The organism is Alteromonas sp. McT4-15 (assembly GCF_020515205.1).
Taxonomy (GTDB): domain Bacteria; phylum Pseudomonadota; class Gammaproteobacteria; order Enterobacterales; family Alteromonadaceae; genus Alteromonas.
Map to the genome: position 1 here is coordinate 1 of NZ_JAJALG010000006.1, position 115,343 is coordinate 115,343.

The 115,343-nt window shown below is 44.0% G+C and carries 99 protein-coding genes and 3 tRNA genes (1 of these 102 running past the window's edge); 52 read left to right on the plus strand and 50 right to left on the minus strand.

Annotation, left to right across the window (positions count from 1 at the left end; all coding sequences use genetic code 11):
- Window positions 1-151: 151 nt before the first annotated feature.
- Window positions 152-787 carry a ribonuclease T gene (gene rnt / locus LHL20_RS06475; RefSeq protein WP_226432715.1) on the minus strand — a complete coding sequence of 212 codons (636 nt, stop codon included), beginning with the start codon at window positions 785-787 and terminating at the stop codon, window positions 152-154.
- A 296-nt stretch (window positions 788-1,083) separates the two neighbouring features.
- Between rnt and LHL20_RS06480 the strand changes: the two genes are divergently transcribed.
- Window positions 1,084-1,956: a flagellar protein MotY gene (locus LHL20_RS06480; RefSeq protein ID WP_159623242.1), complete on the plus strand. Its 873-nt coding sequence runs from the start codon at window positions 1,084-1,086 to the stop codon at window positions 1,954-1,956.
- A gap of 24 nt (window positions 1,957-1,980) precedes the next feature.
- Here LHL20_RS06480 and glpQ read toward each other — a convergent pair whose 3' ends face one another.
- The 3 genes from glpQ to LHL20_RS06495 all read right to left on the minus strand — a co-directional run bounded on the left by glpQ (window position 1,981) and on the right by LHL20_RS06495 (window position 4,391).
- Window positions 1,981-2,985 (minus strand): glycerophosphodiester phosphodiesterase, encoded by a 1,005-nt coding sequence (gene glpQ / locus LHL20_RS06485; RefSeq protein ID WP_226432826.1) that lies wholly within the window; start codon window positions 2,983-2,985, stop codon window positions 1,981-1,983.
- A gap of 147 nt (window positions 2,986-3,132) precedes the next feature.
- Entirely contained in the window at window positions 3,133-3,522 is a 390-nt protein-coding gene (gloA, locus tag LHL20_RS06490; protein ID WP_226432716.1) for a lactoylglutathione lyase, read from the minus strand.
- 158 nt (window positions 3,523-3,680) lie between these two features.
- Entirely contained in the window at window positions 3,681-4,391 is a 711-nt protein-coding gene (locus LHL20_RS06495; protein WP_226432717.1) for an SDR family oxidoreductase, read from the minus strand.
- A 330-nt stretch (window positions 4,392-4,721) separates the two neighbouring features.
- On the opposite strand from LHL20_RS06495, the gene cspE reads away from it, so the two are divergent.
- The gene (cspE, locus tag LHL20_RS06500; RefSeq protein ID WP_159623236.1) at window positions 4,722-4,934 is read left to right on the plus strand and encodes a transcription antiterminator/RNA stability regulator CspE; all 213 of its coding nucleotides are present in this window, start codon (window positions 4,722-4,724) and stop codon (window positions 4,932-4,934) included.
- A gap of 305 nt (window positions 4,935-5,239) precedes the next feature.
- On the opposite strand, the gene LHL20_RS06505 is transcribed toward cspE, so the two are convergent.
- The 10 genes from LHL20_RS06505 to LHL20_RS06550 form a co-directional block, all read right to left on the minus strand.
- Window positions 5,240-6,655: a M20/M25/M40 family metallo-hydrolase gene (locus LHL20_RS06505; protein WP_202264414.1), complete on the minus strand. Its 1,416-nt coding sequence runs from the start codon at window positions 6,653-6,655 to the stop codon at window positions 5,240-5,242.
- Window positions 6,656-6,889: 234 nt separating this feature from the next.
- Complete coding sequence (locus LHL20_RS06510) at window positions 6,890-7,612, minus strand: endonuclease III domain-containing protein (protein WP_226432718.1); 723 nt, start codon at window positions 7,610-7,612, stop codon at window positions 6,890-6,892.
- A gap of 32 nt (window positions 7,613-7,644) precedes the next feature.
- A complete protein-coding gene (locus LHL20_RS06515) occupies window positions 7,645-8,337 on the minus strand; it encodes an electron transport complex subunit E (RefSeq protein WP_226432719.1) in 693 nt (230 codons plus the stop codon).
- A 1-nt stretch (window position 8,338) separates the two neighbouring features.
- Window positions 8,339-9,085: an RnfABCDGE type electron transport complex subunit G gene (locus LHL20_RS06520; RefSeq protein WP_226432720.1), complete on the minus strand. Its 747-nt coding sequence runs from the start codon at window positions 9,083-9,085 to the stop codon at window positions 8,339-8,341.
- Window positions 9,082-10,170 carry an electron transport complex subunit RsxD gene (gene rsxD, locus LHL20_RS06525; RefSeq protein ID WP_226432721.1) on the minus strand — a complete coding sequence of 363 codons (1,089 nt, stop codon included), beginning with the start codon at window positions 10,168-10,170 and terminating at the stop codon, window positions 9,082-9,084. Before rsxD ends, LHL20_RS06520 begins: the two co-directional genes overlap by 4 nt.
- Window positions 10,170-12,626: an electron transport complex subunit RsxC gene (rsxC, locus tag LHL20_RS06530; protein WP_226432827.1), complete on the minus strand. Its 2,457-nt coding sequence runs from the start codon at window positions 12,624-12,626 to the stop codon at window positions 10,170-10,172. Before rsxC ends, rsxD begins: the two co-directional genes overlap by 1 nt.
- A gap of 5 nt (window positions 12,627-12,631) precedes the next feature.
- Window positions 12,632-13,213, minus strand: coding sequence for an electron transport complex subunit RsxB (gene rsxB / locus LHL20_RS06535; RefSeq protein ID WP_159623224.1), 582 nt, complete (start codon window positions 13,211-13,213; stop codon window positions 12,632-12,634).
- Window positions 13,213-13,794 carry an electron transport complex subunit RsxA gene (gene rsxA, locus LHL20_RS06540; protein WP_202264427.1) on the minus strand — a complete coding sequence of 194 codons (582 nt, stop codon included), beginning with the start codon at window positions 13,792-13,794 and terminating at the stop codon, window positions 13,213-13,215. The genes rsxB and rsxA overlap by 1 nt, the downstream gene beginning before the upstream one ends.
- A gap of 216 nt (window positions 13,795-14,010) precedes the next feature.
- A tRNA-Asn gene (locus LHL20_RS06545) sits at window positions 14,011-14,087 on the minus strand.
- 26 nt (window positions 14,088-14,113) lie between these two features.
- A tRNA-Asn gene (locus tag LHL20_RS06550) sits at window positions 14,114-14,190 on the minus strand.
- Between the two features lie 1,089 nt (window positions 14,191-15,279).
- Between LHL20_RS06550 and LHL20_RS06555 the strand changes: the two genes are divergently transcribed.
- The 5 genes from LHL20_RS06555 (at window position 15,280) to LHL20_RS06575 (ending at window position 20,624) form a co-directional block, all read left to right on the plus strand.
- Window positions 15,280-16,593, plus strand: coding sequence for an MATE family efflux transporter (locus LHL20_RS06555; protein ID WP_159623220.1), 1,314 nt, complete (start codon window positions 15,280-15,282; stop codon window positions 16,591-16,593).
- Window positions 16,594-18,609, plus strand: coding sequence for an excinuclease ABC subunit UvrB (gene uvrB / locus LHL20_RS06560; RefSeq protein ID WP_159623204.1), 2,016 nt, complete (start codon window positions 16,594-16,596; stop codon window positions 18,607-18,609).
- Window positions 18,610-18,845: 236 nt separating this feature from the next.
- Complete coding sequence (locus LHL20_RS06565) at window positions 18,846-19,772, plus strand: LysR family transcriptional regulator (protein WP_226432722.1); 927 nt, start codon at window positions 18,846-18,848, stop codon at window positions 19,770-19,772.
- A gap of 81 nt (window positions 19,773-19,853) precedes the next feature.
- A complete protein-coding gene (locus LHL20_RS06570; protein WP_226432723.1) occupies window positions 19,854-20,231 on the plus strand; it encodes a hypothetical protein in 378 nt (125 codons plus the stop codon).
- Window positions 20,232-20,624 carry a hypothetical protein gene (locus LHL20_RS06575; RefSeq protein ID WP_226432724.1) on the plus strand — a complete coding sequence of 131 codons (393 nt, stop codon included), beginning with the start codon at window positions 20,232-20,234 and terminating at the stop codon, window positions 20,622-20,624.
- Between the two features lie 85 nt (window positions 20,625-20,709).
- Here LHL20_RS06575 and queC read toward each other — a convergent pair whose 3' ends face one another.
- A complete protein-coding gene (gene queC, locus LHL20_RS06580) occupies window positions 20,710-21,366 on the minus strand; it encodes a 7-cyano-7-deazaguanine synthase QueC (RefSeq protein WP_159623198.1) in 657 nt (218 codons plus the stop codon).
- A gap of 94 nt (window positions 21,367-21,460) precedes the next feature.
- Between queC and queE the strand changes: the two genes are divergently transcribed.
- Together queE and LHL20_RS06590 are read left to right on the plus strand one after the other, a co-directional pair.
- Window positions 21,461-22,135: a 7-carboxy-7-deazaguanine synthase QueE gene (gene queE / locus LHL20_RS06585; protein WP_226432828.1), complete on the plus strand. Its 675-nt coding sequence runs from the start codon at window positions 21,461-21,463 to the stop codon at window positions 22,133-22,135.
- Window positions 22,136-22,198: 63 nt separating this feature from the next.
- On the plus strand, window positions 22,199-23,089 hold the full coding sequence (locus LHL20_RS06590; protein ID WP_226432725.1) for a transporter substrate-binding domain-containing protein: 891 nt from the start codon (window positions 22,199-22,201) through the stop codon (window positions 23,087-23,089).
- 76 nt (window positions 23,090-23,165) lie between these two features.
- On the opposite strand, the gene asnB is transcribed toward LHL20_RS06590, so the two are convergent.
- Window positions 23,166-24,836: an asparagine synthase B gene (gene asnB, locus LHL20_RS06595; RefSeq protein ID WP_226432726.1), complete on the minus strand. Its 1,671-nt coding sequence runs from the start codon at window positions 24,834-24,836 to the stop codon at window positions 23,166-23,168.
- 318 nt (window positions 24,837-25,154) lie between these two features.
- Between asnB and LHL20_RS06600 the strand changes: the two genes are divergently transcribed.
- Window positions 25,155-25,937, plus strand: coding sequence for an RMD1 family protein (locus tag LHL20_RS06600; RefSeq protein WP_226432727.1), 783 nt, complete (start codon window positions 25,155-25,157; stop codon window positions 25,935-25,937).
- A gap of 46 nt (window positions 25,938-25,983) precedes the next feature.
- Here the strand turns inward: LHL20_RS06600 and LHL20_RS06605 are convergent, their stop codons facing one another.
- Entirely contained in the window at window positions 25,984-27,654 is a 1,671-nt protein-coding gene (locus tag LHL20_RS06605; RefSeq protein WP_159623190.1) for a M28 family metallopeptidase, read from the minus strand.
- Between the two features lie 70 nt (window positions 27,655-27,724).
- On the opposite strand from LHL20_RS06605, the gene LHL20_RS06610 reads away from it, so the two are divergent.
- On the plus strand, window positions 27,725-28,603 hold the full coding sequence (locus tag LHL20_RS06610; RefSeq protein ID WP_226432728.1) for a DUF3025 domain-containing protein: 879 nt from the start codon (window positions 27,725-27,727) through the stop codon (window positions 28,601-28,603).
- 38 nt (window positions 28,604-28,641) lie between these two features.
- On the opposite strand, the gene LHL20_RS06615 is transcribed toward LHL20_RS06610, so the two are convergent.
- The 17 genes from LHL20_RS06615 to LHL20_RS06695 all read right to left on the minus strand — a co-directional run bounded on the left by LHL20_RS06615 (window position 28,642) and on the right by LHL20_RS06695 (window position 49,837).
- Window positions 28,642-29,346 (minus strand): YIP1 family protein, encoded by a 705-nt coding sequence (locus LHL20_RS06615; RefSeq protein WP_226432729.1) that lies wholly within the window; start codon window positions 29,344-29,346, stop codon window positions 28,642-28,644.
- Window positions 29,347-29,600: 254 nt separating this feature from the next.
- Window positions 29,601-31,325: an SLC13 family permease gene (locus tag LHL20_RS06620; RefSeq protein WP_226432730.1), complete on the minus strand. Its 1,725-nt coding sequence runs from the start codon at window positions 31,323-31,325 to the stop codon at window positions 29,601-29,603.
- Window positions 31,326-31,341: 16 nt separating this feature from the next.
- Window positions 31,342-32,757 carry a sulfate adenylyltransferase subunit CysN gene (gene cysN, locus LHL20_RS06625; RefSeq protein WP_226432731.1) on the minus strand — a complete coding sequence of 472 codons (1,416 nt, stop codon included), beginning with the start codon at window positions 32,755-32,757 and terminating at the stop codon, window positions 31,342-31,344.
- Between the two features lies 1 nt (window position 32,758).
- Window positions 32,759-33,550, minus strand: coding sequence for a 3'(2'),5'-bisphosphate nucleotidase CysQ (gene cysQ, locus LHL20_RS06630; protein WP_226432732.1), 792 nt, complete (start codon window positions 33,548-33,550; stop codon window positions 32,759-32,761).
- Window positions 33,550-34,146, minus strand: a complete 597-nt coding sequence (cysC, locus tag LHL20_RS06635) for an adenylyl-sulfate kinase (RefSeq protein WP_226432733.1) — start codon at window positions 34,144-34,146, stop codon at window positions 33,550-33,552. Before cysC ends, cysQ begins: the two co-directional genes overlap by 1 nt.
- Window positions 34,146-35,060, minus strand: coding sequence for a sulfate adenylyltransferase subunit CysD (gene cysD / locus LHL20_RS06640; RefSeq protein ID WP_159623177.1), 915 nt, complete (start codon window positions 35,058-35,060; stop codon window positions 34,146-34,148). The genes cysC and cysD overlap by 1 nt, the downstream gene beginning before the upstream one ends.
- A 244-nt stretch (window positions 35,061-35,304) precedes the next feature.
- Window positions 35,305-36,810, minus strand: a complete 1,506-nt coding sequence (gene putP / locus LHL20_RS06645) for a sodium/proline symporter PutP (protein ID WP_226432734.1) — start codon at window positions 36,808-36,810, stop codon at window positions 35,305-35,307.
- Between the two features lie 141 nt (window positions 36,811-36,951).
- Window positions 36,952-38,916 carry a GGDEF domain-containing protein gene (locus LHL20_RS06650; RefSeq protein WP_226432735.1) on the minus strand — a complete coding sequence of 655 codons (1,965 nt, stop codon included), beginning with the start codon at window positions 38,914-38,916 and terminating at the stop codon, window positions 36,952-36,954.
- Window positions 38,917-39,134: 218 nt separating this feature from the next.
- A complete protein-coding gene (locus LHL20_RS06655; protein WP_159623171.1) occupies window positions 39,135-39,839 on the minus strand; it encodes a DUF3379 family protein in 705 nt (234 codons plus the stop codon).
- A complete protein-coding gene (locus tag LHL20_RS06660; protein ID WP_226432736.1) occupies window positions 39,832-40,389 on the minus strand; it encodes a sigma-70 family RNA polymerase sigma factor in 558 nt (185 codons plus the stop codon). The genes LHL20_RS06655 and LHL20_RS06660 overlap by 8 nt, the downstream gene beginning before the upstream one ends.
- Window positions 40,390-40,492: 103 nt before the next feature.
- Window positions 40,493-42,349, minus strand: coding sequence for a DUF885 domain-containing protein (locus LHL20_RS06665; protein WP_226432737.1), 1,857 nt, complete (start codon window positions 42,347-42,349; stop codon window positions 40,493-40,495).
- 130 nt (window positions 42,350-42,479) lie between these two features.
- On the minus strand, window positions 42,480-44,279 hold the full coding sequence (locus LHL20_RS06670) for a BatD family protein (RefSeq protein ID WP_226432738.1): 1,800 nt from the start codon (window positions 44,277-44,279) through the stop codon (window positions 42,480-42,482).
- The gene (locus tag LHL20_RS06675) at window positions 44,280-46,271 is read right to left on the minus strand and encodes a vWA domain-containing protein (protein WP_226432739.1); all 1,992 of its coding nucleotides are present in this window, start codon (window positions 46,269-46,271) and stop codon (window positions 44,280-44,282) included.
- Window positions 46,271-47,317: a vWA domain-containing protein gene (locus LHL20_RS06680; RefSeq protein WP_226432740.1), complete on the minus strand. Its 1,047-nt coding sequence runs from the start codon at window positions 47,315-47,317 to the stop codon at window positions 46,271-46,273. The genes LHL20_RS06675 and LHL20_RS06680 overlap by 1 nt, the downstream gene beginning before the upstream one ends.
- Window positions 47,310-47,915 carry a DUF4381 domain-containing protein gene (locus LHL20_RS06685; RefSeq protein ID WP_226432829.1) on the minus strand — a complete coding sequence of 202 codons (606 nt, stop codon included), beginning with the start codon at window positions 47,913-47,915 and terminating at the stop codon, window positions 47,310-47,312. Before LHL20_RS06685 ends, LHL20_RS06680 begins: the two co-directional genes overlap by 8 nt.
- The gene (locus LHL20_RS06690; protein ID WP_226432741.1) at window positions 47,915-48,877 is read right to left on the minus strand and encodes a DUF58 domain-containing protein; all 963 of its coding nucleotides are present in this window, start codon (window positions 48,875-48,877) and stop codon (window positions 47,915-47,917) included. The genes LHL20_RS06685 and LHL20_RS06690 overlap by 1 nt, the downstream gene beginning before the upstream one ends.
- Window positions 48,878-48,880: 3 nt before the next feature.
- Window positions 48,881-49,837 (minus strand): AAA family ATPase, encoded by a 957-nt coding sequence (locus LHL20_RS06695; RefSeq protein ID WP_226432742.1) that lies wholly within the window; start codon window positions 49,835-49,837, stop codon window positions 48,881-48,883.
- Window positions 49,838-50,198: 361 nt separating this feature from the next.
- On the opposite strand from LHL20_RS06695, the gene fadI reads away from it, so the two are divergent.
- From fadI to LHL20_RS06710, 3 genes are all read left to right on the plus strand, one after another.
- Window positions 50,199-51,509, plus strand: coding sequence for an acetyl-CoA C-acyltransferase FadI (gene fadI / locus LHL20_RS06700; protein ID WP_159623153.1), 1,311 nt, complete (start codon window positions 50,199-50,201; stop codon window positions 51,507-51,509).
- A gap of 19 nt (window positions 51,510-51,528) precedes the next feature.
- On the plus strand, window positions 51,529-53,667 hold the full coding sequence (fadJ, locus tag LHL20_RS06705) for a fatty acid oxidation complex subunit alpha FadJ (protein ID WP_226432830.1): 2,139 nt from the start codon (window positions 51,529-51,531) through the stop codon (window positions 53,665-53,667).
- A gap of 196 nt (window positions 53,668-53,863) precedes the next feature.
- The gene (locus tag LHL20_RS06710; RefSeq protein WP_159623151.1) at window positions 53,864-54,061 is read left to right on the plus strand and encodes a hypothetical protein; all 198 of its coding nucleotides are present in this window, start codon (window positions 53,864-53,866) and stop codon (window positions 54,059-54,061) included.
- Between the two features lie 84 nt (window positions 54,062-54,145).
- Here the strand turns inward: LHL20_RS06710 and LHL20_RS06715 are convergent, their stop codons facing one another.
- The 3 genes from LHL20_RS06715 to LHL20_RS06725 all read right to left on the minus strand — a co-directional run bounded on the left by LHL20_RS06715 (window position 54,146) and on the right by LHL20_RS06725 (window position 62,266).
- Window positions 54,146-54,319, minus strand: a complete 174-nt coding sequence (locus tag LHL20_RS06715) for a hypothetical protein (protein WP_226432743.1) — start codon at window positions 54,317-54,319, stop codon at window positions 54,146-54,148.
- 294 nt (window positions 54,320-54,613) lie between these two features.
- A complete protein-coding gene (locus LHL20_RS06720; protein ID WP_226432744.1) occupies window positions 54,614-59,182 on the minus strand; it encodes an EAL domain-containing protein in 4,569 nt (1,522 codons plus the stop codon).
- 336 nt (window positions 59,183-59,518) lie between these two features.
- Window positions 59,519-62,266: an insulinase family protein gene (locus tag LHL20_RS06725; RefSeq protein WP_226432745.1), complete on the minus strand. Its 2,748-nt coding sequence runs from the start codon at window positions 62,264-62,266 to the stop codon at window positions 59,519-59,521.
- A gap of 171 nt (window positions 62,267-62,437) precedes the next feature.
- Between LHL20_RS06725 and sixA the strand changes: the two genes are divergently transcribed.
- Window positions 62,438-62,953 (plus strand): phosphohistidine phosphatase SixA, encoded by a 516-nt coding sequence (sixA, locus tag LHL20_RS06730; protein ID WP_226432746.1) that lies wholly within the window; start codon window positions 62,438-62,440, stop codon window positions 62,951-62,953.
- Between the two features lie 110 nt (window positions 62,954-63,063).
- On the plus strand, window positions 63,064-63,252 hold the full coding sequence (locus LHL20_RS06735) for a hypothetical protein (RefSeq protein ID WP_159623143.1): 189 nt from the start codon (window positions 63,064-63,066) through the stop codon (window positions 63,250-63,252).
- On the opposite strand, the gene LHL20_RS06740 is transcribed toward LHL20_RS06735, so the two are convergent.
- On the minus strand, window positions 63,249-64,550 hold the full coding sequence (locus tag LHL20_RS06740) for an HlyC/CorC family transporter (protein WP_159623141.1): 1,302 nt from the start codon (window positions 64,548-64,550) through the stop codon (window positions 63,249-63,251). The two genes, LHL20_RS06735 and LHL20_RS06740, sit on opposite strands and share 4 nt — an antisense overlap.
- A gap of 117 nt (window positions 64,551-64,667) precedes the next feature.
- Window positions 64,668-65,459, minus strand: a complete 792-nt coding sequence (locus LHL20_RS06745; RefSeq protein ID WP_159623139.1) for a cytochrome C assembly family protein — start codon at window positions 65,457-65,459, stop codon at window positions 64,668-64,670.
- 227 nt (window positions 65,460-65,686) lie between these two features.
- Here LHL20_RS06745 and ffh point away from each other — a divergent pair, with 227 nt between their 5' ends.
- Both ffh and LHL20_RS06755 read left to right on the plus strand, forming a co-directional pair.
- Entirely contained in the window at window positions 65,687-67,117 is a 1,431-nt protein-coding gene (gene ffh / locus LHL20_RS06750) for a signal recognition particle protein (RefSeq protein WP_226432747.1), read from the plus strand.
- 187 nt (window positions 67,118-67,304) lie between these two features.
- Entirely contained in the window at window positions 67,305-69,371 is a 2,067-nt protein-coding gene (locus LHL20_RS06755) for a collagen-like triple helix repeat-containing protein (protein WP_226432748.1), read from the plus strand.
- 50 nt (window positions 69,372-69,421) lie between these two features.
- On the opposite strand, the gene LHL20_RS06760 is transcribed toward LHL20_RS06755, so the two are convergent.
- Window positions 69,422-69,616, minus strand: coding sequence for a hypothetical protein (locus tag LHL20_RS06760; protein WP_226432749.1), 195 nt, complete (start codon window positions 69,614-69,616; stop codon window positions 69,422-69,424).
- A 132-nt stretch (window positions 69,617-69,748) separates the two neighbouring features.
- Here LHL20_RS06760 and LHL20_RS06765 point away from each other — a divergent pair, with 132 nt between their 5' ends.
- The 5 genes from LHL20_RS06765 (at window position 69,749) to LHL20_RS06785 (ending at window position 77,295) form a co-directional block, all read left to right on the plus strand.
- A complete protein-coding gene (locus LHL20_RS06765; RefSeq protein ID WP_226432750.1) occupies window positions 69,749-73,444 on the plus strand; it encodes an ATP-binding protein in 3,696 nt (1,231 codons plus the stop codon).
- Window positions 73,441-74,076 carry a condensin complex protein MksE gene (locus LHL20_RS06770; RefSeq protein ID WP_159623133.1) on the plus strand — a complete coding sequence of 212 codons (636 nt, stop codon included), beginning with the start codon at window positions 73,441-73,443 and terminating at the stop codon, window positions 74,074-74,076. Before LHL20_RS06765 ends, LHL20_RS06770 begins: the two co-directional genes overlap by 4 nt.
- Window positions 74,073-75,290, plus strand: a complete 1,218-nt coding sequence (locus LHL20_RS06775; RefSeq protein ID WP_226432751.1) for a phosphoenolpyruvate carboxylase — start codon at window positions 74,073-74,075, stop codon at window positions 75,288-75,290. Before LHL20_RS06770 ends, LHL20_RS06775 begins: the two co-directional genes overlap by 4 nt.
- 361 nt (window positions 75,291-75,651) lie before the next feature.
- Window positions 75,652-76,044: a TerB family tellurite resistance protein gene (locus tag LHL20_RS06780; RefSeq protein WP_159623129.1), complete on the plus strand. Its 393-nt coding sequence runs from the start codon at window positions 75,652-75,654 to the stop codon at window positions 76,042-76,044.
- A gap of 27 nt (window positions 76,045-76,071) precedes the next feature.
- Entirely contained in the window at window positions 76,072-77,295 is a 1,224-nt protein-coding gene (locus LHL20_RS06785; protein WP_226432752.1) for an alpha/beta hydrolase, read from the plus strand.
- Window positions 77,296-77,384: 89 nt separating this feature from the next.
- On the opposite strand, the gene LHL20_RS06790 is transcribed toward LHL20_RS06785, so the two are convergent.
- The 3 genes from LHL20_RS06790 to LHL20_RS06800 form a co-directional block, all read right to left on the minus strand.
- Window positions 77,385-80,498, minus strand: coding sequence for an efflux RND transporter permease subunit (locus tag LHL20_RS06790; RefSeq protein ID WP_226432753.1), 3,114 nt, complete (start codon window positions 80,496-80,498; stop codon window positions 77,385-77,387).
- Window positions 80,491-81,546 (minus strand): efflux RND transporter periplasmic adaptor subunit, encoded by a 1,056-nt coding sequence (locus LHL20_RS06795; protein WP_226432754.1) that lies wholly within the window; start codon window positions 81,544-81,546, stop codon window positions 80,491-80,493. The genes LHL20_RS06790 and LHL20_RS06795 overlap by 8 nt, the downstream gene beginning before the upstream one ends.
- A gap of 108 nt (window positions 81,547-81,654) precedes the next feature.
- Window positions 81,655-83,358: an ABC transporter transmembrane domain-containing protein gene (locus LHL20_RS06800; protein ID WP_413228883.1), complete on the minus strand. Its 1,704-nt coding sequence runs from the start codon at window positions 83,356-83,358 to the stop codon at window positions 81,655-81,657.
- A 371-nt stretch (window positions 83,359-83,729) separates the two neighbouring features.
- On the opposite strand from LHL20_RS06800, the gene rpsP reads away from it, so the two are divergent.
- From rpsP to LHL20_RS06830, 6 genes are all read left to right on the plus strand, one after another.
- Window positions 83,730-83,981, plus strand: coding sequence for a 30S ribosomal protein S16 (rpsP, locus tag LHL20_RS06805; RefSeq protein WP_014948832.1), 252 nt, complete (start codon window positions 83,730-83,732; stop codon window positions 83,979-83,981).
- A gap of 23 nt (window positions 83,982-84,004) precedes the next feature.
- Window positions 84,005-84,526, plus strand: coding sequence for a ribosome maturation factor RimM (gene rimM / locus LHL20_RS06810; protein WP_226432756.1), 522 nt, complete (start codon window positions 84,005-84,007; stop codon window positions 84,524-84,526).
- Complete coding sequence (gene trmD / locus LHL20_RS06815) at window positions 84,527-85,288, plus strand: tRNA (guanosine(37)-N1)-methyltransferase TrmD (RefSeq protein WP_159623113.1); 762 nt, start codon at window positions 84,527-84,529, stop codon at window positions 85,286-85,288. It abuts the gene before it with no gap.
- Window positions 85,289-85,306: 18 nt separating this feature from the next.
- Window positions 85,307-85,666: a 50S ribosomal protein L19 gene (rplS, locus tag LHL20_RS06820; RefSeq protein WP_024015986.1), complete on the plus strand. Its 360-nt coding sequence runs from the start codon at window positions 85,307-85,309 to the stop codon at window positions 85,664-85,666.
- Window positions 85,667-85,882: 216 nt separating this feature from the next.
- Window positions 85,883-86,527, plus strand: coding sequence for a trimeric intracellular cation channel family protein (locus LHL20_RS06825; protein WP_226432757.1), 645 nt, complete (start codon window positions 85,883-85,885; stop codon window positions 86,525-86,527).
- A 101-nt stretch (window positions 86,528-86,628) separates the two neighbouring features.
- On the plus strand, window positions 86,629-87,489 hold the full coding sequence (locus tag LHL20_RS06830) for a hypothetical protein (protein ID WP_226432758.1): 861 nt from the start codon (window positions 86,629-86,631) through the stop codon (window positions 87,487-87,489).
- 54 nt (window positions 87,490-87,543) lie between these two features.
- On the opposite strand, the gene LHL20_RS06835 is transcribed toward LHL20_RS06830, so the two are convergent.
- On the minus strand, window positions 87,544-88,263 hold the full coding sequence (locus tag LHL20_RS06835; RefSeq protein WP_226432759.1) for an enoyl-CoA hydratase/isomerase family protein: 720 nt from the start codon (window positions 88,261-88,263) through the stop codon (window positions 87,544-87,546).
- 372 nt (window positions 88,264-88,635) lie between these two features.
- On the opposite strand from LHL20_RS06835, the gene LHL20_RS06840 reads away from it, so the two are divergent.
- Both LHL20_RS06840 and tyrA read left to right on the plus strand, forming a co-directional pair.
- Complete coding sequence (locus LHL20_RS06840; RefSeq protein WP_226432760.1) at window positions 88,636-89,724, plus strand: 3-deoxy-7-phosphoheptulonate synthase; 1,089 nt, start codon at window positions 88,636-88,638, stop codon at window positions 89,722-89,724.
- Window positions 89,725-89,764: 40 nt separating this feature from the next.
- Window positions 89,765-90,910 carry a bifunctional chorismate mutase/prephenate dehydrogenase gene (tyrA, locus tag LHL20_RS06845; RefSeq protein WP_226432761.1) on the plus strand — a complete coding sequence of 382 codons (1,146 nt, stop codon included), beginning with the start codon at window positions 89,765-89,767 and terminating at the stop codon, window positions 90,908-90,910.
- A 37-nt stretch (window positions 90,911-90,947) separates the two neighbouring features.
- Here the strand turns inward: tyrA and LHL20_RS06850 are convergent, their stop codons facing one another.
- The 4 genes from LHL20_RS06850 to yciH form a co-directional block, all read right to left on the minus strand.
- Window positions 90,948-92,180: a methyl-accepting chemotaxis protein gene (locus tag LHL20_RS06850; protein ID WP_226432762.1), complete on the minus strand. Its 1,233-nt coding sequence runs from the start codon at window positions 92,178-92,180 to the stop codon at window positions 90,948-90,950.
- A gap of 170 nt (window positions 92,181-92,350) precedes the next feature.
- The gene (gene pheA, locus LHL20_RS06855; RefSeq protein ID WP_413228882.1) at window positions 92,351-93,592 is read right to left on the minus strand and encodes a prephenate dehydratase; all 1,242 of its coding nucleotides are present in this window, start codon (window positions 93,590-93,592) and stop codon (window positions 92,351-92,353) included.
- A gap of 247 nt (window positions 93,593-93,839) precedes the next feature.
- Complete coding sequence (locus tag LHL20_RS06860) at window positions 93,840-94,640, minus strand: response regulator (protein ID WP_226432763.1); 801 nt, start codon at window positions 94,638-94,640, stop codon at window positions 93,840-93,842.
- A gap of 49 nt (window positions 94,641-94,689) precedes the next feature.
- Window positions 94,690-95,022 (minus strand): stress response translation initiation inhibitor YciH, encoded by a 333-nt coding sequence (gene yciH / locus LHL20_RS06865; RefSeq protein ID WP_226432764.1) that lies wholly within the window; start codon window positions 95,020-95,022, stop codon window positions 94,690-94,692.
- A gap of 170 nt (window positions 95,023-95,192) precedes the next feature.
- On the opposite strand from yciH, the gene LHL20_RS06870 reads away from it, so the two are divergent.
- From LHL20_RS06870 to LHL20_RS06890, 5 genes are all read left to right on the plus strand, one after another.
- Window positions 95,193-95,498 (plus strand): STAS domain-containing protein, encoded by a 306-nt coding sequence (locus tag LHL20_RS06870; protein ID WP_159623093.1) that lies wholly within the window; start codon window positions 95,193-95,195, stop codon window positions 95,496-95,498.
- Window positions 95,499-95,525: 27 nt separating this feature from the next.
- Window positions 95,526-97,196, plus strand: a complete 1,671-nt coding sequence (locus LHL20_RS06875; protein ID WP_226432765.1) for an ATP-binding SpoIIE family protein phosphatase — start codon at window positions 95,526-95,528, stop codon at window positions 97,194-97,196.
- Between the two features lie 84 nt (window positions 97,197-97,280).
- Complete coding sequence (locus LHL20_RS06880; RefSeq protein WP_226432766.1) at window positions 97,281-97,724, plus strand: tellurite resistance TerB family protein; 444 nt, start codon at window positions 97,281-97,283, stop codon at window positions 97,722-97,724.
- Window positions 97,725-97,830: 106 nt separating this feature from the next.
- Window positions 97,831-99,900, plus strand: a complete 2,070-nt coding sequence (locus tag LHL20_RS06885) for a bifunctional diguanylate cyclase/phosphodiesterase (protein ID WP_226432767.1) — start codon at window positions 97,831-97,833, stop codon at window positions 99,898-99,900.
- Between the two features lie 261 nt (window positions 99,901-100,161).
- Entirely contained in the window at window positions 100,162-100,443 is a 282-nt protein-coding gene (locus tag LHL20_RS06890) for an EF-hand domain-containing protein (protein WP_201283703.1), read from the plus strand.
- On the opposite strand, the gene LHL20_RS06895 is transcribed toward LHL20_RS06890, so the two are convergent.
- The gene (locus tag LHL20_RS06895; protein ID WP_201283702.1) at window positions 100,432-100,608 is read right to left on the minus strand and encodes a hypothetical protein; all 177 of its coding nucleotides are present in this window, start codon (window positions 100,606-100,608) and stop codon (window positions 100,432-100,434) included. The two genes, LHL20_RS06890 and LHL20_RS06895, sit on opposite strands and share 12 nt — an antisense overlap.
- On the opposite strand from LHL20_RS06895, the gene LHL20_RS06900 reads away from it, so the two are divergent.
- The 3 genes from LHL20_RS06900 to LHL20_RS06910 are packed head-to-tail and all read left to right on the plus strand — an operon-like array spanning window position 100,599 to window position 103,806.
- On the plus strand, window positions 100,599-101,882 hold the full coding sequence (locus tag LHL20_RS06900) for a sensor histidine kinase (RefSeq protein ID WP_226432768.1): 1,284 nt from the start codon (window positions 100,599-100,601) through the stop codon (window positions 101,880-101,882). The two genes, LHL20_RS06895 and LHL20_RS06900, sit on opposite strands and share 10 nt — an antisense overlap.
- A 2-nt stretch (window positions 101,883-101,884) precedes the next feature.
- Window positions 101,885-102,469, plus strand: a complete 585-nt coding sequence (locus LHL20_RS06905; protein ID WP_226432769.1) for a hypothetical protein — start codon at window positions 101,885-101,887, stop codon at window positions 102,467-102,469.
- Window positions 102,466-103,806 (plus strand): sigma 54-interacting transcriptional regulator, encoded by a 1,341-nt coding sequence (locus LHL20_RS06910; RefSeq protein WP_226432770.1) that lies wholly within the window; start codon window positions 102,466-102,468, stop codon window positions 103,804-103,806. Before LHL20_RS06905 ends, LHL20_RS06910 begins: the two co-directional genes overlap by 4 nt.
- 76 nt (window positions 103,807-103,882) lie before the next feature.
- Here LHL20_RS06910 and LHL20_RS06915 read toward each other — a convergent pair whose 3' ends face one another.
- Entirely contained in the window at window positions 103,883-104,791 is a 909-nt protein-coding gene (locus LHL20_RS06915; RefSeq protein ID WP_226432771.1) for a DUF72 domain-containing protein, read from the minus strand.
- A 191-nt stretch (window positions 104,792-104,982) separates the two neighbouring features.
- Between LHL20_RS06915 and aspS the strand changes: the two genes are divergently transcribed.
- The 13 genes from aspS to LHL20_RS06980 all read left to right on the plus strand — a co-directional run.
- Complete coding sequence (aspS, locus tag LHL20_RS06920) at window positions 104,983-106,743, plus strand: aspartate--tRNA ligase (protein WP_202264537.1); 1,761 nt, start codon at window positions 104,983-104,985, stop codon at window positions 106,741-106,743.
- 3 nt (window positions 106,744-106,746) lie between these two features.
- Window positions 106,747-107,187, plus strand: coding sequence for a dihydroneopterin triphosphate diphosphatase (gene nudB / locus LHL20_RS06925; protein ID WP_226432772.1), 441 nt, complete (start codon window positions 106,747-106,749; stop codon window positions 107,185-107,187).
- On the plus strand, window positions 107,187-107,705 hold the full coding sequence (gene ruvC, locus LHL20_RS06930) for a crossover junction endodeoxyribonuclease RuvC (RefSeq protein ID WP_159623077.1): 519 nt from the start codon (window positions 107,187-107,189) through the stop codon (window positions 107,703-107,705). The genes nudB and ruvC overlap by 1 nt, the downstream gene beginning before the upstream one ends.
- Before the next feature lie 110 nt (window positions 107,706-107,815).
- Window positions 107,816-108,436: a Holliday junction branch migration protein RuvA gene (gene ruvA / locus LHL20_RS06935; protein ID WP_159623075.1), complete on the plus strand. Its 621-nt coding sequence runs from the start codon at window positions 107,816-107,818 to the stop codon at window positions 108,434-108,436.
- Window positions 108,437-108,505: 69 nt separating this feature from the next.
- Window positions 108,506-109,510, plus strand: coding sequence for a Holliday junction branch migration DNA helicase RuvB (ruvB, locus tag LHL20_RS06940; RefSeq protein WP_159623073.1), 1,005 nt, complete (start codon window positions 108,506-108,508; stop codon window positions 109,508-109,510).
- 403 nt (window positions 109,511-109,913) lie between these two features.
- Window positions 109,914-110,312, plus strand: coding sequence for a tol-pal system-associated acyl-CoA thioesterase (ybgC, locus tag LHL20_RS06945; protein ID WP_159623071.1), 399 nt, complete (start codon window positions 109,914-109,916; stop codon window positions 110,310-110,312).
- Window positions 110,302-110,991: a protein TolQ gene (gene tolQ / locus LHL20_RS06950; protein ID WP_202264541.1), complete on the plus strand. Its 690-nt coding sequence runs from the start codon at window positions 110,302-110,304 to the stop codon at window positions 110,989-110,991. The genes ybgC and tolQ overlap by 11 nt, the downstream gene beginning before the upstream one ends.
- A 30-nt stretch (window positions 110,992-111,021) precedes the next feature.
- The gene (gene tolR, locus LHL20_RS06955; protein ID WP_202264543.1) at window positions 111,022-111,441 is read left to right on the plus strand and encodes a protein TolR; all 420 of its coding nucleotides are present in this window, start codon (window positions 111,022-111,024) and stop codon (window positions 111,439-111,441) included.
- Between the two features lie 7 nt (window positions 111,442-111,448).
- On the plus strand, window positions 111,449-112,279 hold the full coding sequence (gene tolA / locus LHL20_RS06960) for a cell envelope integrity protein TolA (protein WP_226432773.1): 831 nt from the start codon (window positions 111,449-111,451) through the stop codon (window positions 112,277-112,279).
- 4 nt (window positions 112,280-112,283) lie between these two features.
- On the plus strand, window positions 112,284-113,639 hold the full coding sequence (gene tolB, locus LHL20_RS06965) for a Tol-Pal system beta propeller repeat protein TolB (RefSeq protein ID WP_226432774.1): 1,356 nt from the start codon (window positions 112,284-112,286) through the stop codon (window positions 113,637-113,639).
- Between the two features lie 40 nt (window positions 113,640-113,679).
- Complete coding sequence (gene pal / locus LHL20_RS06970; RefSeq protein WP_226432775.1) at window positions 113,680-114,246, plus strand: peptidoglycan-associated lipoprotein Pal; 567 nt, start codon at window positions 113,680-113,682, stop codon at window positions 114,244-114,246.
- Entirely contained in the window at window positions 114,246-115,037 is a 792-nt protein-coding gene (ybgF, locus tag LHL20_RS06975) for a tol-pal system protein YbgF (protein ID WP_226432776.1), read from the plus strand. Before pal ends, ybgF begins: the two co-directional genes overlap by 1 nt.
- Window positions 115,038-115,329: 292 nt before the next feature.
- Window positions 115,330-115,343: transfer RNA gene (locus tag LHL20_RS06980), tRNA-Lys, on the plus strand; it runs 62 nt beyond the window's last position.

Sequence of the window (115,343 nt, forward strand, 5' to 3'; positions counted from 1 at the left end):
CTCCACGGCGAGAACGCAGCTTCCCCCGAACAGTTAAGAAGAGACCACAGCGATACAGCAGAAAGAAAAATGCCGCTCACCTTAAGTGAACGGCATTAGCGCCTACGGGCGCTGTTTTTGTTTGCGTTGTACTTTCTATATTAGCGCGTATTTACTCGCTTTCTACTAATGGCCATCCACCGAGCGCTTTATACCTATTCACCATAAAGCAAAACAATTCGGTGGTTTTTTGCGCGTCATATAGCGCACTATGCGCTTCGTTTTGGTCAAAGGCTATTCCTGCTGCACGACACGCTTTCACTAACACCGTTTGACCTAAGGCCAAACCAGCCAGACTGGTGGTATCGAAAGATACGAAGGGGTGAAAAGGTGTACGCTTGATATTAGAACGCTCAATCGCCGCATTCACAAAACTCTGATCGAACGTTGCGTTGTGCGCGACAATCACAGAACGTTGGCAATCGGCATTTTTCTGCGCTTTTCTAATGCCTTTGCACAATGCTTTCATTGCATCGCTTTCGGCTATGGCACCGCGCAGTGCACAGTGAGGATCAATACCATTAAACTCCAACGCGGCAGGCTCTAGATTGGCTCCTTCGAAGGGGTCAATATGATAGTGAAACGTTTCGTCAGGATGCAAAATACCATTTTCATCCATTTTTACCGTCACCGCCGCGAGCTCAAGTAATGCATCTGTACCGGCATTGAACCCAGCAGTTTCAACGTCGATAACTACGGGAAAGTAACCTCTAAAGCGATGAGAGAGTAAGGGCGGGTTTGAAGACATAAACACTCTTGAGAACAATATCGGATGAATGGGACGGAGAAGGCCACAATCGGGCTTTTCACCAGTCAGCTAAAGCCGAATTATCGCAAGGATAATTGCCAGTTGCCAGTTTGATTTTTCAGTAGCGCTTTTTTGTGCTGCTACATGCCATTTTGACGGGCATGTAAAAGTGTAAAAAATTGACCTGATGTAGATTTAATCACTAAACTTTTCTACACTTCGGACGATAGAATAAATAAGCTCATTGCGCCTATGTGGTGAGTTTGTCTTCTTGGTTTTCAGTTTGGGTTTTCGTTATGGTGTCGAAATTAAAATATATTGTCTTTGTCGGGCTTTTAGGTTCGCTATCAGCTAGCGCGGCTATGCGACAGTATTCTGCCACCGTTGAAACTTCTAATTGGAAAGTAGACAACCCATCTCGTTTGCAATGTACCTTGAATCACGAATTACCTGGATACGGGGAAGCCTTATTTACCAGTTATGCATCTAAGCAGCTTAATATGGAATTTGAGCTGGATATGTATTTACTGCCAAGTAAGTTTGAAGTGGCATCGGTGTATTCTGTGCCACCTAAATGGATGCCTGGCGTCGCGCCTAAGCCAATAGCGGATATGTCTATTCGCAAGCAATACAATGGCGACCTTCCGCAGGATGCTGCTTGGACGATGCTCTCTGAACTTGAAAAAGGTTTTTGGCCGACTATCTACTACCAAGATTGGTATAATAAATACGACCAAGTGGCGGTAGCATTAAACGCCAGTAATTTTACAGGTGTATACCGCGAGTTCGCTAAATGTGTGTCTAACCTGCTGCCATTTAGTTTCGACGATATTTCCTATACCGTTTTGTCGTACAAAAACAACAGTACCGAATTAACTAAATACTCTCGCAAGCGCTTGAATATGATTGGAGAGTATTTAAAAGAAGATACCGAATTGGAACTCGTGCTACTTGACGGTTACACCGATAGTTACGGTGGCCGTTGGAATAACGAACAGCTATCAATTCGCCGCGCTAACGAAGTGAAGAGCTACCTTACTACACTAGGCGTTCCGGAAGATAGGATCCAGTTAACTGGCCACGGCGAAAAACGCCATATTGCCTCAAATGATACGCGAGAAAATCGCGCACAAAACCGTAGGGTCGTTGTACGCTTATCTAAATCCTAAAAGTAGGGCTTAGTGAAGATTAACTCACTTTCCCATACCATCGCGTTGGTGTCGCCATTCGTGAACAGGTGGAACGTGATCAGTAAATACACCGTTAGCTTTTATAACATCGCGCAATATTTGTAATAGCTGTGGACCTGTCATTCCCTCGGGTAATGCATCTTGTCTGTAGGTATATGGGTGAATAGCGAGTTGGTTCGCATGGGCGTTATCAAGCCACGACGCCGATTTTATTTCACCCTTTTTAAGCGCTGCGGGGTCTAATAAATGACCCAACCATGGACCGATACCATCAGCATACTGAGCAACGGCTTCCATCCCTTCTTTCGTACGCAACCAATCGTAATCAGTCGAGCTTTCTGCCCAGCTGTTTTCACCTATTAGCATTACGACTTTGCCACTGTATTTCAATTCTTCGCGAATGCGCTTTACTTCTTCAAAGTCAAAACACTGTAAGAAACTATTACCGTTTTCGCCGCCAAAATCATAAGACATCAAAGCGTCTATCACTATCTTGCTTGCATCTACGCCTTCGTTTAAGTGAAAAGCGGGGGACTTTACCTCGGGGTAAACACCCACGCGTTTGTTAAATTCGCGGTTTAGTTCACTGATAAGTTCAAAGTGTTCATAAAGCGTTGCAATAGTGAAGTTTGCTTTTGCGCCGGAATACCGTTTTTTAAATACTTGTTTACCTTCACCGTCAGCGCGCTCGTGTAAGCGTAAAGTACGCAGCTCGGCAAGTGTGAAATCTCGTACATAGTAGCGATTGTCTTCGCGGTGTCGCTGTGGAAATACCTGCTCAACATTTGACACTGTTTCAAGGTGAATGTCGTGTAAAACAACCGGGATATCGTCTTTGGTTATCACCACATCTTGTTCAATAAAGTCGGGCTCTTGTGCAAACGCCAACGTGGTAGACTCTAGTGAATGCTCTGGCAAGTATCCAGAGGCACCGCGATGTGCCACGATTGTAAATTGCGCTTCAGCTGGATCTAAAGCTTCACCGTTGGCAAAAACACCTGTGCTGATGACAGTCGATAAACTGAGAAGCGCAGCTGAACAGAGTCGTTTTGTGTTTAAGGTATATCGGCGAATGTTTATGGGTGATAAAAGTGATAGCACAGGCTCAAACTCCCTTTTGATTTATAGTCGTGAGCAAAACGCATTACAAAGCGGTTAACGCGCTTTGTTTTGAATTAACTCAATGGCGTAGCCGTCTGGGTCTCGAACAAACGCGATAACCGTGGTTCCACCTTTTACTGGACCGGGCTTACGGTATACTTCAGCACCATTAGCTTCTAATGACTGACAAAATGCGTATATGTCGTCAACCTCAATAGCGATGTGCCCGTATGCATTACCTTTGTCATAGCTGTTCTCCCCCCAATTGTAAGTGAGTTCAAGGACTGTGTTATTGGCTTCATCGCCATAGCCCACGAAGGCCAGTGTATATTCATACTCCTTGTTTTCAGACTGGCGAAGTAGGCTCATACCCATTAATTGGGTGTAAAAGTGAAGTGACGCTTCTAAGTCTTTAACTCGAAGCATGGTATGTAACATTCTCATTTTATTCTCTCAATGATGTTTTCAAACAATACCCATTAATACCTATCAATACGCGCTAACCGCCTTAACACAGGCAATGCTCAACAAAGGCATAACGCATAATGATAAAAGAGAAATGTTAACGCTTTAAGACACTACTGACTATACAAGAGGCTTTACTAAAAGCCCCACAGCCCAATATTGTCAATTTTCAAGCGACGTGGTTGTGATAGTAAGTAAACAACCATTTCACCTAAGTCTTCATTTTGAATTAACCCTTGGTCAATGTCGTCGCTGTCAGATTTTTGCGACTGTATAAGTGCGGGATTTAGGGAGTGTACATGAATACCAAACTCGCGGACTTCTTCTTGAAGTGCCTTTCCCAAACCAACCATAGCGAATTTAGATGCGCAGTATACGCCTGCGTTAGCATAGCCATTCAACGCGGCTTGCGAGGCTATATTAAGTATATATCCTTCTTTATTTTCTATCATGTTTACAACAACGGCCTTGCACATTAAGAAAGTGCCTTTGATGTTGGTGTTCATCACTTCATCCCAGTCTGCTTCACTGGTTTCCCAAATACGCGTTTCTTTGCCAAACCCGCTATTATTTATCAGTACGTGAACATCTCCAAATTCGGCGTGGACGGCTTTTACGAAGCGCGAGACTGCTTCGCTGTTGGCAACGTCACAGACATCGCCAAAGATTCTCCCAGGGTATTGACTATCAAAGTGCGCAACGGTTTCGGTAATCGTTTTCTCTGTTCGCCCGCAAATAGCAACTTTCATTCCTTGTGCTAATAAATGCGCAACAATAGTCTTTCCCAACCCTTTGCCACCACCGGTAACAATGGCCGTTTTACTTTTTAACTGATAACGATCTGACATTACTTTGCTCCATAAAAAATATGTGACTTAAAACTAGCGTAGCTAGCTAAAAATCCCCACAAACATACGTATTCATATTTTTGAATAGTAGATACTGAATGTTGCGTGAATAAAATATAAACAAGAAAGAGTGGACATTGATCAAATAACACTGTAGCCTTCGTTTCGCTCTAGATATGTTATACGTTTTTCCTATTACTGCGCTGTACCTCTCGTTATTCCTTCAAATTGAAGTTTAATCTACAGAAATACATCACTTTACTAGTTCGGTTATGTCTACGGCCTTACGGTGAGATTTCACCACAACATCAATTTTAAAAGGTTTTTATTATGTCTAATTCTGTAAACGGTACAGTTAAGTGGTTCAACGAAGAAAAAGGCTACGGCTTTCTAACACAAGATAATGGCGGAAAAGATGTTTTTGTACATTTCCGTTCAATTGCTTCTGAAGGTTTCAAGACACTTGCTGAAGGTCAGTCAGTTAGCTTTGAAGTAGAACAAGGCCAAAAAGGCCCACAAGCAGCAAACGTAGTAGTACGCTAAGTAACTGCTTCCATAAGCAAGTCTTTTCAAAGGACTTGCTTATGACGTTATGATTTTTTAGTCAGTAAAAGGACGAAAGAATATATATAAAAATAATAAAAGGAGTATTTCTTATACTATCTTCAATAACACCTCCCCAGCTTTGTAATACCATCTCTGATATTTCCGTACATAAAAATAGTATTGCTTATCGCGAAGTCGGTAACATGAAGCGCGTTGAGTTTAGCAACAAAAGCGATAGACGAGCGTTTTTGGACAAATTGCTGCAACGCTCGCTATCCTAAACAGTATTACCCAGTAACCCGTTAATCTCGCTTTAATTCAACGTCTGTGTCTGCCAACAAATAAATGCTAGCTGCATAAGCCGCAATATTTTGTGCCAGCTCGTTAGGGTTTATTTTGTCTAATGTGTCATCTGGTGTGTGGTGCAGGTCAAAGTAATCATGGCCATTTTGATTCAATCTAATTGTAGGCACACCTTTTGCGGCAAGCGGGATAATATCCGGGCCACCGCCAGCGATATCTGACCCTCCACGTACGATACCCAGTGGCGATAGAATTTTAGCTATTTCATCTACAAGTACAGTAGCTTCTGGATTTACGTTAGAGACGATTTGCCAAATTGTTTGTGCTCCAAAATCAGACTCGGTAGCTAATACATGGTTAGCTAAGTTACTTTCGTGCTGCTTGGCATACGCAAACGCACCTAAAAGCCCCACTTCTTCTGCACCAAACATTACCACGCGAATGGTACGTTTAGGACGCTCTGGTAGTGATGCAATTAATGCTGCCGCGGCGGTTGTAATAGCAATACCTGCGCCATCATCAACAGCACCCGTTCCTAAGTCCCAACTGTCTAGATGCCCCCCAATGAGAATGATTTCCTCTGGCTTCTCACTGCCTATAAGATCAAGTACTACATTGCCACTGCTCACATCGCCTTTCCATTTTGACTCAGAGTGTAGTGAAAGTGACAGCGGTTTCCCAAGGTTGTGGAGTCTGCGAAGATGATCGGCATCAGGGTTTGAAATAGCAATAACGGGAATGTCCGCCCATTTATCGTTGTCAGAGCTCATCATGCCAGAATGAGGAAAGCGATGGGAGTCAGAGCCTACAGAGCGCACTACTAAAGCTTGCGCGCCCCCGCGCTGAGCATGCTGCCAACCTATACGACGACGTTGATTGGCTTGGGAATAGCCTGCACCGGTTTGACTTTTCACCATGGCGTCGCCGTCAACAAAGGCGATCTTACCTTTAAGTGCACCCGCTTTTACATCGGTTAAAGCATGAATATCGCGAAAGTACACGACATCGGCATTAATTTCTTCATCAGAAGGCGCTGCGCCACCCAACGCTGTGCCATAAAGCGGCTGCGCATAAGGTGAAGTTAGCGATATGTGTAGGTGACCTCTATCCCAAAACGGCATAGTGAATTCTTCAATGCTAACGTTATCAAACCCAAGACGCTTACCAACAACCACGCCCCAGTCTCTTGCGCGTTTTTCTGCTTCAGAGCCGCCTAAGCGAGGACCTATTTCAGTCGTGAGAGACTCTACAATCTTATATCCCAAGTCACTTTCTAAGGCCTTCTGAATTAGCATTTCAGCATTCTTCTTTTGTTTATCGGTAATGGGTGAGCTATCAGCAAATACGCCGAAACTACAAGCGCTTACCAATGCACCAAACGCTAAATTTTTAGCGATAGAATTCAATCGAGACATGTGTTCTCCGAGGTGGGTATTTTTATTTTATTTGCCATAGGCAAGCCTATGCGTTTCATCATAGCGAATTCGTTGAAGGCTTTCGAGGTAAACGATGATGCTAAGTTGTTCATTTATCGCAAGGTATACTCGTAAAGGCTATCTCGAACCTATAGCTAGCGCTATTCAGTACATAGAACTGATAATCAGCAAAATGCAAAAAGGAGCCATTCGGCTCCTTTTTAGTTTATGGTATTACTTGCGCTTTTTCTTAAGCGCTAGTTTTTGCTTTTTCTCTTGTTCTTTTAGCACTTCGTTAATAAAGCTCTTTCTACCGAATTCTCGTGTGATGATGCATTTGTTTAAGTCGAATCCGCGGGCAGGGCAGTACTCTCTTCCGTAAAGGATAATTTGAAGGTGAAGGTCGTTCCATCTCTCTTTAGGGAATAAGCGTTTGGCATCGCGCTCGGTCTGCTCGATGCTTTTACCATTTGACAGCCCCCATCGATACATCAATCGATGTATATGTGTATCCACCGGAAATGCTGGAATACCAAAGCCCTGTGACATAACCACTGCCGCAGTTTTATGGCCAACTGCTGGCATGGCCTCTAGCGCTTCAAAATCTGCCGGAACAACGCCATTGTGCAGTTTAATGATCATGTCTGATAAGTGCCAGATACCTTTAGATTTCATTGGCGATAAGCCACACGGACGAATAATATCTTGAATTTCTTCGATACTCAGCATCACCATATCAAATGGGTTATCTGCGCGAGCAAAAAGTTTTGGCGTAATCTGGTTAACTCTTTCGTCGGTGCATTGCGCTGATAAAAGAACCGCAATAAGCAACGTATAGGGGTCTTTATGATCTAAAAAAATGGGAGTTTCTGGATAGAGTTCATCCAGAATACGCATTATTTCTTTTACTTTTTCTTGTTTTGAAATTGGCTTTGTTGGCGTAACTACTTCAGTCATTTCTATCTACTTTTTCTTGAGTAAAAGAGGCGCTAGCTCTCAGCTGTAACGCGCACGCGTTCGGCCTTAACCGTGGGTGCTTTATGTTGTGCTGCTAGTTTTGCGTCTATGCTATTTTTTATTGCAATCAGTAGTCCCATTCCCAAAAAAGCACCAGGGGGCAAAACCGCAAGTAAGAATGGATTCTCGGTTTCAAAAAGTGTGATAGTCCAGTTTTGGGCAATTGGGCCAAACAGGCGATCTGCACCAACGAGCAATGTGCCTGCACCTAAAACTTCACGCATGCCGCCTAACACAACCAGCACGGCGGTAAAACCCAGTCCCATCATAAGACCGTCATACGCCGAGGCTAGAGGACCATTTTTAGACGCAAAGGCTTCCGCACGACCTATAATGGCGCAGTTAGTCACTATTAGCGGGATAAAGATACCCAGCGCCAAATAGAGATCGTACGTGTAGGCGTTCATAAGCAGCTGAACAATGGTGACGAATGCAGCAATAATCATCACGAAAACGGGGATGCGGATCTCGTTTCGTACTATATTTCGAACCAACGATACAGTTACATTGCTACCGATGAGTACTAACATGGTAGCAATGCCAAGGCCTAACCCATTAATAAACGTGGCTGTCACCGCTAATAATGGGCAAAGACCAAGCAATTGCACTAACGCCGGGTTGTTTTTCCAAAGTCCTTGTAAAGAAAGATCGCGAAAATCAGTCATGTTATAGCGCCTCCACATGTTGAGATTGGGCGTCGTTCACGTCAGCCATCTTTTTTGCCTCAACAGTACCTGCGCCTTTACATAGGTTTGGTGCTGCAAAAAGAGCTTTCTTATTCGCTTCCACATAGAGTAGTGCCTCGCGCACGGCACCCACCACTGCTCTTGGTGTAATGGTTGCGCCAGTAAACTGATCAAATTCACCGCCATCTTTTTTTACCTTCCAAATTGAAAGGTTGTCGCTAGAGAAAGGCTTTAAGCTAAATGACATTATCCAATCGCTAACCGCAAGTTCGATTTTATCACCTAGACCTGGAGTTTCCTTGTGATCGATAACGCGAACCCCCAATACAGTAAGCTCATTGCTGTTTGTTTGTGTTGCACTACGCTCATCTAGGCTAGTGCCACTTAAAGAAACACCCACCAAAATATCAATATCGCCACTATAGCCATCGGGGGCTGTGGCTTCCAACACAAGCGCGCTTGGCTGGTTATTAAGTAGGGCGCGATACACTTTATGGCGCTTCTTACCACCTAGTTCATCTACATTCACTTCGGTGCAGTTTGCGTAAAGAGCATTGTCATGAAACTCACTGGGTACGACTTCGTTTAATACGCTGAGTAATTTCTGTTGCTTTTGCTGATCAATCTTTTCTTGTGTACCAAAAAAGGTAAGTGCAATCAACGCCGTGGTAACAACAGCGAAAGCACCTAACATAAGGCCATTCTTGGCTAAGCTCTCTTTCATCATGACTGCTTACCTCGTTGTTGTCCGACATTTTTGCCGTATACGCGGGGGCGAGTGTAATAGTCGATTAACGGTACGGCCATGTTCATGATAATGACGGCAAAGGCAACAGCGTCAGGATAGCCGCCAAATGTGCGGATAATAACAACCCAAAAACCAATAGCGGCACCAAAGATAATACGTCCCTTTGGCGTCGTAGAGGCTGACACGGGATCGGTAGCGATGAAAAACGCTCCTACCATGACGGCGCCATTAAATAAGTGGTAAAGTGGTGATGCGTAATAATCGGCATCTAAAAGATGTAGTAGCGTGGCACAAATCAACACGCTAATTAGCATGCCGCCAGGAATGTGCCAATTGATCACTTTCGCTTTCCACAAAAAGAGGCCACCTAAAAGATAAGCTGCACTTACTACGCTCCAACCTGCACCCGCTGCTTCAAAAATACCACCGTCAAATATGGGGTTCGACAACGATTCGCTATAGGTAACACCTTGAGTAAGGTTGGTTTTCAATGTATCAAGCGGCGTTGCCATAGTTACGCCATCAGCAATTGTTTTTAACTGAGTTACATCGTATCCGCTGGTGGTAAATCCAGAAAAAATCAGCGAAAAGGAATCAAGAAATGTTGGCGTAATTGCCGCATGAGTAGTGGGGGGGAGCCACAAACTCATTGCACCAGGGAATGATATTAACAACACCACATAAGCCACCATAGCTGGGTTGAAAATATTAAACCCCAAACCGCCGTATAATTGTTTAGCTACCGCGATAGCAAAAAATACGCCTATTACCGTCATCCACCATGGCAACGTTGGGGGGATACTTATCGCAATAAGCAATGCAGTTAATGCTGCACTGTAATCCGTTAATGTGCGCTCAATAGGACGCTTTCTAACAAAAAGAATTATTCCTTCGATGACCAGAGCACTTGCCACCGCAAGTACTGCTTGAATTAGCACGCCCCAGCCAAAATAATATGCTTGCGATACTATGCCGGGGATCATCGCATAAACAACCATGCGCATTACTTGTCCTGTATCGCGCTTAACCCTTTGGTGCGGTGAGCTTGATAGACTTAACTTCATCAGGATTCATTCTCTCTTTCTGCAGCCGCTTTTTTTGCCTTCGCTTTTGCAACAGCAGCCGCAATGCGGGCCTTTTTCTCATCAGCAGGTGCGCTAGGTGATGTTGAGGCGCTACTGGATGTTGACGTTTGAGCATCAGTGTCGAGTTGCTCAGATGAGTCTGAAGCCTGAACTGTTGATTCACGCCCCATTTGCTGAGCGGCTTTCTTAGCTTTTGCCTTTGCTACAGCGGCTGCTATTCGTGCTTTCTTCTCGTCAACTTCGCTGTCTGCGCCATTAGCATCAGGGGCATCGTGAGGAGCATTAGTTTGTTCTTGTGCCGCCTTTTTCGCTTTGGCTTTCGCCACCGCGGCAGCAATTCTTGCTTTTTTCTCATCTTGCGCTGATGCGCTATCTGTTGCATCACTTGTTGGTGTGTTATCGGTCAGCACGTTTTCAGATACAGCAGGTTGTTCAGCGCTTACTTGTGATGCTTTTTTGGCTTTAGCTTTGGCGATAGCCGCAGCGATTTTGGCTTTCTTATCATCTTGTTCAGTGCTATGTACTTCCACTGCACTTGAGCTGTTATCAGCAGAATCATGAGTCGGCACATTGGCATCGCTAGCTTTAGCTGCTTTCTTTGCTTTTGCTCTGGCGATAGCTGCAGCAACCTTGGCTTTTCTATCGTCAGGCTCACCGCTGGGCACTGCTGAATCTATCGTGTTGTTATCAGTAGATTCACTTGATATTAAATTCGCATCATTGGCTTTAGCGGCTTTCTTCGCTTTTGCTCTGGCAATAGCAGCGGCAACTTGAGCCTTTTTGTCATCTTGAGCTGCGTCTGCCGGCGCTGTCTGAGAATCGTTTGTTTGTGCTTGCAGTGCGGCTTTCTTTGCTTTCGCTCTAGCTAGCGCCGCAGCGACCTTGTCTTTTGCTTCGTTGGTGGAAGATTCTGATGGCGCTTCGCCAGTTACACGTTGCTCTTTGGCTTTGTTAGCGGCTAATCGCGCCTCTTTAGCCTTTCTGTGTTTTTCTTCTCGCTCGCGTTTTTCGCGCTCTAAACGTTCTTTGCGCGCTTCAAAACGTTGTTTCGCTTTCTCTGCTTTGTTTTTCTCATCTCGCTGCAAGCGAATTTCGGCTTTAGCTTGGCGATAGTAGTGCACAAGCGGAATTTCACTGGGGCACACGTATGCACAAGCCCCACATTCGATACAATCAAATAAGTCGTATTCTTCAGCTTTGTCGTACTCTTTAGCTTTCGCATGCCAAAACATTTGTTGCGGCAGCAAAGAAGCAGGACACGCGTCAGCGCACGCGCTGCATCGAATACATGGGCGCTCTGCATTGTCATCAACAAGCTCTTTTTTACTTGGAACCAGCAAACAGTTCGTCGTTTTTACCACTGGAATGGTGGCATCTGACAGGGTAAAGCCCATCATAGGACCGCCCATAATAACCTTGGGAGCTGTCTGTTTTTTCGGGTTATATTGCGCTTCGTCTAGTAGGTGAGAGACCGGTGTACCTAATAGCGCTTTAAAATTACACGGCGACTCAACAGCTTCACCGGTAACAGTAACTACTCGTTCAATCAGTGGCTTACCATTTAAAATTGCGTCTGCAATTGCGAAGCAAGTGCCCACGTTAAACATCATCACCCCAACATCTGCGGGTAACCCGTTTCTCGGTACTTCTCGCCCGGTTAATACCTGAATTAACTGTTTTTCACCGCCAGCAGGATATTTGGTTTCTACGCTGACTACGCGGTATTCCTTTTTGTCCTCACAGGCAATATTCAGTGCTTCAAATGCTTCTGGTTTATTGTCTTCGATGGCAACAACGACGGCTTTAGGACCTATGAGGTGCGTAAGAATATCGAGTCCTTGTCTTATCTGCCATGCAAATTCGCGCATCAGCCGATCGTCAGAGGTGATATATGGCTCGCACTCAATGCCATTTAGAATAAGGAACTCAACAGGCTTAGACGTCGACGTTTTGATGTGCGTAGGAAAGCCTGCGCCGCCCATTCCGGAAATACCCGCTTGGCAAATCATTTCAATAATTTTGCCTTTCTCTACCTCTGTATAATTTGAAAGAGGAGAAAGATCGCACCATGTATCTCTGCCATCGGGTTTAATGCTGACACACATCTCGGTCAAACCGCTGGGGTGAGCTACGACATGAGGCGCAATGGCCACTACTTCTCCAGAAGTGGGCGCATGCACTGGAACAGAAAATGGCGACGAACTTTGTGACAATACTTGCCCTTTTAGTACGTGGTCGCCAACTTCTACGCAGCAAATGCCGTCTGAGCCGATGTGCTGACGAAGTGGTATCACCAACAAGGCCGGTAGAGAAGGCTGCTTTATTGGTGTTGTATTGGAAAGTGCCTTCTTGTCATCCGGGTGTACACCGCCAGGAAACGTGTACATTTTCCCAGAGTTCAGGTTTTCTATAATTGAATCAAAACTTGGATACATCACAATTAAGATACCATTTTCACTGGGATATCACCTTTGGGAGATGACGAAAAATCCCATTTCCACGTAGACGTGGTTTGAACGATAGGAACCATATCAATACAGTCGACAGGGCAGGGGTCTACGCACAGATCGCAACCAGTACATTCATCGGTAATGACCGTGTGCATGTGTTTAGCTGCCCCTAAAATAGCGTCAACAGGACAAGCTTGAATACATTTAGTGCACCCAATGCATTCATCCTCGCGAATAAACGCGACTTTTTTTACATCTTCTTCGCCATGCGCTGCATCAAGAGGTTTAGGCTCTACGCCCATTAAATCAGCTAACTTTTTAATTGTAGCCTCGCCACCTGGGGGGCATTTGTTGATATCGTCGCCATTAGCGATAGCTTCGGCATAAGGTTTACACCCGGGGTAACCACACTGACCACATTGAGTTTGGGGAAGAACAGCGTCAATTTGTTCAACGAGAGGGTCTCCCTCAACTTTAAAGCGAATGCTGGCGTACCCTAAAACTAGACCAAAGCAAAGTGCTAAAACACCGATTGCAATTACGGCAAAAATGATTGCTGTAGATACTGTCATTAGAATTTCACCAACCCACTGAATCCCATAAACGCCAATGACATTAATCCTGCTGTTATCATTGCTATTGAAGCTCCTTTAAATGGAGTAGGAACATCAGCGGCTGCCAACCTTTCTCGCATTGCCGCAAAAAGTATGAGTACTAATGAAAAACCAACCGCGGCGCCGAACCCGTAAATGAGGCTCTCTATAAAATTGTGCTGCTCAGTTAGGTTTAGAAGCGCTACACCCAATACGGCACAGTTAGTGGTAATAAGTGGCAGGAAAATACCGAGTAGTCGGTAAAGCGTAGGACTAGTTTTATGCACGACCATCTCAGTAAACTGCACGACAACGGCAATCACCAGAATAAAAGCAAGCGTACGTAAGTAGCCTATGCCCAAAGGGGCGAGTAAATAAGTTTCGACAAGGTAACTGGATGCAGAGGCGAGGGTAAGCACGAATGTGGTTGCCATAGACATACCCATAGCCGTTTCGAGCTTACTAGAGACTCCCATGAAAGGACACAAACCAAGAAACTTCACCAAAACGAAGTTATTTACCAGTACTGTACCAATCAATAATAGTAAAAATTCAGTCATGAATTACGCAATTCCCTCAAGGAATTTAACGGGGAAACACTACTGTTTATATATGTAGGCAAAATCCCGCGAATTAATAAAAAAGAAATATGGCGCTATTATCCCTTTTTAGAGCAGGATTAACAACTTGATTGAATTAGGGATATTTAATTAAAAACTACAAAGATAAGGGAAAATCGAGATAAGTAACTATAAGAAATTGTAGAGCCAACTAAGTGGCTCCCCCTCCCCGACTCGAACGGGGGACCTGCGGATTAACAGTCCGTCGCTCTAACCAACTGAGCTAAGGGGGAATCGACACCTAAGTTGTTGCTGAAGTTGGCTCCCCCTCCCCGACTCGAACGGGGGACCTGCGGATTAACAGTCCGTCGCTCTAACCAACTGAGCTAAGGGGGACCTGTGCTTCAACGGAGGCGAATATTAAAGAGGTAGTTAGTTGCTGTCAACAACATAAATGAAATAATTGTGCTGACTGCGCAAAAAATAGCTTTTTAGCGCTTTTGTGCTCAATTTGTCATCAAAAAGACAAAAGTGATGGTTAATATGTACGCAACTCACTCACTTTCGCTTGTAAAAGGATACTGTGACCAATAGTGAATACCTTTTATGTGCCTACTCTTTTTATATCTCGCAGGATGTCTCTACTATAACAAAATAGAATAAAAAAAAGCTTTGATACTGGTATTATGTACAGTCTTTAATAAATCTGTAACCTGTACCTACGTAGTAAAAGGTTAGTCACCACTTACGTCTTTTTTTTTAAACGAGTCACAACATCGCGCCAAATATGGTCTAGCGTTAGTTATCCACTAAATCTGTGGATAACTATGTTGATAGCTTGGCAAGTTGGGAATGTTGTACGCGATCACTATTGGTATGATCATCATCACATTGTTGCCGATGTTGGTATTTATCCAATTTAAACAGGTGGTTATGTGTTGTTTTGTGATCGGAAGTGCTGATCGAAATTGATCGGTTGAACAAAAAGTAGCTTGTGTGTTAATTCAACGAATGATTAAAAGCTACGCAAAAAAATCCGCGTTATTTCTCAGTGCGTTACATTGTGTTAACAATTTTGGCGGTGAATTGCTCAATGGCTGTGAATAGCGAAATAACCTTAAGTGGCTACTTTGAGATTAGTAAAACTGAAACAGATTAGAAATTTAACTGTAATGTGAACAGTCATCACAGTTCAGTGCAATAGCAGCGTAAAAACATTACTTTATGCAGTGTTCATAGTAAAGCAGGCTTATTCTTGGTTTTTGTAGAAAACTCTTTGTCGCATAAGCGATAATGCTAACCAGTGCCCTTATCCATTGTTTAGTTTATCGAATACACATAGCCAAGTGAGGTGCACTCTTTTACACTTTGCTATTCTCCATTTTTCATGCCGCATACAACGCTGAGGCTTAAGTGAATAAAAGTACTACACAAAAACACGCTTCTGATTTACTTCAAGGAGATATTGGCGCAACGCTTAAACGAATGACAATACCCATGATTTTAGGCATGGTTATGATGATGAGCTTTGGCCTAATTGATACTTTCTTTGTTAGTTTATTGGGCACTGACCCTCTCGCGGCGATAAGTTTTACGTTTCCAGTGACCTTTACGGTTATTAGCTTAAATATAGGGTTGGGCATTGGAACATCAGCAATTATTGGGAAATTGCAAGGAAGTAAAGCGCTCGAAAAGTCGCAGCTGTATGCATCCGGTTCACTCATGCTTTCGGTACTATTGGTCGGCACCCTTGCTATTATTGGTTTCGTTTCAATCGAGCCTGTATTTAAGCTTCTCAACGCCTCTGAACGATTAATGCCTTATATCTCTGACTATATGGGGCTGTGGTATTTGTCGAGTATTTTCCTTGCAATGCCAATGGTAGGCAATAGCGTACTAAGAGCATGCGGTGACACACGCACACCAAGTATAGTGATGGCTGCAGGTGGTGGACTAAACGCATTACTCGACCCCATCTTTATTTTTGGTTTAGGTCCTATTCCTGCAATGGGAATAAAAGGCGCGGCATTAGCTACCTTTATTGCTTGGGTGGTAGGTGCGATGTGGATCCTCTATATCCTCGCGGTGCGCAGAAAGCTTATGTTGCCACGACTGCTCACCATTGGTGAATTAAGGGAAAGTAGTAGAGAAATTTTAAAAATTGGTCTTCCTGCAGCAGGCGCTAACATGCTCACGCCAGTGGCTGGTGGTGTAATGACTGCTGTAGTTGCTAGCTATGGTGCAGAAGCTGTCGCGGCATGGGGGGTGGGAAATCGAATGGAATCTATTGCCAGTATTGTTGTGTTGGCCTTGTCCATGACATTGCCTCCTTTTATCAGTCAGAATGTCGGCGCGATGCAAGTTGAACGTGTGAAAAAAGCGTACTCTTTAACCCTTAAATTTGTGCTTGTTTGGCAGTTAATTATTTTTCTTGTTATGTGGTCCATGTCGAGCTGGATAGCCGTGGCATTTGCTAATGAAGCAGAAGTCAGTGTACTTATTCAGCTTTTCTTAATGATTGTACCCCTGGGTTATGGCATGCAAGGAATCATCATTTTAACAAATTCATCATTAAACGCGATGCACCGTCCCATGACGGCGTTGGTACTTAGTGTCATCCGACTTTTTGTTTTTTTCGTACCCATCAGCATTGTGGGTAGCATGCTTTTCGGTTTAAAAGGCCTTTTTGTAGGTAATGTTATCGCCAATATCGTTATGGCAAGTATTTCGTTTGTTGTATTTAAACGCGCGATTGCGCAGTTTGAGTCCGATAATGCGGTTTTAAATAAGGTTGTTTAGATGAGTAGAGGATTCGAACTACATTCGAAGTATAAACCTGCTGGTGATCAGCCTGCAGCTATAGAGGCCCTTGTAGATGGGTTAGATAGCGGTTTGGCCGGGCAGACGTTGCTGGGTGTTACGGGGTCAGGTAAAACTTTTACCATGGCCAACGTTATCAATGAAGTTCAGCGTCCGACCCTTATTTTGGCGCACAATAAAACCCTAGCCGCGCAGTTGTATGGTGAAATGAAAGAGTTCTTTCCCAACAATGCGGTCGAATATTTTGTGTCGTACTACGACTATTACCAGCCTGAAGCCTATGTTCCAAGCACTGATACGTTTATTGAAAAAGATGCATCAATAAATGATCACATCGAGCAAATGCGTCTTTCTGCGACAAAAGCACTAATGGAAAGGCGTGACGTTGTTATTGTCGCCAGTGTCTCAGCCATTTATGGCTTGGGCGACCCAGAATCGTACATGAAAATGCTTCTTCATCTTCGCCAAGGCGACACGATGGATCAGCGTGATATTCTTAGACGACTTGCTGAATTACAGTATAAGCGTAACGATTTGGCCTTTGAGCGAGGTACGTTTCGTGTGCGTGGCGATGTAATAGATATATTCCCTGCGGATTCTGAAAAGCAGGCGGTAAGGGTTGAATTGTTTGATGATGAAATCGATAAAATAAGCTTATTCGATCCGCTCACAGGGGCTGTAGATAAATCAGTTATTCGCGCAACGGTATTCCCTAAAACTCATTACGTGACACCCCGTGAGAAGATCCTAAATGCTATTGAGCATATTAAAGATGAGCTTGGTGAGCGAAAAAAGCAGTTACAAGAAGCCAATAAGCTCATAGAAGAACAGCGTATTTCTCAACGCACGCAGTTTGATATCGAAATGATGATGGAGCTGGGATACTGTTCAGGAATCGAAAATTATTCACGCTATTTGTCAGGCCGAGCGCCAGGTGAACCACCACCAACGCTTCTTGATTACTTTCCTGCAGATGGCTTGATGTTTATTGATGAGTCTCATGTGACCGTATCGCAAATAGGCGCCATGTATCGCGGAGACCGGTCACGCAAAGAAACACTGGTGGAGTTTGGCTTCAGATTGCCTTCAGCGCTGGATAATCGACCGCTAAAATTTGAAGAGTTTGAGCAGATTTGTCCCCAAACCATTTATGTATCTGCAACCCCAGGTGACTATGAGCTGAAAAAGACCGATGGAGAAATTGTAGAACAAGTGGTACGTCCTACCGGGCTACTTGATCCCATTATCGAAGTTAGACCTGTTGCTACTCAGGTTGATGATGTGCTCTCAGAAATCCAAAAACGCGTTGAACTAGATGAAAGGGTACTGATCACTACGCTGACCAAACGTATGGCTGAAGATTTAAGTGAATACTTAAATGAGCACGGCGTCAAAGTGCGATATTTACATTCGGATATCGATACTGTTGAGCGAATCGAAATAATTAGAGATTTGAGGCTTGGTAAATTTGATGTGTTAGTAGGTATTAACTTACTTCGAGAAGGTTTAGATATGCCAGAGGTGTCCCTCGTGGCAATTTTAGATGCTGACAAAGAAGGTTTTTTGCGTGCTGAGCGCTCACTTATACAGACAATAGGCCGTGCTGCTCGACATGTGAACGGAAAGGCGATTTTGTATGCTGACTCTATTACAAAGTCGATGAAAAAAGCCATGGACGAAACTGACCGACGCAGAGAAAAACAAATTGAGCACAATAAGGCAAACAATATAACGCCGATGCGTCTTAACAAGCCCATCACTGATATTATGGACTTAGGCGATAGTGCACACCCCGCTTCTGGCAAGGTGAAATTGCGTAAAGTTGAAGAGAAGAAGAAACAGCAAAAAGCAGCAAGTGCCACGGAAATTATGGATCAGATAGCTGAGCTAGAAAAACAAATGTTCGAATATGCGAGGGAGCTTGAGTTCGAGAAAGCGGCGTCGTTAAGAGACGATATTGAAGCACTGCGTAAGCAAGTGGTGACGCTTTCATAGCGATATTATTTATTTGCGATTGCATTTAAAAATACGAAAGCCTCCGGTGACTCACAGGGGGCTTTCGTTTATTTACAACTTTAGTATATAGCGCGATAACACAAAATTTGACCAATGCGTGAGTAAGTCTACAATTTTGAGATAAAAAGCAGTAATTTGTCGTTGTAATAGCACGGCTAGTTTCATATAGTGCTAGTTTGAGTATCGATAACTATACCTATAAACAGGTGCTAAATATGCTTAATCGTCTTCAGGAATCAGATATAAAGCTATTGCGTGTTTTCTACGCTGTAGCGAGCTGCAACGGATTTACTGCGGCAGAGCCAGTGTTGCGTATGCAACGCCCAAATATTAGTGCAGCAATCAAAAAATTAGAAGAACGTTTAGACTTGGTCCTGTGCCACCGAGGTCGTGGTGGATTTCAAATGACAAAAGAAGGCGAAGTGGTTTTCCAAGAAACCAAACGCATATTTAACGCTTTCGACAATTTTGTTTTCAATCTTAAATCGCTACACGACGACTATTCAGGCCATATTACGTTAGTACTCATGGCAGGCCTTCCGCTTTCTATGCATTTAGCTGTGAGTAAAGCGGTTAAAAGTACTATGAAAAAGTTTGATGATATTCACGTGAATATTCAAACTCGGTTATACAATGAGGTTGAGCATGTTGCCTTGTCGGGTGAATGTCACTTGGTCGTATCTACTTACGATATGGTCAAGCCAGAATCAGTAACCTTCCATCCTATTGGCTTGAAAACACCTGGCCGCTTGTACTGTGCACCAACGCATCCGTTAGCGAAATACCGTGACACAGACCTGCCTGATAATATAAAAATAGAAGATTACCCTGCTATTGGCATTTCAGGTTTGTCTTCGGCAAATTACATTGAAGACGAATCTCGATTGTCTATTCAAACGTTTTCCGATTCCTATGATGCTGCGATGTCAGCCATTATGACTGGTGAATATGTTGGCTTGTTACCAGACTATATGGCAAAAGAGCAAGGTGCTGCGCTAGGACTTGTTCCCATTGCAAAGGGAAGTTTGTTTAATTTTAGCCATGAATTATTTGTGATGAATGGCAAAAATACGCGGCTTAACCCAGTACTGCGCCATTGTATAAAAGAGTTGAGCTACTTTATTTCTGAAAGCCAGAAATAAAACCTTATCGATAAACTCTACTATTAGTATGCACACTATAGCCTTGCAACTTGCGAGGCTTTTTTGTTTGAGGAATACGACGTGAAAACCCTTGGGTTGTTTTACATAAGTAAACTCATAACGTTTTACGCTGGTTTCTATGGTTGTTTCATACTTCATCACGCGTTTGCTGTACCTGTTGTAGTCAGTGCTGCAACTGTGGGGTTATTGGGTAGCTTTATTCCTTATACCTCACGCTTTAAGCGCCATCCGCAAGCCGCTGTTTATGCTGGTACGTTTGCGGGAATGTGCTCACAGGATATTATTCAAACACAAAGTGAAATTATTGCTGTAAGCCTAGTTGGTGCTTTTATTTACACCTTGCTGCGCAACGTGTTCGTGGGCATTGGGGGGAAACTTGGGGCCATAGCCTTTACCGCTGTGGCAAGCGTTGTGTTAGTAAAAGGGCTGGTACTTTAAATGTTGACCACAATAGTCATCGCCGTTGTGGGAGGGCTAAGTACGTTTGCATTATCGTTAGTCCCATTTATTGGTGCTATTCGAGCGAGTACCTTGGCAACATTAGTCGCCTATACCGTGTTTTGGGTCGTTTTCGACAGTAGTACAGCCAATGCGTTTGGTGCGCTATTTTTCGGTGGAAGCTTTGTTGGCATGAGTTCAAGTGCCAAATTATCGTGGTTGGGAGTGACATTGGCTGCATCAGTTTTTGGTGTACTGAGTGCTGCAATACTTCCACTATTAAATGGCATGGGGGGAGCGTTGGGGGTCTGCGCGTTTCTATCTGTTGTTATTGTATATTTAAGCGGCAGGCTCTATCGCAAGTATAACCCACGAACTCCAAACTCGAATTAATTGTAGGTTCGCGTTACACAAATTTAGGAATTAAGTAGCCAACGTTATGGCTACTTATTATTCAATTTCGCTATTTTTACAGGATTTATTCGTACTCTAGTGGGTCTGTTGCATTGTTTTCGCTAAACGCTTCTAAGCGTTCCTCACACGCGCCGCATTTGCCACACGCTTTTTCACGACCGTTGTAGCAGGTCCAGGTTTGCGAGTAATCTAGCCCCATTTTTAAGCCATCAGTCAAAATTGCTGTTTTGCTGTCATCGATGTAAGGCGTCATAATTTTTACAGGTGTGTAGTTGGCTATGCCACATACATCATTCATTCTATGAACGAATTCAGGACGACAGTCAGGGTAAATCGCGTGATCGCCTGAGTGTGCACCGTAGTAAACTTCGTTTGCATCAAGACTCACTGCGTAGCCAACAGCCAATGACAACAGGATCATGTTGCGATTAGGCACGACGGTTTGCTTCATGCTGGGCTCTTCATAGTGCCCTTCAGGAACGTCTATATCAGATGTCAGCGCAGAACCACCAATCAAGGTATTGATGGCGCTGATATCGACAATTTTATGCGGTACGTCAAGTGAGCGACAAACCGCGGCGGCGTAGTCGAGTTCTTTCTTGTGACGCTGTCCGTAGTTAAAACTTAAAGCGTGTACTTTTTTGCCCGCGCGCAGCGCTTTGTGCAAAACCGTGTAGGAGTCCATGCCTCCTGAATAAATAACAACAACGTTTTCAGACATAGTTTTTGATTAATTGATAAATTATCACCGAATTTTATGTGATCCTTGGTAAAATCCCAACATACAATCGTTAAAGGGTGTCAAATTGTCTGTATTGTCCACATTAAACATCAATGAGATGTTCGAAACTATCCAAGGTGAAGGCGCATATACGGGAATACCATCTATCTTTGTCCGCTTACAGGGATGTCCGGTAGGGTGTCCATGGTGTGATACTAAGCACACGTGGGAGATAAAAGCTGACTTGAGTGTTTCACCAGAAGATGTCATTGCCAAAAGTAGCGAATCTGAAACGTATTTTGTATCTAACGAAGCAAGTTTGATGACACTGTTTGAGCAACAGGGGTACGTTGCAAAGCATGTAGTCATTACTGGGGGCGAGCCATGTATGTATGACTTACGTCCGCTAACCAGCATATTGCATCAAAACGGATACACCACGCAAATTGAGACCAGTGGCACGTTTGAGGTGTTATGTGATGTGCGCACTTATGTCACAGTTTCGCCCAAAATAAATATGAAAGGGGGCTTTGATGTGCTCACCAGTGCACTAGAGCGTGCCAATGAGATTAAGCATCCTATCGCTATGCAAAAACATATTGATGAGCTTGATGCATTGCTTACAAAAGTATCAAGCCTTGAAGGAAAACAGGTTTGCTTACAACCTATTAGCCAACAAAAACGCGCGACGGAGTTAGCCGTGCGCACTTGTATTGCGCGTAACTGGCGGCTATCTTTACAAACACATAAGTACATTGGCATTGAGTAGTTAACGTCTTGGTTTACGATTTCTACCAAGCACATTGTGAGCTCAATGAGAAAGGATTTGAGAATGATTAGGGTGGTTTTGGCGTGTATTACGTTGTTGCTAAGCAGTATGCAGGCAAGTGCCGCATTGTGGACCATTACGTACCCTCGACCACTTGATGATTCGGACGAACGCTCGCAGTATCCCATCGCGTTACTGAAATTGGCGCTTGATAAAACGGGCGTTAATTATGAATTGCGCCCGTCAGATAGAATTCTCTTAACCGGGAAAGCTATGCGTCAACTGCGAGAAAATCGCGAGGTTAATGTGGTTTGGAGCATGACGGATAGTCAGCGTGAAAAAGACCTTACCGCTATTCGTATTCCTATTGCTAAAGGGCTAATAGGTTTACGCGTTTTCGTGGTAAACCAAGACAAAGCTTCTAAGTTTGAGGATGTTATGTCTTTAACTGACATTCGCAAACTCGTTCCTGTACAAGGTGAAGAATGGCCTGACACTAAAATATTGCAAGCCAATGGTTTCAATGTTTTCACTGTGCCAGAGTTTCGAGAAGCATACGATATGATCAAGCAAGGTAAAGGCGACTTCTTCCCGCGTTCGGTCATAGAAGTAGATGCGGAATTGGCAGAAGAGGGTAGGCGTAGTAATCTTTTTTTAGAGCCTAATATGGCGCTCTATTATCCAACAGCGATGTACTACTTTGTAAGCTCGAGTAATAAAACCTTAGCAAGGCTTATTGAAACTGGGCTCAATCGCGCGATTGATGACGGCTCATTTGAATCACTTTTTCAAACGACTTATTCGCCTATTTTAGAGGGACTCAATATGCAAGAACGTAATGTGTTTACCCTTGAAAATCCACTTTTGCCAGTTGAGACGCCGCTAAATGATAATAGGTTGTGGTACAAAAATACTATTCAAACTAAAGAGCTAACACCCACAGACGTCGAATAAGCCGTGGCCAAAGATTGTTAGTGATGTTATAAAAAAAACGCGGCTTGTAGCCGCGTTTTTTGATGTAAGTGTTAGGTTATGATTCTCCAGCGTGTACATCTTTCATCGAACGACCTGAAGGGTCTGCATTGTTCTTAAAGCTTTCATCCCATTCAAGGGCTTCAACGGTACTACACGCAATCGACTTGCCGCCAGGTACACATCGCGCAGCACTTTCTTGAGGGAAGTAGCTCTCGAAGATAGTGCGATAGTAATAGCCTTCTTTAGTGTCAGGCGTGTTAACAGGGAAGCGGAATTCCGCCGTCGCAAGTTGTTGGTCAGTGACTTCGTTGTCTACAAAGTCGCGAATTGAATCAATCCACGAGTAACCTACACCGTCACCAAACTGTTCTTTTTGACGCCATAGTACTTCCGCTGGAAGTGTCTCACCGTTATCAAAGGCTTTACGAAGGATCCATTTTTCCATTTTTCCATCAAGACACATTTTGTCTTGCGGGTTTAGGCGCATAGCAACATCTATGAAGTTTTTATCAAGGAAAGGCACGCGAGCTTCAACGCCCCATGCTGACGTTGCTTTGTTAGCGCGCGCACAATCAAACATGTGCAAGCGATCTAATTTGCGAACTGTTTCTTCATGGAACTCTTTGGCGTTAGGGGCTTTGTGGAAATACAAATAGCCACCGAAGATTTCATCAGAGCCTTCACCTGACAGTACCATTTTGATACCCATAGCTTTAATCTTACGGGTCATAAGGTACATTGGCGTAGCGGCGCGAATGGTCGTAGTATCATAGGTTTCAAGGTGGTAGATAACATCGCGGATGGCGTCTAATCCCTCTTGAATAGTGAAGTGGATTTCATGGTGAACGGTGCCAATCATGTCTGCCACTTTTTTCGCCGCTTTTAAGTCTGGCGCGCCTTCAAGTCCGACGGCAAAACTATGTAAACGCGGCCACCACGCATCGGTTTTATCTTCGTCTTCTACTCGTTTGGCGACATACTGTGCCGCTACAGCAGATACAAGTGACGAGTCAAGACCGCCTGAAAGCAACACGGCGTAGGGAACGTCAGACATCATGTGTGACTTAACCGCCTTTTCAAAGGCCACACGAAGTTCTTCTAAGTCACTTGTGTTGTCTTTGACGTTATCGTATTCCATCCAGTCACGCTTGTAATACTTAGTGATCTTACCTTCTTTACTCCATAGATAATGACCAGGAGGGAACTCACTAATGGTTTTACACACGCTCGCTAGCGCTTTCATTTCCGATGAAACATAGAAGTTACCGTGTTCATCGTAACCTGTGTAAAGCGGGATAATACCAATATGATCACGCGCGATCAGATAAGCATCTTGTTCTTCATCATAAAGAATAAACGCGAACATCCCTTCAAGTTCATCAATAAAGTCGATGCCTTTTTGCTGAAAGAGAGGAAGAATAACTTCACAATCTGAGCGCGTCTTAAACGGGTAAGGCGAATCTAGATTCGCAGCCAGTTGTTTGTGGTTATAAATTTCGCCATTAACGGCAAGTATTTGTTTGTCGTTTTGACTGATAAGAGGCTGTGCACCTGTATCAACATCAACAATAGCCAGTCTTTCGTGACAAAGAATGGTATTGTCATTATTCCAGATACCCGACCAGTCAGGGCCACGGTGGCGCAAAAGTTTAGATAAATCGAGGGCTTGGGTTCTGAGTTCAGACACATCGGTCTTGATATCAAGGATACCGAAAATACCACACATAAAACGGATTCTCTCTGTTCACTTGTTGAAAAAATAATGAGGCTTTTTCTGTCGGGTACTCGCGTACGAGTGAGCGAAGATTTGTTGTTATTGTTTATTCGCGTGCCTTGAATGTGCCAGTCTGACAGGAAATTGCAAGCACATTATGATGAGAAAATGGAAATAGTTATTCCAAACTGAGAGTTTATTGTTATGTCTGTCCTACTTTGACTAAAATTTATCGTCGTAACCATTACTTTTTTAACGCATGAATTTGCTATCGCAGTGTGAAAATTAAGCGCATAATCGCGCCGATTTTTAGTCTCATTGGTAATGGGTATGCAATTTTCTAACGACCGTGTGTCGGCTTTTATTATTCCTGATTTCACTGTTTCACAAGATTTGATGGCAAGCTTGGGGTCTCGTTATCGCGATGCGGTGCAAATTGATGTCTTTGGTGGAGAAGCGTGGCTTTTTGAATACGGTGTTATTGTTTTTTGGGGCGTAGACGAAGACGAAAAGATGGCTTTACTGAACCGTCTTCAAGTGCATGAAGAAGTGTTGACGGGGCAGCATCAAGAGCACTTGCGGTTCGTTATCGATGGTGACACGCTTAAACTTCAGCGTGATCTTATTGCACTGCCAAGCGCCGACGAACTTCTTCGTCTTTCCATTAGTCATGGCTTAGCACAATCGATTAAACTAAATGAGTACGAAGAAAAAGCGCAAGACACCATTACCCAGTATGGCTACCTGCCTAATGCATTGGCTGAAACTGGAAAAATAAAGCTTGGACGCAGAGCGCTCGCAAAGATTCGTGGTCATTTATTTAGCACGAAAAGTGATATCTTTTTGCATTATGGGTTATTAGATACGCCTGAGTTTTTCTGGGAATACCCAGAATATGAATATGCTTATACACTGACTTCGCGATATTTGGATATTCGACCAAGAGTTGAAGTGCTATCGAATAAGCTTGATGTTATTCACGAGCTATTTGAAATGTTGGCGGATGACTTAAATCACAAGCATTCGTCATTTCTTGAATGGATAATTATCATATTAATCGCATTTGAAATAGCGACTTTTGGTGCTGAAGAACTTAAAGCAATTTTGATGTAACTGACAAAAAGACAAAGGCCCTTAATGGGCCTTTGTTGTTTTTTACTTAGTGCTTGCGCTGGAATTCACTCGTCGGGTTCCATGTTGGCCACGCTTGCGCGTTGGACACATTAACGCCTACATCGAATAACATCTGTGTATCTTGAACAATACCGCTTAAGTCCCAGTCGTCACGATATTCGTCACACACTTGGTGGTAACACCCTGTCACAATGACATTCATGCGTTTGCGATACTTAGCGGTTTCTTCATCGGCGGGTTCATTACCGCCTTCAGCATATAGCGCGGGTACACCTTGTTTGGCAAAGCTGAAATGATCAGAGCGGTAGTAATAACCGGCTTCTGGTCTATCTTCTTGGGTTAATGTGCGACCTTGTTTAGTTGCCGCTGCTTTCAGATAATCTTCCATCTCTGATTTACCCATTCCCACTACAGCGACATTTTTGGTTTTACCCAAAACATTCATGGCATCCATGTTGATATTCGCCACTGTTTTTTCGATTGGTATAACAGGGTTGCTGGCATAATACTTACTACCAAGAAGACCTTGTTCTTCAGCAGTAACCACCAAGAACGATATTGAACGCTTAGGTACTGGTGTGAGTTGTCCATAGGCCTTGGCCATAGCAAGAATTGCCGCGGTACCCGTTGCATTATCATGTGCGCCGTTATAAATCTGGTCACCTTCTTTGCTGTCATCTTTGCCAAGGTGGTCCCAGTGAGCAGTGTAGATAACGTGTTCGTCTGGGAACTCACTGCCAGGTAACGTGGCAATAACATTGTTACTTTCAGACTTTTTGAACGTGTTTTTAACCGTCACAGAAGCCTCAATTGCCATTGCTTTGTTATACGGCCCTTGCATTGCCTTTGCTTTTTCTTCTTCGAAGTTTAACCCGGCATCGTTAAAGACTTTTTTGGCAGCGTCAAGGGTTAACCATCCTTCTACCGCGACACGGCTTGCGCCTTTATCTTTACTTACCAAGCCATATTGTGGTCCACTCCAGCTGTTTGCCACTACTGACCAGCCATAAGACGCAGGTGCAGTCTCATGAATAATGATTGCACCTGCGGCACCTTGACGGCTAGCTTCTTCATATTTGTAGCTCCAGCGACCGTAGTACGTCATTGTCGTACCTTGAAACTTACCGCTTTCTGGATTTTCAAAGCCAGGATCATTAACCAAGATGACCGCAGTTTTACCCGTTAAGTCCAGACCTTCATAATCATTCCAGTCATACTCTGGTGCATTGACACCATAGCCAACAAAAACAAGTTCGGAATTTTGAAGGGTAACCTCCGCTACTTCTCGTTTTGATGATGCAACCATGTCTTCTTTGTAAACAAATGCATTGTCACCAATTGTCATGGTCATATCCGGGTCTGCGGTAATCTCCATTAGTTCTACTTTCTGTAAGAAGCTATCTCCATTGCCTGGCTTAAGGCCAGCTTGGGTAAACTCATTGACAAGATAGTCTATTGTTTTCTTTTCACCCTCAGTTGTGGGCAAACGACCTTCAAACTCGTCAGAAGCCAATACTTTTAGCGGCTCGCGAATATCGTTATCAGAAATAGCGTTATAAACAGTCGTGAAATTTGATTCCGCTGATGGCATTTCTTTTTTATCGTTTTTAACGTCAACGCTAGTGTCGTTAGAAGGGGAGCATGCACTTACGCCTAGTAGGGTAGGTACAAGCAATGGCAAAAACATTTTTTTCATTGTTAGTCTCTGTTTGCTCTACAATACGTCCTCAGTATAGAGAAAAGGTTTATGCGAACCAATAGTTGTTATGCAATCTGAATTAATCCCCTTTAGTAAATCATATTTACTTAGCCATGCAAGTAGGCCAGTGACCGCTTTACTTGATGAAGTCGGTCTATTAGATAGCGCTGACTTTCCCACCGCGGGGCAACTCAACGATATCGTTTCAAGTGTACATGATTCGTGGCGTGGCCCAGTGTTTAGAGGGCAAAGTACTTTTGATAATAACGATACGCGATATTACGAAACGATTATAAGCGAAGACAACGTTGTACCAACGCGTGAAAATAGCTGGCATGACTTATTTAATGCGTTGATCTGGTTGCAGTTTCCAGAGTCGAAAAAGCGGCTCAATGCGTTGCACATCAACGACATTGAACGCTACGGAGTGAACCCTCGTACAGCGCGCAGAAACCGTATTACACACTTCGATGAATGTGGCATTGTATTAGCGGTAGAACAACCTGAAGCTACTGATAACATTGAAGCTAACCGTATTGAACAGTGGCTCACCGATCTTGCTCATCATCGTTGGCAAACCGTTTTTGTCGATAATGTGGATGTATTTCGCCGGAATATCACCCCTATCGTTTTTGGGCATGCGAATTTAGAAATGATGTTAAACCCATTTATCGGGTTAACAGGAAAATGGTTGGCGGTTTCAGTACCTGCGGGGTTTAGCAAAATGCGCCCATGGCAGCAACGTAAAACTGTTGACAGTTCGCTGGTAGCTCGAATTACAGCGCTTGATGATTTTGAGTTAGCCCCTTTGTTGAAACCTCTCCCGCTGCTAGGCGTACCCGGGTGGCATCACTCTCAAGATAGCGTGTTTTATCAAAATACGGCCTATTTTCGGCCTCTTCGTCAACATGCTAAACCGACTGTACAGCTTCCATTATGGGTATAAAAAAAGCCCTTAAAAGGGCTTTTTATCAATTTGACTGCTTAAAAGAGCATTAGCGATACAATCCAAATACCGTAAATAATAACGTAAGGGGCACAAGCTACTACAGCCGCTTTTTGACGACTAAACGACGTCCACTGTGAAATTCCAACCATGGCAAGATAAATACCCCAGAATAGCTCTAAACGGATAGCGAGAGTAAACGCAAACCACGGTGAGTCCATAGGTACACTTAATAAAAAGCTCAGTGATGTTGGCGCCATGATGGCAGGGGATACTTGATGATCGCCTGAGAACATAAGTAGTGCAACACCAATTAAACCAGTTAAAACATACGGCATAGACAACCACCAAGAAAAGCCGTACCAGTCAGTAAAACCGAATACGTGGCTATCGTCTGAGCGGGTCGCAAGGTTCAAATAAACCGCGTAAACCGCATTAATAGCGATGAGAAATAAAAAGGACCATATAAGTTGAGACCAAAGCAACGTACTGCGGTTCAAGAATGCGCGCATCTGCTCTTCTTCGGCCGGGCTCATGTCACCTTGTGCCGCAATATTTAGGTTAGCAAACCACTCAATATCGACAAAATTCACGTACAGATACTGCGACGCAAGCGTAATCCCCATTACTAAAATAAAGGGCATCCAGCTCCAATTGTTATTTTCGCCAACGGCTTTAAATACGCCATTGGGCTTAAAAAAGATATCGTTACACGCCTGAAAAGGGTTTGATACTGTGTGCATCCACTGCTCCTTAAAAGTTGTTGTTTTGTCATTGGTTTAACCGATGAGCGTAAAAACCAATGCTTTGCTTTTGAGCATAAGGGTACTTAGCTGAAAAATTTATGTACAGCACTACTTCATCAATCATGACTTAATTTGTAATAATCTGTTTCAGCGCATGCACGTGTTGGCTGCCTATAGTTTACCCCCTCTCTTTTTTATCAACAAAAAAGGGAAGCCTATGCTTCCCTTGTATGCAATCTTCCTACTCACTATTATAAATAGGTCATGTTTAACAATGTCAGTACAATTGCACTGTACAAAACAGAAATGGGTAACCCCATTTTTATAAAGTGCGCATACCTATAGTTGGCCGCGTTATAAACGAGTAAGTTAGTTTGGTAACCAAAAGGTGATATAAAACTGGCACTTGCTGCAAAGGCCACTGCCAGAGCAAAAGGCATAAGGGGAGCCCCAAGTATTTGTACCAACCCATAGGCAAAAGGAAACATGAGTGCTGCTGCAGCATTATTTGTCACAAACTCGGTGAGAACAAGCGTAAGTAAATAAATAACCGCAAGGGCAACGAACCAGTCTGTCCCTGAAAGTAACGGCATCAGCATTTGTGTAGACGCGTGAATAACGCCAGAGTTTTCAAGCGCAGTGGCTAAACTCAATGCTCCCACAATGACTACAATAAGGTTAAGCGGCAAGTTGCGTTTCATTTCGCCATTAGAGGTAACGCGAACACCTACCAATACTGCGGCTAAAAAAAGCAAACCAATGGCAAGGGAAATAACATTTGCTGCCGCCAACACGACAGTAGTAAGGAAGCCGCCAAGTGTTATCCATTCTTGCTTGTTTGTAAGCGGTCGCGCTATTTTTTGCTCTGACAAAATGAAGAAGTTCTTCCCCAAATTTTGTCGTGTCGCAAAGTCTGGTCCTGTCGCGAGTAATAAAAAATCACCTGCTTGCAGTTTTATTTCTCCTAACTTACCAGAGAGCTGTTCACCATCGCGGCGGATAGCTACAACGGCGGCATCAAATAGTGCTCTGAACCCGAGGTTTTTAATGGTTTGGCCAATAACTTGAGCGCGATTGGCTACAACAACTTCGGTAAGGCTTTCACGTAATACGCCATCGGTCTCAGCAAACATACTTAAGCCTTTAATGTGACTCAAGTTATCTATCTTTTGAACATTACCTGAAAAAATGAGTTTGTCATTTTCAAGAATAACCACATCAGGTCCAACCGGCGATATCAAGTTGCCCCTTCTCACAATTTCAACCAAGAATAGTTCGGGAAGGTTTCGCAGGTGGTTTTGCTCTACGGTTTTGCCTATAAGCTCTGAACCTGATTCAACTTCAGCTTCTACCATATACTCTCGGTAGTCATTGTTCTTATTACCAATTTGCGGAAGTAGGGGAAGCATTAAGAACATCAATAGTCCACAGCTAAGGCCTGCAACAGTACCGTATAATGTGAAGTCAAAAAAGTTGAAGCCAGGATGGCCATGCTCTTGCAAAAAACTATCAACAATAAGGTTGGTTGACGTACCTATAAGCGTTACCGTACCACCTAAAATAGCCGCATAAGAAAGCGGTATAAGCAGTCGCGATGCAGGGTGATATTGGTTTTGCTTTATTGGGCCAATAAGACTGGCGACAATAGCGGTATTGTTTAGCAAAGCTGAAGATAAAAATGTGAGTGAAAATAACCGCCAGTATGATTGGGTAAAGTTGGCGCTAACCAATTTTCTACCCAGTCGTTTTATCAACGCGGTTTTATCAATGGCACTGCTGACTAAAAGTAACAAAACAAGGGTGATAAGCCCCTTGTTCTGCAAATTCAACAATACATCGTCTAATGATAATTGTTGTGTTACCAGTAAGCCTAGCACTGCGCCTGAGAACACAGTGGAAGGGCGCTGATTAGAAAAAATCAGCGCGCCAATCGTACTGGCAAAAATAGCCAGTACGATGAACTGGGATACGTCCATATAGAACCAGTCCTACTTATAATTTACTGATATCTACTGAATTCCAGTGCGGGAAGTGTTTACGTACTAACGCATTGAACTCAAGTTCGAACTCAGAAAAATTAGGTGATGTATGCTGTGCGTCACCGGCAATTTCGTCGATGATCATGCCTGCACCTACAGTACCATTGGTCAATCTATCTATAACGATAAAAGAACCGGTAGGGCGGTTTCGCTTGTAAGGGTCACATGCAACGGGTTGCGTGAACTTGACATCAACTACACCAATTTCATTTAAATTAAGGTGCATAGCGTCAGTTTCTTCTAATGTATTCACGTCAATTTGGTTGTCGATGTGAGCAACAACACCCGGCGTCGATTTAGTCGCGAACTTGAACAAGTACTGCTTGTTGGGCATTAGCGGCTCTTCAGACATCCATACTAGGTGTGTTTTAAATTGCGTATTGAGCAAAGGCAAGTTATCCGACTTTACAATCATATCGCCACGAGAGATATCGATTTCGTCTTCTAACGTTAACGTAACCGCTTGTGGTACGTACGCTCGTTCTTGGTCGCCTTCAAAAGTAACTACCTGTTTCACCTTCGATTTCTTGCCAGAAGGAAGTGCAGTTATTTCATCACCTGGCGCTACCTGACCAGAAACTACTGTACCTGCAAAACCACGGAAGTCTAAGTTAGGACGGTTAACGTATTGTACTGGGAAGCGGAAATCGTCATGGTTGTCGTCTTCACCAATTTCAATGTTTTCTAACATTTCCATGAGCGGTGTGCCGTTAAACCAAGGTGTTTTGTCGCTTTTACCTACTACGTTGTCGCCTTCAAGAGCAGAAATCGGCACAAACTGAATGTCAGGAATATCAAGCTGCTCAGCAAACTTTAGATAGTCTTGTTGAATTTGGTTGTACACTTTTTGTGAATAGTCCATTAAGTCCATTTTGTTAATAGCAACAATAACGTGCTTAATACCCAAAAGAGAAACGAGGAACGAGTGACGTTTCGTTTGTACTTTAACGCCGCCACGTGCATCAACAAGAATAATAGCAAGATCGCACGTTGACGCGCCTGTAACCATGTTACGGGTGTACTGCTCGTGTCCTGGGGTGTCAGCGATAATGAATTTTCGCTTGTCGGTTGAGAAGTAACGGTATGCGACGTCAATGGTGATACCTTGCTCACGTTCAGATTGGAGACCGTCAACAAGAAGAGCAAGGTCAACTTTTTCGCCAGTAGTACCTACTTTTTTGCTGTCTTTAGTGATGGCAGCGAGTTGGTCTTCGTAAATCATCTTCGAATCGTGAAGTAAGCGACCAATAAGGGTACTTTTACCGTCATCTACGCTACCGCAAGTGAGGAAACGTAGCATATCTTTCTTTTCGTGTTGTTCTAGGTAAGACAGAATGTCCTGTCTTAATAATTCGTTTTCGTTGTTCATGTTATGCGCTCACAAGGAAAAAGGGGTTTAACACAGACTCTTTTTGGTTGTACGTAAGAGCGTCAGCGTTGTCATCTAATGGATTTTCAGGGTCTAGTACCGTTACGTTTGCACCGGCCGCTAATGCAACGGCATGTGCAGCACCAGTATCCCACTCAGATGTTGGGCCTAAACGAGGGTAAAGGTGTGCTTCGCCTTCAGCCACTAAGCAAAGCTTTAGTGAACTACCCATTGCTACAAGCTCGGTTTCACCTTCAAGCTGTGCCAATAAATTCTGAATTTCAGGGCTCTGGTGCGAGCGGCTGCCTACTACTTTCCACACTTCAGCGCCGTCGTGTTTGCGTGCTGTGATAGCCGTAAATTCGCCATCTACTTCGGTCCACGCACCTTCACCTACAATACCTATATAGCTTTTGTTTAATGCCGGCGCATAAACCACACCCATAGTCGGTTTGCCATTTTCGATAAGTGCAATGTTGACCGTGAATTCACCGTTTTTCTTAATAAACTCTTTGGTGCCATCTAGCGGGTCAACCAACCAATATGACGACCAGGTTTTGCGCTCACCCCATGCGATATCGGCTGATTCCTCAGAAAGAATCGGCAAGTCAGACTCAGCTTCAAGCGCGTTAACGATGACGTTGTGCGCAGCAAGGTCAGCTTCGGTTAACGGGCTAGAATCCTGCTTTTCATAAATGGCAAAATCTTTCTCGTAAATTGCCATTATTTTGTCGCCTGCTTCTTTGGCGATAGTAAGCACCTTTTGTGTAAGTGCATTCAAAGGCTGTGTCATTACACCAATCCCTTTTCTTGAAGCAAAGCATACAAGCGTTCTGCTGTTTGCTCTGCGGGTTCATCCTGATAGGTTAAATGAATCTCAGGCGACTCTGGTGCTTCATACGCAGAGTCAATACCCGTGAAATCTTTGATCTCACCACTGCGAGCCTTTTTATAAAGCCCTTTAGGGTCACGCTTTTCACAAACCTCAAGCGGGGTATCGACGAACACTTCGACAAATTCACCATCGGCAAGCAAATTGCGACAGAAATCACGGTCTGCTTTAAATGGCGAAATAAATGCGGTTAACACTAAAGTACCCGAATCGACAAAAAGCTTGGCTACTTCGCTGATGCGACGAATATTTTCCACGCGATCTTTATCGCTGAAGCCTAAATCACCACACAAACCGTGGCGCACATTGTCGCCATCAAGCAAATAGGTATGCTTATTTTGTTCGTGAAGTTTCTTCTCAAGTAAATTTGCTAGTGTTGATTTACCCGAACCACTTAAACCCGTCAGCCAAAACACGCGGGGTGTTTGACCTAACTTTTCAGAACGGGTGGTTTTATTAACTTCGTGTTTATGCCAAACAATGTTGTCAGTGGCCATTAGAAGTACCCTTCCATTTTCTTCTTCTCCATCGAGCCCGCGCTATCATGGTCGATAACGCGCCCTTGACGCTCTGAAGTTTTAGTAAGCAGCATCTCTTGAATAACTTCCGGAAGTGTTGCTGCTTCTGACTCTACAGCACCCGTTAGTGGGTAACATCCAAGCGTACGGAAACGCACTGAACGCATTTCTGGTACTTCGCCTTCCTCAAGTGGCATGCGGTCGTCATCAACCATAATCAAAATACCGTCACGCTCAACAACTGGACGAGGCTTAGACAAGTAAAGTTGAGGAATATCAATGTTTTCTAGATAGATATACTGCCAGATATCAAGCTCAGTCCAGTTAGACATTGGGAACACACGAATGCTTTCGCCTTTGTTTACTTGAGAATTATAGATATTCCATAATTCTGGACGTTGGTTTTTTGGATCCCAGCGGTGGTTGCTATCACGGAATGAATACACACGCTCTTTGGCGCGCGACTTTTCTTCGTCACGTCTTGCACCACCAAATGCAGCATCAAACTTGTACTTGTTCAATGCTTGCTTAAGTGCTTGTGTTTTCATGATATCCGTGTGTTTTGCTGAGCCATGAGAAAAAGGTCCAACACCCGCTTCAACGCCTTCTTCGTTGATGTGAACAAGTAGGTCGAAACCGTGCTTCTTAGCCTGCTCGTCACGAAACTTAATCATTTCACCAAATTTCCACGTTGTATCTACGTGAAGCAATGGGAAAGGAATTTTGCCTGGCGCAAAAGCTTTGCGCGCCAAATGAAGTAGAACCGAAGAGTCTTTTCCTACTGAGTACAGCATTACTGGGTTTTCAAACTCAGCAGCAACCTCACGGAAAATTTGAATGCTCTCGGCTTCGAGTTGTTTCAAATGCGTTATAGACGGGATACTAGCAGTCATTTTGAAGTCCGAATTTATGTTATATATAAAAAAGTTATATGCGGGTTATTTTTCTGCATAGAACGATAGCATATTTAGTTTCAAATGTAGTATGCGATTTAGCTATTTAAAATAGCTATCTTATTCCAAGAAATATAAATGTAATACAGTGAAAGCATAAGCATTGCATTTAAAGGCCTAGAAACAACAAAACCCCGCTCAGTAAACTGTGCGGGGTTTTGTTTTTTTACTGTCTTAAACGCAACTATCGTTCATTCAATTTTGCTTGAAATGAATCGAAGGTATCGATTACACCATCTCGAGGTGTTCCTGACTTACTTAATATGACTATCGTCAAGCTTGATAGGATGAATCCAGGCACAATTTCGTACATCCAATCACCTAATTTTTTTCCGCCAACTTCAATAGGAAGATAAATCCAAAGCAGTACGGTTACTGCACCGACTATCATTCCGCCAAGTGCTGCACGGCGTGTCATTTCTCGTTTAAACAAACTAAATAACACCAAAGGTCCGAAAGCTGCACCAAACCCTGCCCATGCATTACTTACAAGGGTTAAAATAGTGCTATCTCTATCATACGCAAGATATATAGCGACAAGTGCTACAACAACAACGCTTACCCGGCCGGCGATGACGAGCTCTTTGTCTGACGCATTCTTATGCAAAAACGCTTGATAAAAGTCGCTGGTTAGTGAGCTGGACGTAACCAAAAGTTGCGAAGAGATTGTGCTCATGATTGCAGCTAGAATTGCAGCAAGAAGAAAACCGCCGATTAATGGGTGGAAGAGGATTTGTGACAAATAGATAAAGACCGTTTCTGGATCTATTTCGTTACCATTTCCCGTAACATAAGCGAGCCCGAAAAGCCCAGTCATAAGGGCTCCGATGATCGACACTATCATCCAACTCATCCCTATATTACGCGCAGTGGGAATGTCACTTACTGAACGAATTGCCATAAAGCGCACAATTATATGCGGCTGACCAAAATAGCCTAAGCCCCATGACATCAATGATACTATGCCGATGAAAGTAAGTGTTTCATTGGTTGATGCATCCATGAAGGCATTAAAAAGGGCTGGGTTAATATTGTCTAGTGCATCTATCGACGCACCAATTCCGCCGAGTTCGCTTATGACCACAATGGGCACCATTACAAGCGAAACAAACATGATACAGCCTTGCACAAAATCGGTCATACTGACGGCCATAAAGCCACCCACTAAAGTATAGGCAACGACAACGCCAGCAGTAACATACAGTCCCATTTCATAGGAAAGACCAAACGAGGTTTCAAACAGTTTACCGCCTGCGACAACACCTGATGAGGTGTAGAGGGTAAAAAAGATAACTATCACCACAGACGCGATAACACGCAGCAAGCGTGAATTATCTGCAAAACGATTTTCGAAATAATCAGGTAGCGTAATGGAGTTATTGGCAACTTCGGTGTATACGCGCAAGCGTGGTGCAACGAGCATGTAGTTAGCAAGCGCCCCTAACGTTAAGCCTACTGCTATCCATCCCGCTGAAAGGCCTGACACATACATAGCGCCAGGCAAGCCCATTAGCATCCAACCACTCATATCCGATGCACCGGCAGACAGTGCTGTTACTGCTGGACCTAACTGCCGGCCACCAAGCATGTACCCTTCTACGTTAGTGTCAGTTTGACGGTAAGCGAAAAGACCAATACCCAACATTACAACGAAATACAAACCTAACGAGATTATCGTGCCTGTAGCCATATAAATTCCCTATGTTTTTTCTTTCATGCTAACACCTCTGTCATAGACTCTCTACGTCAGTGAGTGACCTTGCACAATTTCTATACGACTGAATGTAAAAAAAGTTTGGCGGTTAGGCGCTTTAGTGTCACTTATTTCAGCTTAGCAAACTGATAGGGCGTAAGTTTCTATTTGGGAGTGGCCTTTTTGCTTTGCAGTTTGAAGAAGCTTGTCACAACATTGGATAACCGTATCTAAGTTGGCGTCGCCATTTACTTTAAGCACACCCGATGAAAATGAAACAGCGAAGCGTTCATTGGTATGCTTCCATAAAGTAAGTTTGGATAAGGATTGGTTTAGTTCGTCCAACACGCGTTTGACGTGTCTTTCATTCGAATCTGTAAAGTAAATTAAAAACTCTTCGTTGCCATAGCGGCATAATTTATCTGACTTTCTAATTCGGCCTCTAATGGTTTGGCTAAATGTTGCGAGGACTTCATCGCCCACTTCGTGACCAAATTTCTCGTTAATCCGCTTAAAGTTATCGATATCAAGCAGAGCCACGCAAGAGGAACTGTCTCTTTTAAGCGCCTTTTTTAAGCTATTAAGCATCGCTCTTCGAGTTAGCGTGCCTGTCAGAGAATCGAACTGACTTGATGATGCATTTTGTTTCTTGGTTAGCCATAACCACATTGCCAATATGCAGAATATGGTAACAACTAGAGCAAAGATGGTGAGTTGCAACTGTTCCAGGTTGCTTGTAAGCCCTGCTTTTTCATCTAAAAGCGCCTTCAGTTCCCTCTGCTTGTACTGTGCTAATTCAATGTCTTCTGACAACGAACTCGTTTCTAATCTGTCTGATAGATTAAATTGTTCAGTGTTGTAAGCAATGAGTACTTCTTTGTATTTTTTCTCGTAGAGAAATGCCTTTTGCATATCGCCTTTAAGGTAATAAATGTCGCGAAGGGCAGGGTACTTTTTCAACCCGATTTGTCGAGAAAAAGTAATGGTAGACTCTTGCTCTTGCATTACTTTCTTATACTCATCAATAGCTATATTGAAATTTTTAGTATCTGATGAAAACGCAAGACTAACGGCTTTTGCATACGGTTTGATATCTGCAAAATGGACTGGAACTGAATCAACGTGATAGTTTGAGAGCTCTTTGGCCAATCCAATAATTAAATCCGAATTCTCTCCATCGTATTGCTTTATCAAGACCGCGAGTTCAAGCGCACGTGCTATGTAACCTTGTAATGGAGTATCGTTTAACGACATTGACTTTGCTTCTTCAGCAAGTGTCATCGCATTTGAATATTGGTTGAGGCTGAGCAGGGCTATAACTGCGTAACTGTAGTCCCAAGCCTTTAATGTGCCCTTTTTCCTTTTAATTTCGATAAGCTGAGCTACATATTCATAAGATTTGCTTGGTATATTAAGCTCCATATACTTTGATGAAAGCCATGATAATGCTGTAGTGATGCCAAGTTCGCTTTCTAAAGCATTATTTGCCGAATCATCAGGCAAGTGTGGTAATGCGTACTCTATTTCGCTTATCGCTCGAAGTGGAGCTGACTCAGAGTACTCCATTGCTAACCACATACTCGCTATAGCAACTGCTTCTTTATCACCTATTCGAAGAAGCTTTTCTTTGAGTCCAATTAATTCAGGGATGGTAGAGTCTACTCGTCTACTAGAGCCTTTGTAATCATTCGCTGCTTGTACGTAGATATAATAGCCATGTGTATAGGCGTAGGTCTTAGGTGCTGTTTTTTCTAATACTTGCCAATGTTTATTTAAAAGCGGTTGTTTGACGTAAACGGGAACGCGAGCGTGCTCTCCTGTTTCAGCGGTACTTAAAGCCATTAGATGTCGAAAAATGACCCCTATACTAGACTCGTCTTGCTGAACACCACTTTTAATAATTTGCTGCTCAATAGCCTCGTTCGACAACGCGGAAGGATAATTCCAATCGTAAATTACTTTGTGTAAAAGGTCGGCATACTCGTTAATTTTCTGTGGTGTCGCTGTCGTTAACTCGTCGCTACGAGAGCCATGCGACGCAAACGCCAAAAATAAAAGAGCGATAATGCTAATTAACCGAAAGCACTTAAACCAAAAAGGCATGATGGACGCAACCTCTATACTGCAGACAAGCGCGAATTAAATTTAAATGTATGTTTTAAATTAAGTATGCGAGTATAAATTTAAAGTACGAGATATTCACGTTAATTCTGAGGTAAAAAATCGGCCTTGAAGGCCGATTGAAGGGGATGTGCATTAGCACACTGTTACAAACATATTATAGGTCAGGTGGCAGTGGCTGCCACCGTGTAATTAGCAATTTAGGCTGAAAACTGGATGCGCTTAGCCACCGCTTTTTTCATCTCACTTAAGTCAGCACCTTTGTCACCAACAATCATAATATTCGCGCGCTCTAACTTTATGCTTTCACCGTGATATTGCTTATCCGCGAATTCGTTGGGCACACTCACATCACCGCGCTCTGGCACAACAAATACTGACATTTTTCCTTGCGGGGTATCAACAATAAGATGAAGGCTTCTAACCGTGCTCAAGTGGCAGTAATTGGCCACTTCAACGCCATCCAGCATTTCGTTAAAACTCGCTCCGAAGCTTGCTAGTTTCGCGTTAACCATATTGAGATCTACTGGTAAAAGCGAATGCGCATGCTCCATTTCAGCGTACTGCATGTGCGCTAGCGCTTGACCACCAATGCTAAGAGGCTGGTGATACCACATGGTTAAGCCGATACCCACAGAAAATGCCACTGAAGCTGCCATGGCCAAATACCAACGGCTTCTGCGCTTGTATCGTGTAAATTCATCGGCTGACTGTTGCCAAATTAACTTACTCGCTAAATCTTCAGGAACATCAACTTTCAATGCTTGTTTAAGCTGTTTGTCTAACTGCTTTTGTTCATTCCAGAAACTGCGCTTACTTTCGTCTGCCTTCGCCGCTTCTACAACATCACTGTCAGTCGTTTCTGGATCGGCGTAAATTCGACGCCTAAATTCTAACTCATCCATTTATACGACCTCTCTGTTCATTCTGCTTCTCTAACGCCTCTTTAAGCTGGTTTCTCGCCCTAAATAGACGAGTCATAACGGTGTTTTTGTTCAGTCCAAGTTGGTTCGCAATTTCTTCACCACTAAAGCCGAAAATAAGCTGCAAAATTAGTGGTTCACGGTATTCAACGCTAAGTCCGCCCAGCAATCGCTGAAGCTCTCGGTCTTTAATATCACCGTCTGCTTGTTGCGTATCGTCGTGAATGCTCACATCATCAATATCCACCGTGTCGAATTGCTTGCGCTCAAAGCGGCGGGCATTCTCACGACGTAATATTGTGATTAACCAAGATTTTGCCGCTTTCTCGTCATTTAGAGCGTCAAGTGAGCGCCATGCTCGCAAAAAGGTTTCCTGCACAATATCTTCCGCCACACTTTGGTCTTTCACTAACCAATACGCATAGCGATAAATATCGGCATGAAATGCCTTTACCAGTGCTTCATATCTTTGATGTTTTGCTTTCATACCCGATAAGACCTGCGCATTATCGGTTTTATTTCGCGCAAACATAAAAAAATCCAAAATTTCCGCTTTTTTCCACTATGACATAAAAAACGCGCCTTTTCGTTATCCGAAAGGCGCGTTTTTAAAACTAACTTCACAGGTAGGAGGACTAGCTATCCATTTTTTGTGAGTCAATCCAAGTGTTTATATTTTCTTCAAGAATAGAAAGGGGCACTGGACCGTATTTCAAAATCTCATCATGAAAACCTTTCCAGTCAAAACTATCACCCAATTCGGTCATGGCTTTGTCGCGTAGTTCCATAATTTTTAGCTTACCAATCATATAAGCAGTGGCTTGTCCTGGCATCGCAATGTAGCGTTCAATTGCCTTCTGCGCATCGTATTGTGGATTTGGGGTATTCTCCACTAAGTAGTTTACCGCTTTTTCTCTAGACCACTGCTTAGCATGAATGCCTGTGTCTACCACGAGTCGACATGCGCGCCAAAGCTCCATTGCCAAACGGCCAAAATCGGAGTACGGGTCTTGATAAAAGCCCATATCTTTCGCAAGCTCTTCGGTATAAAGACCCCAACCCTCGGTGTAAGCTGTGAAGCTAAGAAACTTCTGAAACTGCGGTACGCCCTCAAGTTCTTGCGCGATGGTACGCTGCATGTGATGTCCAGGGATCCCTTCGTGATAGGCTAACGCTTCAAGTTGATAGGTTGGCATTGCCTTCATATCGTAAAGGTTTGCGTAGTATATACCAGGACGGCTTCCGTCTTGGGCCGGACTTTGATAGAAGGCTTTACCTGCCGATTGCTCTCTGAACGCTTCTACGCGTTTAACAACCATTGGTGCTTCAGGCAGAATACCGAAATAATCAGGAATAGCTTCTCGCATTTCGTCGATGGCTTTTTTTGCATCATCAAGGTACTGCTGACGGCCAGCATCAGTCGATGGTAGATAAAATTGGTCATCTTCTCGCATGAACACGAAAAACTCTTGAAGGGTGCCTTCAAATCCCACTTTTTCCATGATTGAGCGCATTGCACTGTGAATTCGCTCAACATTATCTAGACCAATTTGGTGAACTTCGTCTGCTGTGAGGTCGGTTGTAGTAAACCAATTTAACCGGTTTTGGTACCATTTATCGCCATCAGGTAAGCGCCATACACCGTCGCCTTCAGGTGTTACTTCTCTTTGGTGAGCCAGTTCGTTAATAAATTTTTCGTAAGCTGGCTTTACCGACGTTACTAGTGCGGCTTTTGCTTCTCCTAAAAGCGTCTCTTTTTCGGCGTCGTCAATATCGAGTTTTTCAACTTTGTTTTGAAAGTCTTCCCAAATGGTGGATGGTGAATCGCTGTTATCAAAAGGAGCGCCGCTAATGACGTTCTTTGATGCATCTATCATTTGATCGTAGGCCCACGCAGGCGGGAATACGCCCAACTTTTCGCGCGTCTTCATCTGATCGATGACTTGATCAAAATAAGTACGTACATTGTCCAATCTTCCGATGTACGCCTTAGCGTCGTCTTTATTTGTTACTCGGTGGATATTAATTAAGAAGCTTGGTACCTGAGTATGAGCTGCGCGAAATTGATGAACAATGTACCTATGATGACGAAATTTGTCGTTGGCGAGGTCGCGTTCGATACCGAGTTTATATAGCCGCAAGCTTAGTTTTTCTTGCTCGCTTAACTTAGAGGTATCAAAACCATTCAGCGTCTCCAATCGGTTCTTAGCAATAGCGATACTGACATCAGCTTCTTCATCGCTAATATCATCCCACTTATCATAATCCCACTTTTTTCCTAAGTAACTTTGAAATAGTGGCGAGCGCTTTAAGTCCTCTTCAAACGTTCGCTCGAAAAAAGCATTAAGTCTTTGCGATTCAGATTGACCCGCGGTTTGCTGAGTTTCTTGTGATGGCGTTTCAACTTTTGCCGTCTCGCTTGCTGGACTGCAAGCTGACAGCGTCGCAATTGCTAAGGCAATTGGCGTTAACGTTGTGATTATTTTTTTCATGTAATTTCCCTGTGCGTTTCGCTGCGTTCTTTACTTGGCTTTGTCATTAGGCAAAGCCAAAGGCGCGCAACTTATTTATGACGTTTCTGTTATAACGAGGCGTCAACTCCCTGTGCAATAGAATTGCGGTTTATGACGCCGGATATAAGTTAGATAACGTGTTCGTCGCTTTTTTAGTTCTCTTTAGCCAAGCTGTTCTCGTATCTTTAATGTTCTGTACTAGCGATTTCAGGTTTTCAGACAACTCTTTGTGTTCATTGTTATTGTTTTTAGCAGATGAAGAAAAGCGCAATTTGTGAATTCGTTCCATATGCGACTTAAGAGGCGCTGACTCAGCAATATCTCCAGGCATCGCTCGTTGGCTTTTGCCATCATTAAGGGTTGCTAGCCATTGCTGCAATGCACTGTCGAGCTCTCTCACTTTTCCCTGTTTTGCGACAGATATTAGGTGGTCATAGGCACTTTTCTCATCGCCATGCTGAAACGTATTCGTGCGATAGCTTGCGGGGTTAATTGGAGCCGCGCTCGCGTGCTTTAATTTCCTATAAGTTACTATCCAGGCGATTAGTGTAAGGACCCAGAGTACGGCAATTACCAGCATTAAGTAAAAATAAACGGAATTATTTTGGCCGCTTTCCTCAATGTGCGCAGTTTGATTGTTTAGCTTCTCTTCACCTGTTAGCGGAGCACTCGTATCGGTTTGCAACGTTGGGTTTTCGGTGGCGTTTTTGTTGCTTGAAGTATCAGGTACTTGCGGCAGTGCAGTACTATTTGTGTTGGCGGCTTCAACGGTAATAGTTCGCGCTGGAATAGTGGCGTATTCGGTTTGTTCGGTTAGCGTGTTAAACCACGGAATAGTGATTTCTGGCAATACAAACGAACCAGCTTCAGTTGGAATAATAGCTAATGATGTTTGACGCTGAGATATAAGGTTTTGGTCGCGCTCGACGGTAGTCGTATTCGATTGATCTGGATACAACTTAAAGTTAGGCGGGTAGAATTCTGGAATGTCTGGTAGCTGCTCTTCTACTACACCTAACGCGGTAAGTGTCACAATGCGCGTTACAGGTTCACCCGCAACGAAAACGTCACCTTGGGGCCATTCTTCGTCTACTCTCACCATCTCAGAAGGCAACCATGGATAATCAATGTCTGACGGTATGGGTTTTATATTTACCGTAATGTCTGGCCCAACGCGATTAATCTGCTGGGTTCGATTAAAGAAACCAAAGCGCTGATTAGTATTTGCTGCCATGACTTCGCCTGTGAAGATTGGACCGCGAAGAATAAACTCTCCGGATGCCTGAGGTACGACAGCAAATTGACGCTCAATGATTTGATAACGCCTACCATTTACAATATCAGTGTATTGCTTATCTTCACCGAGCTGAGTGATTTCAGCATTTTGCATTTCGGGGGCTTGCAAACTACCGCGCTCGATATTGCTCGATAGATAGAGCTTTACCGTGTAGAGCAGTTGTTGATTTAAATACGCTTCAGTTAAATCGATATCGGTTGTAACAAAGTAGTCTCTAGCTACACCACTTTGTTCTTGGACGGGAATAACTTGTACTTCAATAGGTTTTGTACGTTTACCCTCAATCGTTAGCGCGGGTATGGTAAATACGCCTTCCTTTCTAGGGAAAAGGGTTGTAGTCCAGACTGTTGTGCGCTTTGTATCAAAATTCACTATTGACGTTTGACTGCTTACAGAGGTTCGACCTACAACAAAATCTTTTAACAAAGGAGAGCTATCAAACGCGTCTCGTTCAACGCTTCCATCGGCCGTGATGGTAAGTCGAATTGCTTCATCCAACATCACAGGGTTTCTATCGATAGTGGCCTCAACTGCGTTTACATCCGCGTATGATGAGTTACCGAATACGGCAAAAAATAAAATCAAATAAGTAGATAGTGAGAGTACTCTCATTTACCAATCACTCCGGTTTGAAGGCATGCGCTGTCGTTGACGTTTTTGTACTTCTAATTGCATCTTGCGTTTAAGTAAAAAGGCAGGGTCGTCTGGCACGCGTCGCATTAAACTTTCCATTCGTTGTAGTTCTTCTTTTTCGGCATCAGTTAGTTCGCCTTGCTGTGCTTGCATTGCCTCAGCATTCGCGTTTTGGTCTTGCTGAGACTCACGATTTTCTGCTTGTTGCTGTTCATTATTCGAATCATCAGTGTCATCTTGTTGTTGCGAGGTATCTTTATCATCCTGAGTCTGTGGTTCACTCTCTTGCGATTGAGACTGCTCTTTTTGTTGATTCTGGTCTTGACCATTATCTTGTTGAGCATCGTCATTATTATCGTGTTGATTTTGCCCATCACTATTTTGGTTCTGTTGTTGCTCACTCCCATCCTTAGGTTGGTCATTCTCACCATTTTGCTCACTTGACTGACTGTCATCGCTATCTTGCTGTTGATCATCAGATTGCTGATTGTCTTGATTCTGCTGTTCTTGTTGCTTCAAAAGTTCTTCAAGAAGCGCCTTATTCGATGCTGCATCTTGCATATCTGGTGCAAGAGACAGTGCTTCACTGTATTTCTCAATTGCCTCTTCAAAGCGCCCTAATTTAGCCAACGCGTTGCCCTGGTTATACAAGCTATCTGCACCCTCAATAGCGTTATACGCTTCAAGTGCTTTTTCGTAATCGCCAGATTTGTACAGTGCAGAGGCTTTCCAAGAAAGATCGTTAAATTGGCTCGAAGCATCTTCAAAGCGTTCATTTTCATAATAAGAATGCGCTTCTTGGTCGTCGTTCAAAAAAGGTTTTTGCCACCAAGAAAGCGAGGTCTCTGCTTTGCGATCCGCAAGGGAGTTTTCAACGTTCGTATTTTGCTGCGCATGTGCGGGCACTGGTAATGTTGGACTAAGTATTCCCACTAGCAAGATAAACAGTAGCCCTTTTCTAAACGCCAACGCTGCAAACGGAAGCATCGCGAGTACCAAATAGGCGCCCACTTCTTTCCATTGATCTCCTTGGTTATTGTCTTCTTGCTTTTCTTCATCTGACGCGTTTCTCTGCAATAGAGAAAGTGAGGCTAGGGCGTTTATATCATTGTCGTTGGACGTGAATGTTTCAAATGAACCGCCGCTCGCCTTAACAACGCCACTTACCGCACTGTTGTTGAGTTTAGGAATAACAATACTACCCGAGGCGTCTTTTAGTAGCTCACCACTTAATTGACGTATTGGAGCACCTTGTGAGGTTCCCACTGCAAGTGCATTTACAGTGAAGGGAATAGACGAGACATACTCTTGTAACTCTTTTTGTTGCTGAAAGTCGATACCGTCTGTAATCCAGTAAATCATTCCTGAGTTATAGCCTGCGTTAGTTAGCAGTTGTGCTGCGCTTTCAATGCCTAATAAAGGATCACTGCCCGGTACTGGCATGATCTCTGGCGATAGACTAGGCAATAGTGCTGTTATGTTATTCGCATCTTCAGTTAGGGGTGAAATAACGAAGGCATCACCCGCGTAAGCAACAAGCCCCATTTCTCCCTCGCCAAGCGCATTGACGAGATCTATTGCTTTGTACTTTGCACGGGTGAGTCTGTCGGGTGTCATGTCAGTGGCGCGCATCGATAGTGACATATCTAGCACTATCACATGCCCCATTTTTAATTGATAAACAGGCTGTGGAAGTCGTTCCCACGTAGGGCCCGCCAATGCAACTACGCTTATAAACCACACCAGGGCGAGCATCCAAAGAGGGGGGCGCTGTCCTTTTTCTGTTTTGCCAATAATCATATGTTGGTACAAATGGGGTGGGATGACCGCTTGCCAGCCCGACTGCGTAGCAACATTTCGCTTTAACCAGACAAGCAATAATAACAAAGGTATCAATGCGAAAAACCAAACTGGTCGTAAAAAGTGAAAGTCACCCAATTGTAAAAACGAAGGTAAAACCGAAAAATCCATTATCTTGTCACCTCATTATCCATGGACTTATCGTTACGCAATCCACGCTTTTGGTTTATAGCGTGAAAAGTGCTTGCTGCTATTGCGCCAACTACCCAGCATAAAGACAGGAAAAGTGCTAACGCTAATGGGTAGTAAAAGAGCGCTGTTAGCGGGCGCATTTTTCTCGCTTCACCCTCTATCGGCTCTAATTCATCGAGCTGTTGATAAATAGCCTGCAGTTCTTGTGCGTTGCGAGCTCTGAAGTATTGACCGCCTGTTGATGTTGCAATATCGGTTAGCATGTCTTCGTCAAGCTCTTGAGACGGGTTGATTTGTCTGCTGCCAAAAAAACTTTGTATCAGCATTTTATCTGCTCCTACACCAATGGTGTACACTTTCACGCCTTTGTTGATTGCCAGTTCTTTGGCCTGTTCAGGCGTGATATTACCAGCCGTATTTTGACCATCGGTCAGTAATATCAGTACATTATTTGACTCTTCTCGTTCATCAAAACGCTTCACTGCTAGACCTATAGCATCACCAATAGCGGTTTGCTCACCGACCAGACCTATTACGGCCTCACTCAATAGGGTTGATACCGTATCTCTGTCGTATGTCAAAGGCGCTTGAACGTACGCCGTGTCTGCGAAGAGTATTAGACCAATACGGTCGCCAACGCGTCGTTGAATAAAGTCATAAACAACTGATTTCGTCATAGTTAGTCGATTAACCTGACGGCCGTTGAGTTGCATGTCATCTATTTTCATACTCCCTGATAAATCGACTGCCAGCATCATTTCACGGCCTTCATTGGGAATACTAATGGGTTCACCTAACCACTGTGGCCGAGCGGCAGCAGTAACTAACAAGAGCCAAATTAGCGCGCTTAACACCATTGGTAGTGTGCGTTTGGCGATGACGTTATCAGATACCGCTTCACGTGGGCGAAGCGCAGGAACTCTTAGCGCTGCTAGCTGAGTATCTGCTGTTTTTGGCACAACCAATCGAACAATAATAGGGAGGGGAAGCGCAAAAAATACCCACCACCAAGAAAACTCAAGCATTGGTAGCCTCCATAGTGTCGCTACTCGAACTTGCTTTTTCGGCTTCTTTACCCGCTTTTTCAAAGCGAGCATTTAGCAGCCACAGTTTTACTGCTTGAGAACAGCGCTTAAAATCACTTTCAGATGGAGTCTTCTGGTATGCGTTTTTTGCAAGTAAGTCAAAGCCTTGTGCAATATCATCGTGGGCTTTTGAACTTTTTTCCAGCAAAAAGGCATACCACGCGTTACCGTGAAGTGCACAAACGCGTTGTGGGTCGTAATACGTCAGGGCAGTACGTTTTAACAAGCCATTAAGCGCAAGAGGCCAGTCATCATCAGTAGGTTTTATTTCTTCTAGTAGTGCAAGCGCTTGCTTGCGAGGTTTATTAAACCGAATGTGGTTTAGTACCCATCGAGTTAGGCAGTATAAAATGCCAATTATTATTGCGCCTAGTGCCCACCACCCCCAATCAAGAGGCCAGGCGTTTACGTCACTTGGAACGTGAATATCTTTTAGCTGTGCCAAAGGATCGTCCACTGGCGCGATATTAGTCGGTAAGCTATTTGGCATAGTTGCCTGGGGAGATATGTTAGCGTTTGGTATTTGCTGCGACTGCATCACAATTGCTCCCTTTGCATACTTTGAAGTTGTTCATCAAGGGGAATACCGGATGAAACGGTAAAACGGGAGATATTATTTTTTTTCAGGATGTCGTTGATAAACGTATTTTGCTCATTTCGCCATTGCTTGTATTGTTCATGCTCGGTTGCATCACCAAGCAACCATTGCTGCTGGGTGTTCCCATCAGAAACACTCACAGCTTGCGTACTTGTAAGAGAAGGTAGGCTGTACTCTATAGGATCATTGATCACAACCGCACGCACTTCACAATGTCGCGTAAGATGATTTAAGTGGCCAATAGCTTGTGTACTTAGATGTTGAAAATCAGACACTAAATAAACCAAACTGCCAGGGCGGGCGAGACGGCGTGCTCTGGCACAGGCTTGCGCGAACGCATCATCATCATTTTCCTTGTTTGGCTTAATTTGCTGGCTTTGCTGGTGAAGCTCAAGAAGTTCATGACATACACGAAGCACTGCTTTTTTTCGGGTTAGTGGCTTAATTTCCTTATGCTGTGTGGCATTGAAAATAAGCGCGCCTACTTTGTCTCCGCGAGCTGCAGCTGACCAACTTATCAGTGAGCACACGTGTGAAGCTTGTACGGCTTTAGTCAGCAGTTGCGTACCAAACGCCATCGAAGGCAGGTAATCGCAAAACAAGAAAACCGGACGTTCCCGCTCTTCACGATAAACCTTAGTGTGCGTTTTTCCTGTTCGCGCAGTGACGCGCCAGTCAATTGCACGAATATCATCGCCGCTCTGGTAGTGACGAGCTTCATCAAACTCCATACCACGGCCTTTGTGCTTCGTTAAATAGCTACCAGCAAGTCGAGCTTGAGGGGCTCGTTTAGGCGCAAGACTGAACAGTTTAGCGAGCTGTTGATATCGCAACAATTCACCAGTAGATAAATTCACCCCATCGCTCAGCAACTTCTGAAGCTGTGCTTGAACATTTGTCATAATTTACGGTACTGCTACAGTGGTGACAATTTTGTCCAAAACATCATTTACCGTTACGCCTTCAGCCTCTGCTTGATACGACAGAATAATTCTGTGACGCAACACATTGTGAACCACCGCTTGAATATCATCTGGACCTACAAAGTCTCTCCCACTTAGCCATGCATGGGCGCGGGCACAGCGGTCAAGGCTTATCGTTGCTCGAGGGCTTGTACCCATTGCAATCCATTGTGCCAAGTTAGCGTCAAACTTTTCAGGTTGTCTTGTGGCAACAATGAGCTGAACGAGGTATTGCTCTAATTCAGGTGCCATGTATAGCGAAAGTGCTTCTTTTCGCGACGTAAAAATATCGTCTTGAGTCAGGGTAGGCGGTGTCACTGGCGGCTCTGATAGTGCCTCTCCACGCGTTAAGCGTAAAATTTCAAGTTCAGTTTCCGCCCCTGGATAATCAATATCGACATGCATCAAGAAGCGATCTAATTGTGCTTCTGGAAGGGGGTAAGTACCTTCTTGCTCGAGTGGGTTTTGTGTAGCCATTACTAGAAACAAGGGAGGCAACGGGTAAGTTTTACTACCCACCGTTATTTGCCTTTCTGCCATGGCTTCAAGTAACGCCGATTGAACCTTTGCTGGCGCGCGGTTTATTTCATCCGCTAATATTAGATTGTGAAAAAGTGGGCCTTTTTGAAATACGAATTCGCCCGTTTCAGGACGGTAAATATCCGTACCCGTCAAATCAGCGGGTAACAAATCTGGTGTGAACTGGACACGGTGAAAGTCGCCGTCGACACCGTTTGCAAGTGCGTTAATTGCACGTGTTTTAGCAAGTCCCGGAGGCCCTTCAACAAGTAGATGCCCATCGGCGAGAAGTGCGATAAGAAGACTTTTAGTCAGCGCGTGTTGGCCAATGATTTGTTGATTTAAATAAGCATGTAACTGTTGAAACTGCTCTGCTGCCATTTTGCAAAATTCCGTTTGAGTTATCTTTATTAAGGAAGTGTCAGTCGATGGATTTAAGTTCTAAAGAACACGTTTAAAACACCATTCACAATGACACAAAACAGACTATGTTTTCCATATAAGGTTCATTCTATCTTTCTTCAAGTCGTTTAATCGCAATAAATCTGCGACGTATTACGCTGATCAACAATGAATAGAAAGCACGTATACCCATCTAACAAATGTTACATTTATCATGACACCTTAACGGCATAATTTGCTATTTTGTTCATTGTTTGTAAAAATCGGGTGTATTACAGGTCTGACCACTTAATGTGAGTGCTATCACTCAATTCAATTAGGTCATTAATTTAGGTGCATTATGGCAACAAAACAATCAGTTACTACCCGAGAGGGTGATCGCATCGCCATTGTCGCGGGGTTACGTACTCCGTTTGCAAAAATGGCGACATATTTCCACGGCGTACCGGCTGTTGATTTAGGTAAAATGGTCGTAAACGAACTACTCGTTCGCCATGGTGTTCAAAAAGAGTGGGTTGACCAAGTTGTTTATGGTCAAGTTGTTCAAATGCCTGAAGCTCCAAATATTGCGCGTGAAATCGTGCTTGGTACCGGCATGAACGTACATACCGATGCGTATAGTGTTTCTCGCGCGTGTGCGACCAGTTTTCAATCTGCAGTGAATATCGCTGAAAGTATGATGGCAGGTACAGTACAAGTCGGTATCGCAGGTGGCGCAGATTCAACATCGGTATCACCGATTGGTGTTTCAAAAAACTTAGCTCGCGCACTAGTTGACCTTCAAAAGACCAAAACGTTGGGTCAGAAGCTCAATATTTTTAAGCGTCTTAAGTTAAAAGACTTGGCGCCAGTACCTCCGGCAGTAGCAGAATATTCAACAGGCCTTTCAATGGGCCAAACTGCAGAGCAAATGGCTAAAACCCATCAAATTTCTCGTGAAGATCAAGACAAACTAGCACACCGCTCTCATAGTCTTGCTGCCGAAAGTTGGGAAGCTGGAAAGCTGTCTAGTGAAGTAATGACGGCTTATGCAGAACCGTATAAGGGTGCACTTGAGCGCGACAATAACGTGCGTTTCGATTCTAAGCTAGAAGGGTATGCGAAGCTTCGTCCTGTATTTGATAAAAAGTACGGCTCGGTAACTGCGGCTAACGCTACACCACTTACTGACGGCGCATCAGCGGTGCTGATGATGACAGAAAGTCGCGCTAAAGAACTGGGTTACACGCCATTGGGCTACATCAAGAGCTATGCGTTTTCTGCTATCGATGTATGGGAAGATATGCTGATGGGGCCGTCTTATGCTACGCCAATCGCATTAGACCGTGCGGGTATGACCCTTAACGACTTAACGCTTATCGAAATGCATGAAGCTTTCGCTGCGCAAACACTGGCTAACGTAAAAATGTTCGCGAGTGACAAATTTGCTCAAGAGAAACTGGGCAGAAGTAAAGCAACTGGCGAGATTGATATGGATAAATTCAACGTAATGGGAAGCTCAATTGCCTATGGCCACCCATTTGCCGCAACCGGTACGCGTATGATCACGCAGATGTTGAATGAATTAAACCGTCGTGGCGGTGGTACAGGTCTACTGACTGCATGTGCGGCGGGTGGTCTTGGTGCCGCAATGATTGTGGAGACAGAATAAGATGAGTCAGGAACAAGACATGACAAATGAAGCACAACCCGCTTCAGGCGCTTTTACTCTTACTAAGCAAGACAATGGTGTTGCTATTCTTAGCATGGATGTGCCTGGCGAAAGTATGAACACGTTAAAGGCTGAGTTCGGTGACGAAATATCAGCCATGCTAGATGACATCGAGAGCGACAGCAGCATTAAAGGTGTTGTATTGACCAGTGGTAAGCCTAGCTCATTTGTTGCAGGTGCTGATATTACTATGCTGGCGGCGTGTAAGACCGCTGAAGATGCCACAAATATCGCAGCAGGCGGTCAAGCCATATTCGATAGAATTGAAAGCATGAAAGCAACATTTGTTGCGGCCATTCATGGTCCAGCACTTGGTGGTGGCTTAGAGTTAGCTCTTGCTTGTCACTATCGTGTTTGTACCGATTCACCAAGCACGCAATTAGGTTTGCCAGAAGTACAGCTAGGGCTTTTACCTGGTAGTGGTGGTACTCAGCGACTGCCGCGTCTTATTGGTATTCAGCAAGCTATGAAAATGATGCTTACTGGTGCGCCAGCACGAGCAAAGCAAGCGAAGAAGTACGGTATTGTTGATGATGTGGTTCCACACAGCGTGCTCTTAAAAGTTGCTGAGCAATTTGCGCTTAAGCGCAAACCTGAACGCGAAGCGCCTCAAAAAGGCGTTATGAATAAAATGCTGGAAAATACAGGTCCAGGCCGAGGCATGTTATTCAAGAAGGCACGCGAAGCTACATTTGCAAAAACTAAAGGCAACTACCCTGCGCCAGGTTATATCATTGATGTAATTGAAACGGGCATGAATGATGGTATGAAAGCGGGCCTGAAAGCTGAAGCAGAAGCTTTTGGTAAGCTAGTAATGACGCCAGAGTCATTCCAACTTCGTCAAATTTTCTTTGCAACTACAGAAATGAAGAAAGAAAACGGCGTTGAGGGCGTAAAACCAGAAAAAATGAAGAAAGTTGGTGTTCTTGGTGGCGGCTTAATGGGCGGTGGGATTGCCTATGTAACCTCGACTAAGGCGGGTGTGCCAGTACGTATAAAAGACGTACGTGCTGAAGGCATAGCTAATGCTATGAAGTACAGCTACGACATTCTTAATAAGAAAGTTAAAAAGCGCTTCATGCGCAATAGCGAGATGCAAAAGCAGCTAGCCTTATTAACAGGTACGCTTGATTACAGTGGATATCAAGATGCTGATATCGTGGTTGAAGCGGTGTTTGAAGATCTAGATCTTAAGCAAAAGATGGTTAATGATATCGAAACTAACTGCAAAGAAAGTACGATTTTCGCATCAAACACCTCGTCTATTCCCATTACGCAAATTGCGGCGAAAGCAGCGCGACCTGAAAATGTGATTGGTCTTCACTATTTCTCGCCAGTTGATAAGATGCCTTTGGCTGAAGTTATTGCTCATGACAAAACCTCAGACCAAGTTATTTCTTCAACTGTTGAATTTGCTAAGAAACAGGGCAAAACCCCTGTGGTTGTTAAGGACGGTGCCGGTTTTTATGTAAACCGCATACTTGCCCCATACATGAACGAGGCCGCAAACCTTATTCTAGACGGTGAGCCAATTGAGCATATTGACAAGTCTTTGGTTAAGTTCGGTTTCCCAGTAGGTCCAGTAAAACTACTTGATGAAGTAGGTATTGACGTAGGCACTAAGATCATTCCTTTCTTGGTTGAAGCGTTTGGCGACCGTTTTACTGCACCTAGTGCGTTTGACAAGGTGTTAGCTGATGGCCGCAAGGGTAAGAAAAACCAAAAAGGTTTTTATTCTTACGAGGGTAAAAAGCCGGGCAAAGAAGTTGATGAAAGCATCTATTCGCTTCTTGGGTTGTCGCCTTCTGCTAAATTAAGCGAAAAAGAAGTTGCAGAGCGCTGCGTGCTTATGATGCTAAATGAAGCAGCTCGTTGCCTTGATGAAGGCGTGATTCGCAATGCGCGAGACGGTGACATAGGTGCCATTTTCGGTATCGGCTTCCCGCCATTCTTAGGTGGTCCGTTCCGTTACATGGATACCCTTGGCATTAAGCATGTGGTCGCTAGATTAAATCATTACGCAACTGCAGTAGGCGGTAAATTTGCGCCTGCCGACATTTTAGTGAAGATGGCTGAATCTGATCAATCTTTTTACTAAATAGTAAAGATAGTGTTAAAAACCGGGCTTTGCCCGGTTTTTTTGTGTGTAATGCTCGTTTTTGCTGGTTTATTGTTCATTTTTGGGTAAAATTCGCGCTGTTTAAATTTTGAGTAGTCAAATTGTTGGCACCCTAATCAGGCACCTATCAATTAAATTGATAAGTTTGGGTGTATTTGAAGTTTCAGGAGACGCTGTGATATCACTTGTTGTACTTAGCGCAATATGTTCTGTCTATTTCTACGTGGAAGCGTTCAAGTGGGGAATGCATGCTAAAAAGTGGGCTTTAGGTGGCCTTATACTAGGGCCTATATTACTCCCTATGTTCTCTATATCGCGACATATTCATTGGCGCAATGCAGTAGGCTTTAATAACCTTTATATCGCCGCCTAGGCTTTTGTAGCCTCTTATCGGAGGCTGCTAAAATGCAGACGAAAAAAAAGAGAGCTTCGCTCTCTTTCTATAAGAATTCTTTGCCTATGGACGGCCGCCAACGCCACCCCAACCGGCACCTGTTTTCGGGCGCATTGTTTGAGGCTGAGTAACCGTCTCTTTTTGAGAGTCACTTGCAGGTTTAGCACCTTCTTGCTTATCTGCTGCTACTGGCGTGGTGGTAGAAAGTACTAGTGCAACCGCGTACTCTTTCAACATAATAATTTCCTCTAATTTTTTTGAACGAACAAACAAAACCGATATATTGTTTTTATACTCGGCACTTCTATTAAAGCTATTATTGTGCCAGTTTTAAAAAGCCATATAAATCAAAGTGTTGATGGTATTTTTTCGTTAATTTGTCACAGTTTTGACGGTATCTAGATAAATAGTAGGGTAGCGCTAGGCAATGGGGTGCCAAATATTTGAATAGCAGGGGAAAAACTATGCCTTGTCATCTAAAGTTCAAAGGGAAAGGGCAGTGGTGTTATCAACTGCCCGCATAACTAATAGTTAGAAATTTGTTTGGCCTAACAGTGTATGAAGTTTCTGGTTTTCTGATAGCAGCTTTTCGAAACGCTCCGCGTTTAACGGGCGGCTGTACAAAAAGCCCTGCAGCATTTCACAATCGTAGCGACGAAGAATATTAAGCTGTGCTTCCTCTTCGACACCTTCAGCAACCACTTTAAGGCCGAGGTTGTGTGCAATATTAATGATGGCTGCTGCCATATGCCTATCTACATTGCTCTTTGCAATGTCGTCGATAAAGGCCTTATCAATTTTAAGCGTATTGAGCGGGAAGCGTTTTAAGTACGCCAACGATGAGTAGCCTGTACCAAAATCATCAAGAGCAAGGTGGATGCCCCGTTCGCGCAGGCGATTCATCATTCTAAGCCCATTTTCGGGGCTTTCCATCAAGGTGCCTTCAGTAATTTCGCACTCTAAGTGCAGCGGCGACAAGCCTACCTCGTTTAATATCTTATTAATGCGCTCGTCTAAATCTGGCAATTCAAATTGTTTAGCCGAGATATTGACCGCAACACGGCCACTAAACATACCTTGGTTAACCCAACGTTTGGTATCAGCACAGGCCTTGCGCAATACTTGTTCGCCAATTTCTATAATTTGCCCAGTTTGTTCAGCTAGGGGGATAAATTGGCCGGGGCTGACAATGCCTTTTTGAGGGTGCTCGAAACGCACTAGGGCTTCCATACTGACTAGTTTGCCAGATGCTATATCTACCTTAGGTTGGTAGTAGACAGTGAAAAGGTCGTCTTTTATGCCCTGTCGAATAAGGTTCTCAATTTGCAATTGTCGCACTGCGTTTTGATTCATCTCACCACTAAAGAACTGATAGCTATTACCACCATTATTCTTGGCAAAATACATTGCAGTATCAGCGTTCTTTAGCATTTCTTGTGGTGAGGTGCCATCGTCAGGGAAAAATGCAATCCCAATGCTTGCCCCTAACACAAACTCTTGCTTATTAATAATGAACGGCCTAGATAGTGTGTCTAGCAAGTTTTGCGCGTAATGGGTAACAGTATGAATATCGGCATTATCTTCCATCAAAATACTGAATTCATCACCACCTAGGCGATAACATGTAGCGCTCTTGCCAGTTATACGTTGAAGACGCTTGGCAATTTGTTTAATGAGGATATCACCCGTTTGATGGCCTAACGAGTCGTTAATCTTCTTGAAGTTATCCATGTCTAAGCAAAGTAGGGTATGCTGTGCTCCCTTACGTACCAAGTTTTGGTGGCTTGCTTGGAAAAATGAGCGGTTTGGTAACTCGGTAAGCGGATCGGTGTTCGCAAGCTTAAGTAGCTCTTTTTCAGTACTTTTGCGAGATGTAATATCACTAAATACGCCAACAAAATGGCTGATTTTGCCATCTTCATCGTGTACTGCATCGATATTCAGTTCCATTTCATAACGTTCGCCATTTACACGAACGCTTTCAACTTCACCCGACCAGTTGCCTTTTGATTTCAAGGTCTTTTTAATTTCTTCGGTAAATGCATCAGGATACAAATGAAAGTGCATATAGCTGGCAAGCGCTTGATCTCGTGTTTCACCTGTGTAAGTGCAGTAAGCGTAGTTTACGCTGATGAATTTAAACTGTGTATTGGTAATAAATACACCTTCTGAAATATTCTCTATAGAGCGCTTAAAGAGGTTTAGTTGCTCTTCTGCTTCTTTAAGATGGTGAATATTTTTAAGGGTACCTGTCATTCGAACCGGTTGTGAATTATGGTCGCGCTCTACTACTTTTCCGCGGTCCAGAATCCACACCCATTGATTTTTAAATGTTTTCGCTCGGTATGCAAGCTCGTAGAATTCGCTTATACCCTCTAGATGCTCGCGCAATGCGTCTTGAACGCGATTGATATCATTTGGGTGAATGTTTGCATCATATGCGCCCGTGGTTCGTATATCGTCTTGCGGAAAATCGAGTGTTCCCCATGTGTTAGCACGGTAAACTTGCCCTCGATACACGTCCCAATCCCACAGTTCATCGCCAGAGCTCCACAGCGTTAGCTTAAGACGCTCCTCAGACTCTTTAATGGCTAGTTGGTTTGCTTTGCGCAATTGATATTGACGGATAATGAAACCAAAAACCGCCATCGCGATTATGCAGTAGAACACAAGAGCAACAGAGTGTAGCCACGGTGGTCTGGCAACTGTTATCGTGAAATACTTGCTCTCAGACCATTTATTTCGTGGGTCTTTTGCCTGAACTTCAAATGTATACATACCAAAATGGATATTATTAAACTGCGCAGTACGCTCATTTCCTGAGTAGGTCCAAGTGTCATCTAACCCTAAAAGTCTATATCGATAGGTGGTTTGCCCCGGGTAGATAGAATTTAGCAAATAAAACGAAATACTGAAGCGAGTTTCGTCATAGTTAAGAAAGACTTCATCGCTGTAAGTCACGTTTTGATTTGACGAGATAAAGCTCTCATCTTTAATTGGAAAATCGAGCTTGTTTTTGGCTTCGTTGTCAGTTACGCCAAATATTTTAAACTCTGATATCTCAGGTTTAGGGGTGGGGCTTGAAGCGGAATTAGCAATGAATCTGCTTTGGTTAATGCGATTGTAACCTTCCATTCCGCCAAAAAAAATATCACCTTCCGACGATACAAAAACTGAGCTTTCGCCTAAAGAGTTAAAGTTTAATTCAGCATTTGGAATGGTAACCACCTCTTGTAGGCTCGGTAGTTCGATTTGATGGACGCCAATCGAATCAACATACCAAATACTGTTATTTAGTCCCGTTGACGAAATAATATATCCTGACCCATCGTTTCGAGTTTGGTGCTTCACAACTTCAAGAGACTCAGCATCAACCATCACGACACCATTAGCTCGAGTCGTTATCCAAAACGCGTTGTTTGTTTCATAAACGCCATAGACGGTGTTGATCAACCAATTGATTTCATCATCTGAGTTGAAGCTCTTAATGATCTTGTTTTTATCCAAGGAATAAATTATTAGACCACTATCCCTTCTCAGCCATAACCTATTAGAAGAGTCTTTATAAATCGGAATGAACTGCGTTGAATCTGTGGTGTTTTCTACTTGAGTAATGTTTATCGCAGCTGTCCCATCTCCCTGCTTCGAAATATTTAATCCTTGCAGACCATTTGATTCAGACCAAAGCCAAATTTTATTATCACTTTTATATAGAAAGTCGATAAACATCCCATCGAAAATATGCTTTGCAATCTTGAGTTCGTTTTCATCGCGCTCAAAAATATACACGCCATTCGAGGATGCTACCCAGAAGAAACCATTGGCATCTATTTCTATATCCCAATAGGTAACGGTATCAGGAAGGCTCTGAAAAATGTCAAAAAAAGATACTTCTGCAGTATCTTTTTCGATTTGCCCAATTCCTCTTTGCTGAGAAACTACGTACATGTTTTTTGTATCGTCTTCAGCAAACCCCCAAATTGCAGAGTAATCATCCTCTAGTTTTTTCTCAGAGTTAAAAACAGATTTATATCTACTAATGGCGTATTGTGGGTGGAATCGATGTGCCCCTTTTTTTAAGGTACTAAGCCATATCGCATTCATTCTATCGACATAGATACCTGTAACATCCGCTAAAGGTAAGCCGGTTATTTCCTGATTGAGCCTATTTAGATAGGTGTAATCGAAAGTATATTCGTCATTAATCTCGCTCTCAGCTGCATTGTTTAAAATATACAACCCGACCTTGGTACCTACCCATATATCTGAGCCAATTTTCTTAATTGTATTGACGCTTAACGGGTAAGAAGATTGACCAAGCAAATCTCCTGTTACATGCTTCAGTATTCTTCCTGAAACACTAACAACATAAATACCTCTATCTGTCGCTAGCCAATAGTTGCCATTAATAGCTTTAATATCACTCAATTTATCGATATCGAGAGAAAAGCCCCATGGGTTAACGCTGTCTGCGTGATAAAGCTCGGTATTTGTCTTATCGAGAATGGACACTCCTCGGTTGGAACCAAGCCAAACACGATTAGCTTCATCGCGAATAACATGGATAAAAGCGGGTGTATCTGAAAACTTCGTAACTATCTCTATGCGATTGTACTGTTTTGAGTATTTGTAAAGGTGTTTTGGATCAGTAAAAAGAATATCACCGTTGGAAGATTCACTAAGATGCGTAATAAAATCCGTTTTGACCAAAGAGTTTTCTTTGTTAAAAACCTTAAAATTGTCTGATTCAGGGAGATAAACAGCAAGGCCTGCTTGAGTAGCTGCCCACAATTCCCCATCCGAATCTAGGAGTAACTTAGGCACATAACCTGAAGGAATAGAGTTAGGGTTTACATCAGAAGGGTGGTATTGCTTTACGTCGTAGCCAGAATAGCGATTGAGGCCGTTAGCGGTAGCTATCCAAATGTAGCCTTTTCGGTCTTCAACAATGTCCAAAACTGAACTGTCAGAAAGACCATGGCGTTTGTTAACTTGCTTAAAGTTAAGATCAAACACCTCTGTCGCTTTTGCGGGATGAACATACAGTCCCGACAAAACCAACCAAATTAGCGAAATTGAAAAAATTAGGGTTGAGCGCACCTACACACCTTTGGCAAACGCCATTTATTATTTTTTGTTTTTAACTGGCGGCTTCCCTAACAGCCAGAATAATAAATATGCCGAATTAACCGCATCGCTACAAGGATTTTTTAAGTTTAAGGGAATGATGGTTTACTTCTTAATCAAAGATCCTTTTCTCTCGAATCATTCTATCGGCCAAAAGTTGTAAATATTGAGAAAAGTATGCGTTCATGATGAGGAGGTCGGTTTGCTGCTTTACCTGTACTTAAGTGGATTAAACAACCCGCGCGTTTCGTTCATTGCCAGAAACACGCTTGGAATGAACAAAAAGCATAGCGGAAAAGTGAACACGCTTTAATAATACGGTATCTTTTGCTTAAACTCGGAAATACTGTTGATTGTACGTTTTTCTAGATTGGGAATATCTTCATATTTACCGCGAGAATAAAGGACCAATTCACCACAATACTCGCGATTTGCCAATTTTTCTGCAAAGGCTTGAATCTCTTCAAAACTCAACGCTTTAACACGCTCCGCTAGTTTCACATTTCTGTTAAAACCGAAATCCTGAGTTCCCAAGCTCACCCATAGTCGTTGTGATTTCATGGATAAGGTAAGATCGCGTTCTTCCAATTGTTTTATAAGATTTTGCTGAATGTTGGGCCAATAAAAACGATAAAATTCAATTTCTTGCAATTGTTGATACAAAAATTCTGTTGTGGCGTCTAACAAGTGCTTTGGACTGCATTGAGGGCTTTGAATATAAAAAGCCATGCCAGGGTGCTGATTGTGCGGCACATAGCCGGTACCCACGATATAACCTAACTGTTGCTCTGTTCTAAGTGCGTTAAAGAAAGGCGCTGCTAGCATTTGCTCTAATACCATGCACAAGGCTGTGTCCGTTAAGCTTGACGATGGCGCTTGTAAGTAAAGTACAATCGCAGAGTCGTCATGGTCGCAGCACACTTCATGATACAGGCCTTTACCAACTGGCAGTTTAGAGACCGCGCGTGATAGGGGGCTACCATTTGCTCTGTCATTGAGTTCACGCACATTGTTGGCAAACCGCTTCGCTTCGTCACTAGCCCAATTGCCATGCATAAAGGTTTCAACAAAATAATGACTAAAGGCCTGCTCTCTGCACTGGAGCATTTGCTCATAGCTAATATTTCCCACTACATCCAGTAACTCAACCGGCGCTTGTGTATTTCTTTGAATCAAAACACTTAAACGTGAAAATAATCTGTTAGTAGGCTTGTTGAGCAATGAATTCTGTAAGCTTTGGGTTTGAAGCGCTTTGTGGTGATTAAAAGCACGTTCATCGGGAATATAGGTTTTTACTGCATTTAACAACTGATTGGCTAACAGTGTTTGTTGGTTCGTAAAACCACGAGTATGAAGCGTAAAACCCGCTTGATGGCCGTAAATTCGGTAATGTAACCCTGCTATTTCTGCCCGATAGTATTTTGCTTGAAGATGGTCATTAAGTGCACCTAGCCAAATTCGTTTCGCAGCAACCGATTCAAGTGTGTTAGAAAAACTGTCGGCATCATATGAAACATAAATGTCTCCCTTAGGGCTGTGAAATTGCTGATCTTGTGCAAACCAAAAGCGATAGTCTGAATCATCAATTAGCTTATTTGGCACGTTATAGCCTTGCTCGGGGAGTATTAACTGATATTCATCGCCAAGATAAGGGTTTGGGGGCGGAAGTCTTAAAGCTTCAATTACCGGCGGTGTCGCAAGACTATCCAATACGGCGGGGTCTATTTTTTCAACGTGATATTCTGCCATGTAAAATGCGCAGACTTTGGTCGTTTTCTCACTTTTGGAGATAACTTTTATTCGAACATTTTGACCCGTAAAATATGACAGAGCGTGCACCAATACGCTTTTGTCATAACTGCCTATTGTTGAACGTAAAATGTTAACTTCATCGGCACTGAAAACGAATAAATGTTGAGCGTATTCTGCAACTAAGCCCAGCGGTTTGACATTTTCCTCATATTCCAACGCAAGTGCATTTAACTTGGCTTTTTCGTCGTAACGCCATGCTTCATCCACTGCTTTTTTTATAAGCTCAATATAGCAAAATAGCGCGCGTAGTATTTCAGTCTTGTTTTCTAGCCCTTTTTGAGTGAGTTGAAAGCTAACATTAAAGTCTTTGAAGTGATCGCCTTCTATGCCGGAACCCGCAATTAAATTAAGTGCCCAGTCTTGCTCTTTCAAATAAGCCAGTAAGCTACCTTCTCCTTCATCACCAATTAGATGACTAATGTAATTTAATGGTTTGCTTCTAAAGTCATTTTGCAGCGCTGGTAACGCAAAGGTGACGATCATCCGCTTGGCATCCTGTAAAGGATGGATGTTTATTTGAATGCCAAGTTCATTTTCTGTGTAAAGGGCGGGCCAGTCATCATTCGCCAACGCTCCTGACTCTAATGAACCAAAACACTGGTTAACTAATGATGATAGTTGGTCAAACGGCATGGGACTGGCAATACAAAGACACATATTGTTAGCACAATAATATGTTGAATGGAGTGCTTTTAGACGTTGCTTAAGTTCAGTTGCAGAGTGTTTTGAAAAGGTGTCGCTATTGCCCACTGAGAACTTAGAAAATGGGTGGGCAGGGTTACACGTCTCTTTATGAATTTGATAAAGCCTGCGTAGATCATCTTTTTTCTTAAACTCAAATTCAGCGTGAATGTTGTTAATTTCTTTGCTTAGCGAGTCTTCCTCAAACAAAGGTTGCCGAAGCATGTCGGCAAATGCTGGCAACGTTTGCGCAAGGGCATCGCCAGTGCAGCTGTAATGGTAGTTTGTATACTCCGTGCCTGTCCAAGCGTTTATTGTACCACCGTGCTGCTCAATAAAACCGTTAATTGCGTTAGGTTTAGGTAAGTGTCGGCTGCCCATAAACAACATATGCTCAAGCAGGTGTGCAAGCCCCTGACAGTCTTGGGGGTCATAAAAATGGCCTGCTCTAACCGCCATGGAAACGTAGGACTCAGTGGCGGATGGGGTGTGACATAACATTGCACGCATACCGTTAGGCAAGGTAATGTGGTGCGCATTTTCAAAGTTTATAGTGTTACTCACGTTGTCTCGATAGTAGTCGTAAACGCCTTACTGCCGTGGCGAAGGTTGAGTTAGTGTTCGCGAAACGACTGATAATGTATAAAAATTCTCACTATTCGGCGTTTAACGCTATGCGTGGTTACTGCTCTCTGTTATCGTTACCATACTTTCATTAATACTATGCGCAATGTTATGTCAGGTCAAAGTAGCAACGACGACATTTATTTGTTTATTATGCGTCACGGCGAGGCTGAATCGCCTCGATTGGATGACAGAAGTAGGCAATTAACGGCAGTTGGTCGAGAACAATCCAAAGCTGCAGCGGCATGGTTAAAACATCATTATTGTGAGAGTGGACGAGTGGACTTAGCGCTAGTTAGCCCATACCGTCGCGCCAAACAAACTCACGACATGGTGTCTTTAGACATTATTGCTGACAAACTAGAAAGCAGCGAAGATATCATCCCTGAAGGCTCTCCCAAACTGGTGAGCGACTACATTGATGCGCGAGTTCACGCCGCAATAAATGCAAAAAAGCCCATTCGTTCAATGCTCCTGGTAAGCCATATGCCATTTGTTAGTTATTTGGTCGATGAACTTTGTCAATCTTATACAACAAGTTTGTTTTCAACGGCTTCTATTGCGGTAGTTAAGTATTCTTTGCGAGAGCACAAAGGTACGTTAGTTACGCATTATCAAGGGTTGTAATACAACCTAAAACTATTCCCGCTTTTTTACAAAAAAACGTTAAGTTAATTTTTGTATGGTCGATAAATTGACTGAGAGTGTCAGAAATTATTCTATTGAAGGGTTGGGAAATGGACAGCAAATCTATTCCTGAGCTCCTAAAGCGTTCATTGCAATCACATATGGCAGAAGCAGATTTACGCGAAGACGAGGAGACTCAGGATATCATTGCAAAACTATCAGTTTTGTCAGACAAGGTGGCAGCCGCCAAAGCAAAGGCACTGGCAAATAGAGCGCAGCGCCTTGTCGATGATAATTAATTCGGCCTTTCTGTACCGTTATCCCGCGGAGCAACATAGTACTCGGGCATAATTCGAACGGTTTTAATCATGTTCTCGGTAATATCGACTATCTCTAATGGATAACCCGCCAAGCGCACGCTTATTTTGTTTTCAGGAATATCTTCAAGGTATTCAAGCAACAAACCATTTAACGTTTTCGGACCTTCTGTTGGTAGATTCCAGTTCATCTCTTTGTTAAGTTCACGAACGTTGGCACTGCCATCTACTAGTACAGACCCATCCTGTTGTACATGTGCTTCTTTACTGTGGTCAGGCACCATGCTCGTCGTGAAGTCACCGATGATTTCTTCCAAGATATCTTCTAATGTAACCAAGCCCATAATGTCACCGTACTCATCCACAACCAACGCAATGCGTTCTTTTTCGGCTTGGAATTTATACATTAGCGTGTGAAGTGGGGTGGATTCTGGAGTGTAGTAAATCTCGCGAACCGCACGGAGTAGACTCGACTTTGTGAATTGATCTTTAGATAACAGTCTCAATGCATCACGAACGTGTACAAAACCCACCGCATCATCAATACTGTCGCGGTACAAGAGTACTCGCGTGTGCTGTGCATGGGTAAGTGACTTCTGGATCTTTTTCCAATCATCGTTGATATCGATAGCGAAAATTTCAGCGCGCGGAACCATAATGTCTTCTGCGGTTACACTCTCTAAATCGAGAATACTAACCAACATATCTTGGTGCTTTTTGGGGATCATGGTGCCAGCTTCAAACACAACTGTGCGCAGCTCTTCACGGCTTAATGAATCGTCGCTACCGTTTGCTGGACTTATTCTTAAAAGAGCCAAAATACCATTTGTAATGCCGTTTATTGCGGCTACAAAAGGGTAGAGCAGGGTGAGCAAGGGGAGCAAAATGATTGAGCTTGGAAACGCTACTTTTTCAGGGTAGAGCGCAGCAAGCGTCTTTGGTGTGACTTCTGCAAATATCAGTAGTACCAAAGTAAGACCAAAAGTAGCAGCAAATAACCCCCAGTAATCACCAAATAACCGGATACATAAGATCGTTGCTAATGACGATGCAGCAATATTGACAAGATTATTACCGATAAGGATGAGACCTATAAGGCGGTCAGGTCTGTCGAGTAGCTTAGCAACGCGGATAGCTGAGCGGTTACCTTCGCCTTGAAGGTGCTTAAGTCGATAGCGGTTTATCGACATCATTCCAGTTTCAGAACTAGAAAAATACGCAGATAGAAGTATGAGTACGCCGAGCGCGATAAACAGCGTACTCGTAGATATGTCGTCCAATTAGGGGGTCCTGTCTTTAACTAGCCTTCAAATGTAGTAATTTGAAGGCATTGTTTCAAGCGAAAAATGCAGAAAACACGCTAATTGCTTAGAAAATACTGTTATCTAATTTGCTAATTAGAGAATGAGTTCTTTAACTAACTTGCTTCCAAAGTAAGCCAGTGACAATAAGATGACGCCTAACACTGTCATAACGATAACCTGTCGGCCGCGCCATCCTCTAAGTTTTTGTCCCACAAGCAGAATGAGAAAAACCACTAGAGCCGCGATAGAGAGTACTGTTTTGTGTGCATAGGTTTTATTGAACATATCGTCGAGAAACACAAAGCCACTGATAAGCGATACGGTAAGTAGCGATGTACCTGCCAAAAGTAACTTAAAAAGGATGCCCTCAACTAACATTAAAGGTGGAAGCGAAGAGTGTAGCAGTGAAGCCCCTTTCTGTTTTAAACGATAAGTAATGTAAGACATCTGCAGTGCGTATAAAAATGCAATCACTAATGTGCAGTAAGCAAAAAGCGACAAGCTTATGTGAACGACTAAACCAGGCTGCAACTCGATATGCATTATGTAAGATACAGGGATGAATTTTGAGGCCAATACTGAAAAACTGGCAAACCCAAACACTACCGGTAACAAAATAAGGTTCGGGATAGCGCGGGCAAAAATCAACATGGCGACCGTAATGATCCACGACACCAAGGAGAGTACATTGGTCACACTCATATCTTGGCCAGGTGCAATCATTATCGCGTTAATCAAAAAGGCAATATGCGCAATAACCCCAACGCTTGCTAGTGATAAACCAAGACGCTTGTTAGGTCCTTCGTGATGGACAAACTTGCCAATCAACACCGCAGCGGCTGAAGCGTATAAAAAAGCAGCGGATATGGCGAAAAGGGTGTTCATGTTGCTTCCTGTGATGAGGTGGTGTCGGTCACCAATTGAGTCGGTATTGATACTTCAACTTGGAAGTAAATTCAACCATCTACTTGATTTTGTTTATCTCGTGCCCACTTTTACACCAGTCTACTATTTTTCAGAATTGAAAATTTAAAAGAAATTGCGGTACGTTACGCCCGCCTTTTACGTTACAATGTGGGCATTACGTCTGAAATAAAAAGAAGTTTCATACTATGTTTGAAAATTTATCCGAACGCTTAGGCCAAACATTAAGAAATGTTAGCGGCAAGGGGCGTCTTACTGAAGATAATATTAAAGAAACGCTGCGCGAAGTGCGTATGGCGCTTCTTGAAGCTGATGTTGCCTTACCTGTTGTAAAGGCGTTTGTTGCGCAAGTCAAAGAGCGAGCAGTCGGCACAGAAGTGACTAAGAGCCTTAAACCTGGCCAAGTGTTCATCAAAATTGTGCAGTCTGAACTTGAATCAGTTATGGGGGAAGCGAACGAAAAGCTAAACCTCGCTGCGCAACCGCCTGCTGTTGTATTAATGGCGGGTCTTCAAGGTGCGGGTAAAACAACCTCGGTGGGTAAGTTAGCGAAGTACCTCACTGAGCGCGAAAAGAAAAAGGTGATGGTAGTCAGTGCCGACGTATACCGTCCGGCGGCAATTAAACAGCTCGAAACCTTGGCCGGCGAGGTTAACGTTGCGTTTCATCCTTCTACTATTTTGCAAAAGCCCGTTGACATTGTTAACGATGCCATTGCCGAAGCGAAAAAGCACTTCTTTGATGTACTGTTAGTCGATACCGCAGGTCGTCTTCATGTTGATAGCGACATGATGGATGAAATTAAAGAGCTTCACGCGGCAGTTAAACCAATTGAAACCTTGTTCGTGGTAGATGCCATGACAGGTCAAGATGCCGCGAATACAGCGAAAGCATTTAATGATGCACTCCCACTTACTGGTGTCATTCTTACTAAAGCCGATGGTGATGCGAGAGGCGGTGCTGCTTTATCTGTACGTCATATCACTGGTAAGCCAATTAAATTCATTGGTATGGGCGAAAAGGTTGATGCACTAGAGCCTTTCCATCCAGAGCGTATAGCATCTCGTATTCTAGGGATGGGTGATGTACTTAGCCTAATTGAAGAGGTTGAGCGCAAAGTTGATAAGTCGAAAGCAGAAAAACTGGCCAAGAAAGTCCAGAAGGGTAAAGGCTTCGACCTACAAGACTTCAAAGATCAACTTGAGCAAATGAAGAATATGGGCGGCATGATGGGTATGCTTGATAAGCTGCCTGGCATGGGCGGTATGTCTGATAAAATTAAAGATCAGGCAAACGACAAGCAGTTCAATCAAATGGAAGCCATCATTAACTCAATGACACCGGCTGAACGTGCGCGGCCGGACATGATCAAAGGTTCGCGTAAACGTCGTATTGCAGCAGGCTCAGGTACGCAAATTCAAGACGTAAACCGTTTGCTTAAACAATTTACGCAAATGCAGAAAATGATGAAGAAGATGTCTGGCGGCGGCATGAAGAAAATGATGCGCCAAATGAAGGGCATGATGTCTCCGGGTGGCGGTTTTGGAGGTCCAGGCGGCCCGGGCGGATTCGGCGGTCCAGGCGGGTTCGGCGGTGGCGGTGGATTCCCACCACGTTAAAAAGTTATCGCTCAGCTTAACAGTGCTTAAAAACCTCAATCGCAGCAATGCATTGAGGTTTTTTATTTTTCTTGCATCCAGTATCGCTCATCAAACGTTTGGCTTGTTGAACAGGACGTGAGCAGTACTTCTCGCACTGCGCATTGAAGTAACGTCTCTTCACGAATCAACAAGTACGGAGATGAAGATGGAATTCAATAAAACGTCACAACAAAAATTAAAACTATCATTACTTGCTACCGCTATGGCGTTCTCTTTAAGTGCCTGCGATGGCGCCGATGGTATGAATGGCGTAGATGGAATTGACGGCGCACCCGAGCAAGATGGTGCTCCAGGTCAAGACGGAACACCGGGTTTTGCTTCAGCCACTTTTTTAGTAGCAAATAATGGCGATGAAAACCGTAATACGGTTTCCTCTATCGACCAAAACGCGAACGTGTTATCAACAGTAACTACAGGGGCCAACGAGGGAATTGTATTCACTCAGGGGGGAACGTTAGTGCAAGCTGGCGATAATGATTTACCATTACTGAGAACGCAATGTAATTTTGATGCCCAAGCTGATTACATGATGAGTAGAGGACACGATATTACAGGCGCAACTACCGGGCTGGTTAATCCTAAAGGTATTACTTTTGCACAGAACTCGGGCCTAGTCATGGTAGCTGATTTCAATGGTCAAAAGATAAGTGTTTTTGGCAGTCAAGCGGCAGGAGATGTTGCACCGATTGCTGAAATAATGACAACTGCAAAACCGTGGGACGTGGCCTATGACGAACAAAGCGATAGATTATTCGTAGCACTAACCGATGGTACGTTAGCAGTATACGATAACGTCGCTGACTCCAATTTTGCGCCCTCTGTCATGCGCTCTGTAGTACCTTCCGATGCAGATGGAAATCAAATTTCGATTAATCTGCACGGTATTGTCTACGAGCCTATGTCTAATCGTATGGTGTTGTCTGACGTGGGCGATGCGGCTGTTACAGATGATGGTCAAATTTTTGTCCTAGACAATGTTTCTTCGGCCGATGGGGCTGTTGTACCAAGCAGAGTGATTGGCGGCGCGTCCACCCAGCTTGGTAATCCGGTGGATATTGTTCTTACGGGCTCTGACCTACGTGTAGCAGAAAAGTCAAATGACGCTATTTTGGTGTTCTCAAATATTTTTAACGGTGCTAGTGGTGACGTTGCGCCAACGCTATCAACACCCTCTGTGAAACCAGAATCGTTGGCCGAGCTAACTCAGCTCGACGAGGTGAAGGATGCTTCAGACGACGGCATAACTACCATGCCTATAATGGGCCTTGCGGTATCAAGTAACCCCTCAAGCGACAGCGAAACAACAGGGCAAGTAGCTCAATACAGTGCCGTATTATCCAGTGAGTTAAGCACCTTCGACGCCAATATTAGTATCGAGAGCGCAGCATTCACAGCAAGTGGTGACGGTGTGATTACTTTTGATAATGTGGATACTTCGACAGGTGGTTTACTTGTGGTAAATCGACTTAAAAGCACGCGAGACGGTATGATGTATAGCGACAGTTTCGACCACATGATAGTGGGTAGCGAAACAGGTCTGGTTGCTCCTAAAGGGCTTGATATCGCCTCAAAAGCCGGCGTGGTATTTGTTGCTGATGTTAATGAAACTACACCCGCTGTGCGCGTGTTTTCGCCTTGTGCGTCAGGCAACGTTGCGCCTCTATTAACGCTCGAAGCCACCAACGGGGCGCGTCCGTGGGATGTGGACTATGACCCATCGACAGATAGCGCGTATTTGGCTTTGACTAACGGTTCAGTAGCGGTATTTGAAGAAGTGGTGCGCAAAATGGAGAGTGGTGCAACCATTATTACTGGTGAAGATAGATTGATTGTTCCAGCGAGTGGAGGAGCAGCGTTTGCTGCGCCAACCAACATACATGGCATAGACTATGACAGTCAAAGCAATAGCCTAGTCATTTCCGATGTGGGCAGCGCAGCAGATGCTACTGACGGAAAACTGTATGTAATACCCGGAGCGGGAAGTGCTGATGGCTTAACCGATGTATCGGTGAATATTGCTGGATCGAACTCAATGTTGGGTAATCCAGTGGACTTAATGCTCAGTAATGGTCACGTCTACGTAGCAGAAAAGTCAAATGGTATGATCTTGCGGTTTGATAATATTTTAAACTCAGCTTCAGGAGATATCGCCCCCACTTTCAACATGATATACCCATCACCCGAGTCGGTTCATGTGTTATCAGTGAAGTAAGAGATGTCTGTGCTAATTGCTGTTGCGATACGTATATATCGCCTAGCTTCCTAAGGAAATTCAGTCGTATTAAAGTCGGCACGTTCAAAATGAAAACGAACGTGCCACTTATTTTTGCCCGGCCCCTGTCGTTGAAACTCTGGTCCACCTGCACTAGCCTCTCTCTTTTTGATGTTTACTGGGTTGTGATAGTGTACTTTGTAGCCAACAAGTAGTAGAGCATCTGTCCAAGCGCGTAATTTCATAATACACTGACGGGCTACATCGTGCGCGTGTGCTCGCTTTCTATCAGATATGCAACTTTCTCCATATCGAAGCAGGTACAGTTTTGTGCTGTATGAGCTTTCATGCAGCAGAGTTATTGATACAGGAACACTATGGCAGGCTTAAAACGTATTATTCTTATCGACACCCACTTGCCAGGCGTGGTCGAACTAAAGCTTGATGGACATACCAATATTTGTGGTACAAACGCATCGGGTAAAACAACACTTCAGCGTCTTATTCCCGTATTCTATGGCGAATATCCTTCTCGTGTGGTGCCTGCTACGCGCGATAGTTTTGAGCGTTGGTATCTCCCCCGTTTGTCTAGCTTTATCATCTATGAATATACGCGCGCTGAAGGTGACCTGTGTCAAGCAGTGCTGAGCTCAAACGGAACTGGTGTTAATTATCGTCTGGTGGGTAAACCGTTTGATATTAACGATTACTTGATTGAACAAAAAAATGGTAAACACGCCATTGTAAGCAGTGCAGAGCTAGCACGCGCCATGAAGCGTAACAACATCATGGTAACAAGCCTGCTCAATACCAAAGATTTTCGCGCCATTATTCAAAATGATCATGGCGTATTAAATCAAAGCAACAATGCAAGAGAGCTCTTAGGTTACGCAAAAATCTTCAGCTTGTGTGAACCGTCAAAGCACATGCGCCACATAGAAAAGCTGGCCAAGGCGGTACATTCCAAAGAAGGCAAGATGGAAACCATCAAAGCGATGATCGCCGCTATTTTGGAAGAAGATGGCGTAACACCACCTACGTCGGGCCTAAGCCGAAATCGTGTAGATGACTGGATCAAAGAATGCCACCTTATAAAGCAGTTCGATAAAATTCGTCCAGAGTTTTCGAAATTAGAACAAGCTGATATGGCTTTGACGAGTACTGAGCAGGTACTTGCTAACCTTAAACATAGCTTTGAACTTGATAAAACCTATCTGGCCGCGCGTGTAGAAACCACCAAAAATGAGCTAGATGAAAACAGCTTTCAGCGTAAGCAAACTGACAGTGAATGGGGCGACACCCGCGACCACTTAAATCAGGTTATTTCATCAGCCCGTGCAGATGTAGAAAAGTTTACTAGTGAGCTTGATACTGTCGAGCGTGAATTTGATAAGTGGCAAGACGAAAACATTGAGCAGCTTAAAGAAGACGTAGCCAATCTATCGCAATGGCAAAACGAAAAGTCATTAGCTGATAGCCGCTACATATTGCTTACTGAGAAGCACCAAGATATTGAGTCTGCATATAATAAGCGTTTGGCTGAGTTAGGTGAAAGACTCTCGATCACACTGGAAGAGATGTCTGCTGCACGTCAAGAAGCAGCAGAAAACAAAGCTGAGCAACAACAAAATGAACGCGAAGCGCTGAGCCGAATTCGCGATGACTATAGTGGCCAGTTAAACGCGCTACAAAATGACTTTCAACAAAATACCAATGCGCTAAAGGTCACCGAGGCTGAACTGAAAGCGTCATTATCAAACGCCGGTTACAACGAGTTTGAGCAGTCACAGTTAGATATTCTCGATGCCGCAATTAAAGAGGCGTCTATAAACGAAGATGCAACCAGATCTGAACTTCGTCACGCACAGCAATCGCAAAATAAAGCCATTGAATTTCGAAGAGAGTGTTCTAACGCGTTAGACAAAGCGCGAAACGCTTTTCTACAAGAAGAAAAAGCTGTCAATAAAATTAATGCGTTGCTTTATCCCGGAGAAGGTGCGCTGCTCGAATTCTTGCGCGCGAATGTTGAAGATTGGGAACTGTCACTAGGCAAAGTCATTCGCCCAGAGTTGCTTGAACGCACTGATTTAGCTCCTAGCATGGAAGGTGCAAGCGATACCTTCATGGGCGTAAAGCTTGCGTTGTCCGAACTTGATACGCCTGAATACGCGCAAACCGAACAAGCGCTCAAGCAACAATTACAAGAAGCAGAAATTCGTCAAGCTGCCGCTTTAGCTGCGCAGAATGAATGTGAGCAGCGACTCGCCAAGGCGAACGAAGATGTTCGAAACGCTGAACTCGTTGTTACGCAAAAAGACAACGCAGTAAAAAGCGCTGAAGCTAGTCGAAAGCGTGCACAGCAAGATAGAGATACGGTACTTAGTGAATATCAACAAGCGCTATCGGCACGCAAGCAAAAAGCAAAAACTAAGCTTGAAGCCAATCAACAAGCACAAAAGCAAGCTAAAGCGCAATATGAGCTAAGTCGCGACGAAATTAAAGACCAGCAGCGCGAAGCGGAGACTGAGCATAAGTTTCACTGGCAGCAGCTTATTGCAGACAGTGAAGCGCGTATATCCCAACTCGATAGTGATATGCGCAAAGCAAAAGACAACGCTGCGCAAGACCGAAAAGACATGCAAGATTGGCTGGAAAGTGAACTTAGTAATCGCGGTGTAGATGTTGATGAAATAGGCCAGCTTAAGAAGCAAATTAATAAGTTAAAAGAAGACATCGCGCGTACTGAAACCCATCGCCACAAAGTTGCAGATTACGAGCGTTGGTACACAAATGTATTCACTAAGCAAAAAGTGGTTTGGCAAGAAGGTCTGTCAAAATCTCGTAAGCTTCTTGGCGAATCAGAACGTAACCTAGCAAACAAACAAAGTGCCTATAAAGCCACTCGTGAGCAGCTGCAAGAACAACATACTCAGCTTGAACTCACACTTAAAACAGCCAGCGAGCACCTTGAGCAAGTGAAATCGCTTAGCAAGTCGTTGGCGAAGCTTACCTTGCATGCAGGTGATGAAACGGCGGATATAAAGCACGATGATGTCAGCATAGGCCAGCGTATCTCTGAAGTACAAAGCCAACTTCAGGAACGTGAAAACTTACTCAGTGATATTCGTGCTTATGTAGAGCGGTTCGATCAACTTATCGCTGCACAAGCGGGTACGGGGCTTTCTGACACATGGGAGCGGGCACGAGAAGAGTGCGCTACATTAAATGCTCATGGCGTCAAAAGCTTTGATCACCGCCGCATGGTATCGCACCTTGCGCAGCTCCTTAACGTGATCGTGCCGCAAAAGCTTCAAGGCTTACGTGAGCAAGGCCGTATATTTGGTGCAGACCTATCGCAATACTATTTTGTACTTGCTGACATCGACAAACGCATTGTGTCGCAAAGCCGCCGTATTACTCAGGAAGTTGACGGTGAGCTATTCCTTGATGGTGTATCAGACTCTGCGGTGAAAATTCGCTCTCGCATAAGCGAACTAGAATTTTGGCCTGAGCTTGAACAGTTCAGAAAGCTCTACGAGCATTGGATGGAAGAGGGCGCCAACGAGTTGCCAGAAGAGGAATACGGACAGAGTATGCGTCGTGTTCTTGATATTCTTGGTCGCGCCGCATTAACAGGTGGTATTAGCAAACTATTGGATATCGAGTTACACCTTCGAGAAGGAAAAAGTGACCTTGTTATTCGCACCGACCGCCAGCTTAACGAATCATCTAGTCACGGTATGGCATACCTGATCTTGTGTAAGTTTCTACTCGCGTTCACGCGTTTATTGCGCGGTGATGCAGACGCCACAGTGCATTGGCCTATTGATGAATTAGGTACACTTCACCAGAACAATGTGAAGAAAATCTTTGAAGCGTGCCAAAACAATAACATTAGCGTAGTTGGCGCATTCCCTAACCCAGAATCAGAAGTACTGACGCTATTTGAAAACCGCTATTTAATCGATAAGGTGACCCGTCAACTGCAGGTGGTACAGCCAAAAGCGAGTGCTATTGCCGCACGAATCAAGGCACGAAAGAATGAAGTTGCAGGTGAGGAGACATCAGCATGATGACAGAACAAGGCCGTGTACTCAGTGCACTTTTACAAGGCGCGTTTATTTGTCAGGTGACCGATGAAGAAGCGTGGCGTTTTCTAAAAAGTCGTGACAATGCCGCACAACTTGAACCGCATCTTACGCTGCTTAATCGCACCCTATCTACCACTGCTGAAGGTGATGTATTCTTTGCAAGCTATCTAACTATTGGTGAAAGTGAGCGCAAAGTGCTGACACAGCAGTTTCAAGATACCGCGTCAAACCTCGTTCCGCTGGTGGAGTGGTTGTTGTTGGTACAACAGGCTAATGAATCTGACATGCCTATCACAATGGGCAGTGCCATTCGCTTAAACGAGCTGCAAACAACCATTGAAGATACACCAGCTTATGCGGAGCAGTTAGAAAAAATCTCGCGATATCGCATGTTCGGCTCGACCAGTGTGAATTTAGATGGTCAGCTTAAGCAAGTTTTTAAGCGGTTAACGGAGATGGGGTATTTGATTAAGCCTAATCCAGACAAACAAATTTATTTGGGAACAGGAAAAATCGAGCACCTTTACGAAATGTTGCGATTTATCGATGAAACCGAAGCCCTTAGCTTGTCAGAGCAAGCGGAGGCCGCCATTTCGCAAGGTAGCTTGATATGAGTCAGGTGCTAATACAAGCCGGCACTAAATTGCTTAACGCCTTGGGGCGTCATAGTGATTTAATTATGCAGGCTTATATCAATGGCTCAGTGAAAGAGCGCGATCATAGCCCAAAAGTGCTTGAACAATTGGTGCAGCTAGGCGTGCTTTGGCGCCCTGAAGCGCAAAGCGAGTTGCGCCTTAAAAGCGCGGTAAGAAGTTTGTTGGAGGGAAGCCTTCAAGACGAACGAAATCGCACTATTAACGCCAATATTGGAGCTTCTCTGGCAAGCCTTAAAACGTTGACAGAACACTATAAAGAGGCGCTTCATTATAATAAATATAACGAAGCCGCTGCCCATATGGGAGATTTGACCGAACATGTGTATCAACTGTCTGAGTCACTCAGTAACAGTGTTCGCGTTATGTTTGGGCGCATCAATAATGAATTTGGTTATGTTTCATCTGTAGAAGCAAAAATTCGTGAAAACGAACTGGCGCAAGGGCAGGTGACAGACTTGCTCTCTCAACTTGAGTGTTTTCGTTTTGATGAGCTCAGTGAGCTCGCTGGATCTAATCGCGAACTACGTCACTTATTAGTGGTTTCGCTACAGCAACGATTTGCAAAAGCAGCGCAAGAACTGTCAGTGGTGCAAGCGCGCTTACTCGATTTGCTAGGACGATTCAGAGAGTTCCAAGGCCGCACACGTTTGTTAAAGGGTTTCTTGTTGCATATGGAGCAACAACCAGACTTTACGCCAGGTAACTATGCAAACTTGACTAACGTTCCCGTCCTGTTTAATCAGTCTGCAAACACCCTCGTTAATGCAAGCCCTGACGTGAACAATGTTGAGCACGAAGCTGACTACCAATACATTGTTGCGTCGTTAACCCATGTGCATAAACGTCAAAACAAACATCAAGATAGCAAGCCTGTCGATATTGATGTGACTGAGCAATCAACCGTTTCGCTGGAAAAAGACCCACTGCAAAAAGCCGTTGAGGATTATTTCTGCGATGTGATTGATTCAGGCCAACCTAAGACAGCGTTGGATTACTTTGAAGAGAAATCCCTAGAATTTGACCCTGAGGTGTGGATTTATCAGGTGATTGGGGGGTATCAAGCGCTTGATGATCAAGATAAACAATTTTTTGCTCTAGAGCCCCACGGTGATAACGACAAAGTCTATACCGGTAATTTTTACATTAACGATATTACGCTGGGCCTAAGGTAACGTATTAACTCACCTTGTTTGTTCAGTTAAATAAAAAGCGCAGGAGATTGTAATGACATACTCCCGCGCTTTTTTTAATTCTACCCCACAGTTTTACTTGCCCTTCAGCTTTATCTTGCCAATAGAACACTTGGAATACGTAGAAAAAGACCTATAATATGCAAGGTGTTTACATAAAATTAACAATGTGAACTTTAATGTTCATCACTGCGTAGTATTGCTGTCATTGGCACACGCTATGCTATGTGACGTGCGGTGAACAGAGGCAAGTCTTCTTTTTTAGAAGGACTTGTCATTCGTTTCTGCAGGATGCAGAACATGTTGTGGTACTGCCGCGTACAGTATGAAGAGGAAGAATGTTATGCAATTATCAGAACAACAAAGCTTTAACCAAGCCCTAATCAAGCTCTCAGTGTTACTTTATCAGGTCGATGGTATGGTCACCTTGTCTGAACAAGACTATTTGAATGCCATGGTTGACTCTTTAGACTGGCAAAGCCCAATCTGCCCAGAAGCGTTTCTAAACGACACCATTTATCAAACCCGCAAAGCAATTGATACGGGCGACGCTGTCACTTACTTGCGTAGTTTAAAAAACGATTTAGTTTTCGATGCTGCAAAAACGCTAGAAGTGGCGATGGCGATTACCGGCGTAGACGGCGAGCGCAGTGAAGAAGAAACTGAGTTGTTATCTTTGCTTACACATAAATTGCTGGCAAAGGCACTGATTTCTGGTAAAGATACACTACAGTAGAAGCGGTTAGTTACGCCAGAGTATCAGTTGAATTTTATTATATCCGTTAAAAGAGCGGCGCTATCTGTCGTCGCTGCAACAACACTATTAACACTTTCTGGGTGTCACTCTTCACATAGCGCACAGTTTAGCGCTAGCGACACCGCGTTTCCTGTCAAAGTGGCACCTTACGACGTCTATTTAGATAAGGTTGAGGAATATATCCAAAAGAACCGTACTTTCATTGGCAGCGAGCAGGAAAAAACAAAAGAACTTGCAATGAATATGCCCTTTGAGTGCGGAGCACAGTACGATGAAGTAGGCATTTTATTGGTTCACGGGTTGGGTGATTCACCTTTCTTCTTTCGCGATGTAGCGAATGCGTTGTGTGCCGATGGTATTCATGTACGTACAATTTTACTGCCAGGTCATGGTACAAAGCCTGGTGATATGTTGTCTGTGAGTTATGAGCAGTGGCAAACTGAGACCAATTTTCACATCGAACTTTTTTCTGGTGAAGTCGAAAAGCTATATATTGGCGGCTTTTCTACTGGTGCCAATCTCACGACCATCGCAAGCTTTTTTCGCACCGATATCGAAGGGCTAATACATTTTTCGCCCGCGTTTAAGTCGCGCTTTTTTGTGTCTCGATTGGCACCGTATATCGATTCATTGTTTCCATGGCCAAATGTTGAAGAAGAAGACAACCCCTCGCGTTACAACTCTACGGCAATGCCAGGGTTTGCGGCATACCAAGAAAGCGTCAATCAATTGCAGACACTTTTTAACCGCGATGATAAACCTAATACACTGCATATTCCGGTATTGATGACGGTTGCAGAAAAAGACAGCGTAGTTGATACCGACAAAGTGGCAGCGCAATTTCGCGATAATTTTACGCATCCGCGAAAATGTTTGCTGTGGCAAGGTGAATCTATGCCTGAACTTCTCCCACAACATGTACTGATGCAAAGCATGCAGTTACCCGAGTTACGTATAAGTGCGGCGTCACACATGAGTAATTTATTCGCACCGAGCAATAGCTTGTACGGTACGCAAAGTGAATTTCGCATTTGCGACAATGGACAGGGTAGCGACAAAGAAGCCCGTTGTAAGAGCGGCGAAACCGTCTGGTACGGACCTTGGGGCTACAAAGAAAGCGATAAGGTGCACGCTCGTCTCACCTACAATCCTTACTTTACAAATATGGTAGACAATATTTTAGGTTTTGTAGGTAAAGCAAAAGTAAAAGGGTTTTGTAGAGCAATGTAACGAAGATGAGATAAGTTATTGTATGTACACAATACAAATAAAAAACGCCACGTTAATAGTGGCGTTTTTTTGATGGATAGTAATACGTGTTAGTGGTGAGCCTGCGCTTCTTCCATTTCGCGTTCAAGCCTTGCACTTTCGTCTGCCCGTGGCTTAGTAAAGCGTGCTAACGCAAGGTAGAGCACTGGCGTTAGGTAAAGCGTAAATACCACTGCAATGCCCAAGCCGCCAAATACCACCCAGCCAATGGCATTACGTGCTTCCGCACCAGCACCAGTTGATAAGATAAGCGGTAATCCACCTAATATCGTAGACACCAGTGTCATCATAATGGGGCGAAGGCGCACTTTACCCGCTTCAACAATTGCGTCGTAAATCTCATAGCCCTTATCGCGAAGTTGATCTGCAAATTCAATAAGTAGAATAGCGTTTTTCGCAAGTAGTCCAATAAGCATAACTAAACCAATCTGAGAGTATATGTTGATACTTGTACCGGTAAGGAAAAGGGCGTAGACCGCCGCTGCGATACCAAAAGGTACCGTTAACATGACGACCACTGCACTATTAACACTTTCAAACTGTGCCGCAAGTACCAGTAGTACAATGACAAAGGCGAGAATGTAGGTAAGAGCAACTTGCTTTGACGTTTCTTCAAAGGTTTGTGCCTCGCCAAGGAATACGAGCCCTATACCGTCAGGCAACGTGTCTTGCGCCAGTGTGCGTACCTTATCAACGATGTCTGCTAGCGGAACATCTTCTGGTAACTCCATTTCTATTTGAATAGCACGACGCTGTGCTTGACGCTCTAACTCAGCCGCCACACCTTCCTCTGTGATGAAGGCAACACTTGATAGCGGTACCAAATTCCCGTTGTTACTTTTCACATATAAGCTAGTGAGATCAGAAGGGTTGATTGTACTGCGGTTATTGGTTTGCAGCATAATTGGAATGGATTGGTCCCCCACGTTTAAATCTGCAATATCGTCACCGTTTACTGCTGCCCGTAACGTGCTAGCAATATCGTTGAGTGGAACACCCAATTCTTCAGCGCGACGTCTATCAATGTTCACGCGCATTTGGGGCTGAGTAGGGTCGTAGCTTATACGAGGGCGTCCCAGTTCAGGCATTTCATCTTCAAGTTGTCTTGCGAATGCTTGAGACGCGGCAAAAATATTTTCGTATGTATCGCCAGTTAACGCAATTTCAAGGCCGCCACCTTGGCCGCGTAAGTTAAGGCTATTGCCACCAAACGCATTGCCTGGCGCACCAGGAATTTGCTGTAACTTAGGACGTATTTCGTTTACCACATCTTGAAGCGATTTATCACGCTCGTCCCAGTGCTTAAGAGGCGCCGTAATGAACACGATATTTGGATCCCATGACCCTACAACGGTGTAAATCGAATCGATAGTACCGTTATCTACATAGGGTAATAGCAGTTCTTCCATTTTCTCGGCTTGCCTGTCCATAAAGTTCAGGCCTGCACCGTCAGGACCGCGAGCAAAAATACGAATAGTGCCTCTATCTTCACTGGGTAATAATTCATTGTCGATATTCTGAGAAAGGATATATGCTCCGCCGCCAGCTGCAAGGCTCAAAATGCCTACTACCCAGCCATACTTAAGCGCCTTCAGTAGTGACGATTGATAAAGCCCTAGACACGCATTGCCAAAGCGTCCAAATGTTTTGCTGAAAAGCCCACTCGTTTTCGCTTCTTTGACTTTAAGTCGTGCAGTAAGCGCAGGTACTAATGACAGCGCAACGAAAGACGAGATAACCACTGCGCCCGCCAGCACACCACCAAACTCTCTAAATAGTCTTCCTGCAGTAGAAGGTAAAAATGCGATAGGGATAAATACTGATGCCAGCACTGCAGTAGTGGCCACCACTGCGAAAAATACTTCTCGTGTACCAACCACTGCGGCGGCTCTGGCACCTAATCCCATGCCTCTGCGTCTTTGAATGTTTTCAGATACCACAATGGCGTCATCAACGATCATTCCAGTAGCTAATACCAAGGCAAGCAAAGTAAGAATGTTCACTGAAAAGCCCATTGCCCAGATAATGGCAAGCGCACCGGCAAGCGATACTGGAATAGAAAGCGCTGGAACAATGGTGGCTCGCCACGAGCCAATGAATACTAATAAGGTAACAACCACCAGTGCGATAGTAAGGCTCAGCGATACTACAACTTCTTTAACAGAATCACGAATAAACTCTGCATCGTCAGAGGTAACGACGATATTCATATCGGTGAAGCGTTTGTCTAAATCTTCAACCATTGCCAAAACTTCATCTGAAATTTCGATGGTATTAGAACTGGCCTGGCGTATAACGCCAACGCCAATTACGGGTGTGCCGTCTAAACGCACCATACTTGACGTGTCGGCAGGACCAAAGTACACGCTGGCTACATCGTTTATACGAATATCGCCGGAAACCACAATGTCACCAACGTCTTCTGCCGTTACTGAAGTTGCATCTGCGCGCACAATGAGAGCCTGTTCGGCCGACTGAATGCTGCCAGCAGGGACATCAAAAGGGGCAAGTGATAGGGCGTTGGCAACATCGGTCATTGATAGGCCAAAGCTAGTCAAACGCAATGGATCAACCGATACCCGTAATACACGTTCTCTATCACCATTTAACGTGACATCGGCAACGCCTGGAATACTTAAAAAGAGTGGGGCTACGTCGGTATCTACTCGTTCTGTCAGCGTCTCCATATCAAGTGTGTCACTTGAAATTGCTAAGCTAACCACAGCTTGTGCATCGCTGTCGGCACGAATGATAGCAACTTGCTCTACATCCTCTGGTAATTGTCGCTGTACACGGCTGACAGACTCTCGTACTTCATTTGCTGCGTCTTCTAAATTTACGCCAGGTCGAAATTCAACGCGTACGCGCGCTGAGTTTTCTTCGCTTTGGGCATAAATGTTCTTTACGCCACTTACTCGCGCAACCGCACCTTCAAGTCTGCCAGTGACTTCAGCATCAACCGTTTCAGGTGAAGCGCCGGGGAAGTTGGCGGTAACGGTAACGCGCGGAGTATCGACATCAGGCAGTTCTCGAACTTCAAGGCCGCTTAGCGCTGCAAGCCCTGCAATGGCGATCAACAGGTTTAATACAACAATAAGAACGGGACGTCTTATTGATAATGATGGCAAATCGTTTGTTGAAGAGGAAAGTTGTGGATCACTCACCTTGTGGCCCTCCCGCCAACTCGGTGGTAATTGCTTGGCCAGTTCTTAAGCGTTGTACACCCTCTGCGATAAGCGTATCGCCTTCACGTATTTCGCCTGACACAAGTATTGTGCCTCTTAAACGTTGGTGAACACTTACATCTACCCGTTGAGCTTTGCCATCTTTGGCAAGCCATACATAAGCACCTGTGGCACCCCATAATAGTGCCGCTTCGGGTACGGCAGCAAAGCGCTCACCTTCAATGCTCAGATTTACCCGAAAACTCATGCCCGGGCGAAAAATGTCAGCAGAATTGTCTAAAATCGCACGAGCGCGCAAGGTGCGGTCAGCTTCATTAATTCGGGAGTCAATTTGTGCAATTTCCGCTTGTACTGTTTTCTCTTTGTCACTCCAAGGTACAAGAGTAACCATTGGAGCATTCATTAACACCGGTAATGATGCCTCTGGCGCCTTAAAGTTTATAAATAACTTGCTGCGGTTATCCAAGGTAGTGATAAGGGTTTGTTCGGTTATTCGGTCGCCAACCTCTACGTCAGTGATACCCACAATGCCATCAAAAGGTGCAACAATATGGCGGTCTTCTAAATCGGCTTTTGCTTCTTCTAGCGCCACCTCAGCAAGGTCACGCTGCACTCGTGCAAGGTCCAGTTCGCTTACTGGCACTGCGCCATTTTTATAGCTTGATGCTAAACGCTCGACTGTTCGCTGTGCATCGGCCAAGGTTAATTCTGCGCGTTTCAGTGCCGTTTGTTGTCTTCTGTCATCAAGTCGAACCAATACTTTGCCTTTCTCAACGGCTTGGCCTGGTACGAAGTTTATCTCGGTGACTTCATCTGAAACGGCAGGGTACAAGGCAATTGAGCGCACCGCTTCAGCACTGCCTACCGCCTCCACATTGCGCGTCTCGTTCATAAACTCGATTGGCTTTGTAACGACAAGTTTCGCCTGCCTATCGCCCATAAATTGTGCGTTGGCAATTGGTATCATTAGTAACAGGGCGCAAAGACTTGTCCATGTCTTTGCTGCATTAAAAACAGACTTCTTCATTTGTTAACCCGTAGCGATATTCTATTTATACATTGTTGTTTGAACGTGCTGTTTGAAAAATAATCAATTCAGCAATGTTCATTTGTACCTAATAGCATCGCATGCGGTTCAACTTAGCAGTTGCAGTTCGGCGTATTCCCTATACAAGGTATCGCTTTTCATGAGTGAGGCGTGGGTACCCACGCCCACAACTTGGCCCTTATCCATGACTAAAATGCGATCGGCGTGCTGAACAGTGGCTAATCGATGCGCTATCACAATACTGGTTTTCCCTTGCATTAATTTATCAATGGCTTGTTGCACCATGCGTTCACTCATTGCATCAAGGGCACTGGTGGCTTCGTCGAGCAATAAGATAGGACGATTGGCTAGAATTGCGCGAGCAATGGCAATGCGCTGCTTTTGCCCACCCGAAAGCTTTACACCGCGTTCACCAAGTTGTGTATTGTAGCGTTCATCTAAGTTGTCGATAAACTCATGTGCAAAGGCTTGTTTAGCGGCGTCTATCACGTCATCGTCGCTGGCACTGGGGCGACCATAGCGAATGTTTTCCATTACTGAGCTGGCAAATACCACAGGTTCTTGTGTGACAACGGCAATGTGTTGACGTAACACTTCTACCGGCATTGTATGAATGGCCTTGCTATCAAAGCATATTTGCCCAGTTTGTGGGTCGTAAAATCTCAACAATAGTTGAAAGAGCGTTGTTTTGCCTGCGCCGCTGGGGCCAACGAGCGCGAGCTTTTCGCCTGCTTTGATCGTTATATTTAGATCGCTGAATAAAGGCTTACTGTTAGGGTAGGCGAAGTGCACATTATGTATGGTGATTTGTGGCGCTGTGGCACAAATCTCGCCTTTGGCGCTATTGTAACTATCTACTGACGATGCAATATCCGGTTGCGTGTTAAATAATTCATAAAGCCGTTCACTTGCACCGACACCACGCTGCACTTCACCGATGACTTCGCTGATAGTGGCAATACTGCCGCCAGCCATAACGGCATAAAATAGAAACGCTGATAATTCGCCCACGGTCATTGCGCCATTCAATACTTGCCGAGCACCTACCCATGCAATAAAAATAATCGCAATCATGCTGATACACATAATGCAGCCAATAAGTAGTGAACGGTAATGAATACGCTTTTTGGCAATGTCCATAGCAGCTTCTACTTGCTTTGAAAAAAGCATTCGCTCATTTTCTTCAGCGGTATAGGCTTGTACCGTCATGATTTCATGTAGGCTTTCATCAATACGCGCACCAAGGTCAGCTACTTTGTCCTGACTTTCTTTAGCAAAACGGCGTACTTGTGGCGCGAGTACTTTAATAGGCACTAAAACGGCGGGCACCGCTACAATGACACAGAATGTCAAAAGTGGACTTGAAAACCCCATCAAACTGATTGCGCCAATGAAAGTAACCACTGAACGCAGTGTCATTGAAAGACTCATTCCCACAACGGTTTGAATAATTGTCGTGTCGCTTGTAAATCTCGAGATAACTTCACCTGTGCGAAGCTCCGCGAAAAACGAAGGGGGAAGCGATAGCAAATGTGAATATACTTGCTTGCGTATGTCAGCGCTAACACGTTCTCCTAACCACGTCATTAAATAAAAGCGGGCATAGGTGGCAATACATGCGATAACGGTAACAACAAGGACCAATACTGTAGCTTGATTTAACGTATCTGATGCGCTTTCTACAAATCCACTGTCAATGGCGTACTTAATGCCTTGCCCCAATGCTAACCATGCAATGGCGGCAGTAAACAGAGCAACAATGGCACCAACCACACGCGTGCGGTAATTCATTAAATGCCCACCAATCCATTTAAACACCACTTTGGTAGACACGCTTTCAAGCCCTTTAGACAAAATAACTCCACAATAAATTTAACGGTTTCTTGCTTCACTATACGTGACTTACAACACAAGTGGTTTGAATAATCGATAGCTTTGCCAATGTAAGTGATAAGCGCACGAAGACCATATAAATCGATGCCCCTCATTGCCAATGTACCGCTTTGGAAAATTATCTTAATTTAAAAGCCCTTAATGCGGATAAAAACTTGCAATCAGACCCCATATCCGTATAATTCGGCGGCCTTCTAATTGGCGTCTATTTTTAGTCGTTAAACGAAGGCTTAAGTTAACGGTAACGCTACAACGAGTTTGAGGCATTTATGGTTACTATTCGTTTACAGCGTGGTGGCGCGAAAAAGCGTCCATTTTATCAACTAGTGGTGGCTGATAGCCGTCGTGCAAGAAACGGTCGTTTCATTGAAAACATCGGTTTCTTCAACCCAACTGCACAGGGTCAAGCGGAACGTCTTCGCGTAGACCTAGAGCGTGTTGAATACTGGGTTGGCGTAGGCGCGAGCTTATCAGATCGCGTTTCTAGCTTGGTAAAAGAAGCGAAAAAATCTGCAGCGTAAGCTGTTATTAACTGGTGGTATAGATGAGTCTAGCGTCTGACAAAGTGATTGTTGGCAAAATTGGCGCACCGTACGGTGTTAAAGGTTGGGTCAAAATCAACAGCTATACGGAAACACCAGAAGGTATTTTTGAGTACGCGCCATGGTTTCTTGGCGATGAAAAAGAATATCAAATTGATCAGTGGCGACCGCATGGTAAAAGCCTCGTTGCAAAAATTGTGGGCGTTGATAGTCGAGATGATGCAGAGCGCATCAAAAACTTGGATATCAACATAAATGCTTCACAGCTGCCTGATTTAGGTGACGAAGGGGTTTATTGGCGCGAGCTCACCGGCATGAAAGTGGTAACAACGCAAGGTTACGACTTAGGTGTGGTGAAAGAAGTATTCAATACAGGTGCAAACGACGTTATTCACGTTAAAGCGAATGTAGGCGATGCTTTTGGTCAAAAAGAAAGACTTATACCTTTTGTGTTCGACGATGTCGTACAAGAGGTAGATAAAGAAGCGAAGGTCATTAAAGTTGACTGGGACCCGGGGTTTTAAGTGACACCGGAAAAGTGGTTTGGAGTTGTTAGCCTGTTTCCAGACATGTTTGCCCCATTTACCCAACAGGGTGTGATAGGTCGAGCAGTTAAATCTGGAACATTATCGGTTGATACCTTTAACCCCCGTGACTTTACACATGACCGCCATCGTACAGTAGACGATCGCCCCTATGGTGGCGGCCCCGGTATGCTGATGATGGTAAAACCGCTAACTGACGCAATACAAGCCGCCAAGAAAGTGGGTGGCGAAAACAGTAAGGTGATCTACTTATCACCCCAAGGGAAACCCCTTGACCAAGCAGGCGTTCAGCGCCTTGCTAATATCGACCGCACAATTTTAATTTGTGGTCGATACGAAGGCATCGACGAGCGGGTAATCGAAAGCCATGTTGACGAAGAAGTCTCTATTGGTGATTACGTGTTAAGCGGCGGTGAACTACCAGCAATGGTCCTTATGGACGCAGTTGCACGGTTGGTTCCCGGTGTGTTGGGGCACAAAGCCTCAGCGGTTGAAGATTCTTTCACTGACGGTCTTTTGGATTGTCCGCATTATACGCGGCCCGAAATACTTGATGGTCAAAAGGTTCCTGAGGTGTTGTTAAGTGGGGACCATGAAAAAATTAGGCAGTGGCGATTGATGCAGTCATTAGGTAGAACCTGGCAGCGTCGCCCTGAATTGTTAAATCACCTAGCTCTGACTGAGGAGCAGCAGCGTTTGCTTGAATTATTCCAAGCGCAACTGCAGCAAGATGACAGTTAACTAGGACGAGAGGATATGATGAGCAAAGTCAGTCAAGATATCATCAAAAAAATCGAAGAAGCACAGCTAAAGACTGATGTTCCTGCGTTTGGTCCAGGTGACACAGTAGTTGTTAAAGTTCGCGTTACCGAAGGTGACAAAGAGCGTCTTCAGGCTTATGAAGGTGTTGTTATCGCTAAACGTAACCGTGGTCTGCACTCGTCTTTTACCGTGCGTAAAATTTCTAGCGGCGAAGGCGTTGAGCGTGTGTTCCAAACACACAGCCCGGCAGTTTCTTCAATTGAAGTTAAACGTCGCGGTGCGGTTCGTCGTGCTAAGCTTTACTATCTACGTGAGCGTTCAGGTAAATCTGCACGTATCAAAGAGAAGCTTAACTAAGATTACTAATCCTTGCGTTATTGTTAACTTCGAAAAAGCCCGCGTTAAGCGGGCTTTTTTGTGCCTGATATTCGATCTTTTTCCCGCCGCAAACCTTAAAAATAGTTAATGCCACTTGTCAGCGCTAATTAACGCATTGTGTCTTTCGGGCGTCATAGTGGAACGACTGAACAGTTATACGTGTTTCGATTGAACACGATGGGTTATTAATTAGATATGAGCTCGGACTACTTTTTATTTCTCAATATTGTTGGTGTAGCGTTCTTCGCTGTATCAGGTGCGTTAATGGGACATCAAAAACAAATTAATGGCTTTGGCATTGTTGTAGTAGGGGCGATTACTGCAATTGGTGGAGGGACTATCCGAGACCTTATGTTAGGCAAACCGATTTTTTGGGTTGAGGTCTCAGACTATCTTTTTGCAACTTACACCGCGATTCTAGTCACTATTTTATTTGTGCGTTATATGCCTTCCCCCGCAAACTTCTTTTTCATTGTAATGGATGCAATTGGCCTGGCTATTTTCAATATTGTAGGAATTGAAAAGGCGCTTATTGAAGGTACAGGCATGCTTGTAGCACTCACAATGGGAGTAGTTACAGGTATTTTTGGTGGACTCATGCGTGATGTTATATGTCGAGAGGTCCCGCTGGTTATGAAAAGTGATTTGTATGCAAGTACTTGCTTGGCTGGTGGGTTAACGTATGCCGCGCTGTTTGCGATGGATATTGCTTACTTTTGGTGTATCTTAGGCGCACTTATCGTAACCGTCTTTTTACGATTAGGTTCAGTTTATTGGAACTGGAATATAGACCTCTTTCATAAACGCACACACAAAAAACGCGCTTTTCGTTTACCTTAAATCACGGTCAAATTACAGCTCTAGACAAGAGGTCATACTAGCTAAATTTTTGTTATATGGTTTAATCTAATATAACCCGCTTCCTTAAGGCGATGAAAAGATTGGCTAAATTGTCCTTTGTTGGTAATTGCACTACTCACGCAGACACTGTTATATCCTCACGCTTAACATTGGTGTTAAGAACGGCATTAGTCATACTGCTCTTCTTCGCAAGCGCTTCGCTTTTTGCCAATGAAAGAGAACGGAGCCCGAATGTTGTAACCGTCTATTCATATCACCTCAAACCCCCTTTTATCATCGATGAAGCCGTCAATTCTGGACTCTATTACGATATGTTATCTTTGCTAAGCGATGAAGCGGTTGAATACCAATTGGCCTATATGCCAAGAAAAAGAATTAATAAATTGCTAGAGAATAATGATCTTCAAGGCGTCGTAATTGGCGTAAGCCCACATTGGTTTTCCGATGGTGACAAAACGAAATACTTATGGTCAATTCCCTTTATTGAAGATAAAGACGAAATTGTTTCTAATGCCGATACGCCATTCGAATTCCAAGTTGATGAATTGTCTGACAAGGCAATGGCCGGTGTTCGAGGGCTTTTTTACGTCGGGCTTAACAACGCTATTGAAGATGGTCAGTTAAAGCGGTTTGACACCGAGTCAGAAGAACAGATCATTGATATGATTGAACACCAGAGGGTGAACTTTGGTGTTGTTAGCAAAAGCACGCTGGCCTATCTGTACGATAAAAATGACTACATAGAAAGTATTCACATTTCCAAAGTACCTCATGAGGAATATTTTAGGCACATGTTAGTGCCTCGTCATTTAGGTAGCACAGAATCCCACCTTAATCAGCGATTGCAGAGTGAGCTTAATACACCAGAATGGCGCACTATGCTACGTCGATATGGCGTTGATTTTATCGAAATAGATGGGGGGAACCCTGAAATACAGTGAGAAGAATATCTACTTCTCACTGCAAGTGACAATGTGCTAAATTGTTGTCGACGTTTATTGGATTACGAGCGAGAGTGCTTCAATAAGCGGCTTATTTTCTCTCTCGATTGTCTCGATGATGTGTTTGTGTAACCGCTTTTTATGCTCCCCGAATATGCCGCGTTTCTTGTCAAAGGTTTTAGCATAATTCAACGCACCTTCCATCAGCATAGCGTGTGTATCGTAGGCTTTCTCAACCACATGATCTTGTTCAAGCTCTCTTCCAGATACACGTCTTCCTGATAGTTTCATCTCGTTGAACCGGTGGTAGGGCAATGCTTTTTTCACGAATTCAATCATTCCAGGCAAAAACGGTATAGACAAATCGACTTCAGGAAAACAGAAAAAGCCTTTGTCTGAGCGCATAAACCTAAAATCACATGCACACGCTAAAATAGCGCCGTTACCAAAAGCATGGCCGTTTATTGCAGCTATAACAGGCAAGGGGAATAATAGCAGTGTCTTAAAAACCTCATCCATGTTGTACATGAACTGCTTAATATCACTAAATTGTTGAGCCTTCATTGCTGGCATCAACCACTCTGTGTCGATCCCCAAACTAAAACATTTTTCGTCATTTGAGGTTAATACCAACGCTTTGCAGTCCGGGTTTTCTAAAACGCTACTAAGCGCGGCAAGCATTGCTTCAGCAAAGTTTGGGTTGTGACGGTTTTCACCATTTTCCATGGTAAGTAGGGCGACATCACCGTGATAGGTTATTTTGACTAAATCCATAATAATGCTCTTATTTTCTTATTTGCCCTTATTTTCCTACATATTAGCGATTTATAGAAATTAACTGTGGTTATTATCATTAATCGCGTTTTTCATACGCAGTAAGTTAGCGTACATTCGCATTACTATTTCACTACTGATTAAAAAGTGACCTGGTGATCGTTTGGTTGACAAATAATCACGTTGATTCCCTAAGATTCTAGACTAGATTAAAGTATTATTCGGTAATGCTTGCGTTGTCATTCGTGAGTTGTTAAAAAGTCAATGACGTTAAAGAAATATAGAAAAGCTGGTTGTACAATAAAGTTTACATGCAGGTTGCATACTCTTTTAACGTTTTATTTTTTAGGTTTCAAAGTTAAGAGAGCTCCCATGATTAAGGACACAGTCAACAATGTTCACGTAAGTGCAGAAGACGTACTTATTACCCCAGATGCGTTAAGCGCCGAACTACCGGTATCAGATAAAGCCCTAGAAGCAATTTCTGCCTCACGCAAAATCGTGTCAGACATTATTCACCGTCGAGATCACAGAATGCTTGTAGTGTGTGGGCCTTGTTCTATCCACGATGTTGAAGCAGCGAAAGAGTATGCGCTAAAACTGAAAGAGCTACATGAGTCATGCAAAGATACCTTATTTATTGTAATGCGAGTGTATTTTGAAAAGCCGCGCACGACAACGGGCTGGAAAGGGCTGATTAACGATCCGCATATTGACGGTAGTTTTGATATCGAAACAGGTCTACGCAAAGCGCGTGAACTACTTATTTGGTTAGCTGAGTTAGAGCTTCCTGTAGCCACTGAAGCGCTGGACCCCATAAGTCCTCAGTACCTTGCTGAACTATTTAGTTGGGCAGCTATTGGTGCTCGTACCTCTGAGTCACAAACGCACCGTGAAATGGCCAGTGGACTTTCAATGCCCGTTGGTTTCAAAAACGGGACTGACGGTAGTTTAGATATAGCCATAAATGCACTTAAATCTGCTGCATCAGGGCATCGTTTTATGGGCATTAACAAACAGGGACAAGTGAGCATCATAGGTACAAGCGGTAACCCTGATGGACACATCATTTTACGTGGTGGAAAGCAGCCAAATTATGATTCTGTGTGTGTCTCTGAATGTGAGTTGGAATTAGAAGGCGCAGGCCTTACTGCTGGACTAGTCGTTGACTGCAGTCACGCAAATTCGGCAAAAGATTATCGCCGCCAGCCATTGGTTGCTCAGAATGTAGTAAATCAAATACTCGAAGGTAATCAATCTATTATTGGCATCATGCTAGAGAGTCACTTAAACCCTGGTAATCAGAAGGCCGATGGGAAAAAGCCTGAAGAACTTGAATACGGGGTTTCCATAACAGACGGTTGTATTGACTGGGAAAGCACAGAAAACTTGATTGCTCAAACCAGAGATAAATTAATAACTGTGTTACCCTTACGTCAAAATAAGCGCACGGTGGCTTAAGCCGACGTATCCGTGCCATTTGATTCAAGGAATAAGCAATATGGCCGATTTTTCGCAGCAACTTTCTGCGCTGCGTGAAGGTATTGACGAGCTGGATACACAGCTCGTCGAGCTACTTGCAAAACGCAATAAAATTACCACCCAAGTAGGGCAGATTAAGGCACAGGCAGGTATGCCTGTTTATGTTCCTGAACGTGAAAAAGCCCTTATTGCTTCTCGGCGAGCGCAGGCCGAAGCGCTTGGTGTGTCTCCTGACCTAACCGAAGATCTACTGCGCCGTGTAATGCGCGAATCCTACCACACCCAAAACAACAACTACCGCTGTGTAAAGCCAGATCTCGATAATGTGGTTGTCATTGGTGGCGCAGGCGCGTTAGGGCGTGTGTTCGTTAGCTTGTTTGAGCGAAGTAATTATACGGTTTCGGTGGTTGAAAAAGATGACTGGGATAGCGGCCATGCTCACTCGGTATTAAGCTCAGCATCTTTGGTTGTAGTTGCAGTTCCTATCAATTTAACCGAATCGGTAATTGGCAAGCTTACCATGCTACCCACAACGTGTGTGCTTGCAGACATCACGAGTATAAAGGCTAAACCGCTAGACGCGATGTTGGCCGTACACTCAGGTCCGGTTGTTGGTCTTCACCCAATGTTTGGGCCTGATGCCCCTGGAATGATAAAGCAGGTTGTCGTAGTCTGCGACGGTCGGGACAGTGACAAATATGCATGGCTTATTGAGCAAATGCGAATTTGGGGGGCAACTATTCACGACTCTAGTGCTAATGAGCATGATCAAGCTATGGCCTATATTCAGGTAATGCGACATTTCAACACCTTTGTGTACGGACAACACTTGAAAGGGGAAAACCCTAACCTTGAGTCGCTTACCATGTTTAGTTCACCCATTTATCGCCTTGAACTCGCTATGGTAGGGCGTCTTTTTGCGCAGTCTCCCCAACTGTATGCAGACATTATTTTCAATAACCCTGATAACTTTGCGCTACTACGTCGTTTTTACGAACGATTTGGGTTGGCGCTTACTTTACTGGAAAAGGGCGATAAAAAAGGGTTTGTAGAGCAGTTTATGCGAGTAGGGGCGTGGTTTGGCGACTATGCTAAAAAGTGTCTTGTCGACAGCAAGCAAATGCTTTTGAAAGCTGACGATGGTCAGCTTCTTCGCGATAAATAAACTAGCAAGACAGCGCGTTTAAAACGCGTGTCTTCAACTAGCTTGTAAATTGCTTTAATCCTTGCTGAGTAGCAAGTGCAAGAGTTTGTGCTTGCTGGGCTTCACGGTTTGTAACGACCATTTGGGCCTGAATATTGTCACTTAACTGTGTTATATGTTCTACGTTATCTGTGGCTTGCTCATGTTGTTGTTGCAGTTTGCTCACTGATGACAATATGACTTTGAACGCGTCAATATTTTGCTCAAAGTCTTTCATCATTTTGTCAAACAGCGTAATGGTTGCGTCAATGTTAACTTTCATCGAATCAGATGCGCTGATAAGCATTGTTGATTCTTCTTGGGTTTCTCCCACTAACGTTTCCATATCGTTTAGGAAGTGACTAATTTTCTGGGTGGCATCAGCTACTTTAGCTGAAAGCGTACGTACTTCATCCGCGACTACAGCAAACCCTCTTCCGGCGTCACCGGCCCTTGCTGCCTCTATCGCGGCGTTAAGTGCAAGCAAGTTTGTTTGGTCGGCAAACTCTTCCACCATTTTGAGAATATTCCGCACATTATCTGCGTTGTCTTGAAGCCCCGAGACCGTCGTTGAAAACTGTTGCAGCAAGGTCGTAATTTTTTCGATTTGTTGATGCGACAATAACAGGTTGTTATTTGCATCTTGGGCGCTAGTAAGGTTAATAGTGTTAGTCGTACTCACCTGATCAGCAGCGCTTACAATATCGTCGATGCTTTCACTGACTGTATGTGTCGATGTGTTAATGACATGACTGAGCGACTTTTGTGTGCAGGCTTGCTGACTCACTTCTTCAATAGCTGTGGCCATAACCGCGTTAGCTGTAGATGCTTTTTCGGCATCTTGATTAATGGTCTTGATCAATTGGCTGAGATTTTCAGCGAATAAATTGTAAGCTTGAGAGACATCTCTAAATTCATCCCTTGTAAAAGCAGGTAAACGCGTTGCTAAATTACCCTGAGTATGATTGATGTCGTTTAGCGTATTAAGTAGCGCGTTTACTGGTCGTACGATGAGGTAATGCAAATAAAAAATAGTAAAAGCAAAGCTAAAGGCCCCAAGCACGGATAATGTGATCATGGCAGAAAAAAGGGAGGAACGTTCATCAAAGGGGGCTGATGCAACTTGATAGAATAGATAGAAATTAGCAACTTGAAAAAGAAACAAAAACGTTATGTTACCCACTATTTTTCGTGTCAGTGTGTAGAAGAACGTTCGTTCTATAACATCGTATAACTGCCAAAATGCCTGCATAACAACTTACACCCTACTTATCGATAAAACACTTTCCGACTGTAGTTTACTACGATGGCAACTGGCAAAACTTTGCGCTAGGTCATAGTTTGTTGTGTAAATGTATTTCTGAACAGCCCAGGTATTGATTACTGGGCTGTTCAGCAGCGAAAACACTCAGACGCACTTAGTTATTGCGTAAGCGCACTTGCCGCAGCAACTTTTGTTGGACTAATTTCTTCGCTTGGGTAGCAGCCTAATACCTTGATATAGCGAGTAATACTACGCAATGCGTCGAGCGCTTTTTGTACTGGGCCATCTTCTACATTACCCTCAACATCAATATAGAACATTTCTTCCCATGGGTTGCCTGGAATCGGGCGAGACTCTAGCTTGGTCATATTGATACTGTTGTCTTTAAGTACCATTAGGGCTTCTACTAATGCGCCGGGCTTCTGAACCGTGGACATAACTAGCGTTGTCTTAGCTGGCACTTGTAGCGGCACTACTACTGGATTTCTTGCAACAACGATAAACCTACTATGGTTCTCTTTTTGGTTAGCAAGATTACTCTTTATTGCCATAAGGCCGTAAAGATTACCACCGGCTTCACTACCTATAGCGGCTACATCGTCTCGTTGAAGCTCGCTTACTGTAAGCATTGCTGAGGACGTGCTATCCATCGTTTTCACTTCCACATTACCTAGTTCAGCGAGGAAGTGACTGCACTGGGTAAACACCTGTGGGTGGGCGTAAAGCGTTTTAATTTTATCGATGCTAGTGTTTGTCCCAACTAGCAGTGTATGTCTGATAGGGTGGGTGAGTTCGCCAATTATACTTAACTGCGTATGCTGTAATTGGTCGTAAACCTCATTAATGCTGCCAGAGGTAGTGTTCTCAATGGGTAAAACTGCGTAATCAGCTTCGGTATTTTCTACCTTATGGATAATTTCGGCAAAGCTCTGGCAACCAATTTCAAGTAATTCTCCGGGGCGACGCGAAAAGTACTTTTGCGTTGCAAGGTACGAATATGAACCCTTATCACCAAGAAACGCTACGCGATTTAATGGCAATGTACTTCCAGGGTTAGCGCGTTCTGCCAGCATGGCCTGTTGATTTAATACAGAGTCTTCAATGATGACATGAAAAATTTGCGTCACGTAGTGTGGGTCAAGGCCAATGCTTTGCCCTTCTTTAATTAAGCGAACTAGCAATTGCTCTTCGCGTTTTTGGTCTCTAACAGGAATGTGGTGTTTTATTTTTGTTTCAGCCACTTCATTAGTGAGCTTTCGGCGCTCGGAAAGTAGCGTAAGTAATTCACTGTCGAGCGCGGTAATGCGTTCTCTTACAGTATCTAATGCGTTATCTGACATGTTATTCCCGTAGTGTTTTAAGCTAAAAAAAAACCTCCCGGTTGGGAGGTTTTTTAGCATGCAACTGCGCCTCCCTAGTGAAAGGATGTAAACGCAAAAAAGAAAATAGCTGCATACTGTGTATTTTGTTTCATGGCTATGAATGTATGTTGAACAGCTGATAGTGTCAACCCATTTTTACAAATCGAGAGAGTCTTTTTTTCGTCAATACTTGATAGTAGTGTAAGTTTAATATAGCCAAAAAAGGCAGCCTAAAAGCTGCCTTTTCAATAGCACGTCACGCCGTGCTAACTACCCCGCTATTCTTTTAGTTGCCTAGCAAGGCTGACAGCATCTGTCTAACCTCAGTAGGTTCAAACGGTTTATCACACAATGCGTTAACGCCTGTTTGTTGAATATTGGCCATGTGTGCACTTTCTGCCGACTCAGACGTTACCATAATGATAGGAATATGGGTGGTTTCAGGGTTAAATCTGATGAATTCTGAAAGCTCACGGCCATCCATTTCAGGCATGTTGTAGTCAGTCACTACTAAGTCAAAAGGCTCATCCTTAATAAAGGTTAACGCCATTGCGCCGTTTTCAGCTTCTTTAATCTTTTTAAGGCCCATTCCTTCAAGTACACGTCTGATGTGGTTACGCGCTAATTTGCTGTCATCCACTAGGAGCACCCTTACTTCTTGCACATCGAACAAGTCTAAATCGAGTTCATCGTGATTGATAAGGTCAAGGCTGGCATTCAGCGCTCTAGACAAATGTAAAGGTTCGAACGGCTTAGGCAGTATTGCTGCTACACCGGCCTGTTTAAACTCTTCAAGTTTACTCAGGCGATTTTCACTTGAAACCAACATGAAAGGAATAGTCTTAAATTCATCGTCTTCTTTAATGAACTTAAGTAATTCAATAGCAGTGCCATCTTCATAGTACATGGCGCTGACAATCAAATCAGCACCATGTGCTTTCACTGCAGAGCGCGCTTCAGCAAGGGTACTGACGGGGTCAATTTCCTTAACGTTCTCTTTAAGTAGTAGGGTAGTTATGATCTTCCTTTGGGTATCAGAAGGTTCAACTAAAATAATATGTAAATCAGAAATTGACAGCTTTTCCATTTCAGACTCTTTTTGTATTTGTTTATGAAAATGTCAGAGGTTATAAATATTAACCCCCAGCAAGCTTTACCTTGTAGCCTTTATCAGTAAGAAGCGAACGAAGTTTTTCTCTATCATCAGTCTGTACTTCAATCACGCCATCTTTTACAGCGCCACCGCATCCACACTTCTTTTTTAGCTCAGAGCCCAGTTTTTTTAACGCTTCTGGAGCTAAGCCTAGTCCTTTTATTAGCGAAACGCCTTTGCCTTTACGGCCTTTTGTTTCACGATGAATTCGCACAATACCATCTGATGACACAGAGCGCGCGGCTTCTTTGGCTTCGGGCTTAATTTTCCCGCCATCTGTACTATATACCAAAAGGGCTTCTTGCCAATCTTGCATGGATACCTCAAATTACTGCTTTGCCTTATCGACACTGCTTTTCAATATTAACACTAAGTAAAGAATAAACTTTTATCGATGGCGTTGTAAAAAAGTTCGGCTACTATAAACAATAGCAAAACAGAAAGCATGAGACGATGTATTGTGCTCATAATTTTACAGGAGACAAAATGGATATTACGGCGAATTACAAGAACCAAGGGAAAGAGTTAACGATAGATGTCGGCGCTAAGTTTGATTTCAGCAGAGTAGAGGATTTTCGCAATGCGTATGCGGGTCTTGATAAAAGTGTTGAACATATTTCAATAGATTTGTCGCGCACTGAGTATATGGATAGCTCTGCGTTGGGGATGCTGCTAAACATGCAAAAGGCGCTTGCTGAGCGCAAACTTACTTACAGTATCGATAATGCCCGCCCTCAAGTGGAGAAAATTCTTAAAATATCTCGGTTTGATAAAAAGTTTGAAATTCGGTAAGCCAGTTCAACAATAAGAAGGGCGCGCATGAAGATCTTGATTGTCGATGATGAAACCATCAACCGGGCACTTCTCGCCAACATGTTGCATAACGCCGGTTATACAGATTGCGTAGTAGCTGAAAGTGGTGAAGAAGCGTTGCGTTTGTTCGAGCAAGAGACACCAGACTTAGTCTTGTTGGATGTAGTCATGCCGGGGATGTCTGGTTTTGATGTAGCTCCACTTATTCGAAGCAAGGCTGACGGTAGTTACCTACCCATTTTGTTCATCACTGCACTTGAAGACAAAGAAAGTTTGGTGCGTTGTCTCGAAGTGGGCGGTAACGATTTTGCGACCAAGCCGTTTGATAGGCATATTCTGGTCGCTAAAATTCGTGCTCATTTAAAGATCCGAGCATTGAGCCTACATATTGAACAACAAAATCAAACCCTGAGAATGTACCAACAGCGAGTTGCGCGAGAACACGCTATCGTGGAGCACATTTTTAGTCATGCGATTATCAATAACCCTGAAGTAATTTCCCATTTTGATTGTCATTTACAGCCAGCGGAAACATTCAATGGCGACTTGTTTTTGTGTGAAGCAAGTCCAAGCGGGGGGATTTATTTTCTCGTTGCTGATTTTACGGGACATGGACTCGCCTCAGCCATTGGCGCTTTGCCCGTTACTCGCGCATTTCATGAATACAGTCAAAAAGGTGTGTCGATAGCAGAAACAGTCTCTGAACTTAATAAAATCCTCTTGCAAATATTGCCTGGTGATATGTTTATGGCCGCGGTTGTCGGCGAGATAAACGCTGCGGGTGACAAAGTAAGCTTATGGCAAGGTGGAATGCCCGCTGCCATCGTTCCTTCAAACTCTAATTTTGCGTTTCGTACATTTCCTTCTCGTCATATGGCGTTAGGGATTTTAGAAGAGCATGAACTCAATACTGATTATGACATTGTTCAACTTGGCGTAGGCGAACAGCTTATTATTTACAGTGACGGATTAATTGAGAGTCCTAACGAAAACGATGAGATGTTGATGGAAGAAGGTCTCATTGAACTAATAAGAGACGAAACCAAGACTAACGGAAAGGTGTTAGCAAAATCATTGTACAAGCGCGTACAACAGCATGCAGCAGCGCCTGTTTTTGACGATGACGTCACGCTTGTAGTTTTCACCTCAAAACCTATTAATATCTCATCTAATGCCGGCGATGTTGGTTTGCCCTCGGTACACGAAGTAGTACTTGAGCCAGAACATCTAAAACAGCCTGATATCTTGCAGCGCGTATTACAGCTAGCAAGTAGTGGTGAAGGTGTACAGCGGGTGCGCTCAATATTGTATACGGTGTTATCAGAGCTGTTTAATAATGCACTTGAGCACGGGATCTTGTGTCTTGACTCGAAACTAAAGTCGGGTGTCGATGGCTTTCAAACCTACTATGAAAACCGAGAAGTAGCGCTAGAGGCGCTCGAAGAAGGAACAATAACAATACGAATCGAATCTCAACCCGCGACTAATCATATTATTATCTCAGTTGAAGACAGTGGAGAGGGCTTTAAGTGGGAAGGCGCGCAACAATTCAACCACGACGAATTTCATGGTCGTGGGTTAGCACTACTTCATACCTTATGTGAAAAACTATGGTTTGAGAACAATGGTAGTAAAGTTAACTGCATATTAGACACTACAAATTCAAATCTACTTTAACCTGCAATTTGCGCGATTAAACGATTAATCCGATATCTAAGTAATTATTAATGCTAAATACAGAAATTTAAATTGTGGGGTTTTATGCTTAAAGCTTTTTTACAACTTTTTGAGGATACGCAAGCGAAGAAAGCGTCATCAGTCACTGTTGAGTTAGCCACAGCAGCGTTACTTTCTGAGATAGTTAATGCTGACAACAAAGTGACACAAAGTGAACAAGAAGAATATAAGAAACAAATGCGCCGTCATGTGAATATTGACGAGCAAGCAATGGCGCTTTTACTTGAAAAAGGGGAAGAAACGGCTGAAGAAGCCATCGACCTTGTTAAGTTTACCAAAATACTGAATGCACACTGTGATGCTGAAGAGAAAAGAGATGTCATACGAAGCCTATGGGCAATTGCCTATGCAGATGATTCACTGGCTCCGCTAGAAGAGAGTACGATCCGTCAGGTGGCCGACTTACTTTACGTTCCGCATAGCCAATTTATTAAAACAAAACTTGAAGTCTCTGAGGGGCGCGACTGATACCTTTTAAAAAAGGATTTTATTTTTAACTCCTCTCCCTTACTATGGGTGTCGCTAAGATTGGCTGCAAGTTGGTAAACTGTAGTATTGCGGTAAGGAAGAGGAAGTGTTTAAGACGTTGAAAGTGCCTATTGGCTTGGCAATAATGTTATTTATGTCGGTATTGGTCATATGTATCGTTGTTGTTACCAGAGCAGAACAAAATGCATCTGTGAAAGCCGTTATGCAGGAAAACACCATCGCCTTAAGCAACAAGTTGGCGCAGCAACTCGCCGTGGTAATGGAGCGCAGCCCAGGTGACAAAGCATTGTATTCTCAACTATTCAATCCGCTAAGAGAATACCAGTATATTATTTCAGCGACCCTTTACGATAACAATTACAATGTTATTGCCCGCGTTAGTCCCAACGCGGTTTTGGCATTCGAAGATAGTTCAATTCCTACCACACCAGAAGATGTGCCTTTTGGTGTTACCAGTCATGACAGTATTGTGGTATCACACCAGTTAATCGGAAGTAGTCTATACCCCCTTGGACATATCGTTATATATGCAGACTCTACTAAGCTGTTAGCAAGTAGTGGGTATGGTAGCTTTCTGGGGCAGTTGCCGGTCATTCTTGGGCTTTGGCTTCTTTGTGTATGTATGTGTACCTACATCCTTTACCATCTAATTGCGCCACTTACTTCGCTTAAGCGGTTCACGCAGGAAGTATTTGAATCCAAAGATTATGCGTTGCGATGCTCTCACGACTCCAATGATGAAATAGGCCGACTTGCAAAAAATATCAATAGCCTTCTCGACACGATTGAAGTGGAGCTATTGATTAATTTTGAGCAAAAACAAACGTTGGTTGACCAGCAAGAGACCATGTCTCAGTTAGCAAACTTCGATAGTTTGACGGGGCTACCAAACCGTCAATTTGTACTTGATAACTTGCGTCTTGAATTAGCACGGGCTAAGCGCAACGATGAAGATCTTATGCTGCTGTTTTTCGACTTAGACGGCTTTAAAGGTATAAACGATTCATTGGGTCATGAAACCGGTGATCTTATTTTGATTGAGGTTGCAGATCGCGTGCAGCGTCTATTGCGCGATGGCGATTTATTTGCCCGACTTGGTGGTGATGAGTTCTTGGTATTGCCAGATAGAGACGTGTCACCTGAAGCAGCTCAAAGCTTAGCGTCGCGACTGATCACCTCCTTCGATGAACCCTTCGAGCTACGGGGCCTTTCGTTAACCGTGGGGTTAAGTGTTGGAATAGCGACCGCATCTGATGCGAGCTACGATCTAAGCGAATTGATGAGCAATGCTGATCTTGCTATGTATCGCTCTAAAGCGCGAGGGCGTGGAAGCTATACACTATTCACCCCAGATATGGTCGAATCACACAAGCGTAAACTGCACTTAGCTAACGGTATTGAACAAGGTTTAGCTAATGATGAATTCGTCGTTTACTACCAAGTTAAGGTAAACAACCAAGGGCGAGTAATTGGTGCTGAAGCTCTAATTCGCTGGGTTCACCCTGAGTTTGGTCTTGTAATGCCCAATGAGTTTATTCCTATTGCAGAACAAGGTGGGAAAATCACTGCAATTACGCAATGGGTTATCAAGCGCGTTTGTATCGATATGCCAGACATCAGGCAATGGGCGTCTAATCCGTTCAGAGTATCTGTCAATTTATCTGGACATGATTTGCGCAATGCCCAGTTGTTTGACTACATCTACAATACATTTAACCTTTACGACATTAACCCCGAGAATTTTGAGTTTGAAGTAACAGAAAGTGCCTATTTGGAAAATTTTGCGCTTTCCAATAAGTTCTTCAGGCGCATTGGTAATATGGGCTGTGCCATTGCACTGGATGATTTTGGCACGGGTTATTCATCATTAAGTTATCTCACACAAATCAATATCGACACACTGAAAGTTGATAGGCAGTTTGTTACTGAAATTCAGACCTCAGAGCGCAGTCGCTTAGTAACAGGAGCTATCATCGATTTAGCTAAACGACTGTCACTTGCTGTATGCGCAGAAGGTATCGAGAACCAAGAGCAATGGGATTATCTTAAGCTACACGGATGCGACAGCGTACAAGGCTTTATGTTTAGTAAACCTGTTCCTCTTGCTGATCTTATTGCTTCGCCCTCCCATTATACAGCTGCAAAAGCAAGTTAACTGCACGCGACAGTTAACATCGTTTCTTTCTTAGCGTAATGTAACCGCTGTTGCAAAAAAGTGTTTCTTTTTTGCAACATGCTTCTGTTGGTTGAAAGTAACTCTGCATAGTTAAATTTCAAATGTTATTGAAAATAATGGGTTTTTCACATGTGGTCCAAATTTGGCATAGTCAGAATTAAAGGCATAGCCATCGGATATAGTCTGAAATGCAATGGAAAGGGTATAGCAAAAGGATTTGAGGGCATGTGAGGAGGATTCATGATGAAACGTCTCGAAAAAGTTTTTTTAGCACTGTGCGCGGTAGCGGCAGTACAAGCAATATCAGTTGCTGATGCGCACGCATCGGCTGCGACCAATTTGATGCAGAAATTAGATACCAATAAGGATGGACTAATTTCGCTGAAAGAAGCGGTGCGACACACCGAGTTGTTGCGTAATTTTGGTCTTATTGATGACAATGAGGACGGCAAACTCTCAGAGTCTGAAATGGCTAAAAGCGAACTCACTCCTGGAAATGCTAGCGTGGCGTCAAACAATTAGAGGATAAGGTTCTGATACATAAGTTTTCATTTGGCGAGCGTCTTGTTCAGCTGGGATCGCTACGGCAATTAACACTAGGTAGTTTTGTCTTGGCGTTAATACCGTTAATTGCGCTGTTGTGGCAAAGTCAGAGTGACCTTGCCAAAGTGGGTCAAATGACCACATTAGAAACACGTTTTGTTGTAGACGTTGTCGGTGATATGCAACGTCTTGATAATGCTGTTGTTGACGTAGAGCGCAGTATCAGACAATTTGCAGTGCTGCGAAACGAGCAGGTGGCGACCTTATCTGATAGTGCGATAGAGCAATTTACGCTCGCGGCTGATAACTTGTGTCAGGCGCTGGCTGCGCCGCCAAGCTGTCGTCGGCTTTCAGAGCAAATTAGTCAATTGGCTGAGTACCGGACAATTGAAGACCAATTACTTCTAAACGCTTATTTGGCGTCTGTAGCAAGTAGCGTTGACCAGTTGAGAGCTGATGTCGAGTCAGCGATAAGTAAACGCGTTCAGCTTCAACAAGACGACTTAAATGCTATGCAAGCAAAGCAAGCGTGGTCTACTGCAATGTTAGTCAGTGTGTCTTTGCTCCTCATTTTGCTAGGCAGTCAGCTTATTGTAAATCCGGTCAATAATCTTAAGAAAATTATTCGTATTGTGGCTCACAGCGATGGGCAACTACCCCCGTTGTCTCGACAAGCGCCAAAGGAGTTAATTGACGTAGAAAAGGACTTGCACTGGCTGTACGAAAGACTGCAACAACTAGAGCATATTCGAACGGCGCTGTTGCGACACGCTGCACATGAGCTTAAAACGCCCCTAGCGAGTATTAAAGAGGGGTGTAGTTTGCTGTCTGAAAATGTTGTGGGTGAGTTAAATAATAGTCAGCGAGAGGTGCTGTCGTTGCTAACTGCTAGTACACAACGACTAAATACCTTGGTTGAAAAGCTACTCGATTACAATCTACTTCTTCAGCAAGCGCAACCTAAGATGGTAAAAAGCAACCCCAAAGTCTTAGCTGACGCTTGTTTAGAAGATTACGCACTCGCGATTCAAGATAGAGAGGTCGATCTTAACGTTGAACCAGCAGAGATAACCATTGATGAGGAATTATTCCGTCGCATATTAGATAATCTCGTGTCCAATGCGGTTGCGCATGGCGCGGTGGGACGGCCAATTAACATTCATATTTACAATGCAAATGATAATGTGATCCTTGATGTGGCAAACCGCGGTAAGCGAATTGCACCTGAGTCAGTAAAAACATTATTTGAGCCTTTCATCCGTGGCACCGAACCAAGAAATGATAACGTCATTGGTACAGGGCTAGGGCTGTCTATAGTGGCAGATTGTGCCCGTTTAATGCACGGTGAAGTGCAAGTGGTCGATGTAGACTACGCTGACGTTTGCTTTAGAGTGACAATCCCTCAACAGGAAATATAACAATGAGAACAGTAGGCTTAGTAGCCGCCCTGATGGTATTGACAGGATGTCAAATGCTCAAGGGCAATAAAGAAGATGCTGCGCCTTTAGCGTCAGTTAACGCGAAACCTAAAATTACCCAAGATTTTTGTTTTTATGATCAAGCACCAGAATCATTTGAGCACAATTGCGACCCGTCGTACTGGTTAAATTTGTGGTTAGAGGCGGGAAGTACCAATTGGAGTGAACGAAAGGCGGCGGTTAAAGCGCTAGGTACAACCGAATTTGATGTACTAACTGCATATATCTACACCTTGCCAAACGATACGCCATATCAAGATCGTCTAAGAGCTCAACTGGCTTTGAATGAAGCGGCTGGGGAGTTTACGCCACTGGCTCAACAGGTTGTATCCACCGTTGCAGGTGCGCAGAACAATCAACAAATGGAACTTGAGTCTGCACTTGTTGTATTGGAAAAAGAAAATACCTCTCGTGCACAGCAACTTGAAGCGCTTAAAAGCGAAACGGACACGCTAAGAAAAAAACTAGAAGAACTGTTGCAAATTGAAGCAACACTGATGGACAAAAATAGGAGTACACAACAATGAGCGAGCAAGCAGGCACTAACCCAAACTTATTGTTGGTAGATGACGACAAGAGCCTATTGAGACTATTGACTATACGCTTGGAAGGCGAAGGTTATACTGTGACGGCAGTAGAAGATGGTCAGTCGGCATTGAGAAAACTGCAGAACGACAATTACGATGTTGTGCTAAGCGATTTGCGCATGCCAGGTTTAGACGGCCTAAGTTTGTTTGAAGAAATCATGGGTATTCGCAAAGACATTCCTGTCATCCTTATGACTGCTCACGGCACAATTGCAGATGCTGTAGCGGCAACCCAGCGCGGTGTATTTGGTTTTCTTCCTAAACCTGTCGATCATGATGAGCTTAGAGCATTGTTGCAAAAAGCGCTGAGTCAGTCACAAGCGGCCCAACCAGGAGACTGGGCAAAAGATATTATCACTCGTTCCCCCGAAATGCTGAACGTATTAGATCAGGCCTACCGTATTGCCCAGCGTGAAGTGTCGGTCCTAATCAGTGGCGCAAGCGGAACAGGTAAAGAACTTTTAGCTAACGCTATTCACAAAGCAAGTAATAGAAGTGATAAACCTTTTGTTGCGATCAACTGTGGCGCGTTGCCTGAGAACCTACTTGAATCTGAGTTATTTGGTCACGCGAAAGGCGCGTTTACGGGCGCGGTTGCTGCGCATCCTGGATTGTTCAGAGAGGCCGACGGCGGCACGCTATTTTTAGATGAAATTGGCGATATGCCAATGACACTTCAAGTTAAGTTGCTTCGTGCGCTTCAGGAACGCCAAATTCGCCCTGTCGGAAGCAGTAAGCATGTGGACATCGATGTTCGTATCATTTCGGCAACCCATAAAGATTTGCACAAAGAAATGGAAGAGGGAACGTTTCGTGAAGATCTCTACTACCGTCTCAATGTGGTAAACCTCAAACTTCCATCGTTGAAGTCGAGAAGTGAAGATATTCCACTATTAGCCCGCTCACTATTACAGCAAAGTGCGCAGCGCCATGGTGTGAACGTAAGCCAGTTTTCTGACGACGCTATGCAGCAACTCGTTACCTCTTCTTGGCCGGGTAATGTACGTCAGTTAGTTAACGTAGTAGAGCAATGCGTAGCGTTAACACAAACGCCGGTAATTCCGCTTCACCTTGTTGAGCAAGCGCTGTCTGCAACCAAGCAAAGTTGGCCAACACTCACAGAAGCGCGCGATGCTTTTGAGCAGCAGTACCTGCATAAACTGTTAAAAATGACAGATGGGAATGTTACGCGTGCTGCAGAGCTTGCAGGTAGAAACCGCACCGATATGCATAAGCTGATGAAAAAACACGAGCTTGATGCCGCTGACTTCAGATAGAAATAGGCAAGTCAAATAAGCAGGAAAAACGCATCACTTTTTGTGATGCGTTTTTCTTTGTTCCTTAAATGCTTAGCTAGAACAACGCATCCTGCTCAGGCTGATGCTTAATCGCAAGGTTATTAAGCAGATGAATGGTTTCGTTTTCGTTGTATAAATCAATAAACTGCTGGGCTAACCAAGGGGCGTCTTTATTGTCTGGTCGATGGCAAAAGAAATACACGTCTTTACCTTCGCTTTGCCACTGTTTCACTTTTTTCACCCATGGCAGTAAGCAGCGCCTGTTGTCGTCATCCATGTCATTGCCCACAAAGCGTACAATAGGTGTATCGCCTGTAGCGATAACATTTACAGGCACACGGGGCTTTTTCTCTCTGACGTCTTCTAGCATTGCACGTCTACTTGTTCCTCCTGCATCCACAGGCCCAGTAAAGAGCGCTCGGGTGTCCATAATGACTCTATTTGTACCGCGGCTGATCAAAAGCTGATTAAGCGCCTTTTCCTCGTCACCCTTAGCGAAAAAGGCTAAATGCCGTACTTCCACTGCGACGTTTAATTCTTGGGGCAGTGCTGCTAAAAACGTATCTAAATCGGGCAGCTTTTCTGGCCCAAATGAAGCGGGCAGTTGAAGTATCATTACCCCTAGCTTTTCTTTCAAAGGGCTTAACAAGGAAAGCTGTTGAGCAACCTCTTCGTCACAGTGTTTTAACTGATGTACATGGGTAATATTCTGGTGGAATTTAAAAGCAAACCGAAAGTGTTCGGGCACTGAATCACGCCATCTCGTTACAGCGTCTTGGTGAGGAAGAGAATAAAACGTAGTATTACCCTCAACCGTATTACATTCCTTAGCATACACAGACAAACCATTATCTGACTTGGGATAATTAGCAAACCACGTCTTTGGCCAATAGCTATGTTGCCACATGGGTAATCCAATATAGATATTTCCGCGAGATAAGGCCGATTTATGCATATTTGTCATTGGGCTTTAGGAAGCATTTGTTTATACTATGCGGCCTTTAAATCATTACATTATGCATGTAGTGGGCAGGCCAGTTAATTGGTCAGCAAGTTTACGCGAATTTAGTCAATCTAATAAGCCCTAAACAATGCTCAAATAAGCGCCACTTACACTCCATGCGAAGCAAGAAAATATATCAGGGGTCAAGGACCATGCGCACAGATTACTGTGGGAATATCGATTCATCATACATTGGACAAGAAGTCACCCTTTGCGGGTGGGTTAACAAGCGTCGCGACTTAGGCGGTGTAATTTTCATCGACTTACGCGACCGCGAAGGTATCGTGCAAGTGGTATTCGACCCAGACCTGCCAGAGGTGTTATCTGTTGCTAACACGTTGCGTAGCGAATTCTGCGTGAAGCTAACAGGTAAAGTGCGTGCACGTCCTGAAGGTCAGGTAAACAAAGATATGCGTACCGGTGAAATCGAAATTCTTGGTACTGGTCTTGAAGTGATCAATAAATCTGATGTACTTCCACTTGATTGGAACCAAGAGAACTCAGAAGAGCAACGCCTGCGTTATCGCTACCTTGACCTTCGCCGTCCAGTCATGAGCCAGCGTCTGCAGTTCCGTGCAAAAGTTACTGGGGCAGTACGTCGCTTTTTAGAAGATGAAGGTTTCCTTGATATCGAAACGCCTATTCTTACCAAGGCAACGCCTGAAGGTGCACGTGACTACTTAGTGCCAAGCCGTACTCACAAAGGTGAGTTTTTCGCGCTTCCACAGTCACCGCAGCTATTTAAGCAGCTTCTGATGATGTCGGGTATGGACCGCTATTATCAAATCGTAAAATGTTTCCGCGACGAAGACTTACGTGCAGACCGTCAGCCTGAATTTACTCAAATCGATATTGAAACTACGTTCCTTGATGCCGATGGCGTAATGTCAATTACTGAGCGTATGATCCGCGACTTGTTCAACAAAATGCTAGACGTTGAACTTGGCGATTTCCCTCGTATGACTTACAAAGAAGCGATGACTCGCTTTGGTAGCGACAAGCCAGACTTGCGTAACCCATTAGAGCTTACCGATGTCGCTGACCTTTTAGCGAATGTTGACTTTAAAGTATTCAGTGGCCCAGCGAACGATCCGAAAGGCCGTGTAGCTGCTATCCGCGTACCAGGTGGTGCGTCACTCTCGCGTAAGCAAATTGATGAATATACCAAGTTTGTTGGTATTTACGGCGCCAAGGGTCTAGCGTGGATCAAAGTGAACGATGCGCAAGCAGGGCTTGAAGGTCTACAGTCGCCAATTCTTAAATTCCTAACAGAAGATATCACTAATGCGATGCTTGAGCGCACGGGCGCACAAACAGGCGATATTCTATTGTTCGGTGCAGACAGCTACACGGTAGTTACTGAAGCAATGGGCGCACTCCGTCTTAAGTTAGGCGAAGATTTCGAACTGCTAGAAGGTGACTGGAAGCCTCTTTGGGTTGTTGATTTCCCAATGTTCGAAGAGTTTGATGGCCAGCTTCACGCTATTCACCACCCATTCACTGCACCTCGCGGATTAACGCCAGATGAGCTTAAAGCGAATCCTGCTGAAGCATTGTCTGACGCTTACGATATGGTACTAAACGGTGTTGAATTAGGTGGTGGTTCTGTTCGTATTCACAATGAAGATATGCAGTCTACGGTATTCAACATTCTTGGTATCGACGATGAGGAAGCGAAGAACAAGTTTGGCTTCTTGCTAGATGCACTGCGCTTTGGTGCGCCTCCGCATGCAGGTCTTGCGTTTGGTCTAGACCGTCTAGTTATGCTTATGACAGGCGCAACGTCAATTCGCGATGTTATGGCATTCCCGAAAACGACGACTGCAGCTTGCCCATTAACGTCTGCGCCTAGCCCTGCTAACCCTCAACAGCTTGAAGAGTTAGCCATTGCGACGGTGAAGAAACAGTCGTAATTTATGGCGTATAAGAAGCCTGAATCTGCACTGGTGGTGTTGTATGACCAACACCACCAAGTGTTGCTACTGCAGCGGCAAGATGATCCCACTTTTTGGCAGTCGGTAACTGGCGCGTTAGAAGAGGGGGAGTTGCCAATTGAGACCGCATATCGTGAGGTAGCAGAGGAAATTGGCATCGACGCTAAAGCGCATGGCTTTGTGGTTAATGACCATAAAAAGCAGAATCAATACCAAATCCGTAGTCGCTGGCTACATCGTTACCCTCCCGGCACGATTTACAATACCGAGCATGTTTTTTCCCTTCAAATAGATAGTGAAATTCCGTTGACGCTAACTGAGCATATACAGTACCAATGGGTGTCTAAAGACGAAGCGCTAGATAGGCTTTGGTCGCCATCAAACAAAGAAGCAGTATCTTTGTTTGTACCGAGTATGCGTTAATGGTTATACTGGGTATAGATCCAGGTTCTAGGATCACAGGCTACGGTTTAATTGCTCGTAAGCAAGGTAAATTAGTTTACGTTGCAAGTGGTTGTATTCGCGTTGGCACAGCCGAGTTACCGGCACGACTAGCCAATATTTACACTGGAATTGGCGATATCATTCGTCAATACAACCCATCACAATTTGCTATTGAGCAGGTTTTCATGGCGAAAAACCCTGACTCAGCGCTAAAACTCGGGCAAGCAAGAGGGGCAGCTATTGTTGCGGCAACGCAGGCAGCGCTTCCGGTGGCTGAGTACAGCGCCAGACAAATTAAACAAGCCGTGGTGGGCAAAGGCAGTGCCGATAAATCGCAAGTTCAGCACATGGTTAAGCATTTACTGAATTTAAGCGGTACTCCACAAGCTGATGCTGCCGATGCACTCGCCGTTGCGCTGTGTCATGCGCATACCGAGCAAAGCTTAATAAATATGGCTGGGCAAGCGCGCAAAACAGTGCGCGGACGCTTGCGTTAATCTTATTTTCCTAGAACCCGTCTTCACAATACTGGGGTGTAACTACGCGTACTGTCGCTCGACCGATAGTACGTAAAGCACCGAAAAATGAGTTTATAAAGAGACAGCACATGATTGGACGAATTCGCGGTACGTTGGCTGAAAAACAGCCTCCAGAAATTCTTGTAGATGTGGCTGGCGTTGGTTATGAAATTCATATGCCGATGACAAGCTTCTATCAATTGCCAGCAGTGGGAGAAGAAGTCATTGTTTACACACACTTTGTCGTGCGAGAAGACGCCCAATTGTTATTTGGCTTTGCTGATAAGATGGAACGAGGCCTGTTTAGAGAGTTAATTAAGGCCAATGGCGTTGGTCCAAAGCTGGGGTTGGCAATTCTGTCGGGTATGTCTGCATCACAATTTTTAGCGAGTGTACAAAACGAAGATGTTTCGGCATTGGTTAGTTTACCAGGTATAGGTAAGAAAACGGCAGAACGATTAGTGGTTGAACTGAAAGACAGGCTGGCCAAATTTGGCAAAGCGCAGAGTATTGCCGTGCCTCCCCCCAGTGGTGATTTATTGTCTGCGAATACCATCGTTGCAGTCAATGATGCTAGAGAAGAAGCACAAAGTGCATTAATTGCATTAGGCTATAAGCCTGCACAGGCAAGTAAATTGGTGGATAGTGTGTACAATGATGGTATGGAAAGCGAAGCGCTTATTCGCGAGGCGCTCAAAGCAGCCCTTTAACGCATAGTACAAAAGTGTGCTAGCTGGTGATATGCAGTTGCACAAAGTATTGTTTTAAGTAGATATATTATGATTGAAGCAGACAGACTGATTACGCCAGATGCAAATACGGAAGACGAGGTAATCGACCGCGCTATTCGCCCCAAAATGTTAGCGGATTACACGGGGCAGCCTCACGTGTGCGAGCAAATGGAGATTTTTATTCAGGCTGCCCGTAATCGCGATGATGCGCTAGACCACTTGCTTATCTTTGGCCCTCCTGGTCTGGGTAAGACAACACTCGCTAATATTGTTGCCAATGAAATGGGCGTTAATATTAAAACCACATCAGGCCCGGTATTGGAAAAAGCGGGTGACTTGGCAGCATTGCTGACCAACCTTGAGCGCAACGATGTGTTGTTTATTGATGAAATTCATCGTTTAAGCCCTGTCGTGGAAGAAATTCTCTACCCTGCTATGGAAGACTATCAACTGGACATAATGATAGGCGAAGGGCCCGCTGCCCGTTCGATAAAGCTTGATTTACCGCCTTTTACGCTAATTGGTGCAACAACCCGAGCAGGCTCACTCACATCACCGTTACGCGACAGGTTTGGAATTGTACAACGACTAGAGTTTTACTCCGTAAAAGATCTCACAAGCATTGTGGCTCGCAGTGCCAGCTTTCTGAATCTTGATATGAGTGAAGACGGCGCACAAGAGGTAGCGCGTCGCTCTAGAGGTACGCCTCGAATTGCTAATAGACTTTTGCGTCGTGTACGTGATTACGCTGAAATAAAAGCTGACGGAACGGTAGGCGCTGACATTGCAGCGAAAGCATTGGATATGCTTGATGTAGATAAAGAGGGCTTCGACTACATGGACCGTAAGTTGCTTACTGCTATTATCGAGAAATTTGATGGTGGTCCAGTGGGGCTTGATAATTTAGCGGCAGCAATTGGCGAGGAAAAAGAAACGATAGAAGATGTGATCGAGCCGTTTCTTATTCAGCAAGGCTTCTTACAACGCACTCCGCGCGGACGTATCGTGTCTAACCGCGCCTACCTACACTTTGGTTTTACGCCATCAAAATAAATAACGCAATGCTAGGCGAGTATGATGTTGCGCCTTGCGAGAAACAGGCAAAAAAAAGCCCGCTCAGAGAGCGGGCTAAAACAACAAGTGTTGAAGGAAATAAATCCAGGGAACTCATGTCTAACAGGAGAATGTCTCTTGCATGACCGTGCTTCGCACCATCACGCTCTGTATGACTGATGCTGTGCATTATAGAGTGACCTGAAAAAACCACAATTGAGTAAAATTGTTCTTTCGCATTAAAAAAACTAATGTGTTAAAAGTATGTTTACCAATGGTATAATTTTGATTAAAAGTCCGCTTTCATGGGCTTTGGGGGCTAAAGCGGTACTGCAGTTTATCGTATTATCTAGGCCGTTTAACGGTAACTTGGATTAATAATTTTTTTGGTAAGGGAATAGTTATGCATCTACATCAGGTAAGAGTGTATTACGAAGACACCGACGCAGGTGGAATTGTGTACTACGCCAATTACCTAAAGTTCATGGAACGTGCGCGAACAGAGTGGCTACGCGGTCTTGGATTCGAACAAGACACATTAATGGAACAATCTGTCGCTTTTGTCGTCAAACGCGTTGAAATGCATAACTATGCGCCAGCGCGATTTAACCAACTGTTGAGTATTGAGTCTCACGTTGTAGAATTGAAAGGCGCTAGTATGACGTTTCAACAAATCATAAAAAATGAACAGGGCAGTAAATTGGTATCTGGAGATATTCAAGTTGCCTGTGTCGATTTGGCGACCATGAAGCCAAAACGACTACCACGTACTTTGTTAGGGGAAATTTCGCGTGTCATCTGATCTTACATTTATTGGCTTGTTTCTACAGGCAAGTTTTATTGTTCAACTGGTAATGTTGTTACTACTGAGCGTGTCTGTTGCATCATGGACATTTATCTTTCAGCGCAGCAAAGCGCTGTCGGCAGCGCGCACAGAGATGCGCCAGTTTGAAGATAAGTTCTGGTCGGGTGCCGATCTCAATCGTCTTTATCAAGAGTTATCTGCTCGAACTAACCTAACTGGAATGGCGAGTATATTCTGTGCAGGTTTTAAAGAGTTCGTTCGCTTGCGTAAATCTAATACCGCGACCAATGGTATTGTGGATGGCACATACCGCGCTATGCGTGTGTCTATGTCACGTCAAGTTGAAGAGCTTGAAAGCCGCTTACCCTTCCTTGCGACAGCAGGCTCAATTAGCCCTTACATCGGACTATTTGGAACCGTGTGGGGCATTATGAATGCTTTTATTGCGCTAGGTGAAGTACAGCAAGCAACGTTAGCAATGGTTGCACCGGGTATTGCCGAAGCGCTTATTGCCACTGCAATCGGTCTATTTGCGGCTATTCCTGCGGTTATAGCGTACAACCGTTTTAGTCACCAAGTAGAGAAGCTTGAAAATAGCTATGGAAACTTTATGGAAGAATTCTCAGCCATTCTTCATCGCCAAGCGGTTGCTGCGCAAGCACAACAACAAGCCTAAGCGTCTACATCACGAAGCGGAGGACTTGTTATGTACGTAAGAAAACGTCGCCGACCAGTATCTGAAATTAATGTTGTGCCATACATCGACGTGATGCTGGTGCTGCTTATTATCTTTATGGTAACGGCTCCCCTTATCTCTCAAGGGGTTAAAGTAGACTTGCCGAAGGCGAGTGCTAATCCTATTGAGCAAGACGATAACCCACCTATTATTGCGTCAGTAGACGTGAAGGGGCGCTATTTCTTGAATGTCGGTAATGATCAAGAGTCACCAATTAGTAAAGATGAGTTGGGTGCAATTGTAAAAGCGCAGTTAACCAAAGAGCCAAATACGCCTGTGGTTGTTAAAGGCGATGGCCAAGTGGCTTACAATGAAGTCATTCAGCTCATGGTACTCTTGCAGCAAGCCGGTGTGCCCTCAGTAGGCCTAATGACTGATCCAGTCGAGTAACCAGGAAATGGCGAAGCCTGAAATGTCGACGACGACAGTTAAAAAAAACTCGAGCAAGATAAGCCCAGAACAACTTGGCTTGTACAAGTCATTGGGCTTGCATGCTGTTATGGCTGCACTGTTGCTAATTAGCGTCAGTTTTTCGCCTGATCCGTTACCCAGCCTTCCAAATAATGCGCCGGTTATTGAAGCTACGTTTATTGATGCTCAAGCCATTGCGGATCAAAAGCGTGCGCAAGCACAGGCTGAGGCGCAAGCTCGCGCCGAAGAACAAGAGCGCCAAAGAAAAGCACAAGCAGCTGCTGAGAAAAAACGCCAGCAAGCCCTTGCTGCAAAGCGTGCAAGGGAGAAACGAGAAGCTGAAGCAGCAGAAGCAAAACGCCGGAAAGAACTCGAACGACTTGCTGCACAGAAAGAGCAAGAGCGTAAAGAGCGTGAGGCGCAAGCAAAGGCAGAGGCTGAACAAAAGAAAAAAGAAGCCGCTGAGCGCGCAGAAATGGAAAGGATAATGCAAGAGCAATTAGCACAGGAGCGTGCTGCGCAGCAAGAGAGGCGCAGAAAGCAGGTGCTAACTGAAGTTGAGCGATATACTGCACTTATCCAACAAACTATTAAACGCAATTTATATTCGGATGATAGTTTTGAAGGCAAAACATGCCGATTGAATATCCGGCTAGCGACAACAGGATTTGTGACGAGCATTCGGGTACTAGGTGGTAATGAGGCCTTGTGTCGAGCCGCTGAAACAGCGGTACGACGTGCAGAGAAATTGCCAGTGTCAGAAGCGCCGGATGTGTACGAACAACTTAAAGACATTACGTTAAAAGTGGAATTATAGTGGTATGAAAAAATTAGGATTATGGATAGCGCTTATTACCGTGGCTTTCAGTGCCAAAGTATTTGCTTCCTTAGAAATTGTGATTACCGAAGGTGTCGACAGTGCACGCCCTATAGGCGTTGTACCCTTTAAATGGAAAGGGCAGGGTGCCATGCCTGGCGACATCTCGAAAGTGATTATGGCTGACCTGATGCGCAGTGGTAAATTTAACCCTGTAGCGGTTGATAAAATGCCACAATATCCTGAAACCGCTGATGAGGTAAGCTACACCGCGTGGGCAACGCTGGGTGTCGATACTGTGTTAGTGGGGAGTATTGAAGAGCAGGGTGCCAATCGATATTTGGTAACCTATCAATTAATAGACATATTGAAAGGCCAGCTAGATGGCGGCCAGTCAAAAGTACTTAAAGATGGTGTATTGGTTACCAGCAATGACCATGTGATTGTAGCGCGCCAAGCTGCGATTAACGGTAATGACTTTCGTCAGTACGCACACCGCATTAGCGATATTGTTTATGAAAAACTAACAGGCGTGCGCGGAGCGTTTCTTACCAAAATCGCCTATGTGATCGTGCGCGACAGAGACACAGTAGAAAAACCATATCAGTTGGTGATTGCCGATTATGACGGCGAGAACGAAACTCGATTGCTATCGTCGCCTGAGCCGTTGATGTCGCCTGTATGGTCTCCTGACGGTGAAAGGCTTGCATACGTTAGCTTTGAAAATCGCCGTCCGCAGATATACATTCAAAACATCTATACCAGTGAGCGTGAGCGTATTACGGACTTCCCTGGAATAAACAGTAGTCCAGTGTTTTCACCAGATGGCAGGCAACTTGCAATGGTTCTGTCGAAAGATGGTAATCCAGAGCTTTATGTGATGGATCTGGCGACCAAAAACTTGCGCCGTATCACTCGCAATAGAGCGATTGATACAGAGCCTTCATGGCTTCCAGACGGCAGTGGTTTAATATTTAGCTCTGAACGGGGTGGTAAACCCCAGATATATAGCGTAAATTTAAATTCTGGGAAAGTAAGGCGAGTTACCTTTGTAGGTGAACAGAACCTTGGCGGTACAATTTCTCCAGACGGCAAGCAGATGATTATGGTTAACCAGACAAATGGTAACTATCATATTGCTAAGCAGTCTTTAGATGGCGGTTCACCACAAGTACTGACACGGACGTACTTAGATGAGTCACCAAGTGTAGCGCCGAATGGAAGCATGATAATATATAGCACCCTGCATGAAGGCACCCAAGTGTTGTCACTGGTATCTCTTGATGGGCGCTTTAAAGCTAGGTTACCAGCAGCCAATGGGCAAGTTAAATCGCCGAGTTGGTCACCATTTTTGTTCTAACAATTTAACGACTAAACAATAAAATTTAAGGATTAGTAGGATGCAAATGAATAAAGTGATGAAAAGCTTCATTATCGCCTTGCCAGTAGTGACAATGATGGCATGTTCGTCAGGCCCTAGCGAAGAAGAGTTAGCAGCAGAACGCAACCGTCTTGCACAAGAGCAAGCAGCAGCCGAAGCAGAAGCACGTGAAGCAGAAGCTCAGCGCGTTGAAGCTGAAGCCGCTCAGCGCATGAAGCGTCAAGAAGAGATGGTTCAACAAGAAATGGAAGCGTTGAAAAACGAACAGACCGTTTACTTTGACTTCGACCGTTCAAGCATTAAGCCTGAATTCCAACGTGTTCTTGACAAGCACGCTGCATTCTTGGTGAAAAACCCAAGCATGAAAGTAACTATCGAAGGTCACACTGACAGCCGTGGTACGCCTGAGTACAACATTGCACTAGGTGAGCGTCGTGCTCAATCTGTTGAAACTTATCTGCTTAACGCAGGCGTAAGCAGCAGCCAAGTATCTGTTGTATCTTACGGTGAAGAAAAGCCAGCTGTGATGGGTTCTACTGAGTATGCATTTGCTCAAAACCGTCGCGGAGTGGTTGTATACCGCTAATGATTATTCTAGCGAATAAAACATTAAAACTGGGCGTCACGTTAAGTGCCGCCCTTGCTGTTTCTACTGCATTTGCACAGGCCCCTGTGGTTAACGCTAATGGCGGCGGTGAACTAGAACAGCGTATAGCAGTACTGGAACGCATAGTAAAAAGTCGTACTGAAATGCAACATCGCTTGCAAACTCAGTTAGACAACATGCAGATGGAAGTTGACCAACTGCGTGGTGCTGTTGAAGTGAATACCAATGAACTTCAAAAAGTGTTGGAACGTCAGCGTGAACTGTATCTAGAAATAGACAAGCGTGTAGAGGCGTTAAAGCAGGGTGGAGCGCTACAAGGTAATGCAATGCCAAGCGCGGGTGTAGAAACCCCAATTTCAAGCACACCTGCTGTAACCACACCACAAGCGCCACAAGCAGGTGAGGATGAAGCGTACGAAAATGCGGTGAATCTTATTCTGAAGTCGCGTGAGTACGACAAAGCCATTCCTGCATTTCAGTCGTTTATTCAGCGCTTTCCTAATAGTAGTTATGCACCAAATGCCCACTACTGGCTAGGGCAGTTGTTGTTTAATCAACAAAATTGGAGTGAAGCGAGTGAACAATTTAATATTGTTGCTAATCGTTTCTCAGACTCTGCAAAACGACCCGATGCATTGCTTAAGCTTGGTGTGATTGCAGAACGTACAGGAGACGCTTCTTCGGCTCGCCAATTACTGCAACAAGTTATCAATGAATATCCAAATTCCTCGGCAAAACGCCTAGCAGAATCTCGATTAAATAACTTGTAGTGAACAAAGCCTCTTTTAAAGAGGCTTTTTTGTGTCTTTCTGAAAATAAATATTTATAAAATGAGAGACAGACTGCACAATTCTTCTGCACTTATTTTTGTGTGCTCACGTACAAAATCTACTAAACTCAATATCCATTGGTATAAATACCCAGCGAATTGTTTTCATTTTGACCGTTTAGTCGTAATTTGACAGAAAAATGAAAATAAAAGGACGTTATGGGTTGCGTCAGAAAAAAATCTGAGTATTATATGCCGCCGTTGCCAAGACACAGGCAACAACAGGAAAGAAAGGGTCGTTAGCTCA

Coding starts and splice junctions, on each gene's coding strand:
- rnt (WP_226432715.1), bottom strand. CDS start 787: ATGTCTTCAAACCCGCCCTTACTCTCTCATCGCTTTAGAGGTTACTTT.
- LHL20_RS06480 (WP_159623242.1), top strand. CDS start 1,084: ATGGTGTCGAAATTAAAATATATTGTCTTTGTCGGGCTTTTAGGTTCG.
- gloA (WP_226432716.1), bottom strand. CDS start 3,522: ATGAGAATGTTACATACCATGCTTCGAGTTAAAGACTTAGAAGCGTCA.
- LHL20_RS06495 (WP_226432717.1), bottom strand. CDS start 4,391: ATGTCAGATCGTTATCAGTTAAAAAGTAAAACGGCCATTGTTACCGGT.
- cspE (WP_159623236.1), top strand. CDS start 4,722: ATGTCTAATTCTGTAAACGGTACAGTTAAGTGGTTCAACGAAGAAAAA.
- LHL20_RS06505 (WP_202264414.1), bottom strand. CDS start 6,655: ATGTCTCGATTGAATTCTATCGCTAAAAATTTAGCGTTTGGTGCATTG.
- LHL20_RS06510 (WP_226432718.1), bottom strand. CDS start 7,612: ATGACTGAAGTAGTTACGCCAACAAAGCCAATTTCAAAACAAGAAAAA.
- LHL20_RS06515 (WP_226432719.1), bottom strand. CDS start 8,337: ATGACTGATTTTCGCGATCTTTCTTTACAAGGACTTTGGAAAAACAAC.
- LHL20_RS06520 (WP_226432720.1), bottom strand. CDS start 9,085: ATGATGAAAGAGAGCTTAGCCAAGAATGGCCTTATGTTAGGTGCTTTC.
- rsxD (WP_226432721.1), bottom strand. CDS start 10,170: ATGAAGTTAAGTCTATCAAGCTCACCGCACCAAAGGGTTAAGCGCGAT.
- rsxC (WP_226432827.1), bottom strand. CDS start 12,626: ATGTATCCAAGTTTTGATTCAATTATAGAAAACCTGAACTCTGGGAAA.
- rsxB (WP_159623224.1), bottom strand. CDS start 13,213: ATGACAGTATCTACAGCAATCATTTTTGCCGTAATTGCAATCGGTGTT.
- rsxA (WP_202264427.1), bottom strand. CDS start 13,794: ATGACTGAATTTTTACTATTATTGATTGGTACAGTACTGGTAAATAAC.
- LHL20_RS06555 (WP_159623220.1), top strand. CDS start 15,280: ATGACAATACCCATGATTTTAGGCATGGTTATGATGATGAGCTTTGGC.
- uvrB (WP_159623204.1), top strand. CDS start 16,594: ATGAGTAGAGGATTCGAACTACATTCGAAGTATAAACCTGCTGGTGAT.
- LHL20_RS06565 (WP_226432722.1), top strand. CDS start 18,846: ATGCTTAATCGTCTTCAGGAATCAGATATAAAGCTATTGCGTGTTTTC.
- LHL20_RS06575 (WP_226432724.1), top strand. CDS start 20,232: ATGTTGACCACAATAGTCATCGCCGTTGTGGGAGGGCTAAGTACGTTT.
- queC (WP_159623198.1), bottom strand. CDS start 21,366: ATGTCTGAAAACGTTGTTGTTATTTATTCAGGAGGCATGGACTCCTAC.
- LHL20_RS06590 (WP_226432725.1), top strand. CDS start 22,199: ATGATTAGGGTGGTTTTGGCGTGTATTACGTTGTTGCTAAGCAGTATG.
- asnB (WP_226432726.1), bottom strand. CDS start 24,836: ATGTGTGGTATTTTCGGTATCCTTGATATCAAGACCGATGTGTCTGAA.
- LHL20_RS06600 (WP_226432727.1), top strand. CDS start 25,155: ATGCAATTTTCTAACGACCGTGTGTCGGCTTTTATTATTCCTGATTTC.
- LHL20_RS06605 (WP_159623190.1), bottom strand. CDS start 27,654: ATGAAAAAAATGTTTTTGCCATTGCTTGTACCTACCCTACTAGGCGTA.
- LHL20_RS06610 (WP_226432728.1), top strand. CDS start 27,725: ATGCAATCTGAATTAATCCCCTTTAGTAAATCATATTTACTTAGCCAT.
- LHL20_RS06615 (WP_226432729.1), bottom strand. CDS start 29,346: ATGCACACAGTATCAAACCCTTTTCAGGCGTGTAACGATATCTTTTTT.
- LHL20_RS06620 (WP_226432730.1), bottom strand. CDS start 31,325: ATGGACGTATCCCAGTTCATCGTACTGGCTATTTTTGCCAGTACGATT.
- cysN (WP_226432731.1), bottom strand. CDS start 32,757: ATGAACAACGAAAACGAATTATTAAGACAGGACATTCTGTCTTACCTA.
- cysQ (WP_226432732.1), bottom strand. CDS start 33,550: ATGACACAGCCTTTGAATGCACTTACACAAAAGGTGCTTACTATCGCC.
- cysC (WP_226432733.1), bottom strand. CDS start 34,146: ATGGCCACTGACAACATTGTTTGGCATAAACACGAAGTTAATAAAACC.
- cysD (WP_159623177.1), bottom strand. CDS start 35,060: ATGACTGCTAGTATCCCGTCTATAACGCATTTGAAACAACTCGAAGCC.
- putP (WP_226432734.1), bottom strand. CDS start 36,810: ATGGCTACAGGCACGATAATCTCGTTAGGTTTGTATTTCGTTGTAATG.
- LHL20_RS06650 (WP_226432735.1), bottom strand. CDS start 38,916: ATGCCTTTTTGGTTTAAGTGCTTTCGGTTAATTAGCATTATCGCTCTT.
- LHL20_RS06655 (WP_159623171.1), bottom strand. CDS start 39,839: ATGGATGAGTTAGAATTTAGGCGTCGAATTTACGCCGATCCAGAAACG.
- LHL20_RS06660 (WP_226432736.1), bottom strand. CDS start 40,389: ATGTTTGCGCGAAATAAAACCGATAATGCGCAGGTCTTATCGGGTATG.
- LHL20_RS06665 (WP_226432737.1), bottom strand. CDS start 42,349: ATGAAAAAAATAATCACAACGTTAACGCCAATTGCCTTAGCAATTGCG.
- LHL20_RS06670 (WP_226432738.1), bottom strand. CDS start 44,279: ATGAGAGTACTCTCACTATCTACTTATTTGATTTTATTTTTTGCCGTA.
- LHL20_RS06675 (WP_226432739.1), bottom strand. CDS start 46,271: ATGGATTTTTCGGTTTTACCTTCGTTTTTACAATTGGGTGACTTTCAC.
- LHL20_RS06680 (WP_226432740.1), bottom strand. CDS start 47,317: ATGCTTGAGTTTTCTTGGTGGTGGGTATTTTTTGCGCTTCCCCTCCCT.
- LHL20_RS06685 (WP_226432829.1), bottom strand. CDS start 47,915: ATGCAGTCGCAGCAAATACCAAACGCTAACATATCTCCCCAGGCAACT.
- LHL20_RS06690 (WP_226432741.1), bottom strand. CDS start 48,877: ATGACAAATGTTCAAGCACAGCTTCAGAAGTTGCTGAGCGATGGGGTG.
- LHL20_RS06695 (WP_226432742.1), bottom strand. CDS start 49,837: ATGGCAGCAGAGCAGTTTCAACAGTTACATGCTTATTTAAATCAACAA.
- fadI (WP_159623153.1), top strand. CDS start 50,199: ATGGCAACAAAACAATCAGTTACTACCCGAGAGGGTGATCGCATCGCC.
- fadJ (WP_226432830.1), top strand. CDS start 51,529: ATGACAAATGAAGCACAACCCGCTTCAGGCGCTTTTACTCTTACTAAG.
- LHL20_RS06715 (WP_226432743.1), bottom strand. CDS start 54,319: ATGTTGAAAGAGTACGCGGTTGCACTAGTACTTTCTACCACCACGCCA.
- sixA (WP_226432746.1), top strand. CDS start 62,438: ATGTCAGGTCAAAGTAGCAACGACGACATTTATTTGTTTATTATGCGT.
- LHL20_RS06735 (WP_159623143.1), top strand. CDS start 63,064: ATGGACAGCAAATCTATTCCTGAGCTCCTAAAGCGTTCATTGCAATCA.
- LHL20_RS06745 (WP_159623139.1), bottom strand. CDS start 65,459: ATGAACACCCTTTTCGCCATATCCGCTGCTTTTTTATACGCTTCAGCC.
- ffh (WP_226432747.1), top strand. CDS start 65,687: ATGTTTGAAAATTTATCCGAACGCTTAGGCCAAACATTAAGAAATGTT.
- LHL20_RS06755 (WP_226432748.1), top strand. CDS start 67,305: ATGGAATTCAATAAAACGTCACAACAAAAATTAAAACTATCATTACTT.
- LHL20_RS06760 (WP_226432749.1), bottom strand. CDS start 69,616: ATGAAATTACGCGCTTGGACAGATGCTCTACTACTTGTTGGCTACAAA.
- LHL20_RS06765 (WP_226432750.1), top strand. CDS start 69,749: ATGGCAGGCTTAAAACGTATTATTCTTATCGACACCCACTTGCCAGGC.
- LHL20_RS06770 (WP_159623133.1), top strand. CDS start 73,441: ATGATGACAGAACAAGGCCGTGTACTCAGTGCACTTTTACAAGGCGCG.
- LHL20_RS06775 (WP_226432751.1), top strand. CDS start 74,073: ATGAGTCAGGTGCTAATACAAGCCGGCACTAAATTGCTTAACGCCTTG.
- LHL20_RS06780 (WP_159623129.1), top strand. CDS start 75,652: ATGCAATTATCAGAACAACAAAGCTTTAACCAAGCCCTAATCAAGCTC.
- LHL20_RS06795 (WP_226432754.1), bottom strand. CDS start 81,546: ATGAAGAAGTCTGTTTTTAATGCAGCAAAGACATGGACAAGTCTTTGC.
- LHL20_RS06800 (WP_413228883.1), bottom strand. CDS start 83,358: ATGAATTACCGCACGCGTGTGGTTGGTGCCATTGTTGCTCTGTTTACT.
- rpsP (WP_014948832.1), top strand. CDS start 83,730: ATGGTTACTATTCGTTTACAGCGTGGTGGCGCGAAAAAGCGTCCATTT.
- rimM (WP_226432756.1), top strand. CDS start 84,005: ATGAGTCTAGCGTCTGACAAAGTGATTGTTGGCAAAATTGGCGCACCG.
- rplS (WP_024015986.1), top strand. CDS start 85,307: ATGAGCAAAGTCAGTCAAGATATCATCAAAAAAATCGAAGAAGCACAG.
- LHL20_RS06825 (WP_226432757.1), top strand. CDS start 85,883: ATGAGCTCGGACTACTTTTTATTTCTCAATATTGTTGGTGTAGCGTTC.
- LHL20_RS06835 (WP_226432759.1), bottom strand. CDS start 88,263: ATGGATTTAGTCAAAATAACCTATCACGGTGATGTCGCCCTACTTACC.
- LHL20_RS06840 (WP_226432760.1), top strand. CDS start 88,636: ATGATTAAGGACACAGTCAACAATGTTCACGTAAGTGCAGAAGACGTA.
- tyrA (WP_226432761.1), top strand. CDS start 89,765: ATGGCCGATTTTTCGCAGCAACTTTCTGCGCTGCGTGAAGGTATTGAC.
- LHL20_RS06850 (WP_226432762.1), bottom strand. CDS start 92,180: ATGCAGGCATTTTGGCAGTTATACGATGTTATAGAACGAACGTTCTTC.
- pheA (WP_413228882.1), bottom strand. CDS start 93,592: ATGCTAAAAAACCTCCCAACCGGGAGGTTTTTTTTTAGCTTAAAACAC.
- LHL20_RS06860 (WP_226432763.1), bottom strand. CDS start 94,640: ATGGAAAAGCTGTCAATTTCTGATTTACATATTATTTTAGTTGAACCT.
- yciH (WP_226432764.1), bottom strand. CDS start 95,022: ATGCAAGATTGGCAAGAAGCCCTTTTGGTATATAGTACAGATGGCGGG.
- LHL20_RS06870 (WP_159623093.1), top strand. CDS start 95,193: ATGGATATTACGGCGAATTACAAGAACCAAGGGAAAGAGTTAACGATA.
- LHL20_RS06875 (WP_226432765.1), top strand. CDS start 95,526: ATGAAGATCTTGATTGTCGATGATGAAACCATCAACCGGGCACTTCTC.
- LHL20_RS06880 (WP_226432766.1), top strand. CDS start 97,281: ATGCTTAAAGCTTTTTTACAACTTTTTGAGGATACGCAAGCGAAGAAA.
- LHL20_RS06890 (WP_201283703.1), top strand. CDS start 100,162: ATGATGAAACGTCTCGAAAAAGTTTTTTTAGCACTGTGCGCGGTAGCG.
- LHL20_RS06900 (WP_226432768.1), top strand. CDS start 100,599: ATGACCACATTAGAAACACGTTTTGTTGTAGACGTTGTCGGTGATATG.
- LHL20_RS06895 (WP_201283702.1), bottom strand. CDS start 100,608: ATGTGGTCATTTGACCCACTTTGGCAAGGTCACTCTGACTTTGCCACA.
- LHL20_RS06905 (WP_226432769.1), top strand. CDS start 101,885: ATGAGAACAGTAGGCTTAGTAGCCGCCCTGATGGTATTGACAGGATGT.
- LHL20_RS06910 (WP_226432770.1), top strand. CDS start 102,466: ATGAGCGAGCAAGCAGGCACTAACCCAAACTTATTGTTGGTAGATGAC.
- LHL20_RS06915 (WP_226432771.1), bottom strand. CDS start 104,791: ATGACAAATATGCATAAATCGGCCTTATCTCGCGGAAATATCTATATT.
- aspS (WP_202264537.1), top strand. CDS start 104,983: ATGCGCACAGATTACTGTGGGAATATCGATTCATCATACATTGGACAA.
- nudB (WP_226432772.1), top strand. CDS start 106,747: ATGGCGTATAAGAAGCCTGAATCTGCACTGGTGGTGTTGTATGACCAA.
- ruvC (WP_159623077.1), top strand. CDS start 107,187: ATGGTTATACTGGGTATAGATCCAGGTTCTAGGATCACAGGCTACGGT.
- ruvA (WP_159623075.1), top strand. CDS start 107,816: ATGATTGGACGAATTCGCGGTACGTTGGCTGAAAAACAGCCTCCAGAA.
- ruvB (WP_159623073.1), top strand. CDS start 108,506: ATGATTGAAGCAGACAGACTGATTACGCCAGATGCAAATACGGAAGAC.
- ybgC (WP_159623071.1), top strand. CDS start 109,914: ATGCATCTACATCAGGTAAGAGTGTATTACGAAGACACCGACGCAGGT.
- tolR (WP_202264543.1), top strand. CDS start 111,022: ATGTACGTAAGAAAACGTCGCCGACCAGTATCTGAAATTAATGTTGTG.
- tolA (WP_226432773.1), top strand. CDS start 111,449: ATGGCGAAGCCTGAAATGTCGACGACGACAGTTAAAAAAAACTCGAGC.
- tolB (WP_226432774.1), top strand. CDS start 112,284: ATGAAAAAATTAGGATTATGGATAGCGCTTATTACCGTGGCTTTCAGT.
- pal (WP_226432775.1), top strand. CDS start 113,680: ATGCAAATGAATAAAGTGATGAAAAGCTTCATTATCGCCTTGCCAGTA.
- ybgF (WP_226432776.1), top strand. CDS start 114,246: ATGATTATTCTAGCGAATAAAACATTAAAACTGGGCGTCACGTTAAGT.